The organism is Riemerella columbina, assembly GCF_030517065.1.
Taxonomy (GTDB): Bacteria; Bacteroidota; Bacteroidia; order Flavobacteriales; family Weeksellaceae; genus Riemerella; species Riemerella columbina_A.
In genome coordinates this window covers 115,344-230,686 of sequence record NZ_CP103950.1, presented here as the reverse complement: position 1 = coordinate 230,686, position 115,343 = coordinate 115,344, and the positions used below count along the sequence as shown (strand labels likewise).

Here is a 115,343-nt window from a genome sequence, read left to right as displayed (position 1 = left end):
GTGTTTTGAAAGGATATTAAAATAATCTGGATTTTGAAATTTGAAATCACGCAGTGAACCCACCCCACCGGGCACCCCTCCGAAAGGGCGGAGAGCCTCCGCAGGCAATTATCAATGCGGAGCCACCCCTTCAATCTTTTAATATTTAATTCCTTATCTTTGTAAAAAACAACAACATTATGGATAAGAAAGTATGGCTGGTAACAGGGGCTTCCAGCGGTTTGGGATTGGCTACGGTAAAGCAATTGCTGGCTCACGGTTACCGTGTGGCGGGTACTTCTCGGAATGTGGAACAGCTCGCCGAGGCGGTGCAAGATACCACGGGGCGCTTCCTCGCCTTGCCAATGCAGGTAACCGATGAGCAGAGCATCGCCGAGAATTTGGAACAAGTGGTGGCGACTTTCGGCAGGTTAGATGTCTGCGTGAACAATGCTGGCTATATTTTGGTGGGCAGCATAGAGGAGCTTTCCGACGCCGAGATTCGCAAAAATTTTGATGTCAATGTCTTCGGAATGATGAATGTGATCCGTGGGGTGATGAAGATTTTCCGCCGCCAAAACTCGGGGTATTTCCTCAATATCGCCTCTATTTCTGGGAGCACGACCGCCCCAGGGCAAGCCATTTATAGCGCCACCAAAGCCGCCGTAATTATGCTCACAGAAGCCGTAGATTATGAGGGCGAGGACTTCAATGTGCGGGCGACAGCCGTTTGTCCAGGTGGATTTCGTACCAATTTCCTCTCCAACCGTTCGGCGAAATTTCCAGAACACCCTATGAACGAATATCGCTCGGTTCGCCACTTTGAGCAACAGTACAAAAACCTCAACCAAAACCAAGGCGGCGACCCTGACAAGGCAGCATTGGCATTCATCGAGTTGGCAGAAAGTGCCAATCCACCACAGCGCATTTATCTCGGTTCCGATGGCGTGCGTGCGGCTCAACGCAAACTCCAAGAGGTGGCACAGACCATCGACGAGTGGCGAGATCTCAGCCTTAGCACCAATTTCACAAACTAATCACAATCTGTTGTCAATAAGGAGTTTGAAGTTTCAATAAAACACCAATACACACTGATGAGTGTTGCGGTGTTTTTTCCATCGGGAGGGAAATTTTGCTGTATCGGGAAGGAAATATTTTTCCATCGAGAGGGAAAAAAGTTGGGAACGAGATGAAAATTTTCTTCAAGCCTGATGGAAGAAAAAGAGGAAACTGATAGCACTTTTCCCTCAACTGCTTTCATTGATTTTTAATGAAGAAAAGGTATTTTGGAGATTATAAAGGCGTTGCGTTTTCGCCTAAAAATAAACGCTAAACTAAAAATTTAAACAACGATGAAACCAACGATTATTTATGTTTACGATGGACTTTGCTCGTGGTGCTACGGCTTTGAGCCGCAGATGCAAGCCTTGTTTGAGCAATGGCACGCCACGCACGATTTTCAATTCGTGAGCGGTGGGATGTTCCCCGAAGCCCAACAACAGGGTATTCAGAGCATTTTGGGCGATAATTTCCGTGAGGCATATGCCCGCGTTGCCGAATATTCTGGGGCGGTGATTACCGAAAAATATTTAGACGGGCTGGTGGCACAGGAGAATTATATCGTCAATTCCGATGCTACGGCGAGGGCTTTTGCTACCTTTCAGTCGTACGGAAAAACGCAGGCGGAGCAATTGGCGTTCATTATTCAGCTACAAATCAATATTTACCAAAATGGACTCAACCCCAACGGCGAGGCTCTTTACCGAGAGACTGCCGCTCATTTTGGACTTTCGGAAGATGATTTTTTAGCCAAAATGCAGTCGGAGGCGGTGCAAACAGCGGTAGACGAGGCGTATGCCTATGCCCGAGCGTTGCAGGTGAATAGCTTTCCGCAGGTATTCCTCAAAACCACCGATGAGCGTTATTTTCAACTCGCCAAAGGCTACACCACCGCCACCCACATTTCCGAAATCATCAAAAAAATAGAAGAGGAAGGGGGTTGAAAATAAAGAAATTAAAAGATTTAATGATTCAAAGATTGTAAAATCGTTTATTTGTGAAGCTCTTATTTGTCAGCGGGTGCTACCTGCCTCTCTGCATTTTGCTTTTTTCCAAAATACAGTCAATTTGTTGAAAATGGCGGAGGATATGATAGACATAAAATTGTAAGGCATCGCCAAGCTTTAGGTGAATCAAGGGCGAAATGGAAGTGCGGATTTTGACTCGGTTGAGGTTTACGATTTGTGATAGCTCCAAAAGATAATGAAGTTGGTTTTGCTGGCTTAAAAACTTTGAAAACACCGAAATATCAAGGGTTTCATTTAACGGATTTTTGTCTTTCGCCGTTTTCATTTTGTTTGTTTTTAGTTGAGGTAAAATGCTATTAACAAAATACTTACCTAATATTCCACTTCTAAATTCAAGCTGGGGTGTCGTACGAGAATGGCGGATTTTACGTTCCATTTCTGGGAGGTAAAAATCGCCGTAGCGGTTCAGGTGTTCTATGCACTCCAAAATGTTCCATACAGTGGGCTGTGGTTTCCAACGGAGGGCAGCCTCATCGAGCTGGCTTAGGGCTTTGGCTCGGCGGGTAATTTGTGCTGTGTGTGCCAATAAATCGTGTATCAAAGCATCGGTTTTCATACTTATTTTTGTGCAAAGATCAACAAAATAAAATCATCAATTCTTGACGAAAATCAAGATTTTTTAAGCCGAGAGAGGGTTTCGGGGCTCATTCGTAAATAATTGGCAATGTATCTATTAGGGATTTCTTGAAACAATTTTGGGCTTCGTTCTAACACACGGCAATAGCGCTCTTGTGGCGTGGCTGCGAGGAGATCTTGTTCGCGTTCAACCTGTTGTAACAATAGTGTTTCCAGCATTTTTATCCAGCGTTCAGGGTGATTTTTTATCAATGGCTGAATTTGTGATTTCGGAATGATTTTTAGCGCAGTATTCTTCATCGCTTGAATGCCCATTGCTGATGGTTTCTCCGAAATAAAACTATCTAATGCCGTGATAAAATCGCCCTGATACCCCAGCCGAATGGTGTGTTCCGCTGTCTTATTAATGATAAAAATCCGCACACTCCCACGCACCACATAATACAGATTGGTATCGGTGGTTCCACAATTTTTGATGAGTTCGTGGCGTTTGAGCGTGATTTCTTGCGTTGCGAACTGGATAAGGTCTTGCATTGGAAAAGTGTTTAGTGTTTTTAGATTGCTGATTTTCCAAATTTAAGGATTTAAAATTAAAAAATTTAGAAAATCGTGAATTTGGTTATTTGTGAGCCTCCCTTATCTCCAAAGGATAATTTTGCCTACACCTTTCAAATGGAGGTTAATTGCGTGCGGAGGCTCTCCGCTTCCCCTCTTTAAAAAAGAGGGGGATTTTCCCCATCTTCACGATTTTACAATCTTTGAATCATTCAATCTTAACCCTCCTCACCGATCAAGTGGGCAACTACTCGGATTTGTTGTTCTGGGTAGGCGTGTGGATCCACTTGCTGGATGAGCAGCTCGAATAAATCGGAATGTCCCATTTTGAGGAGTTTATAAAAAATACGATTTTCTGTGCGTGGAACAAAGCCTAATTTGAAATCTTTGTAGTAGATAGCAACGGCTCTGGCGTCATATTTGTTGTCTTTCTCCCACACCAAAGTGAGCCGAGTACCGATTTTTAACTTTTTAAAGCACAACGGTGCTTCATAATAGGTGAGCCCTGCGATAAAGAAATTGGCAAGGTGCTCTCTGTTTTTTCTTGTTTCCATACGATTTGATTTTTTAATGTATTTATTTGATTTTTTTTGCTTTTACAAAAGTAAAGATGAACGATGCAGTGGAGATGCATAGATTAAATCTTAAAGTCAAATTTTTCGAAATTATTAGCATCGTCAAAATCCATTCCTACTCCCAAAGGATCCATATCATGCTCATCTCCAGAAAGTTGAGTTACCCGAACGCCTTCTGTGCTAAACTCTACCTTCACTCCGTTTCCAAAAGTGTATAGAAAATAATACATGCTCAAATTGAGTTCTATTATTTTTATAAGGGATAAAAACTGAAGCGATGGCGTGATCAGATGTTGATTTTTCTTATTGATATATTTTCTGAATTTCTCAAAATGTTTGTATTTAACCAGCCCTTCATCGTTATATTTTAGGTTCTTTTTCTTCGCAAATTTGATTTGTTCCGAAACATTCTCTACATAAAAACTGATCTCGGAGGGTATTTTATCATGATCATCTGGATAAAAAGAAAATATAAAATGTGGATACACCTCAAGAAAATCATTTACCCCAAACTCTAACAATTTGAAATAGTGATAATTATCATTAAAAGAATTGTATTGCACCCACGAAAACTTCTGAAAATCAGGGTGTTTTTTCTGTATCTTCAAAAAAATATTGTGAAGATATTTCATTTCTAATTCGGGAGTTCCGTAGCCTTTTCCTCGAATAAAATATTTATTTTCCTCAAAAAACGCCTTCATATCTTGTGGTGGCGATTCTAATTCTGCTAAAAAATTTTCTAATCCGTAACTCATAATTTCTCTGTTTTAAATGTGTATAATGTGGTTTTGTTGCTTACTTTTTTTGAAAATGTAGAAGGTGGCAAACCTTGCCCATTCATCCAGTGGGCTTTATCCATAAGCGTTAGATAATCCTGTGCTGTGGGGATAAATTCCTGAGCAAAATCTTCCAAAATATGCTGCTCGCCAATATCAATCACAGAGATTTTTTTGCCATCGCTATTGGTAATGGTATCCCCAAATATTTTGGGTAAAATATGGTTGATAAACCAACTATTGTGCGTAAGAGCACGGTGCCTATTGTCGGCAAATGCCATTTTGCTACTGTCTAATAACAGATGAATTTCTAAATAATCTTCCATCTTGCCGCCAAAAATCTTGCAGCTACTCTGTGCGTGATGATGAGGTTTTCCCATGATATATTTGCGGTTAATTTAACAATTCGAAGTTTCTAAAATTTTGCCTAATTCGATGGTAAAATTGCAATTATCAGCGGTGAGCAAATCGCCAGCGTCTAAATCTACATCTTCGTCTATATCCAAGCGAATTCTTTTGACTTTTACTACCATTTGAGGGGCGTTTTTGCCGTATCCCATTTGGAATTTCACCGTGTCGTAGGTTTTGGTATCCACAATGCAACCTTCGTCATCTACCACCGCTAATCTACTGATATAGAAATCAGTAAAAGCTCTGTATTCCTCTTTTTTGGTTCCGTTAAGAATTTCTTGAAACCATGGTTTGCTCAGTACCAAGTACAGTTGATTTTGTGTTTTCATAAGTTTGATCATTTTTGTTAATGCAAACTTATGAATCACCTGTGCAGTCTATCTGCACTCGTAGTTTTTTTCTTTTCTATCAGCCTAACCATTTATTTATCCCCTAAGATTATTGTGTAAATAAGGTCGTGCATAACATCTTTTTTAATTTCAAAATTGATATTATCTTTGGGCAATTCTCCTTTTAGGATTTTTCTAAAAGGCTTTATTCCGTGGGCTATTCCTCCATCAATACGCACCGTAAAAGAAAAATCATCAGAAATAAATTCTAAATATCTATAATGTGGTAGTTTAGGTTGTGTGATCGTTTCAACATCAAAGGTTAATGCTGGGCTCATCGCCTCTAAATCCTCTTCATAATCCTCTAAATCTGCATAATTATAGATAAGATAATAAGGAAAGGAAATATTTTTTGAATATTTAAAGCCGTCTTCCTCAAAATGGATATTCAATTTTTGTATGATCATATTGGTATATGCCTGAAAACCAGAAATAAACTGGAGCAATAATCTTAGAGAGAATTCCGATTTATTATATTTATCTATATAGTTTATTGTGAATGTTTTACCTTCGATTTTACGAATAAAAGAAGCTTTGTCTTCTAACTGTTCTAATACTAAACCTGCAAGTTTATCGCTATAAAAATAGGCTGGAAATGATTTTATTTTAATATCACTAATGTTAGAGTCTGCTAAATTAGGAAGTTCGTAGTCGTGGTATTTTTGAGGAGCATCTAAAAATATTTTATAACTTTCGCTTTCGTTATTTGCCAATAATTTAGGGGTTAATCCGCTATAAGGGGCTGTGCTAATGTAGCTTAATACTTTTCCGTTGGATAGAACTACAGTGGCTTGGAGTCTGTAACCTTTTGCTATTTGCTTATGTTCTCCTTTTTTCAGATTATATTTAAGGCTCAGTTTATATAAACTCAGTTTGTCATGAAAATTGTCAAGCGAGATAGGCCTCCCTTCTATGATCAGGTTAATCTCTGTATTTTTTTCTTTTATATTTTCTAACCATTCGCATTTTTCTATTTCCCATTGATCAAACTGATTGTTTACATGAATATCAATGGATTTGATATGTTCATGGTACCGAACACTTTTGATGTCATTGAGTATATTTGACAAAATAGGGATGACCTTAAATTCTGAAGTTTTTAGTGTATTTGGAATTTTTTTGGATTGTGCAAACTCTAACCACTCTACGGCAAGGTTTCTATCCAGGTTTTCTAAATGCCATTGTGTAGTTCTATCGATTAAGCATTTGGTACAAGCCACTTCACAATTACAATTTTTTAGCGTATCAAGGGATTTTTTTAATATTTCGTTGACATATAAATTAAACTGCGAGGCATACCCTGCACCGCCTCGTGCTGTATCATAGATAAAAATGGTTTGATAGTCTTTGTATTGCTTGATTCCGAAACCTATTTCTGCCTCTTCTACAGCAAGATATTCTGCTAAAGTTTTACTGAAAACAACGCCTAACGAATAGATCAATATCTTATCATTTACTAATTTTCCGTCTTGGTTAATTAGGCGTAATTCTGTAAAATCTGTCTTGAACCGAGCACCTAAAATAACATGGTCATGGATATGATTTGCGGTACATTTATTTTCATCCGATTCATTCTTTCCGCCTCTTAATCTACGGTGTTCTTCTAATTTTTTATGATCGTTTTCTACTCTTCCACAATCCAAACAAACGCTGTAGCCCTGTCCGTCACCAGTATTATAGAATAGAATTTCTGACTTAGGATTTTCACTACTGGAGCGAATGTCCAAAATCGTATTTTGGGTTTTATCCCATGGTTTTACCCCTAATAGTAAAGGCTCTAAATACTGAGGTTTATTTTTCTCAATGATGTTTCTTCTGGGGGTAGAAAATAGATCTATGGCAAAACCAACAGGTTCTATCAGTTCTGTATATGCACCTTTATGCTCACCGAAATCAATCCCTACTAAGGTGTCTGCTTCGTTACAATTAGGACAACAATCTTTTACCTTTCCATCTACGGAAAGTACAAACTGATAGCCACAAGATTTACACCCTTGTATCACATTTTTTTCGCCAGATTCTCCCCAATCATTTTTCATTACAATACCTGCGGATTTGTAAGTAAAGCCATCTATAAGGATGTAGTTGCCTGGTGCAAACTCTGTGAGTGCGCTGGATATTGGATAGGTTGGATACTCAAAATATCTATCACTTTTTAATCTTTTTTTGATTTCATCATAATTGGTATTATCAAATTCCACAATGCCTGTAGGCAAGCCAGCGTTCGGCAGGAAAAGGTTTTCTGCTAAGAAATTAAGGATATACTTCTTTAAAAAATTTTTCTTTCGGTATTGCACGGCTTTGTAGGCTGCACTATTATTCCCAATGCTATTTTCTAATTCGTTTAATTTTTTATCGAATCCGTCTAATTGTTTTTTGACCGCCTCTTTTACACCTGCGAAGTTCTCTTTTACATTAAATTTGAGTTGGTTATGGTTAGCATTTTCAAAATCGGTATTCTTTATCAAATTATCAATAGAGGTTTTATATTTTTCAACTTCTATATGATCTATCCAATTGAAAAAAAGCTCTCCCATATTTGGCGTTATACCGAAGAAGAAATTCTCAATATTTTCTTTAATATTCATTCCTGCTTTTTCATTGGATTGGATAAATAATCCAAAAAATAATGAGTTGATATGCCTTTCAACAATGGCTTTACTGTCAAATTTTAGGATTGGAGGTGCTATTTTGTGTTCTAAAGCCCATTTAGGGTTATTGATTGTCCGGAGCCCGATGGGGTTTGGGGCACAGAATGTTAAACAAAGAGATTTATTTTCGCCTCGTCTTCCTGCTCTACCAGCTCTTTGCAGATAGTTGGCAGGCATTGGGGGCACATTGCTCATCACCACAGCTGAAATTCCGCCAATATCTACTCCCATTTCCATAGTGGTAGAACAGCTTAAAATATTGATTTCTCCTGTTTCAAATTGTTTTTCTAAGGTTTCCAATCGTTCTTTTTTCTGCTGTGCAGAGTGTTCTCCTGCCAGATAGAGTTTTCGGTAACCAAAGACCCTTTCGTGTAAATCATTCCATAGTCCTTTTTCTCTTGCTTCTATACTATTTTCATCAATCCATTGGTCTATTAGTGTTCTTTCTATTTTATTGTTTTCTTCATCTAAATTATTTACATACGGATAGAGAGGGAACTGAATATCAATATTGTTTTCAATATAATAATTTCTAATATTTTCTGGGGTAAGACTGCCCTTAATCCATGGAGAATACCCTCTAAATGTTTTATCCAAAAGGCGTTTTGCTACTGGACATAGGTACTCCTTACCCGCCAATTCAAAACAGGTTTTTTCTATGAAATCGATTTTATATCCGCCGTTATCTTCTACTAAAATAGATTTTTTTAGTGTTTTCCAAATTTCATTTAGCAAATCATTTAATAAATCTTGGGATTTTGCATCAATATCATTTTTGTCATGCCAGCCAAGACCTGCGCATATGAGCAATACCAGTCCTGGTTGTATTTTAGATTTTGGGTTAAACGCTACCCATTTATCTCCCTCTATTTTAGAGTTTGTTGGATAAATTAGCTTAGGTCTATACAGGTTAGAAGTAAAGAGATACATAGAGGCATCAAAATCAAAATAAAAGCCTGATCTAAGTACATAATCAGCTGCTATTTTTAATAAATCCTTCCATTCTTCCTTAAAAATGCCTAAAGTTGTTGCTACTTCTGGCAAAGAAACCTCATCAAAAGATGGATAAGCAATATTCACAAGCCCTAAGTTTTCTAAGGATCTTTCTCTTTTAATTCTTCTGGCAAATTGGTCGTATAGCAAACTTTTGGCATAGGTGTCTTGATTGGTAATAAAATTACTGTCATTACCTTTTGCCGCTTTTAGGAATAGTGTTTTAAAGTCTTCTTTGGATTTTAAAACATCCATCAATTCTTTCCAAGAAGCTCTATAGGAAGTGAAGGTGTCTTTTTCAAAGCTTTCAATAGCCCTTTGAACATCTCTTAAGTTCTGTTCGTACGATTTTTTCATAAATAGAGGTGCATTTTCTATCATTTTAATAAGGCCTACTCTATTTTCATGAAGTTGTTCTATACCACCAGCACCTACTTTAGTTTCTTTGTTCATTTTGAGTAAGTGATGATACACTTGGTATCTTGTCCAGTCAGATTCCGCATCAATATTGATTTGAGCGGCTATTTTTGCTGTCCCTTGTCTACTATCTGTGAAAGAAATGTATTTTTTCCCGTTGGATAAAGTTAATGGTGTTTGTACTTCCATTTCCTTTGTTTCCTCTAAAATAATATCAGACAATATACGATTGGTAAACGCCGATGAAACCCTGAAATGAATTGGGAAGTTATTACGATTGCCACAATATGGACATTTTTCGTTATCAATTAGAATAAAATCTTCGCCCTTGTTTTTATCGATATTTCCATTATGTTCAATAGAACAGGTATAATAGTCATTTAGAGCCAATTTCTGGTTGGTATAATTTCTTATCAACCTGATTGTGTGAGGGTGATATGTTTCTACATCATCAAGATCATCATCCGCATCTATTTGAAAAGGTTCAAAACCTTTGCTGGCTTTTTGGGTGATTCTGCCATTGACTTCCTCGCCTTCCAGCATCATATTACCGCAGCTTTTGCAGGCTACTAACTCTATCATCGGGTAGCCACAACTGCATTTTTTCTCAGAAATAGTGGTCATGGTTCCTAAAGCTTTGGTAGGTTTTATATTTTGATGATGGGTACATTTGGGGTTGGTACAGACATAAACGCCGCCTATCCCTCTTGTGAAAAAATGTCCTCTTACAGGGAGTAGATTTTCATTATTTACTTGGGCGTCGGATATGGTATCAATTGCTTTTAATTGTTCGTATTTATCGTTTATATTTAATATTTTCCCTACTTCGCTCTGTGTAAATCCAGAGGTTTTCAGTAGTTTATTTCTAAGTGTTTTTATTTTTGTTGCACTCAGGTTTTCTGATAGATCAGAGATGTAATCATCACTAATGGCATTATGAACCCTTTGCCCTTGTATAACTTTGATCTGATCTACGGATATCCCACAGAGGTTTGACATAAATTTTTTTAACACCTCAGTATTGCCATCACCAACAGTAGCTGAGGTAATGGCGGAACGATGGGCTCTACTCACTTTACAAATTTCAATAGGGGTTGAATCTACGATAAAAACATCGGTAAAATCTGAGAATTTTTCACTTAGGGTCTTCCTTATTTTTTCGATGTATGAAAAAAGTTTTCGTTTTCTTTTGTTGTAAACGCTTCTTTCTATTTTGCTGTCTAATTCTGTTCCAGCGATGCATCTAAATAGCTGAATTTCAGAGTTTATCGACATATATTCCGCGGTAATGTTCAGTGCCACTAATTCCATATCAGACAATTTCGGTTTTCGGATTTGCTTTTTAGTAGGAATATTTTTGCAAGTTTCTTTCAGTTCTTTCAAAATAATTTTGTAGTTTTGTATAAGATTGTTCATGTATTTAATCAATTGATAACTAATTAAATATACGACTTTTTAGTCGAATGAACAATCTTTTTTTATTTTTTTTCCTAAATGCACAAGGGGCTCTTTAGAATATTGATCTGCAAAACCAATTCTCAGATTGATTTCATGGGTTGTTAGGTCTAACAGCCAATAATTTTGTGGTTTTAGAGTTCTCGTTTTCCGCTGTAAATGTTGTTTTCTGATTTTTAAATCTCGGGAGATTTCCTGTATAGATTCATTAAGAGAAAATAGTTCATCATAATTATTTTCATCATCTAAAATAGCCCTTACAATTTCAAAACAATTTTCATAAATAATATCATTTCTGCTTGAAGGAGGTAATAAATTAGTAATTTCTGTTTGAAAAATAAAATCCTCTATTTTTTCAGGCTGAATCTCCAAAACAGCCAAAAGAAACTTTTTATAAGAACTTGTATTCTGAGAAAGATGATACAAAGACAACCCACCCTGCAATAGCAAAGTCTTGAAATAGAGCGTATACTGTTTTTTAATCCATTTAATTTCTAACATTTCTGCACCTTTCTTTGCAATGTTAAAGAAAGTTTTGGCATCCATATTAAATTGAATATTACCACCTATCGACTCAAAAACCGCTTCCTTACTTGGGCTCCCACCGTTATAATTTCTCCTCCACCATTCCGCATAGTAATAAGTCGCCTCTTTAGGATTGATACTGAGTCGATTCGAAAAACTCAAGTTTTTTCTCAATAACTCAAACTCTTGATCACTCAGTGGATTTTTCCAGAGTTTTAATTTTTTTTGTCTATCATCTTATTGGGCATCATGTTCTTGTTGTATTTAATGTTTCAAACTTACACCCCATCTATGCAGCCTATCTACACTCGTAGTTTTTTTTCATTTTTTCGATGAGATCTTTGATTTGAGCGACCAATGCCGGAGGAGAAAGCACCGTCATATTTTCGCGATGAGAGAGAATGAGGGAAATCAGTTCGTAATTGATTTTTACACTGATTGTGAGGTAGTTGCCTTTGATTTTTTGCGAACCGTGCAAAGGTTTTGAGGTGATATAGGGGATAATCCTGTCCGAAAGTTGGATTTCAATCGTTTCCACAGGAGCATTTTTAGGATTGGTAACGCCGATAATTTCATCAAAATAATCCACAAAATCAAAAGTGGAAGGTTGGTAAGAAACACCGCTATTGCCGATGGACAACACACGGTCTAACGCCATATTTTGAATTGTTTCAAAGGCGTGATTCCACCCAAATAAAAACCAACGGTTGTTGTATTGCTTTAGAAAATACGGCGAAAAAGTGATGCGCTGTTCTTGCTCGGCTTGGAAACTTTTGTAGACAATCTCAACGGGGATTTTCTTGGAAATATATTGGTACAACGGGTGCAAAAATTCCAATCCCTTCAGATAGGCGTTTTCTTCAAAATCGATGATGGGATTTGCCTCCGCTTGAGGCTGCAACTCGGCATCCAACTTGGCTTGCAACGATTTCACCCAATCAAAACCTGGCAAAGTATTGAGCCTCCCCAAAGTCTCCAAAGCCTCCTGCAAAGTTTCTCGTTCGGTGGCGGTCATCGGCTTTTTTAGGATTGAAAAATTGGGGTCATCGTATCGGTAATAGGTTTTCCTGCCCTCCTTAATGCTTTCAATCGGTGCCTCAAAGCCTGCCGCACTCTTCATAAAATTCATATCATCAAAAATTTGCCTCCGCGATATGGTCTTTTCCTCCATAAAATGTTCCGAAAGCACCTCGCTACAATGTTGCATCAAATCTTCTATAAAAAATTTCTTATAAAAGTTAGAAAAACACTGGTCCAAAGCCTTATAACGAAGCTGCGCATTTTTGGTGGTAGACATAGATTTTTTACAAATTAGAAATTATACATACTTCTGTTTTTCAAGAATTTATAATCAACTGGAAGGTATTCTCCATTCTTCACGCCTTATCTAAACGCTCCCAATAGGTTTGCATTGCTTCGTAAACGGCGGGTGGCAAATCACTTGGGGAGAAATCGGAGGTGGTTTTTTCGTCATTTTTACTATAAGTGGTAGTGTAGATTTTATTTTTGTAAATCAATAATAATGAAACACTTAACATTCGTTTAGAATTCTCTTTGGCGTGTTCAGAATAGACAAAAAGTACATCGGCTTGCCCATCTTTATCGGCATCAAAAAAGGCTTTGCGAGCGTCCCAAACAGAAGTGATAATCTCTGTTTTAGCAATGGTTTTCTCGGTGGTTGGCTGCCATTTTCCATCGATTTTTTTAAATTGCTGAATATACAATTCATCTTGCGGAGCGGAGCGTTCATTTTTGGAAAAAACATAGATATTTTCTTCCGTGGGCGTACTGATATGCTCCACTGTAAGCACCCGAACGCCCTTAAATGGAAACCCCGATTGTTCAAAATTGGCTTTATTAACCACCGTACTGGTGATCTGCGCCGAACTCCACTGAAAAACCATCAAAACAGCAATAAATAAAATTCTCTTCATAACCTCAATTTTGCTATAAAGATAGTCAATTTTATCATAAAACAGGGAAAATCACAAAAAAAAGAGAGAAACCTTACAATTTCTCTCTTTTATATTATTTAGGCAATCCGTTTTTTAGGGCTTTGTTGGCGCGTTGTATGGCTTTTTTCTCTTTCCAATCCATATAGCGTTTTTTATATCGGGCTTTCATAAAATTATCAAATTGCCGCTGCACCGTGAGGTTCCAAAGAGAATGTGCTTTTACCGCCCAAGATTGGTCCCAAGCCCTTAGCGAAATGGAAAAACTACCGTCTAAATACTTCATCCAATGCCACCAACCTGTTGGCATAAAGAGCGTATCGCCGTGTTCCAAATAGCATTCTATCCCCTCCACGCCATCTAAGGCTGGGAATTTCTCAAAATCTGGGTTAGAAATATCATAATCCTCTAATGCATAAGTAGCAAAAGGTATCTGATAAAGGCGTTCTTTCCACTTGTAATCAAAAAGGAGAATGTGCTTTCTGCCGTTAAAATGCGTGTGGAAAATATGCGCCATATCAATATCAAAATGGAGGAAAGTCACCGAGCCCTTGCCGCCGAAAAACATATTAGGGTATTTATCCAAAAACCCGCCCATTAGGTTTTTCGGGAACACATAATCATCTAAAAGTTTGGGGGCGTGCTTGATCGGATCAAAAAGGAAAATCCGAAGGTCGGTGGGTTCTTTTTCAATCAAATCAATATAATCTCCGAATTTCATCTTCGCTGCCGAAGCGTTAATCGGTGCTGCGGGGTCTGCCTTAGAGCTGTCATAGAGAGGCACTTCCACATCGCCAACGGCTTCTTTCATATAATCCAGCGTCCATTTTTGGTATGCCGGCCATTGTCTTGCCATATTTTTAATCACGACAGGCTGGCGTTTTTTGAGGTATTTCTCGTAAAAATCTTCTTTAGAAATATCTTCTACAATATCGATTGGTTTTAGATGAAGTCCCATATTCATAAAAATTTAGAGAGCAAAGTTAAGAAAATTTAATATGAAACGAGAGGTTAGAGCTATATAAATATCGGGATTGATGATAATTTCTCCCGATGAGGATTCTCAAAACATAGACAAAAAAACTATATTTGCAAGATTATTATTTCAATCCTTATGGCAAAATCAAGAGCAAGAGAAACCACGGAAGCCATAGAACGGCTTTATGTTGCGATGCGACATTTATTTTATAGAGGCTTTTTTAAACCTGGGGGCGTTTCTGGAGAAACCCTTAGAGACCTACTTTTAGTCATTCAGCCCGAAATTTATGGCTCTATGGCGATGCCTAAAAAGGTGGAGTTAGATGGGTTGCTCTATGTTTTGGACCGCCTGCCAGAAGGCATAGAAGAATGCGCTTTTATCCACTTGACTTCAGATGAAGGCTTTCAGAAAGCCAGTTTTCAACCGATTATTCCCAAAAAACGCCGCAGAAATTGCTACCGCATAGACCAACATCAGATGAATATAGAGGTATTGCTGGGGCGCTCAGAGATTTATGATATTCTTACGCACCTTACTTTTTTCTATTTAGAAGCGGACAAAGTGAGAAATCTCGGCTTTGATATGGAAAAAGGAGGCACGCCACGCCGCATCTGGAAGGCGATAGAAGAAGTGGCTAAGGGCGAAAAGAAATTCAGCCGTAAGGAGAAGGAAGTCGCGCTGATACAGCTTTCGGCGTTCCTTGGGCGCACCTTTGAGGAAACCCTCTCTGCCTACGAAAAATTTGGCGATGATAAAAATCCCGATAGGCTCTTCAAAATCATCTATAATATGGGAGAGGTCAGCTTAAACGATTGGAAAAAGGAAAGAGAGCGTGAGATTTTCTTCAGTGCCATTCTCCAAGAGCGTGTGGGGCATCATTTCTTTGGCGAAAAATGGGCCAATAAGGTGAAGGAAACTTTGGTGCAGTACAACCTGCATAAACGCCCGCTACACATCATCAGCGCGAATATGCACAGCGTTAAAAATATGCTCTTCGCCCACGAAGCCCTCAATGTAAAACCGCCCAAAGAGGTGGATTATTCCCTCTACGAGAACATCAGCCACGATGCCACTCTGATGAAGCAAGTCTCGGATTACGCCCTATCCCAAGGGATGATCTACATAGACGACCAAAGTGGCAGCAATATTGATGTTCAGATTTTTGATTTAAAGAAAACCGACCTCTCCTCCACTTCGTTTAAAGCCATAGATGTGGATACGGAAGGTGTGATTATCGTTTTTGATTATGCCTTTGGCGAGCAAGCGTTCGAGATTATGGATGAGTTGCTCAAGCCTTTCTATGTGGGCGATGAGCTCTACCATATGCCTGTAAAATCTATTTCTATTATGGGAAAAGCAGGGATTTTAGAAGGTGCCAAGGGCGATATTATGATACCGACTTCACATATTTTTGAAGGCACGGCAGACAATTATCCTTTTGAAAACGCCTTAAATTTGGAAGATTTTAAAGATGATGAACTCCAAGCTTTTGAGGGCGCGATGATTACCGTGCTGGGGACTTCTTTGCAGAATAAAGATATTCTCTCGTATTTTATGAACACCTCGTGGAAAGCCATTGGCTTAGAAATGGAGGGGGCGCACTACCAAAAAGCCATTCAGGTGGCTTCTAAAATTAGGCACCACATCAGCCCAGATTTGTTTGTGTGCTACGCTTACTATGCCTCCGATAACCCATTAGAAACGGGGAGTACGCTTTCTTCTGGCGGCTTAGGGCTCACTGGCGTTAAGCCCACTTATCTGATCACTTTAAGGATTTTAGAGAAAGTGCTGAGGGGGAGATAAGTTAAAAAAAAACATCAAACCAAATAAACCAAACCCTCCACTGGTATGTCTCCTGTTTGGCTAACGGCTTGAGCGGTTTCTGTTTTTTGCTTTAAACCCTCAATAAAGAAAGTGGTTTCAAAAAACTGGCGGTGGATCTGTGGCAGTAAGCTCATAAAATAAGCCCTGCCCACTTGGTTATTGTGCAAATCCATAGCTTTTTCTAACGGCGCATTAGGGAAAAGCTCCTCGTGGAGGTTGGTAAAGTCTTCCGTGAATTTTAGAGCTTTCTGCGGCGAGGACACTTTGCAGCAATACATCAGAATCAGGCAGTTCCAATAGGCGTGCCTAAATGCATTGCCTTTACCATTGTTACTCGCTGTTTTGGGGTATATTTTAGCGGCTTTTTGGTAAGCCTTGGCACTGGCATAAATAGCTAAAATGAAGAACAAAGGCTGTCGTAAAAATAGCCCCAATAACTTCGCGATATTTCGCCAAGATAGCGCTCTAAAAGCATTGAAAAACACAGTGATAATTTTCATTCTATTTTATAAAATTAAAGCCTCGCTAAATGAAAAATTTAACAAGGCTTTTTGCTATATGAGCCAATTTTGTTATTGATTCATCAGGAGTTTTACCGTTTGTGCAATAGTAGCTTTCGCCTCTCTTCTGTTCACGATAAAATCCACGAAGCCTTTTTCTTTTAAGAATTCTGAGGTTTGGAAGTCTTCTGGCAAATCTCTACCAATGGTTTCTCTAATCACCCGCGGCCCTGCGAAACCGATTAGTGCTCCTGGCTCTGCCATAATAATGTCCGCTGTCATCGCAAAGGAAGCCGTGATGCCTCCAAATGTAGGATCTGTTAGGTAGGCAATGTAAGGCAATCCCGCTTCGGATAATTGGACCAATTTGGCTTGTACTTTTGCCAACTGCATCAAGGAATGGGCGGCTTCTTGCATCCGCGCTCCCCCTGATTGGCAGATAATCATATACGGCAATTGGTGCTTAATGGCGTAGTCTATAGCTCTGCGGATTTTTTCACCCATCACGGAACCCAAAGAACCGCCTATAAATTTAAAATCCATACAAGAAATCACAATCTCTACACCGCCCACAGAGCCCACAGCATTTCGGATGGAATCGTGGAGTTTGGTTTTAGATTTGGCTTCTTTAAGTCTTTCGGTATAAGGCTTGGTATCTTTAAATTTTAAAATATCTACACTCTCTACTTTCTCATCTAATTCTTTAAATTTGCCTTGGTCAAAAAGGATTTCGTAGTATTCCTTAGAGCCTATTCTAATGTGAAAACCATCTTCTGGAGACACGAAATGATTGGCTTTCAGCTCATCATATTCTATGATTTTCCCTGTGGGAGTTTTATGCCAAAGCCCTTTCGGAATGTCCTTTTTTTCTTCTGTAGAAGTGGTTATATTTTTAGTTTTTCTCTTGAACCAATCAAATGCCATAGCCGTATCATTTTATTTTAAGATTAAAAATCAGTTTATTCAACCTACCGCCCCACCAATTAGCGGGGCTCGGCAAGTTGTAATCATAAGCAAAAATACAAGATTTTTTTAATTATCCTAATATCTTATAGGGTATTTACATTGTTAAGGTCTTCAAAGGCTTGTACCAACCTCTTACCGAAGGTTTCTTCACCTTTTCTTAACCATACTCTTGGATCGTAGAGTTTTTTGTTCGGTAGGTCAGCACCTTCTGGATTGCCAATCTGCGTTCTTAGGTATTCTATTTTATCATTCATATAATCTCTAATCCCCTCGGTATAAGCGAATTGCAAATCGGTGTCAATATTCATTTTAATCACGCCATAGTCTATCGCTTCTCTAATTTCTTCCAAAGTAGACCCTGAACCACCGTGGAACACGAAGTTAATAGGCTTCTCTACTGTGGCGTATTTTTCTTGTACAAATTTCTGAGAATTGAGTAGAATTTCTGGTGTCAGCTTAACATTCCCTGGTTTGTAAACGCCGTGTACATTTCCGAAGGCTGCAGCAATGGTAAAGTGGTCAGAGATTTGCTTTAATTTCTCATAAGTATAAGCCACATCTTCTGGCTGTGTATAGAGTTTTGCATTGTCCACATCGGTATTATCCACGCCATCTTCCTCGCCACCAGTTACACCGATTTCCACTTCTAAAGTCATATCCATTTTAGACATTCTCTCAAAATATTTGGCAGAGATTTCTAAATTTTCTTCTAAAGATTCCTCAGAAAGGTCTAACATATGCGAAGAGTAAAGCGGTTTTCCGTTTTCTTTAAAGAATATTTCTCCAGCATCTAAAAGTCCATCAATCCAAGGGAGGAGTTTTTTAGCACAGTGGTCGGTATGCAAAATCACCGTAGCGCCATAAGCTTCCGCTAAAGTGTGGATGTGCTTAGCACCCGCTACCGCGCCTAAAATAGCGGCTTTCTGACCTTCATTGCTCAGTCCTTTTCCTGCGTTAAAAGCGGCACCACCGTTAGAGAACTGGATAATCACTGGGGCGTTCAGTTTGGCTGCCGTTTCCATAGTTGCATTGATGTTGCTGGAACCAATGACATTAACCGCTGGAAGGGCAAATTTGTTTTCTTTAGCGTATTGAAAAATATCGCTTACCATAGTACCTGTGGCTACACCAGCCGGGAATTTTCTACTCATAATTGATTTATTTTATTTGAATTATTTTTAGGCTATAAATTTAAGTATTTTTTAGCGAATGAGTTTAGTTTCTTTTATCTTTTCCCCAGAGCAACTTCTGCCGAAGGGTTTCGTAAAAATTGATGCGCTTGGTCATCATCAATGAGACTTCAAAATTGGCTTTTTTAACCGTGATTGGCTCCTCTATGGCAATATCATAAAGCCGAGAGTCCAGCGAGAGCAAAAACTCAGGCACACGGCTCTCTACATTGAGCTTGATTTCCACATCGTCCCTTAGGATAATGGGTCTTACATTAAGGTTGTGTGGTGCAATAGGCGTTAGCACAAAATCATCTGTACGCGGCGAAATGATAGGACCTCCACAACTCAGATTGTACGCCGTAGAGCCCGTAGGTGTGGAAATCACCAAACCATCACCCCAGAATACCGTTAGAAATTCTTGGTCAATATAAGAATCTATGGTAATCATAGAGGTGGTTTCTTTTCTGGTGATACTCAGATCATTAAGAGCAAAAGGAAAGTCTATCTGGGTATTTCCTGCGGAAACCTCAATCACAGAGCGGCGGCTAAGAATGGTCTCTCCAGCTAAAATCTTATCTATATTTTGGAATATCTCTTCTTTTGAAAAACACGCCAAAAAGCCTAATCTGCCCGTATTGACGCCCACAATGGGAATTTCTAAATCTTGAATGAAAATCAGAGCGTTTAGAATGGTGCCATCTCCTCCAAAACTAAAAAACAAACTGACCTCTAAAGCTTTTAATTCTTCTTTATTATTAAAGGTTTTAAAGTGCCTGGAAAAAGCCAAATCCACAGAAAGACCTTCATAAAGCACAGATTCTACGCCTCTTTTTTCCAATTCTGAAATGAATTTACTGAGGTATAGAAAGGTGTCTAAGTCTTTTTTTTGAGAATAAATAGCCGCTCTCATAGTCTTGATATTCGTTTATTGATGAATGGTGTGTCAAAAATACAATTAAAAATCCAAAGAGGCTGTGTAATTTTTTTAATTTTTTTTCTCAAAAAACTTGCGTGGTATATTATTTTATATCTATCTTTGCACCCTTTCATTTTTACTTTTTATTAGATTTATTAGGAAGCTGCGTATCAACTATTTGATGCGCAGTTTTTTATTGATGCAATGTTTCTAAAAACAATGCTTTAGAAATCATCTTAGCGCCCAAGCTTTCTAAATGCGTCGAGTGAATTTGGCAATCTATCAATGAAAGTTGCTGCGCATATTTCTGTACAAAATAGATAAATCCCGCTTTAGAGGCGTTACTCACATGGCTAAACATACTCTCACCACAGAATATACACCCCACCTGAATGCCATAAAAACCGCCAACCAAAGTTTCGTTCTCATACACTTCTACACTTTTGGCATAACCCATCTGATGGAGTTTTTTATAAGTAGATTTCATCTCAGTGGTAATCCAAGTACCTTCTTGATGAGGTCTATTGATGCTCGCACAAGCCTCTATAACGGCATTAAACTGATGATTTTCCCTGAACTCAAAGCGGTCTTCTCTCATAATTTTCCGCATCGATTTGGAGATTTTTAAATCTTTGGGATACAGCACGAATCTGGGATCTGGCGACCACCAAAGAATTTCTTCGCCTTCATTAAACCAAGGAAAAATGCCATGCTGATACGCAAATAGCACGCGCTCTGGCGACAAATCTCCGCCCATAGCAATCAAACCGCCCTCTATGCCATCATAATGCATAGGATCAGGAAACGCGATTTCATTCGGGTCTAAATATACCATAATTTATGGTTTTAACACAGATTTATTTTGAGTTAGTGACTTTCAACCTAAAAATTAAGGTGAAGTTCATCTCCACCTTAAAAATTTGATTTTTCACCTTTTTTAGCTTTATTTAAGCTCTATAGGATTATTATTTTCGTTGAGCATTTTTTTCATCCGCTCCTCTGTCTCTTTTAGTTTTTCTACCAAAGAAGAGCCGTCTGGCAATTTATAATCCTTCATTTGTGGGGAATTCAACTGCATTTTCATACTCGCGAAAGGGTCTTTTTTATAATCGTTATAGGCTTTCTCAAATTTCTCCTTAGAAATCTCGATGCCCTTCCCCATCCCAAATTGCTTCATCATCGTATCTACATAAGAAGTCGCCTTTTCTTCGGTCAGTTTCTCATTGCCTTTAAGCAACCATTGGTAGTGGTGCTGGCTATCTTCCAACTTCACGATTAAGCCTGGCAAACCTTGAAATTTATACGGCCCATCGGCAAAAGGCAATTCCGTAGTGAACCACGCCGACCAAGAGCGCCCACCGAAATCTACCGTAGCTTTCTGCACAGGATAATTTTCTATGGTTGTGGTTTCTGGCTGCACTTTCCAATCCAATTTGACCTTTTCGGTATAGACAAATTTTTTGTTCAGAATCATATCTTCATAGCGAATTTCATCGGTAATAGGATAAGGTTTTACGATGGTATAACTAAACTTTGCTTGTTTAATACCCGCTTTTTCGGTATCAAAAAAATTGCCCGTGCGCATAGCGTTCTGAGTGAATTCTTTCAATAAAGAATCTTGCGAAATGGCTGTATAATCCCGATACACCGACTTATCTTTCCAGATGTCTAAAACGGTCATAATGGTTTCTGTCTTCGCAGAATCTTTGTTCGGCTGATAGGTTAATTCATAAAAGAAACGATTAACATTCTGAGCCATACTAAGTCCAATGATGCAACAAAGCACCAAACTAAATAATTTTTTCATTATAATTTTATTTTTATAGATTGTTATTTTTTAATCCACTTGATATTCTAATTTAATGGTAATGCTGGCTTCTTTCTCCTTGGAAGAGGTGTTGAAAGTGCCGCCATACGAAAAATCTTCGTTGGAATTGGGCGCCGTAATCTGGATAACCCCCATAGAAGCTTTCTTCAAATGCCCTAATTTTGCCCCTGCGTTAGCGGCGATTTTCTCGGCTCTTTGCTTGGCATCTTTGGTGGCATCGGCAATCATCTGTTGTTTGACCTCAGCAAGTTTGGTATAGAAATAATCTGGTGAGGAAGAGGTAAACTCTATGCCTTGGTTGATAATTTCCGTGATGTTTCGGGAGATATTTTCAATTTTGGCGACTTCTTTACTCTGGATAGAAACCGTTTGCGAAAGTTGGTAGCCCTCAAAAACTTGTCTGGAACCGCCCTGCCCATCACTCACATAATTGTATATTTTCTGAATATCCACAGCGGAAAAAATCATTTCTTCCTTTTTAACCCCTTTGGAATTGAGATAGCTCTGAATTTTGGCGCGGTCGCTGGCTAAAGCATTATAGGCATCTTGCAATTGGTAACTACTTCGGGAAAAATTGCCGTTCCAAGTAATCAGATCCGAGGTAAATTGCTTAGTCCCCAAGCCCGTTACGGAAATGGTATTTTCGCCTTGGTTTCGGTTTTTAATGGCGGAGCCCAACAGCCCCACGCCTACAATGAAGCCGACAGCCGCAATGGCTACAGCGATGATGTTTTTTGGTGTATTTTTCATATTCAATCAGGATTTGGTGGTTAATTCTCTGACAAATATAAACATTTTCTTTCATTAAGCCACTTTTTGGATATAAAAAAGCCATCCTCAAAAAAGAGAATGGCTGGTACAATGTCTAACCTTAAATTTATTATGAGTATAATTTAAGCGTTTGGTTCTACAGATACATAAGATCTGTTGTTAGCTTTCTTTCTGAAGACTACTTTACCGTCTACCAAAGCGAACAAAGTGTGGTCTTTACCCATCCCTACATTTTCACCTGGGTGGTGCTCAGTACCTCTTTGTCTAACAATGATATTACCAGCAATAGCCTCCTGTCCACCGAAAATCTTCACGCCTAATCTTTTAGAGTGAGATTCTCTACCGTTTTTGGAACTACCAACTCCTTTTTTGTGTGCCATTTTATTTTAGGTTTTTAAAAGGTTAAAAAATATTAGGCTCTACCGCCTTTTAACTGTCCTTTAAGCGTTTCTAACTCATCGAACTTCCCATCTGCTGCCAATTGTGCTTGCTGTGGCCAAGTTGTAGGGTCCATAGCGGCATATACTGCACCATTAGGGTCTAAAATCGCTTCTAATTCCTCTTTAGATTTTTTTGCTAAATCTGCGAAAGAGTTAATTCCTGCTCCTGCAAAAATCTCTGCTACCTTAGGACCAATCCCTTCGATAAGGGTTAGATCATCTCCTTTTTTGGCAGATTTTTTTGCTGTAGCTTTTGGTTCTGCTTTAGTTTCAGACTTTTTAGCACCATCAAAACCTGTAATAGATACAATTCTGATTTGTGTTAAAGATTGTCTGTGTCCGTTTTTCTTAGCATAGCCTTTTCTTCTTTTCTTTTTGAAAACGATAACTTTATCGGCTTTTAAATGCTCAAGAATTTCCGCTTCTACAGCGATACCACTTACAGCTGGGGCGCCTACGGTTGTTGCTCCGTTCACGGTAAGAAGTACTTTGTCAAAAGAGACTTTATCTCCTTTCTCACCTGGAAGACGGTTTACAAACAACTTTTGGTCTTGCTCAACTTTGTATTGAAGCCCTGCTATCTCTACGATTGCAAACATTGTTATAAATATTTTAGTTAATTAAGACCGCAAAAGTAAGCATTTTTTTTGAATTACAAATACTTAACCTCAAATTATTTTTAGGAATGTGTCCTATTCTAACTCTATAAGGTTATTTTGTCCCGCAATTTGCTTTTTGGCAAGGATAATTTCATAGGTTGGCGTTTTTTAGACTTTTTATAATTCAAATATAAAAAAATTCATAAATTGAGAAAAAATGCCGAGCGATTTTTATTATATACTGATAATTGCCTATCTTTGATTTTCCTTTTTTTGATGCTTATGAAAAGAGATTTATATATTGATTTTGCGAAGGGTTTAGCCACGCTTTCCATTATTTTTATCCACACCACTTTTTGGAGCGGACAATACTACATCCCCACGGAATTGAGGATTTTATCCCTATTGTTTGATGTGCCTATCTTCTTCGCGCTCAGTGGCATTACCTCTGGCAACAATCTTGAAAAAACCTTCCACCGATTGCTAAAATTGCAAATCACTTATATGATTTTTGTAACGCTACTCTTCTTTGCGGATTATTTTTTCAAAGTTTTTGGACTTTATTTTTTCGGTATAGAGAGTTTAAAGCATTTCTACGCCACTTTTGGCAGCAAGTTTGTCCCGAAAAGCATTTCTTACTTCCCCGAATGGCAGAATTTAGGCAACTGGTACCTGCACCACTACTCTACCTGCGACACTCTTCCTGTGGTGATGGGGAGTTTTTGGTACTTGAAGGTTTATTACATACTGACCGTTTTTGGCGTGCTGATTCTCAAATTTTTCCCCAAACACATCTACTGGTTTATAGCCCTATGTTTAGCGCTCACTCTGATGTTTAATATCTTCCCTTATTTTTATCCTACGGGGCAGGTGGGCTATGTGGCGTTTTATCTCGGGGTGTTCCTTATCGCTCATAAAATGAGGGGCAAAAAGATTAAAACCCGCTATATTCCCTTGCTCTACCTTGGCTTTTTTCTTGCCTTAGGGCTGATGTTTTGGAGCTATGGTACAGATATTTTCTATAAAATCAATAAGTTGAAATTTCCGCCAAAATTCCCTTATATCATTTGGTCTATGTTTTCTCTAATCACCGTATTTGTATTCTATAACCGACTGAAAATCACTAAAAATCACTTTGTTAATACCATAGGACGCAATGCTATTTTTTATTATTTTGCGCAAGGGATCAGCTCTTCTTTAATTTATTTCATCGTTACACCGCTTAAAGATGAAATGCCTTGGTGGGGGCTGATGCTTATCATTTTCCCTATCAATATTGGGCTCGCCATCATCATCGCTCAAATTTTAAAAAAATGTGATGATTTAGGCTGGAAAATCCTGAGCTTTTTAAGAGCTAAAACCGCAGAAACCGATAATTAAAACACAATATAATGTTCAAATTAAAACTACCCACAGACCCTCGCTGGGCGAATATCGCGGAGGGCAATATTGAAGAAATCCTAACAGACCACGCTTGGTGCGAGCAAAAAGCCGCCTCTAACGCTATTATGCTGGTAACAATGCTACCCGAATACCCTGATATTGTAACCGAACTTTTAGAAATTGCACAAGAGGAATTGCAACATTTTCAGCAAGTTCACAACATCATTAAAGCCCGTGGCTATCAGCTGGGGCGTGCTCGGAAAGATGATTATGTGAATGATTTGCTCAAATTTGTGGTACAAGGCACCCGAGAGGAGTTCATCATTGACCGAATGCTCTTTGCCGCTATGATAGAAGCTCGCAGCTGCGAGCGTTTCAAGGTACTCACCGAAAATATTAAAGATGAAGAGCTTAAAACTTTCTACCGAGAGCTGATGATCTCCGAAGCCAACCATTATACTACTTTTATCGGCTTTGCGCGCCAACTTGGCAACCCTGAACAAGTGAACCAACGCTGGGAAGAGTGGCTCAACTACGAAGCCCAAGTCATCCAATCTTATGGCAAAAAAGAAACCATTCACGGTTAATAGAAAGCCCTCTATCAGCGTTGGTAGAGGGCTATTTTTCTAATAAAAGTCCTAATTTATAAACATCCAAAAGCCGCAGTGGGCCGCCATTTCGGAGCAATCTTTGTTTTATTTGATGCTTATTTTTTGAAAAAAACCAACGGTATACAGATGCCATTTTTATCTTTTTTAAAAAAGTAGAGACTCTGACCAATTTAATATCCTCCACCGTTTGCGGACATCGCTCCAAAAGCAGTTTGAGATTACCCACCGAGGCTTCCACTTTCTCTATATAAACGGCATTGGTTTCTATATCAGAATTGATGATAGGGTTGTTAATATGGTCAATTTTTATCCCCGCCTGTTTTAAATCATGGGCAAAAACCACATCTTCATAGCCGTATTGGGTGAGCATTTCCCTAAACTGAATTTTTTCAAAAACCAGTTTTTTAATCAGAAAATTATTGGTTTGGAATGACAGATATGGGGCTTTTTCGCGCTCTTTTACTGAAAGATTTTCGCGTTTTTGGGCAAAATTCCATCTTAACCAATGGTCAGTATCCACTTTCTTTTGGGGTAAGCACCTACCGCCATAAACCACATCTACCTCATCATTTTCATCTAAATATTGGAGATAAGTGGTGAGAAATGAGCTATGAGGCACCGTGCCATCGGCATCTAAAAATAACAAATATTCACTACAGGATTCTTTTAAAAATAAATTTCTGATTTTAGCGCGCCCTTGGTTCTCCTTTAAAGAAATAAAACGAACCATATTATCAGTGGGGCTATTCATTTCAAGCATTTCTGGGGAGGAGGCATCATCAATGAGAATGATTTCTATACGCTCACTAAGCCCTAACCTTAAAATTTCGGTTTTAAGATCATTAGTTAAGGCTCTTGCATTGAAATTATAGACAGGAATACAGATAGAAAGGCTGGGGGTGGAGCGCATCATAATTTATCCAAAATCATTATTGGTTGAATTTCGTTTAAGCACGCCCAATCTCCTCTATAGCACGGTTTATCGCCAAAAACGGAGCACGGTCGGCAGGTTAAATCCTTTATCTGAACCACATCTTCCTTGCTCTGTCCATAGCCTAAAAAGCCTGCGTAAGGATGCGTAGCTCCCCAGATAGAAATACAACGCGTACCCACCAAACTTGCCAAATGCATATTTGCGGAATCCATAGAAATCATCACTTCTAACTGGGCAATGCGCTCTAATTCCTCTTTTAAACTCAATTTTCCAGCTAAACTTTCTGTATTAGGAAGTTCAGATGCCCAGCGCTCCAATTGCTCTACTTCCTTTTTGCCGCCGCCAAAAAAATAAACTTTATGGTCTTTTGATAATGCCTTTGCCAATTGAAAAGCCTTTTCCAAAGGGAGCATTTTCCCTTTATGTTGGGCAAAAGGTGCAAAGCCTATCCCTTGTTTTAATCCTTGATACACAGGGTATTGATGTGACAATTTCACCGTAAAGCCCATCGCTCTAAATACATCGGCATAGCGCTCCACGGTTGGTTTAATGGGGTGTTTGTGGAGGTTCCAAATATCTGTTAAGTGTTTTTTTTCGGCTTTACCTTTATCAATTTTATAAACAGGAATACCACCAAACCGAAAAAATTGGTTGAGGATTTTAGACCTGATCACATCGTGGAGGTCTGCCACTTTATCTATGGTATAAGCCGCCCTTAGCTCTTGATACAGCTTTTTGAGCCCTACAATTCCCTTATAATCTGCAACATCTACCCCATGAAATTTCAGCCGCTCTATGCCCTCAAATAAATCCGAAAAGCCTTTACGAGAGACCATTATCATCTGAACCTCAGGGTTTTGTGCTAAAAATTCTTTAAGCACAGGAACCAGCATCGCCACATCTCCAAAAGCTGAAAAACGATAGGCTAAAATCTGCATACTACACTTGGGTTTGAAAGGCTAAGGCATAGAGTTTAATCTGTTTGGTCATCGCCATAAGTCCATTGGCACGAGAAGGCGAAAGGAATTCCTGCAAGCCTATTTCTGAAATAAAATTAAAATCCGACTCTAAAATCTCTTTGGGGCTTTGGTCGTTATAAATGGATAGCAACATCGCCACGATGCCCTTGGGCAAAATGCCATCAGAATCCGCATAGAGCTGTACTTTATCATTTTCTAATGCGGCATCTATCCACACTTTAGATTGGCAACCTTTTATCAGGTTTTCTTCTTTTTTTTGAGCTTCCGAAAGTGGTTTTAAGGCTTTACCTAAGTCGATCAGGTATTCGTATTTTTGCTCCCAGTCTTCTAAAAAGGCAAATTCTTCTATGAGTTCTTGTTGTTTTTCTTTTATCGTCATTTTATGCTGTCATTTCTCGAAATTGAACCGTACAAATATACTGCAGATTTTTATTTTAAGGGCTATTTCGGTGTAAAAGCCTTGTTTAGAACACGATTTTATAAACACCCGTGGATGAGGTGGCGGCTCTTTCGGCTTTCACATATTTTTTCACCCACGCCACCGTTGTTGCTACCACGCAAGGATCGGAAATGCCGCTGCTTCTCCTCGCGGAAACCACATTGCCCGCTTGGTCGACCACATAAGCAATACTGATGCTCCCCGATGCCGTACATTGATGTGCAGGTTGCGCGCCCCCACGCCCCATAGTGCCTGGGATAAAGCCGATTAGTTTTCTATCTACGCCAACCTTGCTATCACCGTTACCTTTGTCTCCCAATGGATCGCCAGCGTTGCCTTGGGCGTTGCTATTGCCTTGGCTACCGCTTTTTGAACCTCTACCTTTGATTAAATTGCTAATCGCTTGCTGACCGTTGGCATCGCCGGTGTTTTTCTGCGTATTTTTAGATGACGATTTTTGAGAAGCCACCGTTTTCTCTGTTGATTTTTTAGATTCTGTAGGCTTTTTTACCGTTTTTTCTGTGGTTTTATTGGGCGTTTTAGAAGGCTGTTGAGGTGTTTTCTTCTCTACTTTTTCCACCTTTGGAACGGCTGTTTTGGCTTTTCCCGTGATGATTTTTTCCTTAGATGGCACTATTTTCTGCGGCGCAGGCGGTGGCGTTTGCGGTTGCTCTACTGCCTGAGGTGCACTCGTGCTTTCTTGGGTTTTGGGCTCTTCTGTGCCGCTGCCATTTTTTTCATCGCCAAAGTTGATGAGCATGGTGGTCACCACTTGCTGAGGCGTATGCTCCCGCGTGAAGCGGTAAAAATAAATGACCAACAAGACCGCAAGACTGACCAAAAGCGTTATAATAGCGCTTTTTAGACGGTCTCTTTTTTCATCTTTAGAAATGTGGTTGATCATCATTTTAGTTTCAATTATCGCTCTTGTACAGTAGCTATAGCGATGTTATACTTGTTTTTCTCAGCGATTTCCATAAGGTAAACCACATCTTTGTGTTTGGTGTTTTCATCGGCTCTTATGGTAAATGCAGGCTGTGCTTCATTGGCTAATATCTGTGCCAATTGGGCTTCTACGGCTTCTTTTGGGATTTCTTTATCATTGATAAAATATTTCCCCTCGGCAGATATGGTTACCGTGGTAGGCTCTTGGTTGGCAACAGAAGTTTCCGAGGCTTGTGGCAATTTGACCTCAATAGCACTCTGGCTAATGGCGGAAGAGGTAATCATAAAAAAGACCAAAAGGAGGAAGATGATATCCGTCATAGATGCCATACTAAACTCTGCGCTGGCTTTATTTCGTCGTTTGAGTTCCATCAGTTGCTATTTTTAGCCATTAAGAGGCTTGTTTATGGTATCTAAAAATTCGCTGGCGTGGGTTTGTATTTTCAGCACCAATCGGTCTACTTTGGTCACCAAGATGTTATAGAAAAAATAAGCGGGTATCCCTACAAAAAGTCCCATTGCTGTGGTTGCCATTGCAGTATAAATTCCTGAGGCTAAGAGTTTTGGACTGACTGCACCAGTGACATTTGATATTTCAAAAAACGCCATAATCATCCCGATAACCGTTCCTAAAAAGCCCAACATAGGCGCCGCCCCAGAGGCTGATGCCAAGAGGTTAAGGTTTTTCTCTAATTTAGAAACTTCTAAATTGCCTTGGCTCTGCATAGCATTGCTGATGTCACTGATGGGACGCCCTATTCTACTCAAACCTTTTTCAATCATCCGTGCTTCTGGCGTATTGGTGGTTTTGCAGAGGTCTATGGCGGTGTCTATCTTGCCTTCATAAACAAAATCTTTGATGTTATTCAAAAAATAAGGGTCTGTTTTTCCAGCTCTTGTGATGAAAAAATAACGCTCTAAAAAGATGTATAGCGCCAACACTCCGAGCAAGAGAATGGCGACCATAATCACATTAGACACTAAACCGCCGCCGAATAATATCTCCCAAAGTGAGAAGACTTGTTTTTGTGTTTTAGCCGCTGTGGTAGCAACTTGTATGCTATCATTCATAAATGTTATTTTAAGTTATTAAAACGAAGAAAAACCAGAGATATTGCTGTATTTCCGTAGATGATTTTTGATGCAGATAGGGTTAATCCTCCACCTCTATTTGCTCTTCTCTAAAATGGCATTTGAGCTTGAACGGTATCGGCTCTTCTTGCTGGGTATAAAAATCCGTGATTTCCCCCTTCCACATCAGTTGCAGACCACCCTCTTCATCTTGAGAAAACGAGAGCTCATTGTCCGTAGTTTCCGCCTCTTCATCATCAAAAAGGTCTGCTTCGGTATAAACCTCATCATCATTATCAATATGGAAAGTTTGCCCCACCAGTGTTTTGTTCTTGATAGGAAAATCAATCACCTTAAGCGCCAACTGCGGAAATTGGTATTGCAGAGAATCGTCCTCTATATAATCGGTATCTTCCGTGGTGATAATTTCTATTTCCAGAAAAAAAGCATCGTTATTCAGCACTGATTTACAGTAAGTTCTGGCGATATTGTATTTTAAAGTTTCCTCTGGATGGTAGATTTTTAAAATCCCTTTCATTTTTATTAAAATTGCTTTTTAATCATCTAAATATGAGAGCAAAGATAACCGATTTTATGATATGGCAAAGGATGATGCCACAAATATTTACAAAAATCATATCACGAAACAGCAAAAACTCTGGCACAGCTAAAATTTCCAACGATTTTAAAACTAACCTCAACCTCTGAAATGGTGCCAAATCCTTTGCTATCCGTAATTTTTTATTTAAAATTGAACTTAATGCCCAGCATCAATTGGCTTGGGCGGATGTTGATCAAAGTTCTTCTAATGCTATTATCACTGCTGCTCACGCTCACGGTTTCGTAATATTTTTTGTTTCCGATGTTCAGCCATTTCAGCTCAAAATCAATTTTTCTTTTAGACCAAGTGTACTGATATGAAAGGTCAAAAAAGCTGTTTCGGTACTGGTTGCCCTCGGTTTTAGAAGTGTTATCATCCCAATTGAAGCCTATGGTGTGGTTATCCATCGGGTAGAAAAATGCGGCTAAAGTGTGGTTCCAGCTCGATGATTGGTACACGCTATTGGTGGTTGCATTTTTGTTTTTGTTCCAAGACATACTGATGTTATAATCTACGCTAAGCCAAGAGAAAAAGGTATTGTTAAACTTAGCGCCAAAACTCTGCACATTGTTTTTATTATAAATCAAGTCGTTATTCAGCATAGAGATGCTCTCGGAATCACTATTTTTAAAGTTTAAAGAAAGGTTGGATTTCAGTTTCGGGAAATATTTGCCCACCTCGGCACTTTCGGATTGAGAAACCGCAGTGTTATCATACGCCCTAACCTCCGAAAGGAAGGATGCTCCATTTCTGGTCACAGCGGTAATGAGGTTTTTCTTGTTGGTGCCATAGTTGTATCTCACATTAAAAAATAGGTTATTCAACGGATTTCTATACTCCAAAGTAGAGCCGATACTCTTCGATAAGTTCTCTGGCATCAAGTTATTCTGCGGTGCTTTATTGGTAAAATAATCTGGATTAGTCATCATAAACCCTTCATATAGAGAACCAAAGGTTCCAAAACCATAATTAACTCTCCCATAGCCTCTAATCTTCCAAAATGATGCAAAATCATAATTGAAAAAGAAACTCGGCTCAAAAACGGTTCTATTAATATCTCTATCTTTGCCCTGTCTCAGTTGGTCTTTATAAGTAATACCATAAAAGTTAAATGGTGCATTAAAATGAAGACTAAAGCGGTTACTTTTATAATTGATCATAAGGCGCGTGCTTGGGTTGAGCTCATTCCAAGACATATCATTCTGATAATCTTGTCCAAATGAAAAGGCTGTATTACCATTAAATCCGAAAAGTTCAGAATTCATTTGATTGAAGCTCATATTCAATGCCAATTCTGGCGTTACTGTCCATTTGCCCATACTAAAGCCCACCGATGCCGAATGGTTGATTTCTGCCGTTTTGATGTTTAAATTTTGCTCTAATTTTTGATAATTCTGAGCATTGGGCAGTTTATTTGTAGAGTAGATTGCGGGCGTGGAAGTCAGCGTTTGTCGATCATTTTTAAAACTGATGTAAGACATCGCGTTGACCAACTTCTCCCCCACAGGCACCACGGTGCTCAGCGAGTTTTGGAATGATACCGTAGGAGCACTATTGCGCTGTTCTGCGTGGCGGTCGCCTGTTAGCTCTCGTTTATCCACATCGGCATTATCGGTATTCCAGAAGCCGTTCCATGTGGTAATATTTTTGAAGAACCCTTTTTTAGCATTCTTTGTAAAGACCAACTCTCCCTTGGCGTGGTTGGTGTAGAAGTGGTTTTGGCGCTGCACCGCATAAGTTTCTGTACCGAAAGTGGTTTCCTGCAAATCCTCTCGCTCTATGGCATTATTGGTATAGCTGGCATTGGCTTTCAGCTCCCATTCTTTGTTCTTAAACGGCGAGGTTAGGAGGTTGGCAGAAAAATAATGCACATTGTTCATTAAATAACGCTTTTCTGGCAAACTCGGGGTTGCGGCAGTTTCCACGCCGATCCAATCTTCTTGAGAGATGTTTTTTCTCATCCCCTCCCAGCGGCTACCAAACGAAAGGATGCGCCCTTCATTTTCCACACTTTCGCCCGTGTTATTGGCTTTATAATTAACCACCCATTGATTTTTCTGACCAAAAAACATCGGTGTGAGCTTCACATTCCACAGCAATGGCGAGGCACCAGCGGCAACTTCTCCTCTCCCCGTCATTGTTACTTTCTTTTTAAGTTTAATGTTGATGGCGGCTTTATCCGAAGGTACTTTGTCTTGCAGAATTTTTACTGGTTGGTGGTTTTCCAAGATTTCCACTTTCTGAACGGCATCTTTCGGAAGGGCATTATTAACCGTACCATAGCCGCCTTCCATCAAATCTTTACCATTCACATAGAATTTATTGAGTGGCTCGCCTTGGTAGAGGATGGTGCCATCTTTATTGACCTCCACTCCTGGGAGTTTTTTCAAAACATCGGCTAAAGTTCTGTCGCTTTTGCTTTCAAAGGCCTTCAGGTCATAGGTAATGGTATCGCCACGCTTGGTAATCATTCGGGTTTTGAGCTTTACCTCTTTGATTTCTGTGGCTTGGGTTTTGAGTTTAAAATTAAGTGTTTGAGGTTTATTCGCTACCTCTTGCGTCTGCGACTGGTGGTTAAAGGCTTTGACAATGAACTTCAGCTGTACCGCATCGGTATTGATTTTAAGCTGATAATTCCCTTTGTTATTAGAAAGTGTATAAGCGATAATGCCGCTCTTACCCACCTCTTCTACGGTGATGCTGGCACTGGGGAGCACCTCGCCTTCGCTGTTGCTGATTTTTCCAGAAATAACGGTTTGTGCGTACGCCACACTACTGCACCATATTAAGAAAAAGAATAGAAATCTGTGTTTCATAGTTATTTTGTTTTATCTTTAATCAATAAGTCTCTAAATATCTCGATTTGTTACAAAGATGCCAATCAACCCCAAAAGTTAAATTTTTATAAAAAAATAATTGATGATGGCATTATTATTTTTCAAATTTCCCATCATCAATTATCTTACTTATTATTCCATTGAGCTGTTGATTAGGTGAGCATACCGCCGTCTACATTAAGCACCTGCCCTGTGATATAGCTGGACATCTCCGAGCCTAAAAATACGCAAGCATTCGCCACATCTTTGGGCTGTCCGCCGCGTTTTAAAGGAATGGCTTCTGCCCAGCCTTGTACGGTTTTTTCATCCAAAACTGCCGTCATTTCCGTTTCTATGAAACCTGGCGCAATGGCGTTACAACGGATATTCCGTGAGCCTAACTCTAACGCAATCGATTTTGTGAAGCCGATAACGCCAGCCTTAGAAGCCGCGTAGTTAGCCTGACCTGCATTACCCTTAACGCCCACCACCGAAGTCATATTGATGATAGAACCGCCGCGGGCCTTCATCATTGGTTTTATAACGGCTTTGGTAAGGTTAAAGACTGAGTCTAAATTCACTTTGATGATGGTATCCCAGTCTTCTTTGGACATTCTTAGCATTAAATTATCCTTAGTGATGCCCGCGTTATTAACCAAAATATCAATCTTGCCAAATTCCGCCAGCACCTCTTCTACCAATTGCTGAGAGGCTTCATAGTCCGAAGCATCGCTCTGATAAGCTTTCGCTTTCGTGATTTTATTAAGTTCTGTTTCTAATGCTTGGGCTTTATCCACAGAACCTGCGTAGGTAAACGCCACCTGCGCCCCTTGAGCCGCAAATAATTCTGCAATGCCTTTTCCTATGCCTCGTGTTGCTCCTGTAATGAGAGCCACTTTTCCTTCTAATAATTTCATATTCTCATATTTTACCTCCAAAGATAAGCATTTTTTTAAAGTATAAAATAAAGATGCTCCTTTTTTGATTTATTTCTTGGTGAATTGATATTGTATCCAATTAGATTACCCCTTCTTATGAATCACCAATACGATTTCGCCTTTTAGGGTTTTGGTTTTAGAGAGGGCAATAACCTCATCTATGGTGCCGCGCAGGGTTTCTTCAAATTTTTTAGAAATCTCTCGGCTGAGGCTCACTTCCGTATCATCACCAAAAAAAGTTTTAATTTGCTCCAAAGTGGTGTTGATTTTATGTGGACTTTCATACAACACCAGCGTGCGGCGCTCCTCAGCAAGTTGCTTCAGTTTAGTTTGGCGGCCTTTCTTGGCTGGCAGAAATCCAACAAATAAAAATTCATTATTGGGCAACCCCGATACTACCAACGCAGGCACCAGTGCCGTAGCACCAGGCAAGCAAATCATCTCCACATTTTGGTCTCTACAAGCCCGCGCCAAAAGATAACCAGGGTCTGAGATTCCTGGAGTGCCCGCATCGGTAATAATAGCGATATTTTGTCCATTTTTCAAATCCGAAATTACCTTCTCCGTGCTCTGGTGCTCATTGTGTAAGTGATAAGATTTCAGCGGTTTAGAGATTTCGTAATGCTTGAGCAACACGCCAGAAGTGCGGGTATCCTCACAGAGAATGTAGTCTACCATTTTCAAAACCTTAATGGCTCGGAAGGTCATATCCTCTAAATTGCCGATGGGCGTAGGAACGAAATATAAAATGCCACTCATCAGATAAATTTGCTTTCAACCAAACTCCAAAGTCTTTGGGCGTACTCGTCCACCTTATCCCAGCCACGGTCGTAATAAACATCGCTGAGGTATTCTCTGGCATCATCTATATTATCAAACTGATTGAGCTGTCGGATGGTTTCTTGAAGCTCCAATTGGCTATTGTCAAAAAGATATTTGGTGAATGCCAGCTTATCGTTCATATCCAATTTAAAATTGATTAAAACCTTGCGAGGTGCTTCTACGGCGGCATTTTCTTTAGGCTCTTGCTCTAAATCGCTGAGGATTTCTTCATCAAAAAGGGCAGGAATTTTAATCTGTGCAAGCTTTATTTTGCGTTCCTCGCGTTCCGCTTCGGTTTCTTCTTTTGTAGTTTGCTCTTCCACTTCTGAGGCTTGTGGTTGCAGTGTTTCTTCAATTTCTGGAGAAAAAGTATTTTCTTCTGTCTCCATTAGCGCTTCCCAAGGCTCACTTTCGGTTTCTTCCTCGCTAACCAGATGAAATTCAATCTCTTCTTTCTGAATTCCCACCTCTGTAATAGCCTCAGTTTGTTGCTCTTCGGTTGTCATTTCTTCCTCAGATTCAAGGCTTTCTTCCTGTGCTATACTTTGAGGCTCTGGCTCTTCATTTTGATAATCATTTTCCTCATTATCAAGGTTTTTATCAGGTTGATTTAAAGTTAATTCTGCGCTGTATTCTTGCCATTTTTCTATAAAACTCAAATTTTCTAAGAGCCTATAGACCAGATTTTTCTTGGCTAATAAATCTTCTAATCCAGATGCAGATTCTAACTGATTGAGTAACAATTGGCAGTCTTCAAATATCCTTTTTTTTGCTAAATCTAAACTCTCCATAGTGGCATATTTCTTATTTTTTTTGCTTAATTTTGGGCTAATTATTTTTGTGCTAAAATATAAAATGTTTTTAGAAAATACAATAAATCACGCAAAACAAAGTGGCTGGATGGAGGTCATCTGCGGCTCTATGTTCTCTGGAAAAACCGAAGAGCTCATCAGAAGGCTCCGCAGAGCCGAAATGGCTGGGCAAAGTGTAGAGATTTTTAAACCCAAAATAGACACCCGATATTCTGAGGAAGATGTGGTCTCTCACAACCGCAACAAAATCCGAAGTTCTGCCGTAGAAACCCCAGACGAAATTTTGTTATTGGGCTCTAATTGCGATGTGGTGGGCATTGACGAAGCTCAGTTTTTTGATAATAGCATTGTGACCATTGCCAATCAGTTAGCCAATAACGGCGTGCGGGTGGTCATTGCAGGCTTAGATATGGATTTTATGGGGCGCCCTTTCGGACCGATGCCCCACCTGATGGCCACCGCAGAATATGTGACCAAAGTACACGCCATTTGCCGAAGAACAGGCAACTTAGCCAACTATTCTATGCGGACTTCCGCAGGGAAAGATTTGGTAGAATTAGGCGAAATCGAAAGCTACGAAGCCGTGAGCCGCAGAGTTTTTGTTGATGAATTTCTAAAAAACAAATCATTTAAATCATAAAAAATATAGGAACGGTAAAAAAAGCCATTTCTGATCACTCAAAAGCGTATGGACTACACGATTAAGCAACTTTCTGAAATTTTTGGAGTGCCTTATTTTGGCTCGCCTGATGCCCGCGTGAAGCACCTCGCTTTTGATACCCGCACCATTTATTCCACGCAGGATACTGCCTTTATCGCCATTAAAACTCAAAAAAATAATGGCGAAAAATACATCCGCGAGGCGATAGAAAAAGGCATTAAAATCATTATTTCTGAACATAAAATAGCGGATATCGCTGGCGTTTCTTGGCTTATCGTGCCTCATAGTTTGGCTTTTTTACAAAATTTGGCGCAATATCATCTTCGGCAGCATTCCTTAAAAACCATTGGCATTACGGGGAGCAACGGCAAAACAATTGTGAAAGAATGGCTCTACCAATGCCTCTCCGAAACTTATAACGCTGTAAAAAGCCCTAAAAGCTTCAATTCTCAATTGGGGTTGCCGCTTTCTTTATTAAAGATAGATGCCACGCACGAATTGGGCATTTTTGAAGTCGGGATTTCTCAGCCCAAAGAAATGGCAGTTTTAGCGTCTATTTTTCCCCCTCAAATAGGGGTTTTAACCCATATTGGCACAGCACACATTGCCCATTTTAAAGATTTAGAAGCCCTTATTTTAGAAAAAATAGCCTTATTTGAATCCTCCGAAGTGATTATTTTCAACGGCGATAATCCATTGGTTAAGAATAAGATATTAGCCTTATATTCTACCAAAACTTTAATATCCTATGGGCTTCAACCTCATCACGAGGTTTATATTGCCTCGGATTGGAAAAACCGCAATTTGCCTATTGTGGTGCAGTGTTTAGATACCATCATCACTTTTGAAGCCCAACAGAGAGATGAAGCCACGCTGACCAATGTGCTGGCGGTGATTAGCGTGCTGCATTATTTAGGGTTTTCCAATGCCGAAATTATAGAGAAAATCAATGTGCTAAAAGCGGTGGAAATGCGCTTAGAGCAAGTGAATGGCATTCGGAACAATCTGATTATCAACGATTCTTTCAACTTAGATTTGGATTCTCTTAAAATCGCTTTTGAGTTCATCAAAACCCATAACAAACCGCTGAAATCATTGGTAATTACAGATTTTGCCGAAGCCAACCACACGCCCTCACTCTACCAAGAGGTGGCGAGGCTGACCAATGAACAAGGCTTCAACCGAGTGTTTTTAATCGGTGCGGAAATTACACAATATCAAAATCTGTTTTCAGCTGAAAGTTTTTGTTTTAATAACATAGAAGAACTATTTAAAAATCAGACATTTAATCAATTAGAAAATCAGCTGGTTTTACTCAAAGGGGCAAGAAAATTTGAGATTGAAAAGGTAAAAACCTACCTTGAACTACAGAAACACGATACTGTTTTAGAAGTTAATCTCAGCAAAATCCTCCATAACATCAACTGCCACAAGGCATTACTAAAACCAGAAACCAAAATGATGGCAATGGTAAAAGCCCATTCCTATGGCTTGGGCGGTTATGAAATCGCTGAATTTCTCCAACACCATCATTTGGATTATTTGGGCGTTGCGGTTGCTGATGAGGGCGCAGAGTTGCGAAAACACGGCATTACCCTCCCCATCATCGTGATGAACCCTGAGCAACACAGCTACAATGCCATTATTGATTTTAAATTAGAACCTAACATTTACAGTTTCAGAGTATTAGAGCTGTTTTATGAGCAATTGAAACAACGGGGCTACCAAGGTCATTATCCAATCCACATCAAGTTAGAAACAGGAATGCATCGGCTTGGTTTTAAACCTTTTGAATTACCTGATTTAATCCAACGCTTGAAACAAATGAAACTCCAAGTGGTAAGTATTTTCAGCCATCTTTCCAGCTCTGATCTCCCCACCGAAAAAGACTATACCGAAAGCCAATGCCTTAGTTTTCAAGCTATGGCAAATACTCTAATTGCTGGGCTCGGTTATACGCCTATTTTGCATATCCTCAATTCCGCTGGGATTACCAATTATCCTGAATATCAAATGGATATGGTTAGAATTGGTATCGGAATGATTGGCATTTCTTCCAACCCAAAAATCAAGGCGCTGTTACAACCTGCGGTCGCTTTCAAATCGGTGATTTCTCAAATTTCGGAAATTGTCCCTCAGGATAGCGTGAGCTATGGCAGGCGCTACAAAGCCGAGCACAAAACACGGATTGCCACGATTCCTGTGGGCTATGCCGATGGCGTTCCAAGGCTGGTAGGTAACCAAGTGGGACAAGTGAACATTAAAGGACAGCTCTGCCCCATCATTGGCAGCGTGTGTATGGATATGATGATGGTGGAACTGGGCGACCTTCCTGCCAAAGAGGGCGACGAGGTGGTTATTTTCCACGAAAATCCTTCCATAGAAACCTTTGCCGAATACTGCCAAACCATTCCCTACGAGGTGCTGACCTCCATTTCCAGACGCGTTAAGCGCATTTATATTAAAGACTAAACCGCCGCTTTTGGGTTTTATTCATATCCTTGTTATTTATAATGATTATAAATAACACCGTAATTTCAAATTCAATAATTGTTAAATTTTAGAGCCTTTGGTTTTATTATTACACCAAAGATAGCCATTATCATTAATATAATGAAAATCTTTTTACTTTTTACTTTTTACTTTTTACTTTTTACTTTTTACTTTTTACTTTTTACTTTTTATTTTTTATTTTTTATTTTTTATAAGAAATTTATTTCTATATATCAATTATTTTTATTTCTTTTGCAGGAGACCTATTTTAATAATTCGTAAAAAATGAAAAAATACATCGTTACTATTGCCGTGTTCGCTTTTGGAGTTATGGCAGCGCAAGAGAAAAAAGACAGCCTCAACCTTGAAAAAGAAATAGAAGCCATAGAGCTCAAGGCTCAGAAAAAACTCATTGAACGCAAAGCCGACCGCCTGATTTTCAATGTGAAAGATGCCGTGAGCGTAATTGGCGGTGATGCAACCGATGCACTAAAAGCCACCCCTGGGGTGCGGATTCAAAATGAACAAATCCAACTGGTGGGCAAAGGGAATGTCCGTGTGATGGTGAATGATAAAATACTGGTACTCAGTGGCGAAGACTTGACCAATTACCTCAAATCCATTTCGGCGGATAATATAGAAAAGATTGAAGTGATCACCACGCCGCCTGCCAAATACGATGCCGAGGGCAATAGCGGCCTTATCAACATCCAACTGAAATCCCAACGCTCGGACAACTGGAATACCACCCTCCGCTCCTCGTATACACAGGCGCATTATGCCAATTTTAACCACGGTGTGGGCTTCAATTATAAGAAAAATAAACTCGCTGTATTGGCAGATTTGGGTTATATGCACGGTAACGCCCTATATACCAATGACATTCATTACGATTATCCGCACTACCAATGGCATCAGGAACTTTTTGAGCCCACCCGATACTACAAATTCAGCCCTTTGCTCAACCTCACTTACGATATTTCCGAAAAAAGTAGCGTAGGAATGCAGTTCCTCGGCGGGTTTAGCAACGGTTATACGGACCTTTTTGCCGATAGTTATGCCCACGATTATACCCAGCACCGCCTTCTGAAACAGAACAATACGCAAGGCATTAAGGACAAAACACCCCAAAACCTCTCCCTCAACCTCAATTATACCCAAAAATTGGACAACTCGGGGAAGAAATGGAGCATAGATGCCGATATATTTCAGCGCAAAACAAAGGAGAAAAATCCGTTTAGCAGTGTGTTCTACGATTGGGAAAATGGCACTATCGATGGGCAATACGCCCGCAATACCGCCGACCAAGACCTCACCAACTATTCCCTGAAAACCGATGTGGAACTGCCGCTCTCTTGGGCTACCCTTTCCACTGGGGCTAAGGCGACCACTACGCATACCAAAAACCGGGTGGGCATTCATTTTTACGATGCTCAGACCCACCTGCCACGCACCGAGCAAGACGACCATTTTGAGTACACCGAAACCACCGAAGCCCTCTACCTTAGTGCCAACCGTTCTTTTGGCGAAAAATGGGAAGCTCAAGCGGGCATTCGGGCAGAAGCCACGCAGACCAAAGGCTATTCTGTAACGCTCAACAACACCGTGAATCGGGATTATATCAAACTATTTCCCACGCTCTATTTGCTCTATAAACCTACTGAAAATCATCAGATTAGCCTCAAATACAACCGCCGTATCCGGAGACCCTATTTCCAAAGCCTCAACCCTGCCCGCTGGTACCACGATCTCCGCTCTTATACCACAGGAAATCCGTTTCTGCAGCCTACTTTCACCCATAGCATCAGTTTAGATTATGGCTACAAAAGTTGGTTCAATGCATCGTTTTCTTATGCGAAAATACAAGATGAAATTCGGCAAATTTCAATCCATACAATCAGCAATGACAGCTCTATAATGCGACACGAAAACTATGCAAATTCAAGCTATTTCTCCACTTTTATTGATTTGAATTTCAAACCGTTCCGCTGGTGGGATTTGCAAGGTTCGTTCTATGCCTATTATTCAGAATCCAAGCCGTATGTTGCCATCTATACCCTCAGCAAATACTCTGGTTGGGAAGCGGGCACTCAGCTCCAAAACACCTTTACCCTCAATGCTGACAAAACACTGATGGCATCGGCTTATTTCAGTTATGATTTTCCAGCAAAATCAGAAGGATTGAAGACCGCCTACTCTTCTTTTAACTTGGGAATCAAATATTTAGCCTTTAATAAAAAACTGATATTAGGGCTCAATATTGAGGATATTTTCCGCACCAACCATTACACTTATATCGAGACCACGCAAGGCATCAGGCAGTCGTTTGCTCAATATTATGACAATGCCCAGCGCATTCGTTTCTCACTAAAATATCAATTTGGGAATAATAAAATCCGCCTCAACAGCCACCGCTCTGGCAACGAAGAAGAGAAAAACCGCGCGAATTAAGGGGCTGGTTTAATGGACAATTTCTCAAACGGTAAAATCGTGGCGTTGTGGTGCAGCCCTCTGATCAATCGCAAGAAAAGTGAGTATTATTAGTTCATAGTTTGGCGTAAAAAAGCCTTCCCTGAATTTTAAAATACCATCGCAAGCCTAAGACTCCAATGCTTAGGCTTTTTTAATGATGGAAATGTTGAAATGATAAAATCTATCTTTTAACTACTTTTAAAATTACTATTAGAGGGAATTAAGCAAAAAATTAACGAAAAGGGATTTAATTTTGTAATAAGAAGTGATGTATAAAACCTTAAAAAAAGCCCTCTCTACTCTTTTGATTTTAAGTACTTTAAGAAGAAATAAAGGCTGAGCAAGCCGCCTCGGTAGAGCATCCAAATGGCAAAACTCAACCAAATGCCGAGCAAGCCCCAACCTTGGTAATAAAACGCCAACAAGGCGGGGATAAATGCCAAAAATACCGCTGTGGTCAGCACATTGCGGAGGATTTTGGTCTCGCTGATGCCTTTGTAAATGCCGTCCATCAAAAATGCCACGGCATTGAGCGGCTGCATACACGCCACCACCCAAAACACCGATAAAAATGCCGTTTGCACCCTTGGCGATACCGTGAGAAATGCCACCAGCGGCTCCCGAAATACATAATAAACACCGCCCAACATCACGCCGATGCCTAACATTATTTTAAGCAAATCTACCACCAAATGCCGCAGTCGTGTATAGTCCGCCACTCCCAATAATTTCCCAGAAATGGCGGTTCCTGCGTGGGCATAACCATCTAAAAAATAGGACGAAAATAGCCACAATTGCACCAACAGCGCGTGGGCAGCCACATAGCGATCATCGCCGTGAGAGCCTAACAAAGTGGCAAAACGCATCGCTAAAAATAGGGCGAAATTGAGTGCCAAAGTCCGCAAAAATAAGTCAAAACTCATGGACATCGCACGGGAAAAATCGGGGTGAATAGGAAAAATCCGATAGATGCCAAACGGGGTTTTCTGGAGCAAAAATCGCATCGCCAAAAAACAAATAACGCCTTGTGCCAAGAGGCTCGCTGCAGCAATGCCCTCCACATTCCAATGAAAAACGAAGACCAATAGCACATCTAAAATCAGATTAAGCACACCGCCCAAAATACTGATTTTCATTGCGATAGAAGTATTTTGCAAACCTTGAAAAATCCCGAACAAGGTAAAAGCCGTGAGCGTGAGCGGAAAGCCCCACACCCGAATGCGAAAATATGTTACGCAGGTTTCCAACAAGTCGCCACTGGCGCCATACAGCGAAAAAAATCTGTCGGGCAAAGAGAAATCCGAGCAAGGATACCAATAAGGAAATCAGCAAGTTAACCGCCAGCACTTGGCTCACCAACGCTTTCAGCCGATGCACACGCCCACCGCCCACGCCCTGCGACACGAGCGCCGAAATGGCATTGGCGGTCTGCAAAAAAATCCACACCAACGCAGACAAAAACGACCCCACCAACCCCAAAGCTCCTAAGGCAAGATCAGAATTTTGAGGTAAACGCCCTGCTACTACAGTATCTGTAAGAGATATCAATGGCTCTACCACGCCCGCAAACAGCGCAGGAATCGCCAAGCGATTGATTTCTCTAAGGCTTATTTTGTCTGTGGAGTTGATGGTGGTTTTTATTTAAGATTGGGTGCAAAATTACGGAAAATGTTTTTTTGGGGGGGCTGATTTATTTTTATAGTATTATGTGGATTTTTTATAAACTAATGTTGATTATTTACATTATTTCACATCTTTCCATAACTCTTTTAAATTTACCTGAGTGAGTGCATTATTTTTTCGTTCCTCTTTCTCTTCATCAATTCTTCTTTGAAGTTCTGCAGGTATTCCTTCTGCTACCTTAATATTTTTTCCTCCTAAAGCTTTGACTATTTTTTTTAATCTACTCGCTTTAATCTCGTTCTCATTGAAGATAAAAGAAAACACTTTAAAATCAGTCGTACTCATAATTTTAATTTTTCTATCGCTTTAAACAAAGTTCACCAATCTCCTTCCGTTGCGTAAGTGCTGCCTGTATAAAAATTATTACTCATCAATGTTTTTTGATTTCTGAGTAAGCATTGTGATATGGATTGCCATAATGTTTTTTAAGTTCCGAAATCTCCATATCAAAAACTATTGCGATAAAGCCGATTTTAAAGGTTTAAACATATCTGGTTTTTCAAAAAAAAGCACTCCGTTATCTGTCTTTACATTGATAACAAGACCTACAAACGGATTTTTTTCTATCTCGGTTATTGTAGCCTCTATCCAGTCGGGTTCTCCCGTAACTTGTGGAGATACTAAAACTCTTTCCCCTACTTTGAAATTTGATTTCATCTCTTTAATTTTTTACAAATGTAAGAAAAGAGCAGCGATTAACCGCCCTTTTAAATTAAATATTAACACTACCTCCTTTTTCTTAAATTCTTTTTATAACTTTTATTATCAATCCACCATATCCTGCAAATGTAGATATTGCGAAATAACTATTTTTTATCCCTCATAACACCCTAATTGATAAGAATATTTTTCAAAATCTTCTTTTAGTTCATCGTTTAGAAAAGGTTTTAATTTTTCAACCTGCTGAGGAGTAAGGTCATAAGGGTCATATATCTCATCAGGATAATCATCTTCGTGTAAAACTAAATCATCTAAAATTTCTAAAATCTCTTGTGCTGTAAGGTTTAAAATATACTCCCTATTCAAAAAATCATTGGAATTATTAAACTCTTCTATCACTCTTATTATTTTCATAATTTTTTATTAAATAAACAGAAAATCAATTATTTAACTTTACCGTATTAGATTCAAGTTGTCCTTGAAATAACTTTATTTTTTTGCCTTTTCTAAGATGGTTTATTCTTTCCATATTTTTTTTTGGGAATGATATTACTATCCAAACGCAATTTAACTGAGACTTTATAGCTCTTCCCTTTTTCTAAAATCGGATAGTCTATTTCTCCACATTCATCAGCGGAATCAATTAACGGAAGTTTAAAATTTTTGACTTGATTCGGCTTTAATATAAACACCTCGCTTCTATCTTTTTTAAGACAATCAATATATTCTTTTTGTAATAAACGGTCTTCTTCACTCATAGTTCCATCTTCGTCCAATACCCAAAAAGGAGAAGAAATAGAATAATTAGCAGGTACAAGAATGTTATTATGCAAAATCTCAGCAAAAAATAATAATGGCATATCTCTACTATACAGTCTTTTTTCATCTATATAAAATAGATAAATATCTTCTGTACCCCTTGTGCATTTAGGAAAAAAAATAAAAAAAGATTGTTCATTCGACTAAAAAGTCGTATATTTAATTAGTTATCAATTGATTAAATACATGAACAATCTTATACAAAACTACAAAATTATTTTGAAAGAACTGAAAGAAACTTGCAAAAATATTCCTACTAAAAAGAAAATCCGAAAACCGAAATTGTCTGATATGGAATTAGTGGCACTGAACATTACCGCGGTAATATATGTCGATAAACTCTGAACTTCAGCTATTTAGATGCATCGCTGGAACAGAATTAGACAGCAAAATAGAAAGAAGCGTTTATAACAAAAGAAAACGAAAACTTTTTTCATACATCGAAAAAATAAAGTATTTTGGGTACAAACTTCATGCGGTTTGCGACAAAAATGGCATCTTTCATTCCTTTGATTTTACACCTGCTAATGTCCATGATGTCAACTACCTGAAAGACATCAAAGAAGACTTTAAAAACTGTGAGTTAATCGGGGATAGAGGCTATATCAGCAAGGAAATTCAACTGGATTTATTTAACTGTTCTAACATCAACTTATCCGTTCCGATGCGGAAAAACCAGCATGATTTTGTAGCGTTTCCAAAAGTCAAATCAAGAATTAGAAAACGTATTGAGACGAATTTTTCCCAGCTGTGCGGACAGTTTTTAATGGGCATCAACTTAGCCAAAACTTTTCAGGGATTCATTACAAGAATACTGTCAAAAATCACTTCTTTTACCATGATTCAGTATCTCAATTTTTTCGTATTCAAGAGAGATTTGAACAAAATTAAAGTGAATTTGTGCTAAATGCACAACGGGGCTTCTGTATTATTTGTGATTTTTATATTCAGACTGTCTTTTATTTTTAATTTTGAATTAGTAATTTCTAAATCCACTGTGTTTTTCACCTTATGGCAAGAAATAAGGGTTAATAATATTAAAATTATATATTTCATTTTTTTGTAAAATTATTTCAATAAATGACTATAGTTTTTCAAAAATTCATACTCCCACTTATATTTCATTGAAGGAGAGTCATATAGTTGTATCCAAGTATAAGCTGCTCTTTCAGTTAGATATTTGGCTGTTTTTGATCCCAAATTATTTTCCCAATAGCTCATCATACCACTTGCAAAATGATAAGCGTGAATGAATTCGTGTCCTAAGGTTAAATAAAGGTTTCTATATGATTGAAATGCTTTCTGCCCAAGTGTAATTCCTGACATCTCTGTTTTCCCTGGTTTTATTTGATTAGAGTCCAAAGAAATCGAAGGATAATCTGCATTTTTATACATTTCATTGAGGTTTTCATCTCTTACGGTTAAATCAATAACAGCTTCTTTTGAAAATTCAGGCTTGCTATTAGGATCTATATTTAATTTTTTTAGAGCTGTTTTCACACGACTATTTTGTTGTAATTTATTTACTGTGGTATGCAACCCGTGGTTAAGCCCAGCAACCAACCCGCCCGTAATAGCCCCTTGCCAGAAATTTCCATCTGTTAGCTCGGCTCCTATACCGCCTGATAATGCATGAGAGGAAAGTATACTAATCATCGGAGTTTTTATATTCCTTTATCACTCTTATTGTTTTCATATTTTTTTATTAAACAAACAGAAAATCAATTATTTAACTTTACCGTATTAGATTCAAGTTGTCCTTGAAATAACTTTATTTTTTTGCCTTTTCGGTGGGTATTAATTTGTTTCATTTCTTCCTTTTTTATTAGAGTGGTGTCCGTGTTGATTTTAAGTTTTAGTTCGTAAAACTGATTTTTCTTAATTTCTGGAAAAAACCCAGCGCCACATCTATTTGCTTCATCCAATATCAAGAATTTCAGCATAATATGACTTTTAGCGGGAACCACTTTAATAAGATGCTCCGAACAATCAAAGAATTTTGCCGCTTCAAGAGAATCTTTTTTATCAATATAACCATCTTCATCTGGAATTACAAAAGCATCAATAATAGCCAATTGAGATTTTACAGGTTTTTTATTTTTTGTTATAATAACTTCCAATGAATTTGAACTTTCGGAGTATTCCAATCTATTATGCTCGAAAAAAAATAGATAATCTTTATTTGTATTATTCTGTATTTTGACCTCCAAAGAATCATGACTAAAAATTTCTTGGTCAGGCAGGGTAACTTCTAAATCTTTCTGCCCGCAAGAAATAAGAAGAAACAAAAAAGTAAATATCACATATTTCATAACTTTTTATTTCATTAAATGACCATAATTTACAATAAATTGATATTCCCATTTGTATTTCATTGAAGGCGAATCATATAGTTGCAACCAAGAGTAAGCCGCTCTTTCTGTATTATATGTAGCTCGATTTATATATTCTTTTTTAAAACCATTACTCCAATAACTCATCATACCACTCGCAAAATGATAAGCGTGAATGAATTCGTGTCCTAAGGTTAAATAAAGGTTTCTATATGATTGAAATGCTTTCTGCCCAAGTGTAATTCCTGACATCTCTGTTTTCCCTGGTTTTATTTGATTAGAGTCCAAAGAAATCGAAGGATAATCTGCATTTTTATACATTTCATTGAGGTTTTCATCTCTTACGGTTAAATCAATAACAGCTTCTTTTGAAAATTCAGGCTTGCTATTAGGATCTATATTTAATTTTTTTAGAGCTGTTTTCACACGACTATTTTGTTGTAATTTATTTACTGTGGTATGCAACCCGTGGTTTAACCCAGCAACTAAACCACCAGTAATAGCCCCTTGCCAGAAGTTGCCGCCGCTTAGTTCTGCACCTATTCCTCTAGATAGTGCTCAAAAGCACCTATACCGACTGTATTTTGAGCAAATTTGCTTAAACCAACAGTTTTCATTGTTGCCAAAAGAAAGGTATTGCTAAGTTATCTTATTGCTTTCCATTTTTCTTCAAACTCCTTTTTTTCTATTTTTACGGAAGCAAAATCACTAATAAAATCGTCATACACCAAATTATTATCTGTCCAGTATCCATAGTTTTTTTTATAGGGCATTTTTAAAATGACTTTTGAGTTATTATCTAAACCAATTTCTCTAATGGGTATATCTTCTTCATCAAATTCTACTAGCCAGAATTCAACATTGTATATTTTGTTATCATAATCAGGATTGGCTGATAGTCCCAAATATAAAATAATTTTTTCTACAAAACTTTTCTTCTTATCATTATAATCCCAAGGGGATTTAAATTTTAAATATTTCATGCTATAATATATTATTTAATTTTTTTCCAATGAAAATGTCCTGGATCTTTTGTTCTCCAACTGTTACCAGGAAGTTTAGTTTTTCTAAACGCCCTATTCAAATTTTGTAAAGTCGGATTTCCTATTTTTTTCCAATGGTTTCCTCCTGCTCCCCATCTAGTACTATATGTTTTAAACTTCCCTGCATGACTATATGAATTTCCTGTTCTAATCCATTGTTTTATACCTCCTGTTGTTCTCGTTAGATAATTACCAATTCCTTTTACTGTAATAGCCCCTCCAACATAGGTTGAGATTATACTAAAACTAGGATCATACAAAGCAGGACTTGGCAATTTGTGGTGTAATCTATAACCATAACTTTCGCCGTTTCCATAAGAACCATAAATATGCTTAACTTTAATTTCATCTAATATTTGGTAACCTTCTCCAAAAGGATTTTTTCTTAAAATATAATCTATTTCGTCCCCACCTAGATTATTAATCTTCTTTCCATCTTCATCATATCCATTATCAGGTAAATTAGTATCGTGAAGTACATGATTTAACCCAGCTACAATGCCACAAGTTACCGCCCCTTGCCAGAAATTTCCACCACTTAGCTCTGCACCTATGCCGCCTGATAACGCTCCAAAGAATATTTGTCCGCCTGCTTTACCTGCCCAGTCTCCTGCAACGGCACCAAAGCCACTAGCACCTAAACTCCCTGCAAAGCCTCCAACGGCTGAACTTAAAAAGTCTTGCCCCTGCATTAAGCCTAATACCCCTTGAGAAATCGCGTGGGTACCTGCTTGTATTACCGATAAGCCTACACCTCCCAAAGTATTCTGAATGCTTGTGCCAATACTGGATAGCGTGCCTGTAGAAGTACTAAAAATGCTACCCACTCCAAAGCTTACGGCTCCGCCTGCCGCACCAAACAACATTGATTTGAGCGCCCCGCCTAAATTCCATTGGTCTAAATTGCCTGTTACCGCTAAACCTATGGTATAAGAGGCTAAGCCTACAGCTGCCCCTATTATAACAGCTTTCCAAAATAATACTCCAAGCCCAAGGAACGCAAAGAACTCCCCACTTGGGTCATTGCACATCAGCGGGTTGTTCAGCACATAGCCGTATTTATTGTAGTTTTGGGTATTGGTAATTTACTTTTTAACGAACTTTTTCTCTTTTGTTATCAAAGATATAAAAAAATTTATATAACTGACTTAAAAAAATATAGTACTCATCACACTGCTCCAACCATTAAAACTATACAAAAGGTAATGCTTTTTTACCATTTTGGCTGTCTTTTTTATTGTGTATCGCTTCGGTGTAGGTTAGATAGAACTTCGACTAAACCACGAAATCTAACTTTACTTTTTGTGTCAGTTTAGCAGTACTCGTTTTATCACCAATTGAGATGTAAAGTCCTAGTTTCTACTCTTTTTTTCTATTTTTATAATTGGTCATTAATATATTCTATCGACTTTTGTGTGATGTAAATATTATCCGAAAGCAAATAATTAAAGTCATGTTTAAATATTTTTTTCAAAAATTCTTTATGCTCTAATATTGGAGTTATGATTCCATAATGTTTGGTATAGAGGTTGAAAATATTATCAAAATCTTCTGTTTTGGAAGAAATTAATTCATGACTAAAATTTATATATTTATTCTCACTAATGAAAATGTCATCTATATATCCTCCACTCACCCATCTACACCAGTTATCTGAAAACCAGAAGTTATATTCTGAAAAAAAAGAGTAGAATAGGTTATCTCTATTTCTGATTATAATATCATTTTTATTTGATGGGAATTTCAAGCAAAATCCCTCTTCAGGAGTCCCTGATAGAAAGTAAAAAAAAAGGTTATTAAAATTATTACATATATCTTGTATTTGTTTTAATTTTTCATTATCTAATATATCAGCATTAGCTGATACATTTAATAATACTTTATTATTTACATTATTAATATCAAAATGACTAATTTGGTCAAACCTGTTTTTTATATTAGTTTGATCTAAAAAATGATGATAATCTTTATATAAATCTTCATCAAAATAAAATTGAAAGTAATTTTTTAATTTGTCCATAAAGTAAACTAAGGGTGTATAGTAAATCTAATTTTATATTTGAATAAAGTTACATTATTAATTATTTGCATAGTTGGTTCGCCACCCGAGGATGAAATATAAAAAGAGCCATTGTAAGAAGGAGTTTTAAATGGATAGGTTATACCATTCGTGCTTATTCTAGGGGTTGAGTTATATGTATATCCTCGTAATAAATTATTATAGTCTGATTGTGATACATTTAGGTTTCCATTTAGATGACCTTTACCTGTTATATTAAATTCTTTCACGCTCTGAATTATTTCATTAGGTTTAGGGATGATTTTTACTCCATCACCTAATTCTTTTATTTTTAAATATCCATCTGCATTAGGGCTTTCTATACTTATTTTTTCTAGTCTACCCACTTCCAACCTACCTACTTTCCCAACCGTTGTCGCCTTTGGCGTATTATTTAGCGCCCAAACACTTCGACCAGGTGCTACAGCATTTCCCGTCCATATATTCCCTTTAGTTCCTATACCTGTAGTGTTGACTTTTGCATTAGCTAACCCCTGCTGTATACCGCCTACCGTACCACCTATTACCGCTCCTCCTATAGCGCCAGAAATAAATCCTGCTATTATACCACGCCCAATATTCTCTCCAAAAATTGCAGCATTCCCTAGCCCACTGACTGCACCAGCAACTGCACCTCCTGCAAAGCAAACCCCGACAATATAAACACAATCATATATAATATAAACGCAACCCTCAAATACCAAATATAATTCTTGGGATAAGTAAATTTATCTTTATACCTTTCTAACTTTTTGGGCGGGTACAACCAATAGAATATTCCAAAATAAGGCAGTGAAACTAAAAATACAGAGAACTTTGTATCCTTCAATATCCCTTGATCAATAAATGGTATTTTAATATCTAAATACTTAAAAACTAATATTTGAAGTAAACCAAAAATTATAAACCACCAAACCAAAACTCTAATATATGCCGAAGTTTTGCTTTTTTCAATTTTAAAATAATATAAATAAAGAAATACTATAATTTTTAACATTATTTTCCTATTGTATTTGTTAATATCCAATCTGTTCCTCCAGTAACATCTAAAATTCCTAAACCTAAGCCAATCCAAGGATTTGTGACTGAGATAATACTTATGCCTAATTTTGCTGTGTTATATAGTGAGGGGTTATTCACAAAACTTCTTCCATTTTGGAAAATATCATACCCTGCACCAATAACTCCTAATCTTTTTGTTAGCTTCAGGTATTTTGCAGCGCTTTTATTTAATTTAACAGACTCTAAAAGCCCTTCTTTTATCGAAGTATTAATTCCTAAACCAGCAACAACATTATCTACATTTTGTCTTAACTTAGATTTAACAGTTAGAATCACCTCTTTTATTTCTTTATACTTCCCTATTTTATCAGGGCTATTAGAAACATCATAACTTCCATCTTCATTTCTAGTAAATGTTCCGTCTTTATCTTTCCATTCTTTTCCTTTAAAGCCTTTAGGAGGATCCAATTGATGCATCACATGATTTAACCCTGCTACTAAGCCACCAGTTACCGCTCCTTGCCAAACCGAGGCACGAGGTTCGCCGAAACCAAAGATACAAAAAAATTACTGAGGCAAAAGTTGCCACCTGTTAGCTCTGTTCTCCCCAAAAGATAGACTTCAACACATCTTCTAAATTCTACTTTTATCGAATAACTAAGATGCTAATCTCCCATAATTATCACATACTACAAACATAGCAGTTCAAATCAATTTATAGAAATCATATTTTATCCAGTTTGGGGAATAACGGAAAAAAATCGATTTCTTTTCCTATTTTTATATTGGGAAAATGTTTAGAAAATCTTTTCTCTATATTATAATCATCTACGCTAGTAATTATAATAGGCTCATCACTATTTTTCAAATGGATTTTAAGGTAAAAAAAATTCATACAGTAAGGCAATGTATAAGCATTCTGTGAGTTTTTTATTTTATGTGCTGTTCCTACTAAATATACTTTTTCTATATCTTCACTATTAATTTCCTTTAAGTTAAAAGCCTTGCAAGAACTATGTCGCTTATAGTTAAAAAACAAAATTATAACAGGGAGCGCATAAAATATAAAATACAAAAAAAACATCCCCAAAGTAGAATAAATATCATAACCTATATACCACCATATAAGCATTTGAAACAATATATAAACGATGGTAAATAGTCCCAACTCTGTTAAAGTGCGATTTTTTTTTAAACTAATCATTATTAAAATTTATTATTATTTATATTTCATCCAATTTGAAACCATAGTATTTTCAAATCTATTAACACTTTGTTTCGTATCAGAATAAAATTTATCCCAGCCTTTTTCTACTAGATCAAAAGTCAATCCTACTAAAACACCCAATGCTACCCCTTTAGGACCAGCTATACTTGATCCAATAATCATTGTTGTAGCCGTTTTACCTAATCGATAAGTAAATCTATAACCACTAATTCGTCCATTATTATACTCTACTCCATTATAAACAACTTCTCCCCCTGCAGCAACATACCCAGCTAATTTCCCACCATATTTACCAAATATTCTTCTCTGATCAGGAGATAGAGCTTCATCCATCGCATCAATAAGTTCTATAGAGGTTGAAATATTGGTGCCTTTTTTTATATCTTTCAGCTTACTATCAATTGAATCATTTTTACTTTTTTGAGGAGGATCTATATTTCGATTTTTTGCTTCTATCTTATGCATCACATGATTAAGCCCTGCGACCAAACCACCTGTAATAGCACCTTGCCAGAAGTTGCCACCGGTTAACCTATACCATATCCCCTTAGTTCTAGTGTAAGAAATAAAAATGTCAATGCTATAAAGAGCCCCACAACCCGTAAAATAAGAAGATAATATTTAGGGTAAGTATAGCTTTTATAACGATTCTCTAACTCTACCTCAGGAAATAAATATCTAAAAATTATATACAAAGGTATGACAAAACAACTAATTCCTATTACATATTCCAACCATTTCACGCCATTAGCTAATTTTCTAAAAAACATAATTACATGAATATTCAACCATTCTTCTAAAAAGAAATAAGGAAACATAAGGACGATGAAGATATCAACAAATGTTTGTAAATGAGCAATGTCTGATACCCTCTTATCATTCTTATGCCTCACATATAAAAACGCTATTATTTTTTTCATTTTCCATAAATTTTATTCAATGTCCAATCTGTAAATCCCGTTACTTCTGAAATTCCTAATATCAAGGCAACAGGAGGGCTAACATATTTAGTCGTAGCTGCTATCGAGATTATAGCCTTGGTTCCTGATTTCCAGCTAGGGTTATACATAAAATCTATTGTCGAAGAAGCAACTCCATAAGCTCCAGTGACCCTCCCTAAATATTTAGTATATCTAAAATATTTATCTACAGCAGGCGTTATTTCTCCTTTTATAAAATATTTAGCCAGAGTCTCTTTTGTTGAAGCACTAATCCCTAAACCATTGGTTATATCCTCTATATTCTGCATTAACTTAGATTTACCGCGGATAACAACTTCTTGTATTTCTTTATATTTTCCTATTCCCTCTGGACTATTATCCACATTATAACTACCGTCTTCATTTTTGGTAAATGTTCCATCCTTATCCGTCCAGCTTTTGCCTTTAAATCCTTTTGGAGGATCTAATTTATGCATCGCGTGGTTTAACCCAGCAACTAAACCACCAGTAATAGCTCCTTGCCAGAAATTTCCACCGGTTAGCTCCGTACTAATACCTCCAGAGAAGGTGCTAAAAGTAATCATAGAGGCTTCACTACCGCCTATTACCACACAACTTGGGTGAAAATAATATAACCCTTTAATCAAAAATCAACATATCTCCTCTCATCATTATATCCTTAATAATATTTTTTCGAGTATACTCGGTTAGTATTGGATTAGAAGTTGGATATTTTGCTTCTAATTTCTCTTTAAATTCACCAGTTCTATTATCTATGAGATAAGTTAAAAAAGCTTCAAAAGCCCTATCTTTATAAGCTGGATTCAGGTCAGGAGAATAGGTTTTCAGAAGTTTTTTATAATCATCAATAGGAGCTTTTTGAGTAGATAACTCTTTACATAGTAGAGAGAATAATTGCAACTGAAAGTAAATATCATCTTTCACAATGCGTCTATCTATGGTGTTTAGAAAAGTCTCTGCTTCATCCAAGCGGCCGGTTAAAAAAAGTTGCTTCATTTTATACAAATACAAAACTTCATTTTCTTTGTAATTTTTTAAAGCACAATCAATAGTAATCTGGAGGCTGTCATTTAATTGTTTTTTTATTTTTTTGTAATCTTCATTCGAAAAATCACTATTGGATTCAACTCCAATTCTATCAAAAGTCATCCAAAGAGAATGATTTTTCAAATATAAATCTTGGAATTTTTCATAGCAATTCTCTTCATTTTTTTTACAACTCAAAAGTGTAAAAAAAATTAAAAATATGTTTACTATAAATACTTTTCTGCACATAATTACCTGATTTTTATTATATGGGTGGTTATTATTGCTCCTGTTCCTCCTGCTGGAATTTTGTATGTAAGTCCCACATTTATTTTTATTGTGGAATTTAAAGGAACCGAAAACTTAGCTGTAGATAAAACTGCAGCACTTCCTTGAACTGTATACACATTATAATCCATCCTTGTAATTCCAAATGCTTTATTAACCAAAAAACCTGCATCAATTATATTTCCATTAGGTCCAATAATATTGTAATTAGCTATATAAGAACCTGTCGTATTCATTCTTGCAACTTGTGTTGTCATAGTAATATCGACTGTTCCATCGTCATAATAGGTTAAATTGGAAGTAACCATACTTTGTGAGCCTGTTGGTGCAAACATTCCCTTACCATTTCCAACTTGATTTCCAGGGTTTTCGGGAGTAATAACAGATTGCCCGCCTCGGCTCCCCTTTGATAATGAATGATTTTGGCTTTTACTTACCAATCTTTTAGTTTTAATTGGTTTACGCGGATTATCTTCATTCCCCAATTTATGCAACCCATGATTCAGCCCTGATACTATCCCACCAGTTACCGCTCCTTGCCAGAAGTTGCCATCGCTTAGTTCCGCGCCTATACCGCCTGACAATGCTCCAAAAGCTATCATAGATGCTCCTGTGCTACCTATAATACTACTCCAACCGCTAGCACCTAAACTTCCTGCAAAGCCTCCAACTGCTGAGCTTAAAAAATCTTGCCCTTGCATTAAGCCTAATACCCCTTGGGAGATAGCATGCGTACCGGCTTGTACTACAGCTAAACCAACGCCCCCTAGGGTGTTTTTTAAACCACTCGCAAAGGAGGTTAGTGTGCCGGCAGAACTGCTAAATATACTTCCTATTCCAAATGTAGCGGCTCCTCCTACGGCACCCCAAAGCATAGACTTTAATGCACTGCCTATATTCCATTGGTGTAGATTGCCGGTAACGGCTAGACCTACGGTGTAGCTTGCTAAACCAACTGCCGCACCAATAAAAACAGCTTTCCAAAATAATACTCCAAGCCCAAGGAACGCAAAGAACTCTCCACTTGGGTCATTGTACATCAGCGGGTTGTTTAGTACATAGCTGTATTTGTTGTAGTTTTGGGTGTTAAAGGCGTCTTGTATGTTTTCATCGGCGTTTAGGAATCTTCGTAATAATGGATCGTATAGCCTGCCATTCATATGGATCAATCCTACTTCTGCCAGATGCTCGTGGCTTGTATAACCTCTATCTGTTACTAAATTGCCACTGGCTAAATAGTTATTAATTTGGTTTTTATCCGTTATAGTTGCATTATTGGCTATTTTTAAATGGGTAAGATTTCCCCAAGCATCATAGTGGCGTTGTTCTACCTTGTTGCCTGCCTCATCACTAATCGCTAAAATACTGCCTAAATAGTCTTTGTGCAAGAATTTATAACTTCCTATGCTTTCGTTTTCATTTTTAAGATAGATAATTTGGCTTTCGTAAGGCGTACCTCCTATGTATAATATGTGCTTCTCTTTTCCGGTTTGGTTATTGGTGGTTACTTCATAACTGCCATCTTCTGAATAGTAGCGGGTGTATCGGCTTTTGTGCTCTGGGGTTATTTTACCACCAAAATGAACCACCTGCCTCATAGCAGTAAGTCCATATTCAAAAAAGACATCGCCTTTCTCACCTTGGATCAGAACAGGGTCATTATTCTCATTATAAGAAATCTCTTGGACCCAATTGTTTTTTAGATTCTGAGCACCTGCTGTATTGAGCGTAAGGGCGGTTGGTTGATATATTTTATGGTGATTACCGAATATAATTTTCCCTAACTGGTCGTTTTCTATAATACGCCCTTGTGCATCATAAACGTTATGATGCAGCTGCCCTGTGCGAGGGTTAGTCCAATTGATTAAACGGTTATTTTCATCATACTTAAAGGTTTCTGAGATGTCAAAATCTCCGCCTGTAATTCTGCTTAGTAATTCATTTTTAATTGCATCAAACCTATAACCAATCTGCAAAAGGCTCGGTTTCTGGGCAGAACTATGGTTGATATTAGACAAGAAACCATTTCTATCATAGGTGTTCTCTATATGCACGGCTCCCAGCTGTGCCCGCTGTACTTGCCCTCTGGCATTGGCTTCTGTAAGTTGCCATAAGATTTTTTTAGAGTTTTTATCTTTGATTTGATGGAGTTCTCCTGACCATGTATCATAAACATTCTCTATTTGGGCTTTGGTATAAATACCACCAGAATAGAGGCTTTTTTCATAAGAGGTTACACGGTTTTTATCATCATAAATAATGTCTTTCTGCATAAAATACCGCCCATTATTCTCTTCTGAGGTAGAAAGTACCCGCCCAAACGCATCATATGTGATCACTGAGCGATAGGTTTTTCCTTTGGAGGTACCTAATTTTTGTATTAGTAGCCCTTGATTATTATAGATAAAGTTGATGTTTTTATCTGTTGCATGACTATCATCTGTAGAGATTTCTCTTTGGGCAATAAGTTGCCCTTTAGCATTATAGGCATAAGTTTTAGTTCCTTTAGGACTTATGGTTTTTGTAGGCTGACCAAAACCATTGTATTCATAGCGGTAAACTCCATTAGAGGGATCATTAAACTCTATTTTTCTGCCCCAAGCATCATATTTAGTGGTGACGATATTGGTGCCATACTTAGCTTCTATTTGCTCTCCCGCTGCATTGTATTTGAATGTAATAGTTCCTCCTTTATCTTGAGAAGAGATGATATTTCCTAACGCATCAAAGGTTTGTTTTTTGAAACGATTATTGGCATTGGTTTCCGTAGTAATTACGGTATTTGTGGTGTATTGGGTTTCTATTATTTTACCTGTAAAGGCGACGGATTTTATAGGTCGTGAATAATCATCATATGCAATTGTATTCCATTGAGTTGGGTTTTGACCTTCAAAATAAGGCTCAGATTCTTTAACCTTTCTACCTAAATCATCATATTCTATTTTTGTAAATATCCATTGATTTCCAAAAGCTTTGGTAGAAGAAAGGTAATTCTGTCCTATAGTATTGCTGTATTTAGCAACCACACCTCCATCTGGGTGATACTCCGTAATTTTAGAGTCTAAATTTCTTAGTTTTTCGTAAGTGTAAGTGATGGTACCTCCTAAATTGGTTTTAGCACTTAGCAGTTTTCCCCAAGCATCATAGGTATTGGTTAATTGGTTACCTAACGGATCTGTTTGCGTAAGGACTTGCCCCCAATGGTTATAGGTTATACGAGTGATTAAACCTAAATGATCTATCTTTTTAATAACAAAGCGACCTTTAGAATCGTATTCCGTTTTAGTGGTTTGGGTTTGGGCATCGGTACTATTACTCACTGTTTTTTGAATAAGGTTGCCAAAGCCATCATACTCATAAGTTTCCTGTAACCAACCCAAGTTATCTCTATTCCAGGTTTTGAGAGTTTTGAGGAGATTATTCTCGTAAATATATTCTTCTTTTGCTCCTTTAGTATCTCCATAGGCTTGCATCAGATCTGTCTTAGAGCGTGGTCTTCCTATATGGTAGTCTTTACCTGTAGCTGAGAGGTTGGGTGGAAGATACTCTAAACTAGTGGTAGATGTGCCACAGACTGATGCTCCACTCATGGTCTTGGTTATGGTCTTAATCGGTAAATAATAGTGATCATAACTGATACTACTATTGGTCGTTGTATCTTTGAGATAATCTTTAGATATGATATTAGTAGGCACTATGGCTTTAACGATTTTATCTCTATTCGATGCTGTTATAGCTGCTATTTTATTGCCATTAACTAGTAAATCTGTAGTATAGAATGTCGTTTTTAAACTAAGTAATTGCGTATTAGTCAGAGATAAATCTTTAGGAAATACTTCTGTCTCTTGATTGGTTTTTATGGTCCATTCCTTTATAGGAACACTTTCTGTATGGGGATCTATTTCTACGCCACTCCATATTTTGCTATTCTCGGTAACTTCTGTATACCATGAAGAACGAGCGATTTGTCTAAAGCCTAACATTCCCTTACCATGAAGATGTGCTAATGCCCCTCTATATAAGAAGTCTTGTTTTCTTACAAGGTTTTCGTTGATCATTTGTTTAAGCTGAGCAACGACATAAGACTGCGAAAGACGATCTAGCTCCACCAAAGGATACACTTCTTTTTTTATCGGTTGATATAAATGAGGATTTGCTTGTGGGTCTAATTCTTTATATTCTACCCTCGTAGCTATACCCCCTTGATAAATAGCCGATATACGGGATTTATTTTTAATACTATTGGCTGTATATTTAAACATTTTACCGCGAATCATCATCATGAGTTGATGATATTGGTTATTAATCAAATGGGTTCCAACCAATGGATAAAATACATCAAATGATTTTATGCCTACTTTATATGCAGGATTAGGAATGCTTGCGTACTGCTTTCCATTTTCATCAGTATAAAAAAATGGATAATCACTATATTCTGACCGACCCATAATCAAACTAGGCTGAAATGCCATTTCCTGATGTGAATCAATATTTTTCTTCGAAAAAAGAATATTACCCTCTTGATTAGAACCTATATTTTCATATAAATTAATAACAAAAGTAGCATAGTGATTGTTTGGCTTTCTATTGATACGGGTATGAACACCGATCTCTATAAAATCATCTTTTCCATCTTGATTAATATCTTGAATTAAGTAATTTCTATTATAGTAATAATGCCTACCTTTAGCGCTATAATTATCTGATACAGGACGATAAACAGAATTAAAATTTTCTAAATTCTGCTTTCTAAATTTCTTTCCATCTGATATATAAAGTAACCAATTTCTATTATTATGTCCTTGTGGGATTAGTAAATCTGTCTTACCATCTCCATTAAAGTCTCCTGTGAAAGAGTCTTTTACAAGTCCTTCCAATTCTCCATCAGAGTAAAAAGGACTACGATTCATTGAGTAAACAATAGCTCCATTTGAATCTTGCTCACTCTCTATCTTTACTATCGTAGGGTATCTACTATCTGTTAATAAATCTATTTTTCCATCTCCATCAAAATCTCCTGTTTTATGAGAGTTAAAAATATCTGTAATTGAATTGGAATATAAATTATATGCATTATTTTCATCTATAATCAAATACCGATAAAATTCCGAACATTCTATCTCTGGCTCTTCAGGTTCAGAAGGAGGATATTTGGGATTTGGTAATTTTATTAAAGCTACACATGATTTGTCCTTTAAGGATAATACAAGTTTAGGGTTACCATCTCCATTAATATCTAACTCTCTAAGTTTCATTACTATTGTCTCAATAGCAAAATTAGATTCTTCTGAAGGATCTTTAGGTAAGGGATATAATGAACCTTCTGTTCGATCATACATTTCATTAGGAATAATTCTGGAATACGCTTTGATGATTTGATTATTATTTCCTAATTGATATACTTGAATTTCTAAATCGAACTTGTCTATCTCTGGGTTATATATTTTTTTATATAGTGCAAAGCCCTGTGAAGTATTTATAAACCCTTGGCTATCTTTTACTGTAACAGGGATGGCTGTGTTATTAAAATCTTGCTCTGAAAAATCAGAATTACCGATACTTAAGCGTTCTTTTTTAACATCATCAAGGGCGCCTCTAAAGAGATATAGCCCCTCAGGGTATGTTTCTTCTTCTAAACAATGTGTTTCATAGAAACACCCATCATAATCCCTTTCATCACAAACCCACTCTGGCTCAGATTCTTTTTTACATTCTTTAAATGATTTAAAATACTTTATAAAATCCAACTTGCCATCTCCATCAAAATCTCCTACCAATTTATTACTATTGCTATCTGTAAAACTTGAAAATTTAAATCCTGACAAATCTAAACTTTCATACTCAAATCTCACTGGATTAGCAGGCTCATTATTAGAGTTATATTCTATAATATTTTCTACTCGCTGATACCCCTGGCTACTACCCTCTGAATTATAGTTGATTACATATTTTTTAAATTGCTCTCCTTGAGTAGTAACTTGAACTTCAGATAATAATTGATCCTGTAAAAAGCGCTCTCCCATAACATAAGATGTTTCTTTTAGCGCTCTATTTTGATATGTAAATAAAATTTTATTGAAATGCGGTTGATTTAAAATAGTATTACCTCCCCACTCTATCATAGAAATACGAGAGACATTATAAGTTTGCTGATAGTGATAAGTAATATAATTGCCTTGAGCATCTTGCCACTTTACGATATTATACTCAGTAGGGGTCTTAGCATTTACTGCATTTCCATACCACGCTTGTGAGCCATCTTCAAAGGTCACTTCCCAATAGTCTGGACCTTGCCATGCCTTGCCCGAGATAGCTCCTATAGATTTAATTTTTACATTAGAATATTTCTCTGTCGTATATTCTGCACCATCCTTTCCATAAGAGCCTGATTTTAAAACTAATCTCTGACCGTTAAAACTATAGACATCATCATAATTAAGTTTAATACCTTCTAATTTCCCATCTTTCTCTATTGTTTTTCCTACTCTATTTATGGCTGTTACACCCGATATACTCCAACCATACCCTGCTATACCATTGCCACTGCCACTATCATAGAATAAATTAACCTGAGGGGCTACTGATTTTATTCCAGGGGGTAAGGCTATAGGAAGCGTATATTGTAGCTGACCTTGTGGTGAAACATCAATACTTCCTTGAGTGTCATGAAATCCAAATGGTCCATGACTTACCGTTCCTTTAGGAAGATCTGCTCCTGCCTTTGAATCAGAAGGACTACTAGGTACAGTAGATCCCTCTCCTATTTTAGCTACAAAAGTTTTATTTCCCTTTGCCTGAAATCCAGGTGTTAAAATAATAGCAACCGGATCTTGCACCGTACGCCCTTGTACTTCTGGCTGATTTAATATAGTCTGACCTAAAAGAAATTGTGTGAAAATTATAAATAATAAAAAATAGTTTTTTTTCATATAGTGTTTCGTGATTGGTTATCTTTCTTTATTATTCTTTAATGATATTTTTTGTCAGTACTCTACCATCTTTAAGTTGAAAGCTTAATATGTAAACACCTAATCGATAGGGTTTCATATTGATTTCTACTTGGTAATTAAGATTTGGAATATTTCTTTGAGTAAATAAATTAATCAATTGATTATGATTGTATAAAGTAACTGAATCTACTAAATCGTTCACCTCTGTATCCCATCTAACCGTTAAAACTGATGATACAGGCACTGGGTAAAGTTGGATATGTGTCCAGAATAGTTCATCTTCATCAATTGCTTCATTGGTAATGTCTAATGGCATTAATATAGGCTTTTCTGGCATTCCAAGATTAGAAACTAATAATTGCTCTTTACCACGATAAATTTGGTTGCCAGATGCATCATATTTAAAAATAATACGCTGCTGAGAATAAAAGCAAATTGAGATAAAACTCAACAATAAAATCAGTATTTTTTTATTCATAGTATTATTTTTCAAGATGTTCTAAGCGTTCTTGCAGAGCTTTATTTTGCTTATTAAGCTCAATAATATAAAGTGTTAATTCTTCTATCTTCTGTAGTAACTTTATTTGGAAATCACCTATATTAATCCCTTCCTTTTCCATTTCAAATGCAGAGGCTATTTCTGGTAAGTGTTTTCTTTCTGCAATATACCTTTCCACTTCTTCTAAACTCAATAAAGAATATTTTTCATTAAACACAAAATCTGCTGTTGGGGTTGTAGTAACTTTAATTTCCTTAGCTTCTAATTTTGCATCAATCTTAACATTACCTGCAAATGATGTTGATTTATTTTCTAACTCTGTTTTAATAACATAATCATTATACTCTCTACCTATAAATAAATTATCAATCTGATTTCCACTACCATATCCACCAAATCCTGCTGCCAATTTGGTTGTGCCATCTTGACTCATAAATCCATAAGATCTTGACCATCCACCATTCGTAGCAACAATCGCTGTTCCATACACTGGTGCATCATAATCAAATAATATCTTATTATTAATATCTAATTTTGCCCTAGGGTTTCCTGTTCTTATCCCTATATTACCTTTATTACTAAGAAATAAATAATAATTTGCTGCGTAATTTGCTGGCCAAGGTTTAAAAAAGTTTAGCCCTCCTACTATATTATCATTTTGCTCTTTTACGATATATTCTATAACCCACTGCCCTCTATTGCTTTGAGTATTAGGATTATCATTTGTATCTCCAAAAACAATACCTGGTCCTCCACCTACTGTATTCTGACTACTTGGATGCATTCCAGTAAGCCTTATATGTTTCCCGTGAAGGGTTAAACTTTCTATAGGATTGTCTGTTCCAATACCGATATTACCGTTAGGGGCTACTCTAAAAGCTTCCTTATTATTTGTCTTTATAATTAATGGCTTTGAATCTGTTGTCCCAATAAAATTACTATCAGTAGTTCCTGAATTCCCATTAAGGCTCCATGTTTGAGAATGATAGACAAGTATCTGTAACCCAAATAATAGCAAAGTGATTTTTTTCATAAAAATTGTTTCTGACAAATTTAATCTTTTTTTGGATATAGAAAAGAAAAATACCTTTTTTCTTTAATTTATAAATATAAAATACTGATAATTAATATTTTATATTTTAAAAGTTATAGTATTGCTTAAAATCGACTTGACAAATTGCGGATGCAAAAACAAATTATGAAACTGAAAGCCAGCAGATATCGTCTGAAATGTTTTTATATAGAGATGGTAGTATTCGCAAAAGTATATATTTTTTATTACTAATATTATAAATTTTCATTTATATTTTAAATAATTTATTTTTTTTGATAAATAATGGTTTATCAAATATTTCTACTAAGTAGAAATATTTCCATGTTATACCTATTTATTAATTCTGTACCAGACCAACATTCCATTGGTCATAGGTGCTTTTTATAACTAATAAATTGTATACTATCCATCAAGATAAAAACATTGAGTAAACAAAATCAACCACATCAGATTTATATATTTTAGAATTAACTTTTAATTGTATTTGTATTCCCTTCCTTTTTCTAATGTGTAATAATCATACCAACAATCAAACATAGTACAAGGATGATACTGAAACAATTCTTGATCATCTTTATAAACTAATAATTGATATTTCAAATTCTTAACCCTTTCTTTATAAATTATGATTTTTTCTTTTTTCTTACAAAAAATAAAAAACAATTTCCTTATAATTAAAAATATTGATTATATTTGTTGCCCTAATCATGATCTAACAATTATAAAAATGAAAATCAAAATTGCTATTTTATCAGTATTCGCATTTGGAGTCGTTACCGCTCAGGAGCAAAAACAAGACACTATAGACACTAAAAATCTTCAAGAAGTAATCATTAAATCTCAACGCAAAAAGCAATATGCCGACCACGCGAGCTATACTTTTGATAAAAAAGCGCTGGAACTGGCTCGGCATTCCAAAGATTTGTTGGAAACCTTGCCAGAGTTGCTGCTGGATCCCGTTACGCAGACCATCAAAAACATTAAAGGTGGTAAAACTTTGTTCCTCGTTAATGGCATTGAGGCGAGCGACAACCAAATCAAGAGCATTGCGCCGACCAATGTGGTGCGTGTGGAATATTTTGACATTCCGCCTGCAAGGTATGCGCAGAGGGCAGACACGGTGGTGAACATCATCACGAGAAACCCTGAACTCGGGTATTCTTACGGCGCCAATATTACTACATCGCCACTCACGGGCTTTACCGATGGTTCGGGCTATGTGAGCTATACCAAGGGCAATAACGATTTTGGACTGGAATATCAGCTCAATTACCGAAACTACGACAACCGCCAAGCTGAGGAAACCTACGCCTACCAACTCAACGGGCAGCAATACCGCACCACCAACCATTCCAAAGAGCATTTCGGATATACCAGCCAAAATATTGAATTGCGCTACACACGGGCAATCAGCGGAGATTATACCTTCCAAGCGAAACTCAAACTATGGCCATTTTCTTATTTTTCTGATGGCGAAGGTCAATCGCTTTACAATATAGATACTTATCGCGCAGAGCACCAAAATACGCGCAACGAACATGAAAAATTTAACACGCCGACTTTAGATTTATATTTTTCTAAACCATTGGGTAAAAAAGATGAATTATCACTCAATTTGGTGGGTTCCCATTACCGTACGCAGTCCACACGCCAGAGCCACGAGTGGGACATCGCCACCAATGCCGATATATTCAATGATCATATGCTGCTTAATGCCAAGCAAACTGGCATTATAGGGGAAGTGGCGCATACGCATCAATTTGAAAAAGGCAAGTTGAGTTCTGGCTATCGGGTGGAGAATACGGCGGTGAACAACGATTTGAAAAACTTGCTGGGTGCCACGCATTATGATGTCAACTATTTCAATCAATATTTTTATACCGAATATTCAGGAAAGTGGGCGAAACTGAGCTATCGCATAGGGATTGGGCTCTCCCATATCCGTAACAAAAGTAAAGAAACGGTGGACAACCAATGGACACCCTCGCCTAAGTTTGTGCTGAGCTATCCAATAAAGAACAATCAAAGCCTTAGGCTGACTTCTTATTATACCTCCAATAGCCCTCAGGCAACGGCATTGAGTAGTAATGTGGCGCAAATAGTACCCAATATTGTGAAAACAGGAAATCCTTACCTTAAATCTCAACAATTATTCCGAAATAATCTCATTTATTCATTTAATTCTAAATATATAGATGTTAATTTTAATGCTTTTTATAATCGGGTGTACCATTATTTCTCTCAGCGCTATGTTGCGAGCCCAGTCACAGGAGGCTATGCTCTAACCTACGAAAACGCCGATTTTTCTGAGTATGGCGCCAGCATCAGCGGAAGTTATAAGCCTTTTGGGAATAATTTATTAAATCTCAGCTTGTGGCTCAATCCTGTGTCTATGAAGCTCAAAACCCAAGATGGGCAGTCTTTCCAAAATCAGTTTATTCAGAATAGATTCAGCTTGCTTTCTCAATACAAAAATTTCAAGCTACAGTACACCTTCCTTATCCCTGTGTTCAGCATCAATGGGGCATTTCTGAGCAAAGATGAAAACGCCAATCATTTGGCAATCTCGTATCAGCTCAACAACTGGCAGTTCTCCACAGGGATGTATTGGATAGGGATGCCCTCTCAATATGAAACCCAAACGCTGGATACTTCTTTGGTCAATTATACCCAAAATACGAAGATTTTCAATAATAAAAATATGTTGATTTTCGGATTAAGTTATGATTTCTCTACAGGTAAAAAACTCCAAACCGAGAAAAAACTTCAAAATAATACTGCAGAAGCCGTTAATTTTTAACTTTAAATTGTACTCCTAAAACTTTTTCTTATGAACAAAAATTTCATTTTAGCGCTGAGCATACTGTCAACCCTAAGCGCTTGCCAAGTCAATCTTGATACCAACCAAATAGCGGAAATGGCAGAGCAAGGCACTACCGTAAATCTTAGCCAAGTGCCGCAACAGGAAAAAACCTACACCGTGGGAACTTTCTCGGATATCCATTGCCAAAGTCATATGAAAATGAAGATCCAACCTTCTGAAAAATCCAAAGTAGTAGTGATTTCCAACGCATTAGACTATCTTACTGTGAAAAATAATAACGGTCGGTTGAGCGTTCAATACCAAAAAAATGTAAATTTAAAAAATGCTGAAACCAAAATTATCGTCTATACGCCTTCTTTCCAAAGTTTAGAGGCTTCCAGCTTGGGCGCTATAACGGTGGAAAAAGGGTTTACATCATCCAACCTTCGCCTTGCTGCCAGTAGTTCGGGGAAGATCAGCGGACCGTTTTCTTGTACTCAATTAGAGGTGAAAAGCTCCAGCAATGGGAATATTTTTGCGGATATTCAAGCCCAACAATTGACCGCCAGTGCCTCTTCTTCGGGTGATATTAAACTCAATTCCACCTCGGAAATGATGGAACAAATACAGCTGACCAGCTCTTCTTCAGGGACTATTACTTTGAAGAATGGCAAAGCCAAAACGCTATATGCCTCGGCAAGTAGCTCGGGTGATATTTCTGGCGATTTTAGCGCTGACAAAATTAACCTAACCAGCTCAAGTAGTGGGGATATAGATGCCCGAATTTCAACCAAAACTTTAAGTCTAAAAGCCTCATCTTCTGGCGATATTAAACTAAGCGGCGAGGCTCAATCGATAGAAGCTTCAGCAAATAGCTCTGGCGATATCAATATTAAAAATGTGCGCTATTCCAATTTAGAAAAAAGTCAAAATTCTTCAGGTAAAGTCATCACAAATTAAATAAAAACGAATAAAATATGAAATCAAGTCTGTATTTACTCTTAGGGAGTCTCGTATTGAATGCTTGCACCATCAATATCCCAGTGGATAGTGGCAGTGTTTATTATTCCAAAAATACCTCAAAAGATCAAAAAAATCTAAAAACCCAACCTATGGTGATTAAATCCTTCAGCGTAGGCGATTTCTCCAAAGTGGAAGCCTCCGCCGCTATGAGATTTTTCATCAAAAAAGCCGATGAAAACAGGGTGGAAATCAACTCTAACGCGATGGAATACATAGAGGTAACCAACCACCACCAAATGCTAAATGTAAAGTACAAAACGGATAAAGAGTTGGTCAATCTACGCACGGAGGTTACAGTTTATATGAAGGATTTGCAGAATTTAGAAGCCTCTGCGGCGGCTTTAGTTGTAGTAAAAGATACCTTTAACTCAGAAAAACTTTCGGTGGATTTGAACAGTGCCAGTCAACTTATTGGGAATTTATCCGCCAAAACCCTCAATATTGAAATAAGTAGTGCTGCCAAGTTAAATGCCAATATAGAATGCCAAACATTAGACATAGAGGCAACTTCCTCAAGCTATAGCCGCCTAAGTGGCAACGCCGAGAAGGTCAAAGCCGAAGCCTCCACCGCTGCCAAAATTGACCTTAAAAATCTTAAATATCAGAATATCAAAACGGAAACTTTCAGTTCTGGAAAAGTTATAAAGTCTTAATCTATAGGGCTCAAACACGCTTAAACATCAAACAAAGGCTAAAAACGGGAATGTTTTTAGCCTTTTGTTATTGTACGCATCACGAATTATAAAATTCAATTGGTAGGAGTTTCATTTTTATCCTTTATCTTTGCGTATCATTTTCAGAATATTAAGTCTTCAAACGGTATTATGGTATGAAAAATTTAGTTTTAATCATCAGCCTTTTTTTGATGGGTTGGGCTCCAGCACAGAAGAAAGATAGCCTTGCCTCTCAGCATCGTCCTAAAATAGGACTTTCCTTGGCAGGTGGCGGCGCCAAAGGCTTTGCTCATGTGGGCGTTTTAAAGGTTTTAGATTCCTTAGGCATCAAAATAGATTATATTGCTGGGACCAGTATGGGCGCCATTGTGGGTGGGCTGTACGCCTCTGGTTATAGCGGAAAAGAGATAGAGAAAATCATTTTAGAAACTGATTTTTACGACATCATCGCCAATGAAAAAAACCGAAAAGAAACCACTTTTTTCAATAAAACAACGGATAAATACCTATTGACGGTACCCATTGTAGATGGCAAATTGAATGTCCTTCCCAAAGCGATTTCCACAGGGCAAAAGAATATCTATATGCTAAAGGAATTGTTTAAAAATGTGAACCATACGGAGGATTTTTCTAAACTGCCAATTCCCTTTATGTGCGTTACCACGAATTTAGAAACGGGAACGATGAAGATTTTTGAAAAAGGCGACCTTATCAAAGCGATTATGGCGAGTGCCGCCTATCCTTCTCTCATGGATCCTGTAAAAATTGGTGATAGTCTCTATATTGATGGCGCAATGACGATGAATTATCCTTCTGAACCGTTAAAAGAAAAGGGAATGGATATCGTTATCGGTGTAGATTTAAACCAAGGTTTAGCCAAACGCGAAGATTTGCAAAGTGCCATCAGTATTCTCAACCAAGTCATAGACTTCGGCATCCAAAAAGAAACCCAAAAGCAATACCAATATACCACGATCAACATCAAGCCCAATTTAGAGCATTACAATGCCACCAGCTACGGCGATAAGGAAAAAATCCTAAAAGCGGGCTTTGCAGAGGCTCAAAAATACATCCCTGTGCTGTCGCGGTTGCCTAAAAAGGAGCATAGCATCAATTTTCCTATCAATACAGTGTATTCTAATGTGTATAAAATAGACAGTTTGGCGCTCCAGAATAATAAAATATTTAATGCCGCCTATGTACAAGGGAAAATGAACCTGAGCCTACCATCATTGCAGACTTACCACAGCATCAATAAGATGATTGATAAACTCTACGCCACCAATAATTACAATTTAATCAATTATGATATTATCCAAAGTCAAGATAAAAATGTGCTCCAGCTCTCGGTAGATGAGGATAAAAGTCGCTATTTTCTCAAATTTGGACTGCATTATGATGATATTTTTAAAACAGGATTATTGCTCAATGCTACGGTAAAACGCCTATTGCTCAAAAATTCTATTATCTCTTTAGATGTGGTGGTGGGCGACCAGCCGAGGTATTATTTCAATTATTTTATGGATAATGGCTATATTCCTGGCTTAGGATTTTATACCTCGGGGATGAAACTCAACCTTAAAAATAACCAAGGCAACATCACGGAAAGTTGGAGTTGGTTTAGAAACGAAGTTTTTATTCAATCCGTATGGCGTGACCGCTATGCCATTGGTGGAGGACTCAGCTTAGATTATTATAAAATCAGTGATTCTGGGCAGCCTACACAGAGTTTTTTCAACCCTTATATCTTCATTAAAAGCGATACCCAAGATGATAAAAGTTTCCCTAGTAGAGGGATTTATATGGATGTTGAAGGGAAGGTTTTAGACATTTTTAATAACCAAATAAACCAAAAAGCCATCCAAGCAAAAGCGGATATTCGCCTTAACTTCCCATTGAGTTCTTGGCTAACCTATCAGCTCAATTTATTTGGCGGTTTCACGCTGAATGAAGACTATCTGCCGTATTTCTATCAATATAGAGCGGGCGGTATTTTTGAGCAAAAATTGGGTAATTTTGTAAAGCTTAAAGGCTTTTATTTAGGCGATTTAGACACGAATAATATCTTAGTTGCCAGCCAAAAATTTCAGTTTAAAATAGATAAAAATTATTTTGTAACCGCTCATCTTGACCTCGCCAACCCATTTAATGATATCAATATGAAACAGATTTTAAAAATTGAGCAAACTTCGGTAGGGCTTACCGCAGGCTATAAATCGCCGTTTGGACAGATTAAAATCAACTATAGCCAAGCCATCAGCTCCAAAAATAAAGGTATTTTTAATGTGATTTTAGGGCATTGGTTTTAAAGATTTAATTTTTAAAATAATACATATATGATACAATTCTTTTTTGAAAATATAGAAGCTATTCCACTATCAGAAGATTTGAAGGTTTGGCTTAAAAATATCATCATCCAAGAAAATAAAAAATTAGGCGATATCAACTATATTTTCTGTGATGATGCCTATCTTCTCAAAATCAATCAAGATTACCTCCAGCACAATTATTACACGGACATCATCACTTTTGACTATGTGCGTGGGAATACCATATCAGGAGATATTTTCGTATCTTTGCCGCGTATTGCGGAGAACGCTAATAGCCTTTCTAAAGACCATAATGAGGAGTTTCATCGGGTATTAGCCCACGGCATTTTGCATCTTTGTGGCTATAAAGATAAAACCGAAGCCGAGGTTAAGGAAATGAGAGGGAAGGAGGATTTTTATATTCAAAAAATCTTAAAATAGAGAAAAAAATAAACAAAAAAGCCTTATCAGTTTTGATAAGGCTTTTTTATTTTCTTAAAGTTTTACTAAGTGTTTTCTTTGTTCTTCGGTAAGTTGGTTAATATCCATAATTCTCAATTCTTGCACTTGAGATACGGTATTTTCTCTTTGTAGCGTTTCATTGATAGTTTCTGTTTCTAATCGGTACATAGCACCAGTAGCAGGGTCTACAATAAGTAATCCAATAAACCCTCCAAAAAGAATATTACCAAAATACCAACCATTTAATTTAAATTCTATTGGAACTATTTTGGTTTGAAAACCTTCTTTTTCCAATTTTACTTGATATCTTGCCTTTCCAAAAAAACCACTTCCTGATTTTAATTTTATAGTTGTAGGTGTGAAACCTGTGTAAATATCCACTCCTTTTTTATCGGTAATCGTAATTTTAGCCTCTGATGGATTACTACTAATCATAATAGGCCAACTACTTTTACTTACAATAGAAGCACAACTCGTTGTTAAAAGTGCTGTAGCGCATACAGCCAAAATAGAAATTTTTCGCATAGTTATATTTTTATTTTTCACAAATTTATCCTTTACTCAATAATTTTTACTAATTTTGTTGTTATAAAATATAATAAAAAAGTTATAATTTATGATTGGGCATAAAGTAAAAAACATTAGAGAGTTAAAAAATCTCACCCAAGAATATATGGCTGAAAAATTAGATATTTCGCAAGCCGCTTATTCTAAAATAGAAAAAGGAATTACTAAAATAACAGAAGATAAACTTTCAAAAATTGCAGAAATTCTTGAAGTAAATCCAGAAGACATTACTGATTTTGATAATAAAAAAGTATTGAACAGTTATAATTCTATTAAAGGAAATAATAGTAATATTACCTATTCTCAGCACGATGTTACTCTTATTAGACAACTCTACGAAGATAAAATAACACTCCTTGAAAAACTTCTAAAAAAATCAGAAGAAGAAGTAGAGCAAATAAAAAAGCTTCTAAAATAGTTATACTATTATAGACTATATTTCAAAATAACTTAACTTTGCATCGGATAAATTTGCATAGTTGTTTTGCTATGCAATATCCCATTTTTAATAAAATATAAAATCAAAATGTTTCACGTGAAACATTTTTAAAATTTAATATCAATACATTCAGTAATATGATTGATCAAATCTATGATGTAATTGTGGTAGGCGCTGGGCATGCAGGGTGTGAAGCAGCAGCAGCGGCAGCTAATTTAGGTTCCTCTACCCTACTCATCACTATGAATATGGAAACCATTGGCAAAATGAGCTGTAACCCTGCTATGGGCGGTATTGCCAAAGGACAAATTGTGAGGGAAATAGATGCTATGGGCGGTTATAGTGGCATTATTGCAGATAAATCTGCCATACAATTCAAGATGCTTAACCTCTCCAAAGGTCCCGCTATGTGGTCACCGAGAACCCAAAACGACAGAATGCGCTTTGCTGAAGAATGGCGTTTGGCTTTAGAAAATACACCCAATCTTGATTTTTTTCAAGATATGGTCAAGCAACTCATCATTGAAGGCGATAAAGTAACGGGCGTCATCACTTCTTTGGGTATAAAAATCAAAGGAAAATCCGTGATTTTGACCAACGGCACCTTTCTTAATGGCTTAATCCATGTTGGCGATAAGCAATTGGGCGGTGGTAGAATGGGCGAACCTAAAGCATTTGGTATCACTGAACAATTGGTGGATTTAGGCTTCCAAGCGGGGAGAATGAAAACAGGAACGCCGCCAAGAGTAGACGGCAGAAGTTTGGATTATTCTAAAATGGAGGAACAACCTGGTGATGAAAATCCTCAAAAATTTTCCTATTTAAATACGCCAAAACTCACCCAACAGCGGTCTTGCCACATTGTTTATACCAACGAAACCGTTCACGATATTCTACGCTCTGGCTTTGATAGAAGCCCAATGTTTAACGGCACTATTCAAAGTATCGGTCCGAGATATTGTCCGAGTATAGAGGATAAAATCAACCGTTTTGCGGAACGCAACAGACACCAATTATTTGTAGAGCCAGAAGGCTGGAGAACGGTGGAAATCTATGTGAATGGCTTCAGCTCTTCCCTACCCGAAGAAATTCAAATTAAAGCAATGAAACATATCCCTGGATTTGAAAATGTAAGGGTCTTTCGTCCAGGCTATGCTATTGAGTATGACTACTTTCCGCCTACTCAATTAAAGCATACCTTGGAGACTAAAATCATTGAAAATCTCTTTTTTGCAGGGCAAATTAACGGTACTACAGGTTACGAAGAAGCTGGCGGACAGGGACTTATTGCAGGGATTAACGCCCACCACAAAGTTCACGGCAAAGAGGAATTTATCCTCAATAGAGATGAGGCATACATTGGCGTTTTAATCGATGATTTGATTACCAAAGGCACAGAAGAACCTTACCGAATGTTTACCTCGCGTGCGGAATACCGTTTGCTTTTGAGACAAGATAATGCGGATATTCGTTTGACAGAAAAGTCCTACCGTTTAGGGTTAGCCAAAGAGGAACGCCTTAGAAAGGTGGAAGAAAAGATTAAATCTTCAGGAGAATTGGAGGATTTTTTAAGAAGCTATTCCTTAAAACCGAAGCAAATCAACCCTATTTTAGAAAGCATCAATTCCTCTCCTGTGGATCAAGCTTATCGTGCAGCTCAAATTTTGACAAGACCTAATATGAGTTTGGAGAAATTAGAAAGCATAGAGGAAATTAAAAAACAAGCCGAAAATTATTCTGATGAGGTTAAAGAGCAAGCCGAAATCAATATTAAATACAGAGGTTATATAGAAAAAGAGAAAGAAAATGTAGCCAAATTACATCGTTTGGAAACTATTAAAATCCCTCAAGATTTTGATTTTTCAAAAATAGCCAGTTTATCTGCAGAAGCCAAACAAAAGTTGAACTTAATAAAACCGCAAACCATTGCCCAAGCGCAGCGGATTAGTGGTGTTTCCCCTGCGGATATCAATGTTCTTTTAATATATTTAGGGCGATAAAATACAATGTTTCACGTGAAACATTTAGCCATTTAGAAGTGAAAATCTATGAAAGTAACGGATTATTTTCTAACCCAAGAATCGTTTGAAATTAGGGAAACCGAAATTAAAGGCATCCTAAAAACCTACCCTATCCCTCAAAATATTGAGAAATATTATGATAGCAAAAAATATATTTCGCACCACCAAGATAGCGGAAGTTTAAAAGAAAAAATCTACAAATGGATTCAGAAATTTAACCTCAACTATAAGGCTAAAATCGTAAAAGAAAATAAACCCAACCAAAGTTCTGATATCCGTGTTTTGGATTATGGTTGCGGCGCTGGGGAGTTTATCAAATCTATAGAAGATGATTATACCACTTTTGGCTACGAACCCAACCTCACCGCCAGAGCCAGAGCCCAACAAAAATCTAAATCTACCATTTTTATCAATAATTTAGATGAGATTAAAAACGAAAGTTTAGACATCATTACGCTGTGGCATGTTTTTGAGCATATTGAAAATCAGCGTGAAATTCTCAATCAATTTAAGCAAAAGTTAAAACCTAACGGACGGTTGATTATTGCCGTTCCGAATTACCGCTCTTACGATGCCCAAAAATATCAAAACTTTTGGGCAGCTTATGATGTGCCTCGGCATATTTTTCATTTTTCAAAAGAGGGAATGGCTACTCTAATGACACAGGAAAATTTAGAAATTAAAAAAATAGCGCCGCTCCTCCTCGATTCTTTTTATATTGCAATGCTGAGTGAAAAATACAAAAAAAATCCTCTTTTTTGGCTTTTTGGAGGGCTCCACGGTGCGATTTCTAATTTTAAAGCCTCAAAAACGGGTGAATTTTCAAGTTTGATATATTGTATCGAAAAAAAATAGATATCCAATTTTTGATAGGTTTATGAAAGTCATTTTTTGCACTCTATCGGATAAAAATTATATTTTTTCTATTTTTTAAATCTAAAGGCTTATCTTGATTTTTTAGAAACAAAAAATCAATTATGATTGTACGATAAAAAAATTACTGGGAATAAATCATTTCTCATTTTTTGTCAAAAGAAAAAATTTAAGCCCAAGATGAATTTAATAAAAAATAACCCCTCCTAAAAATAGAAGAGGTTTTTATTATCAAAGTAAAAATTTTATTTGTTAATTGCAGCCACACCTGGCAACTCCAAACCTTCCAAAGATTCCAACATAGCGCCACCGCCTGTAGATACATAAGAAACTTTATCTGCATAGCCAAATTGCTTCACAAAAGCCACACTATCGCCGCCGCCAACTAACGAAAAAGCACCTAATTTGGTCGCCTCTGCAATGCTATCACCTAAAGATTTAGTTCCTTCAGCAAAGTTAGACATTTCAAACACGCCCAAAGGTCCGTTCCAAAGGATAGTTTTAGAGTTCATAATCACATCGTTATTGATTTCACGGGTTCTTACGCCCACATCTAAGCCCATATAACCTTCAGGAATTTCATCTGCGTTCACTTCCACAGTTTTAGCATCATTACTAAATGCATCAGCGGCGATAACATCTACAGGAAGATAAACTTTAACATTCTGATTTTTAGCCTTTTCTAAAATTTCTAAAGCCAAATCCATCTTATCTTCTTCCACTAAAGAATTACCAATATGTCCACCCTGAGCTTTAATAAAAGTGAATGCCATACCACCGCCTATAATCAAATTATCAATAGCAGGTAGTATATTTTCTATAATCGTTATTTTGGTAGAAACTTTAGAACCACCTAAAATAGCAGTAATAGGTCTTTCGCCAGATCTGAGCACTTTATCTATCGCTTGGAGTTCTTTCTCCATCAATAAACCGAAAAATTTAGTAGATGGGAAAAAGTCGGCAATAGTAGAAGTACAAGCGTGGGCTCTGTGAGCAGTACCAAAGGCGTCATTCACATAAACATCACCCATTTCGGCTATTTGTTGCGCAAAGGCAGCATCTCCTTTCTCCTCGCCTTCGTTAAAGCGTAAATTTTCCAATAATAAAACCTCGCCAGCTTTCAGTTCAGAAGTCATTTTTTTAGCCTCCTCCCCTACTGTTTCTGCGCAGAATTTAACCGTTCTGCCCAAGACTTTTTCTACCTCTGGCAAGATATGTTTTAGAGAGAATTTGTCTACGGCTTGCCCCTTAGGACGCCCCAAATGGGTCAAAATAATCACCGAACCGCCATCTTCTAATATCTTGTCCACCGTAGGTTTAGCCGCCACAATTCGGGTATTATCTGTAACTTCTAACGCCTCATTCTGTGGAACATTAAAGTCTACTCTTACTAATGCTTTTTTGTCTTTGAAATTAAAATCTTTGATTGTTTTCATTTCTTTGTTTTATTAAATTGAAGTGATGATTATTCTTATTTTTGAGTTTGACAAAGTTAAGATTTATGTTTGGCAAAAGCCCTATATTTTTTTAGAAAGATTCCACAATTTCCGCCAAGCCAACATTCATCTTCATCATTTTAAGTTTTAAATCAATTATAATAAAAAGAAATGGTTGAATGTTGTATGGTGCTGTGGAAATGGGGATAAGTTTTTAGGGCTAAATTTACCACAGAAGGCTGGTCTATTCTCTACACTTTATCCCCATTTTAACGCCTTGATACTCTATTTTTTACCATATTTATTCACAATTATGGATAAGTAGAATCGGCGTAAATTATGGATAGTTGAGTTTGGGATAAAAGGGCTGAAATTGACTTTTAAAATTTTGAAAAAATATTTTTTTAATCTGACTTCATTCGGTATTGGGAAAAATAATTGAGATATAAAAGGGATAGTTTCCAATAGTTTTCCACAGAATGATGAGGGGATATTCACAAAATACTGTGGAATTTAGGTTTTTATTATTATACTCATTATCAGGTTATTGATGAGTTGGCTAAAATAAACTTTGTTGAAAACTAACGCCATAGTTTTGAGATATGGCTTTATCGTAATTTTTGTAATACCAACAGATGATATTTGCCGATAAAGAAGTATTTTTGTAAAAATATAACATAATGAAAATAAGAGTACTTTCTTTATTATTGATTTTTGGTTTTATGCTCAACTGGGTTTCCGCCCAAGATGCTTACGACAAAAAAGCGTTTTTAACGCAGTTAGAGCAACAACATCTTCAGTTATTAAAGCAAATAAAAACCGACTATTCTGGGAAAAAAGACAAGGCACTGAGCCAATTTTACAAAACCTATTACGAGGATTTAAAACACAGTATTGATGATGAAGATTTTGTTTTTAATACTCCGTTTAATGCCTATACCAACCAGATTTTAAATCAAATAAAAGTGGCTAACCCAACGCTGTCAGATACGCCTTTAATGCTCCTTATCGCGAAGGATAACACGCCCAATGCGTTCTGTATGCCAGATGGCACTTTTGTAGTTAATATGGGGTTATTCAATTGGATGGATAATGAAGACCAAGTGGCAGCGATCCTAAGCCACGAAATTGCTCACAAGGCTCTAAACCACTCTACCAAGTACTTTCTAAAGAAATTGGAAGATAGAGAACAGACCAAAAGTTTATCTAAAAAAATAAAATCTGAGGAGAGTTCTAACAAAAGCCAAAAGGCGTTTAACCTCATTAAATCTCAAATCTATGCCCGCGGAAAAGAGAAACGAAAAACCGAGATAGAGGCAGATTCTTTGGGCTATACCTTTTTTAAGAATACAAAATACCACAAGGCAGAAACCATCAATGCGCTACGGGTTTTACAAGAATTTGATTCTATTTCTCCCAAAGCACTTCAATTGGAAACTTATAAAAAACTCTACAACCTCCCCAATTTAGCCTTTAAAGAAGCTTGGCTGAAAGAGGAAGATTTTTCCCTATATAATTATAACTTTTATAAGGAAAAACTGAGCAAAGATTCCCTCTCTACGCACCCTGAAATGACTGATAGAATAAACCATTTAAAGAAAGAATTTAGCGAGCTCAAAAAGACCGAAAAACCGCAGCTTCCTACCAAAGAATACAAGGCGCTACAGACGGAAGCCAAGAAAAATTTCCTCTCTAATTACTACCATTCCGAAGATTATGGTGTGGGGGTATATGCGTGTATGCACTTGCTCCAAAGTACTAAAAATGATAAAGTTAGCCAAGCTCTATACCACGATTGGTTGGGGAAATTTTTTACCAAAATATACGATGCTCGGAAGAACTATACCCTAAACCGATATGTGGATAGAGTGGATCCCAAAAATCAAAGTGAAAGCTATCGTAAATTTCTCAATTTTATGTGGAACCTTAGTTTGGAAGACATTAAAACCATTAGGGATTATTACACCAAAAAATCGTAATTGATAAAAAACGGCTTGAATTTCTCAAGCCGTTTTATGTTAGTAGTTCAGTCTTTCTAACCGTATTTTGTTGTATTTTTCCTTTTCGTTATACTCCCTGAGGAGGATGTAGCCCTCTTTAGCCACATAAGGCACCATAAAATAGTTGTCCTTCTCAGAAATAGGGATCACTTCTTGTTTAAAATTCCCTTTAATAAGCGTATTGATAAAGAGTTTCCAATCTTTCTCCCGTGTGGTTTTATCTTTTTGTAAATCTCTATAGAAAAAAACGACATCTTTCCCTTGGTTAAGGTATTGGTAGAAGAGATAATCCGAATCTACATAGTGTACAGTTTTCTCTTTTTCAAGCACTTTGACGCCCTTTACGCTAAAATCTGGATTGGTAAACACATACACCATATCCGTTGTTTTGGCTGCACTAAAATATTCGGGTTCTTTATATTTTTCAAATAAAATGCCCACGCTACCATCTTTCAAGAAGAAAAAATCTCTGGCCAAGAGGTAGTAGCCTTTTTCTAATTTTCCATTAGCATTGATGTTCGGAAGGCTATTTTTAAACGCTAAAAACGACAGAGGTTTGAAGTCTATATTAAAGTTTTTCTTGTCCAAAGTCGCCTTTACATAGCCGATGTGCTGATCATCTTCGGAGATATTAGGGAGGATGTAAATGGTTTTATCCTCAAAGGATTTTTTACCCAAGCGATTGGTTCTGCCTAAATATTCTATAATTTTAGAAATTTGCCCATCAACAGGTTGATCACTGATGATTTTTCCCGTTTTAATGTCTAAAACTTTCAGATAAAATTTCTTCTCTTTTTTATGTGTTTCGCTAACAAAAAGGTAGATATATTTGTCATTTTTATCTAAAATTTTAATCCATTCTTGGTTCTTTTTATCTCCGTTGGTGTTGTATCGGTAGCGCCAGAGTTCCTTTTTGTTTTCATCAAACCTAATGATGCTGTTATTCTTCACATAATCCTTGTACTCATCAAATTCAGAGATGAGGTAGCCACCTTCTTTTATTTCATAGATGTAAGAATGGTAGATATAGCCGTTTGTTCTCTTCTCTTTTTTTCTTTCTTTTTCTTCCTCTTTTTCCGTTTTAGGCTTTGGTATTTCCGTAAAAACCCCATCTTTATAGTCGTAATAAGTCTTGGTTTTTATGGTATTATCTTTCAGATTAACCACCATAGAACGAGGGTAAAAAAACTCTTTCGGCTTTACGGCATATTCATCTACATAAGGCGATAAAATCAGGTTTTTTCTAAAATCTAAAAAGCCAAAATAACTTTCCGTGGTTATATCACCCTCAAATTCCTTATTGGCTACAGGGTTTAGATTTTTGTCTAAGATCACATACTCAAATTTCTTGGTACGCTTCTCTTTGGAGGCATCATAGCTGTAGATGGCAACATAGCCGTAGAGATTATCATCTTGGTCGAAAATCGCATTAAAACCTTGATATTTCCCGTTAGCTAACTGATATAAATCTTGAGTTTGAGCGGAGCTAAGGATAAACAATAAGGAACTCAGCAAGGTTAATATATTCCTTTTCATTTCTTTATATCTTGGCTAATAGGTGTCTAAATCCAACTTTATCTTCTATAATTTTTCTAAGATTTTCTATCGGCACGCGTTCTTGCTTCATCGTATCTCTTTCCCTTAGCGTTACTGTAAAATCTGTGAGAGAATCGTGGTCTACGGTAATGCAGAACGGCGTTCCTATGGCATCTTGCCTTCTGTAACGCTTACCGATGCTGTCTTTTTCTTCAAAGATGATGTTAAAATCATACTTCAAATCATTGAATATTTTCTCTGCAAACTCTGGCAAGCCATCTTTTTTCACCAAGGGTAGTATGGCGGCTTTTACTGGAGCTAATGCTGGTGGCAAGGACAAAACCGTTCTGGTAGAGCCATCTTCTAAGGTTTCCTCTTTTAGGCTATTAGAGAAAATAGCGAGGAATAAGCGGTCTAAACCTACGGAAGTTTCCACCACATACGGCACATAGCTTTCGCCGCGCTCAGGGTCAAAATATTGGAGTTTTCTCCCCGAATGTTGCTCGTGGGCAGAGAGGTCAAAATCCGTTCTGGAATGGATCCCTTCTAACTCTTTAAACCCGAATGGGAATTTAAACTCTATATCGGCAGCGGCATTGGCATAGTGCGCCAACTTTTCGTGGTCGTGGAAACGGTAATTTTCCGTGCCTAAACCGAGTGCTAAGTGCCAGTTGAGCCTTTTCTGTTTCCATTCTTCATAGAAGCCGAGCTCGGTGCCTGGGGGTACAAAAAACTGCATTTCCATCTGTTCAAACTCTCGCATACGGAAGACAAACTGCCTTGCCACAATTTCATTTCGGAAGGCTTTTCCTATTTGGGCGATACCAAACGGCAGCTTGTGTCTGGAAGTTTTCTGAACATTAAGGAAGTTTACAAAAATCCCCTGTGCTGTTTCTGGCCTTAGGTAGAGGTCCATAGCGTGGTCTGCGGAAGCGCCTAATTTGGTGCCAAACATCAGGTTGAATTGTCTCACCTCGGTCCAGTTTTTAGAGCCAGTATCTGGGTCTGCAATTTCCAACTCTTCTATGAGAGCTTTCACATCTGCCAAGTCATTACGCTCCAGAGATTGCGCCATTCTGGAAAGGATGTTTTTTTGCTTTTCTCTATAGCCTACCACTCTTGGGTTGGTGCTAACAAACTGATTTTCATCAAAATCATCACCAAATTTCTTCTTGGCTTTTTGGATTTCTTTCTGAACTTTATCCTCTAATTTGGCACAATAATCCTCTATCAAGACATCTGCACGGAACCTTTTTTTAGAATCTTTATTATCGATGAGTGGGTCGTTAAACGCATCCACATGCCCAGACGCCTTCCAAGTGGTGGGGTGCATCAGGATGGCAGAATCTATGCCCACTATGTTTTCGTTAAGTTGGGTCATTGCTTTCCACCAATATTGTTTGATGTTATTTTTGAGCTCTACCCCATTCTGTCCATAATCATAAACGGCAGAAAGTCCGTCATAAATTTCACTTGATGGGAAGATAAATCCGTACTCTTTAGCGTGGGATACCACTTTCTTAAAATCGTCTTCTTGTTTCGCCATAATTTTAAAATATTCTTCTGCAAAAGTAGCCTTTAATTTGATTATTTAAAAGTTTTTAAGGCTATATTTTTATGTACTTTAGCGCAGATTTAAGGGTTAAAAAAATCAAAAATAAACCCCAGCGGTGGCGGTGTGCCGTGGCTGAGGTTGAGGGTTTTAATCAAAATTCTGAAGTTCTACCAGTTTTTTATAAACGCCATTTTTAGCGATGAGCTGTTGGTGGTTACCTTCTTCCACCACTTTGCCTTTTTCCATCACGATGATGTGGTCTGCCTTCTGTATGGTGGAGAGGCGGTGGGCAATGATGAGGGAAGTGCGGTTCTCCATCATCTTATCCAAAGCATCTTGCACCAGTTTTTCGCTCTCGGTATCCAGCGCAGAGGTAGCTTCATCTAAAATCATAATTGGTGGATTTTTAAGCACCGCCCTTGCGATGGAAATCCGCTGTTTCTGCCCACCTGAAAGCTTGCTGCCATCATCGCCAATATTGGTATGGTAGCCCTCAGGGAAGTGCTCGATAAACTGGTGGGCATTGGCTATTTTAGCCGCTGCGATAACCTCCGCTTCTGTGGCATCAGGTTTTCCCATCAGGATGTTGTTGTAGATGCTATCATTAAACAGCACCGATTCTTGAGTAACCATACCCAAAAGATGGCGGTAGTCGTTAATATGAAGCTCTCGGATGTCGGTTCCATCGACTTTGATGCTGCCAGCATTCACATCATAAAAACGCGCTAAAAGGTTGGCAACCGTAGTTTTACCACTCCCCGATTGTCCCACCAGCGCTACAGTTTTGCCCTTAGGAAGCACCATAGAAAAGTGGTCTAAAATCAGGTGGTCTGCATTATAATGGAAACTAATATCTTCAAATCTGATGTCTCGCTCCAAAGCGCTAATGTGGATAGGATGGGCAACTTCTTGCACCTTTAAATTATAATCTAAAACCTCCGACACGCGCTCTAAACTCGCCATACCGCCTTGGATGGAGGATATCGCGTTAGACAGTTGTTTGGCTGGGGCTAATATTTGGTAGAAAATACCTAAAAAACCGAGGAAGGTAATCGGGTCGCTATTGGTACCATTGATAACGCTAACGCCTGAAAACCAAGTGATAAGGAGCATCGTCACCGAGCCTAAAAACTCGCTCATAGGAGACGCTAACTCCCTTCTGCGGCTCATCGCGATGCTGTGTTTTTTCCAAAGGTTGGTGGTGGTATCAAAACGGTTTTCAAGGATTTTATCAGCATTAAAAATTTTAATGATTTTAGAAGATTTGAGTGTTTCATCTACTAAGGAAAAGAGGTTCCCCAACTCGGACTGCGCATAGTGGGCTTGTCTTTTGAGGCTCTTCCCTATCCACGAAATCAGCCAGCCCATCAGTGGAAAAACAATCAGTGAAAATAAGGTCAGTTGGGCATCTAAGAGAAAGAGCATCACCAAAGAAAAGATGATCATAAAAGGAGCGTTGATCAGGTCTACCAAAGCGCCCATAATGCCACCTTCCACCGCACCTACATCGTTAGAAATTCGGGACATCATATCTCCACGGCGTTGCTCCGTAAAGAAAGCCACAGGGAGTTTTAGAAACTTGTGGTAGAGCGCTGTCCGCAGGTCTTTGGTAATCCCTACCCTATAGTTAACCAAGAGGTAAGCCCCCAAGTATCGGAATAAATTTCTGAGTAGAAAGGCTATAGCGGTAATGATGCACAGCCACGCCAGTACGGTAACGCCACCATAGACCTCGTTATAAACCTGAATTTTATAGTAGAGCAAATCTTTTAAATAACCGAAATAATTACTGATATGCCCATCATAACTCGGTTTTTGGGTAGTATCTACACGGTCTAAATTCAAAATAATCCTGAGCACAGGGAGCATAGAGAGCACAGAAAAAAATCTGCAATACAGAGTATAGAATATTGAAAACCATACTCCCCCCAGAGGTATTTTTGATGAGGTTTCGCAAAATTAAGAATTCTTTTTAGCGGTTTCATTAACACGAAATTAAGCCACAAAAGTAATTAAAATAATCTAAATTGGAGTGGTATAGAATAGATTTGTAATAGAGATTTAGGCTTAAAGGATAAAATAAAAAACCAGCTCTATCATTGATAAAACTGGTTTTCACTCAAAATAAATCGTTGTATGTTTACCGAAGTCTGTCTACAGATTTTACAAGCCTGTCGTCCCTGCGGATATAGACATTTGCAATAAGCAAACACACCACCGCAATAGACGGAAATAGCGGCTCAATACCCTTCTCAGGAATAGCAATTCCTCCGGGTAGGTTGAGTAGCCAGTAAACCAGTAAACCAATCAACAAAGCGTTTATCACCATACTGATTTGGTTCAGTAGGATTTGTCTTTTTCTATATTTATAGCTTAGAATGCTCAAGAGGTTTAGAGCGATAAGCACCGCACAACCCGCTAAAATAGGGAGGTTGCCCAGATTAAAAACTTCCACATCTCCCCCACTGATCGAGAGAAACACAGCGCTTAATAGAGCCAAAAACAGCCATACGGTTTGTATTCTTTGTAGCATCTAAGAAATTTTAAGGGCAAAAGTACTAATATTTTTTCGTATTTCCGAAAAATAGTGTAGATTTGCAGTATTAACTTTTATTATAAAGCCATCATTTCCTGATGTGTCTTTTAAATCATTTTACCAAAAACAGTACTTAATTCATTTATAGAAAAAACATTATATGTTTGATTTTGAAAACCTTGAGTCTAAATCCTCAGCGGATATTACTCAAATTACTAAGGATTTAGGAATAAAAACCAAAAGAGGCAGCACCACTAAGGATAAAATTTATGCCATTTTGGATTTCCAAGCCACCAACCCCCAGAACATTAAAGATTATTTGAGTTCTCAAAAAATAGAAATGCCTGCCGAAGCCAAAGTAGAGACACCTCAACCCGAGACCAAAGAAAGAAAAACACCAGGGAGAAGGAAAAAAACGGCACCACAAGAGGCTAAAAATACCACCACAACCACCCCAGAAGCGCCATCTGCACCACAAGAGAAAGCAGAAGCGCCACAACCAGAAACGGCGGAAGAGAGCACTCCAAAACCCTCTACAACAGAGGAGGCATCAACCAAGAAAACCCCACGCCGCCGCACCAAAAAGAAAACCGACACACCAACCGTACCTCAGCCCGAGGCTTCTACCAAAGAAAATTCAGCGGAAACCCCTAACCATCAGCGCAATAAAACCGAACGAACGCCAACTAAAAAGGAGGAAACCACACCAGAGAAGACCTTTAACTTTGACCAAGTGGTTACCATAGAGGGCGTTTTAGAAATTTTACCAGACAACTACGGCTTTTTGCGTTCCGCGGACTTCAACTACATCTCTTCGCCAGATGATGTGTATGTGTCTACCAACCAGATTAGAAACTACGGGCTGAAAACAGGAGATACCGTAAAAGGCTATGTGAGGCTCCCCAAAGAGGGCGAAAAATATTTCTCGCTACAGAAGCCGTTAGAGGTTAATGGCAGAGATTTGAGTTTCATCAAAGACCGTGTGGCATTTGAGCATTTAACGCCGCTATTTCCGCAAGAGAAGTTTAACCTCGCGGGGGAGAACGCCACTTTGGCAACCCGTGTGGTGGATTTATTTGCGCCGATAGGCAAAGGGCAGCGTGCTATGATTGTCGCCCAGCCGAAAACAGGTAAAACCATGCTCCTCAAAGAAATTGCCAACTCTATTTCTGCCAACCACCCAGAGGCCTATATGATGATTCTCTTGATTGATGAACGCCCAGAGGAGGTAACCGATATGCAGAGAAGCGTGAATGCAGAAGTGATCGCTTCCACCTTTGATGAGTCGGCGGAAAAGCATGTTAAAGTCGCAAATTTAGTCCTCTCCAAAGCCCAAAGAATGGTAGAATGTGGCCACGATGTGGTGATTTTATTAGACTCCATCACGCGTTTGGCAAGAGCTTACAACACGGTAACGCCAGCTTCAGGGAAAATCCTATCGGGTGGGGTAGACGCCAACGCTTTGCACAGACCTAAAAGGTTCTTTGGTGCCGCAAGGAAGATAGAAGGCGGTGGCTCACTGACCATTATCGCAACGGCGCTGATAGACACAGGTTCTAAAATGGATGAGGTGATCTTTGAAGAATTTAAAGGAACAGGAAATATGGAATTGGTGTTAGATAGAAAAATCGCTAACCGCCGTATATTCCCAGCGGTAGATTTGGTGGCATCCAGCACCAGAAGAGATGATATTCTCCACGATGAACTCACCCAACAGCGGATGTGGATTCTCAGAAAATACCTCTCTGATATGAACCCTGTGGAAGCTATGGAATTCGTACAAAAACATATGAAAGGCACCCTCAATAACGAGGAATTCCTGATGTCTATGAATAAATAACATCAGCTTTTATAGAGCATAAACAAGCACTTATCCAGCCTTTGGGTAAGTGCTTGTTATTTCAATTGAAAAGTAGCGATAATGGGGTAGTGGTCAGAGATCTGGCGACTTCTATCCGTATCAAAATGCTGAATTTCAAACTTTGGCGAAAATAGCAAATAATCAATCCGAATAGGGATTTTATAATCGTGGAAAGAAGTCCCCAAGCCGTTGCCCTGCGCTAAAAAACTATCCTGAAGCGGTGCCGCCGTGAGGTGGTAATATTCGTAAGAATTGGGTACAGCGTTAAAATCGCCGCCTAAAATCACAGGGTATGGCGAGGTTTCTACCGCCTTTCGGATTTGCTCCACTTGGTTCTGGTGGGCTTTGAACACGGGGATAAACCGCTTGAGTAATCCTTTGGCTTTTTCCTCAGTAATATCCAAATTTTTACTTGGTTTGACCATAGCTTTATTAAGCTCAAAAGGCTTCAAATAAATATTGATGATGCGCACCGTTTGGTGGTTAATTTGGGTGTCTATATACGCGGCATAGCCGTTATCTTCGTGCTCCAAAATCCGCCCAGAGCGTAGAATTGGCGTTTTGCTATAAAAAGTGAGAAGGTCTATTTTATCTCGGTAGGGCAGTCGCTCTTGCTTCTCCCTATACGCCACAGATTCTTGTAAAATCACCACATCAGGGTCTTGGTCATCAATAAAATTTTTGATATTGAGTGTGCCTTGTGCTCCGTTTTTAATATTAAAACTAAGGATTTTATAAGCGGAACTTGCCACTTTTTGCTGAGGGGAATAATTGACCCACCGCCTAATCGGTGTGATCATCAGTACCGAAGACAATAGGAACAAAAGCCCTCTTTTTCGCCATTTGAAAAGCCAAAATAAACATAGCAAGAGATGCGCCACCACCATAAAGGGAAACGCCAACGCAAGGAGGTTCAGCTCTGGTAAAAACCTCGGGGGTACCACCGCATTCAGCGATGTGGCATAGATGAGGAGCACCAAAATAAGATGCCCAATCAAGATGAGATTTCGGAGGATAAACATCTCTGATTATTGTATTCTAAACTGATTTTTCCGCCATAATTGCACTAAAATATAACCGACTAACGCCCCACCTAAGTGAGCGAAGTGCGCCACATTATCGCCTTCCCTTTGGCTTAACCCTAAATAAAGAGAACCGATGATAAAGATAGGGAAGAGGATCTTAGCCTTGATAGGGAACGGGATAAACAGGAATATCAATTTGGCATCTGGGAACAACACGGTAAAAGCTGCCAGCACACCAAAAAGTGCCCCCGAAGCCCCTACCATAGGCGTAATTAAGAATTTTTGAAACTCCAAAGCCTCCCCAGAAGTGTCCAAACGCAGGTGGCTTAAATCTGAATTTCGGAAGAGTAGGGCTAAATCGGCACCTTGGGCTTGTAGCGCATTGGTGAGTTCATAATAGTTGTAATAATTCCAAAGGTTAAAGATGATAAACGCCCCCAATCCACTCAGAAAATAGAGGATGATATACTTCTTCTCGCCTAAAACACGCTCCAGCACAGGACCAAAGCTCCACAGCCCTATCATATTGAAAAGCAAGTGGGTAAAACCGCCGTGCATAAACATATGGGTGACAATCTGCCACGACCTAAAATTAGGCGATAGTGGGAAATAAGCTGCCAAAAGGTTATCAACCTGCGGTGGTAGTAGATATTCTGCGACTAAAAATACCAATACATTGATAATGATAAGGTTGCGCGTGATGGGTGGGATATTCTGAAACATTGTTTTAATTTTTAATTTTATTTTTAAGTTCCTCTAATGGGAGGCGGATATAGCACTTTTTCCCCGCAGGGGTATATTCTGGAAAACCTAATTCTGAAAAGGCTTTGATGAGGTCTTCAACCTCAGTTTTATAGAAAAAATCAAAGCGAGATTTAGCATTGATTTTAACCCATTGGCTTTGGTAATACGCCATAAAATCTTCCTCCGTTTTATACTCCAAAATCTCAAAAAGTTTCTCCATAAAACTATGGATTTGGGTTTCCTTAAACTCCTGAGGAATGGCGTGGATGCGGAGCACATGGTCATCACCCAGTTCCATTTCAAAGCCCAGTTGAGGCAGATATTTTTTGATGCTGCGGTATTTGTTTTTCTCAACCTCGTTGAGTAGGTATTCCACAGAAAATAGCAACTTCTGCCCAACCGCATCTTGGGTTTTAGGCTTTTGCTTCTGGCTGATGATCAGGCTATGCATTCGCCCTAAATCCAGCATAAACGTTTCCTCACCTTGGTTGTAGAGCCAGTAGCCGTTGGGCAGGCGCATCAGGTCTTCATCAAACTCTTCATCTTCAAAAAGGTTGATTTTAGAAGGCTCTGCCGCCGTGATGTTCTGTTGGTGGATTTCCATCATCGCTTGGGCTTCGGCAAGGCTGACCACTTCTTGTTTAAAGGGGTTATAATCCCGATTGACTTGGATCATCGGAGGTACGCTGGAGCTCTTCTGGTGGGCATTTTCATAATTTCGCTTTTGGAGGTTGAGCAATGGATTATAGCGTTCATCTTTGTCAAAATCTAAACTCGGTGCGATGTTGTAAACCCCCAAAGACCGCTTAACCGTAGACCGAATAAGGGCAAAAATCAAGGCTTCATCTTCAAATTTAACCTCTGTTTTTTGTGGGTGGATGTTCACATCAATGCGCTCAGGGTCTATCTCTAAATAGAGAAAAAACGAAGGCGTATAGCCGTGCTGCAACAAGCCTTCAAAGGCTTCCTGAACGGCTTTGTTGAGGTAAGGACTACGGAAAAAACGCCCATTCACGAAGAAAAATTGCTCGCCGCGGGTTCTTTTGGCGCCTTCGGGTTTGGCGACATAGCCGTGGAGTTTGATCCAATCGGTATCTTCTTTTATAGGAATGAGCAATGGCTGTATTTTCCTGCCAAAAATCTCCACAATCCGCTGGAGGAGCCCACCTTTTCTGAGTTTAAAAATTTCCTCATCATTGTGGAAAAGCGAGAATTCTATTTCCTCGTGCGCCAGTGCCACGCGGTGGAATTCATCAATGATATGCCTAAATTCTACATTGTCAGATTTAAGGAATTTCCTTCTGGCAGGCACATTGTAGAATAGATTTTTCACGGAAAGGCTGGAGCCATCGGCGGTTTGTATGGCTTCTTGAAACTGAAGCTCGCCGCCTTCTATATAAATATTGGTGCCTATGGCGTTTTGTTCTTGCTTGGTTTTGAGCTCCACTTGCGCCACAGCGGCTATAGATGCCAGTGCCTCGCCGCGGAACCCTTTGGTGGAGATTTTAAAAATATCCTCCGTGCTGTATATTTTAGAGGTGGCGTGCCTTTCAAATGCCATCCGAGCGTCGGTTTCAGACATACCGATACCATTATCCACCACTTGGATTAAGTTTTTGCCAGCATCTCTCACGATGAGCTCTATCTTGGTGGCTTTGGCATCTATGGCGTTTTCTAATAATTCTTTAACCACGGATGCAGGGCGCTGCACCACCTCTCCAGCAGCTATTTGGTTGGCAACAAAATCGGGTAATAGTTTAATGATATCAGACATCAGTATAATTCAATTTTCTGCCCCAAAAATAGGCATAAGATTATTGAGAAAAAAATATTGAAAACCCAGTACAAAGGCTTTCTTTTTTATAAATCATTTAAAATCAAAATGATAAATGCTTGATTTTAGTCTTAAAGTTTTTAGCCGAGCATTCTTTGTACTTTTCTAATCCCTTCGGTTAGGCGGTCTATTTCTTCAAAAGTGTTATAGATGGCAAAGCTGGCTCTTACGGTCCCTGCAATACCAAAATATGCCATAATAGGCTGTGTGCAATGGTGTCCTGTGCGCACGGCAATGCCCATTTTGTCTAAAATCATTCCCACATCAGACGCAATGCCTATGCCTTCCAAATTAAAAGAAATTGCCCCCACACGCGGTGCTTTTTCGCCATAAATCTGAAGTCCATCAATGGTTTTGAGTTGTTGCTGTGCGTAGTCTATCAGGGCTTTTTCGTGTTTTTGAAGAGTATCGTGACCAATGCTGAGCATAAAATCAATTGCAGCACCCAAGGCGATATTGCCGCCTACATTGGGCGTTCCAGCTTCAAACTTGAAGGGCAAACCAGCGTAGCTGGTGCCATCAAAAGAGCAAGTAGCAATCATCTCGCCACCGCCGTGAAAAGGGCTTAGTTGCTCTAAAATATGGGCTTTGCCATAGAGAATTCCTGTGCCCATAGGGGCGTACATTTTGTGCCCAGAGAACACGAAAAAATCACAATCCATCTCTTGCACATCAATTTTAAAATGAGGTACAGACTGCGCACCATCAATCAACACCCACGCATTAGAGAGTGCTCTGGTTTTCTTGATGATGGTTTCAATGGGGTTGATGATTCCCAAGGCGTTAGAAACTTGGTTCACCGCTACCAATTTGGTTTTTTCAGAAAGCCAATGCTCTAAAACATCGGTTTGAAGGATGCCTTGATCATCTATTGGGATGACCCTTAGTTTAGCACCGGTTCTCTCGCAAAGCATCTGCCAAGGGACAATGTTAGAATGGTGCTCTAAGTAGGAAATGATGATTTCGTCCCCAGCTTTTAGCATAGAAGTTAGGGCATACGCCACCAAATTGATGCCTTCTGTAGTCCCTTTGGTAAAGATCACTTCATAATCGTGTGGAGCGTTGATGAAGTGTTGCACTTTCTGCCGAGCTTCTTCCATTGCCTCGGTCGCGAGTTGGCTCAAGGTGTGGATGCCGCGGTGGACATTCGCATTGAGTTCTTTATAGTAATACTCGCAGGTTTCTAAAACGGAAATGGGTTTTTGAGAAGTGGCAGCATTGTCTAAATAGACCAAAGGCTGACCGTTGATTTCTCTATTAAGGATAGGGAATTGCTGGCGTATAGCTTGGATGTTGTGCATAGCGGATTTTTTAAACTTCAAAATTAAGTTTTATTTCTTAAATACCACCAACGGAATGTGGAGGGTAAGGTTCATCTGGATGCCGTGTAGGGCTTTGCCATTCAGGGTTTTATCAGATATCTGGAAGGCATAACCGCCCGTAAAATCTAAAATCCCAAAGAGGCTAATGCCAACTTTCGGCGCAATGTGCTTAGGGCTGGCTTCGGCACCCAGCAGATAATAATAAGCGTGGCGGAGGCTTTTGCCCTTTTGGGAATTGAGCAAAATATCGGCTTGTAGTTTGGGTAGCGCTTGCATATTGCCGTTAGCACTCCCTAATAATACGCTCCCTCCGAGGCGGTATAGGGCATCATCATTTTTGAGAAATAGAAGTGTGCCGCCCACCTCGCCGAAGTTAGAATTTTGGTACTGATAACCGACTTTTAACATAGGGTGTACGGCTACTTGGGCATTAGAAAAACCAAGCCCAAAAGCGATGAACACGATACTAAAAAATGATTTTAAATTCATAAAAATTTTTTGAAAGTTCTAATATAGATGAAGCTACTTCATCATCGTTTAAAACTCTAAACCGTTAGGGAATGCCTTTTTTCTGAAGATAAAGAGCACGGTAACGCCCACGGTAATGGCGGCATCTGCCACATTAAAAATATACTTGAAAAACTGCAAATGCGTGCCACCTATCAAGGGCCAATTCTCTGGAACCCACCAGTCTATCCAATCAAAATGGAACATATCTACCACGCAGCCTTTCATAAAATGAGAATAGCCGTGTCCAAAAGATGAAAACTGAGAAATGCCATCATAGCCAATCCACCTGCCCACGCTTTCATCAAAGACTGTCCCTGTGTCAAAAATCATTCCGTAGAACATCCCATCAATTAAATTGCCAATGGCGCCCGCAAAAATCATCGCCATAGGGATGATGAGGTAGTTGGAGTTTCGCCCTTCTTTCAGCCATTTATTGAAGATATAAACCATAAACCCAATGAGGACAATGCGCGTAAAAACCAAGAAATATTTGCCAATAAGTCCTCCAAACTGGAAGCCATACGCCATTCCTGGGTTTTCTACAAAGGTCAGTTTTACCCCTGGGATCAGCACTGCAGATTCATTGAGTTCAAAATGGGTTTTTATGTATATTTTAGAAAATTGGTCTATTAATAACACCAAAATGGTGATGAATGCTATTTTTTTCATGGTTTAGATTCAGAACACTTCGTGAATAAAAAATCTTTCTACAACAGACAGCGCCATTGTAGAAAGAAAAAAATTATCGTTGTTTATTTTTGGCTTCTATGCTCAGCGTGGCGTGTGGCACGGCTTTTAGGCGCTCTTTGTCAATTAAATTACCCGTTACGCGGCAGATGCCATAGGTTTTATTCTGAATGCGGATGAGGGCATTTTTTAAATCACGGATAAATTTCTCCTGTCGCCCAGCCAAAATGGCGTTTTGCTCTTTGCTAAGCGTTTCGGCGCCTTCTTCAAAGGCTTTAAAGGTAGGTGAGGTATCATCAGTGCCGTTATTTTGGTCATTGATGAAATTCTGCCGAATGAGAGCTAAATCTTTTTCCGCTTTTTCTATTTTTTGCTCTATGAGTGCCTTAAATTCTTGCAAATCAGCATCACTGTAGCGTTGTCTTTCTTGTTCCATCTTTTTATGTTTTTATGTTCACAAGGGTTATAATTTAATAATATGAACCCCAAATTTTACTTCCTCAATTTCAATCTCATCAGAAGGGGTAAAATCTTCCACCACCTCTATATTTTCAGAGAGCACCTCTGCGGAGATATAGGCCTCATTTTTGAGTAAATCCGCAAGGAAAGGGCTATTTTGATCCAGTTGGATACGGATTTTGTCTGTCAACTCAAAGCCTTTATCTTTTCTAAGATTCTGCACCCTGTTGATAAATTCCCTCGCGATGCCTTCAGATTTTAGCACGTTGTTGATTATCAAATCTAATGCCACGGTCAGTTTGCCCTCGCTGGCTACGGTCCACCCGGGGATATCTTTGGTACTGATTTCCACATCATCCAGCGTAATGGTGTAGCCACCCACTTGGATTTGGCTTTCTTTTTCTAAAATCGCGATGTTCTCTTGGTCAAAAGCTGCAATTTCTGCCGCAATGGTTTTCATCTCTTTACCGAGTTTAGGGCCTAAGGCTTTAAAGTTCGGTTTCACCTGTTTGATGATCAGGTGTGCAGCTTCCTCGGCATTGATGAGCTGGAGCTCCTTCACATTCACTTCTTGTTTGATGAGGTCTGCCACGGCGCTAATTTGTTCGCCTGTTTTCTTATCCAAAACAGGAATCATCACTTTTTGTAGCGGCTGTCTCACCTTGATGTTTTCCTTCTTTCTCAGCGAGAATACCATAGAGGTAATTTGCTGGGCAAGGTGTGTTTTTTGCACCAAATCTTGGTCGATGAGCGTCTCATCTGCCACAGGGAAATCTGTGAGGTGTACACTGTTAGCGGTTTCCTTTTGTGTGGCTTGGTTAAGGTCTTGGTAGAGCTTATCCATAAAGAACGGCGCAATAGGTGCGGCTAATTTCGCTACGGTTTCCAAACAAGTGTAGAGCGTTTGGTAGGCAGAAATTTTGTCCTCGGTGTAGTCTCCTTTCCAGAATCTTCTTCGGCAAAGTCTTACATACCAGTTACTTAGGTTGTCATTGACAAAAGTATTGATGGCTCTCGCTACTTTGGTCGGTTCATAGTCTTCGTAAAACGCCTTAACTTCTTTAATTAAAATATGGAGTTCTGAGAGGATCCAGCGGTCTATCTCAGGGCGATTTTTCACTTCTGCTTCTTGGTAAGCAAAGCCATCTACATTGGCATAGAGTGCAAAAAACGAATAGGTATTATACAAAGTACCGAAGAATTTTCTGCGGACTTCATCAATGCCATCAAGGTCAAATTTAAGGTTTTCCCAAGGGTTGGCATTGGCAATCATATACCAGCGCGTGGCATCAGGGCCGTATTTTGCTAAAGTTTCAAAAGGATCTACGGCATTGCCCAACCGCTTAGACATTTTTTGTCCGTTTTTATCTAAAACCAAGCCGTTAGACACCACATTTTTATACGCTACGGAATCAAAAACCGTAGTGGCAATGGCGTGTAGCGTATAGAACCAGCCTCGGGTTTGGTCTACGCCCTCAGCAATGAAATCCGCTGGGAAGGCTTTCCTTTGGTCTATCAATTCCTTATTTTCAAACGGATAATGAAGCTGCGCATATGGCATAGAGCCAGAGTCAAACCAAACATCAATCAAGTCGGACTCTCGTTTCATTGGTTTTCCAGAGTCAGACACAAGGATGATTTGATCCACGATATTTTTATGAAGGTCTATTTGGACATAGTTGTCTTCCGACATATCTCCAATGGTGAAGTTTTTGAACGGATTTTCAGTCATCACACCTGCGGCAATGGCGCGCTCTATCTCTGTGATTAATTCCTCCACAGAACCGATGATTTTTTCTTCCTTTAAATCCTCAGTTCGCCAGATCGGCAAAGGGATACCCCAATATCTGGAGCGAGAGAGGTTCCAGTCGTTCACATTTTCTAACCAGTTGGCAAAACGCCCTTCGCCAGTGGCTTTAGGTTTCCAATTGATGGTTTTGTTGAGTGCAACCAAGCGGTCTTTTACGGCGGTCATCTTCACAAACCAAGAGTCTAATGGATAATAGAGCACAGGCTTGTCGGTACGCCAACAATGCGGGTAGGAGTGGACATATTTCTCCACTTTGAAGGCTTTATTTTCGGTTTTTAAGAAAATAGCCATCTCTACATCCCAAGATTTTTCAGGGGCAGTGCCTTCATCATAATATTCATTTTTGATGTATTTGCCATTGAAAACCTCGGGTACTTGTGGGCTGTGGATAAATCGACCTTGCAGATCCACCAAAGGTACCAGATTGTCTTGGCTGTCTTTAACGAGCATTGGAGGGATGCCGTTTTCTTTGGCTACACGGGCATCATCCGCACCAAAAGTCGGAGCGATGTGCACAATCCCTGTTCCATCTTCCGTGGTCACGAAATCGCCTAAAATCACTCGGAAGGCTTGGTCTGCGTTTTCGGCAGGGCTAAACCAAGGGATCAACTGTTCGTAAGAAGTGCCTTCCAAATCTTCCCCTGTGAGTTCTGCCAAAATTTGATAAGGAATGGTTTTATCCTCAGGCTGATACTGGCTGAGGGCTTCTGCGGTGCTTTCTACATATTTCTTCCCGAAGTTTTTTTCTAATAAAACCCTTGCTAAAATGATGTTAATAGGCTGATGGGTGTACTGGTTAAAGGTTTTTACCACCACATATTCTATATCTCTGCCAACGGCTAATGCGGTGTTGGAAGGGAGCGTCCAAGGGGTAGTGGTCCACGCTAAAATATCCAAGTTTTGGCTAAGGTCTTCGTTGATGCGGCTTAACTTTTCTGCCAATTTTTCTGAAGGCTGTTTTACCCTAAACTGTGCAACAATGGTGGTGTCAGAAACATCTCGATAAGTCCCAGGCTGATTGAGCTCGTGGGAGGAAAGGCCCGTTCCCGCCTTTGGGGAATACGGCTGAATGGTGTAGCCTTTATACAGTAAATCTTTCTGGTAGAGCTGTTTGAGCAACCACCAAACGGTTTCCATATATTTGGGTTGATAAGTAATGTAAGGGTGTTCCAAGTCTACCCAATAGCCGATTTTTTCGGTGAGGTCGTTCCAAACATCGGTGTATTTCATCACGGCATTTCGGCAGGCTTGGTTGTAGTCTTCTACGGAAATGGTTTTGCCGATGTCTTCTTTGGTGATGCCTAATTCTTTCTCCACGCCTAATTCTACGGGAAGTCCGTGGGTATCCCAGCCCGCTTTACGGAAGACTTGTTTACCATTTTGGGTTTGGTATCTACAAAAAATATCTTTTAGGGCACGCGCCATCACATGGTGTATGCCGGGCATTCCGTTGGCAGATGGTGGACCTTCGTAGAAAACATACTCAGGCTGCCCATCGCGGAGCTCTACTGATTTTTTGAAGGTTTGATTTTCCTTCCAAAAAAGAGCGATTTCTTGTGCTATATGGGTAAGATCAAGGTTTTTGTATTCTGTAAACTTCTTCATTTTCAGACTGTTTATATCTTGTTTAAAATAGTCCGCTAATATACGGAAATTAAAAAGAAAATAGAGTGTTTTTGAGGAAAGATTTCTTGTTGAATATGAAATGTATCATTATTATGGTTAAAATATAATTTTAATACTTTACTTTTGCAAAAAAATACACAATGTACAAAAAAAATACTTTTTTTAATTCCTATTATTTTTTGGCTTTAATTACGGTTTTAATTAAAATTCCGTTTCTTTTAACCCGTCATATTCAAGAAGATTCTTTTATTACTTGGAATGTTGCACAGAATTTATTGGATTATGGCGTGATTGGTTTTAATGGAACCGAACCTATTTCTGCCTCTACCACTCATTTATATGTCTTTGTTTCCGCATTTTTCCAATGGATTCTGGGGAGTGGTCATCTTTTTGTTTATACTATTCTTGTTTTTAATAGTTTATTGTTTGGTGTGGGGAGTATCCTACTCGGGAAAACGCTTTTTGATAAAAAAGAAAAAGTATTTTTATTCGTGATTTTACTGAACCTATTGCCGCCGTCTATTATGGCATCTATATTAGGGATGGAATATGGCCTTTTATTTTTTCTATATAGTGTTTTTATCCATTGCGCTGTTTATAAAAAGAATAATTTATTTTATTTTTTAATTCCTATTCTTTTGATATGGACACGGTTAGATACAGTTATTTTTTTAGGCATTTTTGGATTATTTATTTTGATTTTTGAGAGAAAAATTAACTTATTTTTCTTTTTAGGAGGTCTGTTAGGGCTTATAAGTGTATTAGGTTTTAATTATTATTATTTCGGAGATATTGTTAATCATACGATAGTTGCTAAAAAAATAGCCTATCCAGACCATTCAGGTTTTAGTTTAAAAGTATTTCTTCATCAATTGGCATATTATGGAGGCTATTTGAAAATAGCAGGGAATATGATGATGACGATTTTTTATATTTATTTATTCCTTACATGCGTTTTGGTGTTTATATTATACAGCCGTGAGATTAAAAAAGAAAAAAGAGCGCTTTTGGTTACCATATTTGCATTTGCAGCGATTAAGTTAACAATATTTGCTTTCCTAAAAGCCTATTTTGATTGGTATTATTGGCTTCCAAGGGTGTTTATGGCTTCCATTTGGATTTATTTTTTAGTAGAATATATCATCAAAAATCAGATACTAAAATACGCATTGATTATAGTATTCATAGGCTTTGCATCATTCCAGTATTTACAATCTTTGAGTATTGGTTATATGGAAAACACACAACGAATGCAGATGGTTAGAGATCTCCAAAAGATGGGAGCTAACAAGAACGAAAGCATCGTATTAGAGCCTGCAGGAAAAATTCCATTCTATACCCGATTGCAAACTTGGGACGAGGTTGGTTTAGTAGACAAAAAAATGACCCAAGAGATGCTCTCTAATTTTGATGAAGCATGGATTAACCTGATCAACCGCTATCACCCAACTTATATATTAACCATAGGGAAAAAAGCAGGGCAAAACCAATTATATAAAATGACAGAGGCGCAACAGAAAAACTTTGATCAAGAATACCAATTGATCAAGAGCTATCCTATTAAAGAAGTTCATCAGAGCGCTCCTTACCCTATCAATTTAGTCTATGGAATAAGAGGGATAGGACAAGATTATTACCTTTATAAAAGAAAAGATAAATAATCACTTGTCATAATTAAAAAATACCCTTAACCAAAAAGTTTATACTTTTGCAAAAAATAAGAACAGTATGCCGAAAAATTTAGTCATCGTAGAGTCGCCTGCCAAAGCTAAAACCATCCAGAAATATTTGGGTAAAGATTTTGAAGTAAAATCCAGCTTTGGGCACATCCGAGATTTACCAAAAAAAGGAATGGGGATCAATTTGGAAACTTTTACCCCTGATTATGAGGTGTCTGCGGATAAGAAGAAAGTAGTAGCGGAGCTAAAAGCGGCAGCTAAAAAAGTAGATATGGTATGGCTGGCATCGGATGAAGACCGCGAGGGAGAAGCCATTGCGTGGCATATTTCCGAAGAGCTGAAACTCAAAGAAAACGGGATGAAGCGAATCGTGTTCCACGAGATTACCAAAAACGCCATCCTTAAAGCCATAGAAACCCCACGCACCATCGACAAAAACTTGGTCAATGCCCAGCAAGCTCGGCGTGTTTTGGACCGTATTGTCGGCTTTGAAATGTCCCCTGTCCTTTGGAAAAAAGTACGACCAGGGCTTTCGGCAGGGCGTGTGCAGTCCGTAGCTGTGCGGCTAATTGTAGAGCGGGAGAAGGAAATCCAAGCCTTTAAACCCCAATCTTCATATAAAGTAGATGCCCTCTTTTTGACTCAAAAGCAACAAGAAATTTCGGCAAGACTAAAACAAGATTTTGAGCAAGAAACCGAGGCAGAAGCCTTTTTAAAACAAGCCCAAAACACCGCATTTAAAGTCCTCAATGTAGAGAAAAAACCAGGGAAAAGAACTGCATCGGCGCCATTTACCACCTCTACGCTGCAGCAAGAAGCCTCCAACCGCTTGGGGTACGGCGTTTCTACCACGATGCGCGTTGCCCAAAGGCTTTATGAGGAAGGGTATATCACTTATATGAGAACCGATTCCGTGAATTTATCCCAAGAGGCGATAGAAGGTGCCAAGCATCAAATTTTAAAAGAATTCGGCGAAGAATACTCTAAACCAAGAAATTATACCACCAAGTCTTCCTCCGCACAAGAAGCCCACGAGGCCATTCGCCCAACGGATTTCGGCAGAAAAACCATCGGAGAAGACCGCCAGCTCAACCAGCTCTATCAGCTCATTTATAAAAGGACTTTAGCCAGCCAAATGGCAGATGCCAAAATAGAAAAAACCGTAATAGAAATAGGCAACCCAGCGCTGCCTCGCCACTTTGAAGCTCACGGTGAAGTGATTGCTTTTGAGGGCTTTCTAAAAGCGTACGGCATCCACAAAAACGAAGATGAGGAGCCAGAGGAAAACAACAAAATCCTACCGAAAGTAGAGAACAATGAGTCACTGACTTATCAGACCATAACCGCTGTGGAGCGTTTTAGCCGCCCGCCGTCTCGGTTTACGGAGGCAGGTTTGGTTAAAAAGTTAGAAGAATTGGGCATTGGGCGACCATCTACTTACGCACCAACCATCCAAACCATCCAAAACCGAGAGTATGTGGATAAAAAAGAAATTATGCCTCAGCAAAGGGAAATTCTCAAAATTACCCTTACGCCAGAAACTTTGGACAAAACCATATTAACCGAAAACTACGGTGGCGATAAAAACAAATTTGTTCCGACCGATATCGGGATGGTGGTTAATGATTTCCTCACCGAAAATTTTGCCGAAATTTTGGACTACGGTTTTACCGCCAAAGTGGAACAAGACTTTGATGACATTGCCAACGGCGCCGAAAAGTGGAAAGAAATGCTATCGGATTTCTACGGCAAATTCCACCATAATATAGAGAATGTGCAAGAAAATGCCGAGCGTGCCAGCGGCGAGCGTATTTTGGGTAAAGATCCGAAAACGGGCAAAGTGGTTTTGGTAAGAATAGGGCGCTTTGGGCCATTGGCGCAGATTGGCGACAGTGAGGATGAAAACCAAATTTTCGCTTCCCTAATGGCGCACCAGAACATCAACAATATTACGCTGGAAGAGGCTTTAGATTTGTTTAAAATCCCTTTTGATTTGGAAGAAGTGGAGGGCAAACCCGTTTCCGTGGGCGTGGGGCGTTTCGGGCCTTATGTTAAATGGGGCGATACCTTCATCAGTATTCCAAAAGGCGAAGATCCGCTGAGCGTGAACCAAAAAAGAGCCGAAGAACTCATCAGCGAAAAGAAAAAAGCCGATGCGCCAGTGGCGACCTTCCGTGGCGAGCCTGTAACTAAGGGGACAGGGCGCTTTGGACCATTTTTGAAATATAAAACGCTCTATGTTAATGTGCCTAAAAAGTACGATTTTGAAAACCTTTCTTCGGAGGAAATCCACGAGTTGATCGAAGCCAAATTAGAGAAAGAAGCCAACCGCTACATCAAACAATGGGACGAAGAGGGCATCTCGATTGAAAATGGCAGATGGGGGCCTTTTATTAAATACAACAAAAAGAATTTTAAAATCCCCAAAACGCCTGATAATGAAAAATATACCGCCGAAGAACTAAAAACCATCAGTTTAGATGAGGTTAAAAAATGGATGACGGAACAAGATGAAAATGTCTTTGCATCGGCGAAGAAAACCACACGAAAAACAGCAACTAAAACGACTAAAACAACCAAAAAGACCAAAAAATAACCCAAAAGAGCGATGAATTTAGAAGACCTCCTCATCCGCCCAGAGGCTATCGCAACGGCGCCGTGGCAGTTGGGACAGCGTATGTCTCACGAGATTGAAAAAGACGGTGTTACGCTCATTTTTTGCTCTGATGAAAGGGGCTGCGGCGGCGATGAAATGCCCAAAGATTTTAGCCAAATTCGGCGGTATTTGTATCATTTATCCCAAAATGAAATTATGCTGAACATTGGGGATTTAGGTGATGTTATTTCAGGAAAAACCTTGGAGGACACGCATTATGCCGTGGAAGAATTGGTACTCAAATGCTTGGAGGAAGGCAGTCTTCCTGTGGTCATTGGCGGCGGCGTGGACATGTCTGTGGCGGTTTATCAGGCGCTGGCACGCTATACCTCGCCGCAGGTGTATACGCAAATCAACGCTCAGATTCATTTGGGAAATGCGGAGCTCCCCACCTCGGAATACAACGCTTTATCTCAAATTTTAACCCATAAAAAATCGCCGAAAACCTACTATCATTTGGCGTATCAGCGGCATCTGAACGAGAAACCTTCTATCCAACTTTTACAAGATCTGGAGGCGGAAGCAGTGGGGCTTTCTAAACTGATGGGGCAACCTCATCAGGCGGAACCTTACCTCCGCTGGGCGCAGATGGTTAGCCTAAGCGCCGATGCTATGGAGAGTGTGGGTGCGCCGCTGTCTAAACATCCGCAACCGAACGGCTTGAATGCCAGAGAAATCTGCGTGCTGATGAAGGAAATAGGCGTGGGCGAGCGCTTGCAGGCGTTGGGTTTATTCAATTATGATTTTAATACGGCAAATGCTTTGCAGCAACAGCTTTTAGCCCAATTGTTGTGGTATTTTTTTGAAGGTTTGAGCATTAGAAAAAGCCATCCTAAGGAAAAAAAGATAGAAACTTTTGTGGTTTTAGATGGCGAGGTGTCTTACTATTTTAAACGAGAGATGTTCACGGGATTGTGGTATTTTGGCGAGGCGGAAGACCTTAATCAATGTTTGCCTTGTATGGCGCAAGATTATCAAAATGCGAAAGAAGGCGTGTGGGCAGAGCGGTTAATTCAATTTTTAAATCGATGAAAAAAGTATCCGTTATCGTTCCTGTTTACAATGTGGAAAATTATCTACCAAAGTGCTTAGATGCCTTGGTAGCACAGACTTTGGAGGCGATAGAAATTTTGGTAATCAATGATGGCAGTCAGGATCGTTCTCAACAAATTATGGAGGATTACCAAGCCCGTTATCCTGAAAAAATTAAAATTTTCGCCAAGCCCAATGGTGGTTTGAGCGATGCCCGAAATTATGGTTTAGACCACGCCAATGGCGAGTTTATCGGTTTTGTGGATAGTGATGATTATGTGCTGCCCACGATGTTTGAGGAAATGTACACGCTGGCAAAGCGCCACACGGCAGAGATGGTGGTGTGTAATATCCAAAAAGTGAATGAGCATGGAGAGGTAACCCAAAAGCTCACGCAGCTGCCTCATTTGCCTGAAAAAATAGAGCTGAAAGCGCATTTTTCTGTTTTCTCGGATTTGAGTTATTTTGCGTGTAACAAATTGTTTCATAGGGATTTGTTTAAAAATCATCGTTTTAAAAAAGGAATTCATTTTGAAGATATAGAGCTGGTGCCGCAGCTGTTGTTGCAGTGTAAAACCATTGCCCGAACGCCTGTTTATCATTATCAATATTTGGAGCGTTCGGACTCTATTACGAAGAGCCACACCGAGCGAGGTTTGGATATTCTAAATGCGGTAAAATCTGTGGAGTTGGCTTTTGAACAATCTGATTATCATAACTTTAAAAAAGAATTAAAAGGTTTTCAGATTTTGGAGGGCGTTTATACTTATTTGGCGTATTTGGCATTTGTGAAAGATGAGCGTGTTTATAAAAAAATGGCATCAAAGTTAAAGGAATTCATTAAAGAAAGAGAAATTTCCGTTAAAGAAATTTTGCAGTATCGGCGTTTTGATGAAAATTATCTCTTATCTTTGCCATTTAAAAAGCAAGCGTACTATCTTCTATATTTTTCAGGATTAGAAGGCGTGCGCAGAAAACTTATGTAAATTCATCGTATGATTATATTTCTACATCCTGTGTTTACGGCACTTACGGTGGTTCTTATATTTTTTAGCTTTATGGAAGTTAATCATTATAAGAATTATAAATCGGTATGGTGGGTAGTCATAGTGATGGTTCTTTTGATGGGATTAAGAGAATGGGTAGGTGCAGATTATGGACCATATGTAAAAATGTATGAATATTTTGGAATTAATACGCCCTATTCTACTTTATTTAACAAAGCGGCTTTTGGTAGTGAGAATTTGGATGTAGAGTGGCTTTATGTTTTAATAGGTAAAGTTTGTTTTGATTTAGGACTTCCGTTTTTCATATTCACATTGATTATTGCAATATTTTCAATAATTCCTAAATATTTCACTTTTGAAAATGCGGTGGTTTATCCTTCTTTAAGTATACTACTTTATCTATTTCCTTCATATTTTTCTGCAGATGGTGGGCATATGAGGCAGGCGGTCTCTATGGCGATTCTCATATTTTCTTTTTATTTTATCAAAAAAAGGAAATTGCCTATGTTTCTTCTGATGATTTATTTAGCTATGGGTTTTCATAAATCTGCTGCTATTTTTGTATTCGCTTATTGGTTGGCTATTATACCGATGAATAGAACGAGAATAATTCTGGTTTTAGTTATTAGTATTTTGTTATCGCCATTCCAGATTTATCAGTATTTTTCTATTTTTGATACTTTGGCACCAGCTGAAGTTTATGAAGGATTTTCGGCATATCAGACTATTGAAGCGGATACAGGTAAAATAGGCTTAACGGATTTAATTAGTTTGATGTATGCCTATTTTCTTCTTACATATGATAAAGAGGCTTGTGCTAAAATACCTTATTATGAATATATGCGAAATATAGGATTGGTTGGTATCTGTTTGTATTTTATCTTTAGAGGAAGCCCAATTTTTTCATCAAGATTAGCGATGAACTATATGATTTACATGGTAATGGTTTTACCGAATATTGTGGCTTCGGTAGTTAATTTGAGGCATAAAAAATATTTGCATATGGTGTTAATATGCTATGTTATATTCTATTATTTTGTGTATGCTAGTATGCAAGCGGGTAGAGCAGGATACACAACAGAACGATATATGAATTATCTTTGGTAAAAATAAATTATGGAGTATATAGATTTTTTGGATAATTATTTAGGGATTCCTTTTTTTTACATCAAGTTGCTGGCGGCATTTTTGTTGTCATTAGGGCTGTCGTTCTATACGATTCCTGTGATTTTAAAAATTTCTAAAAGAAAAAACTTGATGGATGAGCCAGGAATTAGAAGTTCTCATATCCATAAAATACCGAATCTAGGTGGTATCGCGTTGTTTTATGCCCTTGCGATCTGCACGCCTATGTTTTCTTATGAGTTATTTGATCGCTACCGATTTTTATTTCCTGCCTTAGTGATTTTACTCTATATAGGAGTGATGGATGATATTGTAGTGATGCGGGCGTATAAAAAACTTTTTGCTCAAGTTTTGGTAGCAATAATTATGGTCATCGGCTCAGATGTAAGGATTAGAAGCCTGTTTGGGCTTTTCGGTATTTATGAACTAAATTATATTCTGAGTGTTGTTTTTAGCGTAGTCACTTTTATTATTATCGTAAATGCCTTTAACCTTATTGATGGTATTGATGGGCTTTCTGGCTCCTATGCTATTATTTGTAATTTGATATTTGGGGTGAGTTATCTAAGGTTAGGGCCGTATAATTATCCGATGGTGATTTTATGTTTTATCATCATAGGTGCTTTGCTGGGTTTTTTATACTATAATTTATCCAAACGGCGGAGCAAAAAGATTTTTATGGGAGATACAGGCTCTATGATTATCGGGTTCTTATTGGCATTTACTGCCATCTATTTCATTGATCTTTTTATTGAGACGGATAGAAAAGATATGACGATGCCCTTGTACCACCTCCAAACGGCGCCTATTATTGCCTTTGCGATTCTCATTCTGCCAATGGTGGATACCCTTAATGTGATTACCATTAGGTTACTCAATAAAAAATCGCCAATGGAGGCGGATAGAAACCATATCCACCATAAAGTTTTAGATTTAGGACTGACCCACAAACGAGCCACTTTTTATATTATTATCTATTATTTAGCTATTGTTGGCGTGACTTATTTATTAAGGCATTTAAATCTTAATCTACTATTTGCAATAGTTTTAGCTATGGGCTTTTTAGGTGTTTATTTGACATTTTTACTCAATAGGATTAAACAAAAAAAATAAACTGTATTTTTGCAAAAATAATTTTTATGAAAAATTTGAAATTATATCTAACCATCATTCTCTTATCTTTAATAAGTACCTCGTGCTTAACCACTAAAGATGTACGCTATCTACAAACAAATGAGCATTTAGAGCTTAATGAGGATGGGCTTATCCCATACAGTGATCAGGTTTACTATGTTACTAAAAGTGATATGTTTAAACTCAATATTGTTACCACGCCTAAAGGAGATGCAGCACAGTTTTACTCTGTATTTAATACTTCTGGAGGTAATAATGGGGGGAGCACTTCGGGCAGTAATACAGCGACAAGTGGAGTGGGTAATAATAACGCTTCAACATCTGGTGTTAAAATCGTAGGTGGTAATGCTCAAATTTACTTTAATGGGCTAAGAATCAACTCCAAAGGGAATATAGATATTTTTGGTATTGGAGAAATTAGGGCAGAGGGCAGACGCATAGAAGATATAGAAGCCGACATCCAAGAGCGTGTCAATGAGAACTTTTTAGAAGGAAAATCTCAAGTGAGGTTAAATTTAGATGGTATTACTTATTATATATTAACTGATGTGGAAAGCGGTAGTGATTTAACAGGAGAGAAAAAATCCTATACCACAATGCTCAGTATCACCGAAGCTTTGGCTCAAAACGGAGGTTTAAATAGAACCATTGACAAAAAAAATATTGTTTTACAAAGGAAATATCCAGAGGGCATCAAGCGGGTTAAATTAGACTTGACCCGAGATGATATTATGAACTCGCCTTATTTTTGGCTTCAAAATGGGGATATGATTTATCTCAACACCCGCTCTAAAAGCTTATATGGCTTTGGCAAAGAACCTCTACAAACGCTCACCACAGGAGTTTCTTTAATCACCACGGCGCTCTCTATTTATTTGTTAATCACAAAGTTCTAACCGATTATGATTCCAGAAAAAACGAACACAGCTAAAAATAAAGAAAATCCAGCAAAAGAGCAGGATAGAGTAGGTTCATTTGACTTTTTTGATATTGGCTTTTTTATCAAAAAATTGCTGAGAAATTGGTATTGGTTTGTTATATTAGGGATTTTAGGCTCTATTATTTCAATAATTTACAAGAGATATTATGTACAATATATCTATAAATCAGATATTTCTTTAAGTATATCTAGTAATACCGCGAATTATCTGGCGCCTACCCAGCAATCTATTAACTTTATTTGGGGGCAAAGTGGCAATCAGCAAGGGCAATATCTAAGAAAACTTATTTTATCGAGAACCCATAACGAATATTTAGCGCATAAACTCCAGCTCTATATTGATTATTCCTCGGAGGGAAAACTTAAAAGCACTTTTATAGATAGAGAAGACTCTCCATTTTTCATAGAAATAGATAAAACCCACCTACAGGCTACTAACCAACCGATTAAATTTATCCCTAAAAAAGAAAATACCTATGAGGTGATCTTCCCTCAAGGATTGTCTAATAAACTCTATAATTATAAAACAGAGAGCTTTTATCTAATCCAAGAGAATGGGAATCTTAATAATAAGGAGATTAAACTCGGTGAATGGTATGAATCTCCTTATTATAAATTCAGATTAGTTAAAAATCCACAAAAGCCAGCGTTAGATTATGATAATGTTATCGTTAATCTAAAGACCATAGACCAGACGGTTAGAGAAAATGTCAGAGAGTTAGAGGTTGGTTTCGATAAAGATCTACCCACCATTATGCTCATTTCTAAAAGAGATTACAACCTTAATTCCACGGTTAACTTCCTGAACAACAGTATAAAGGAACTTATAGAAAAGCGCAAAGAAGACCAAGGAATGGTAGACCGAAACACCATTGCCTTTATCAAAAGAAATTTGGACAGTGCTAAGGTTAAGTTAGACTCTTCTTCTGCCAGCCTTAATGATGTTAAGGTGAAGGAAAACATCGTGGAAGTGGATGGCGATGTGAGCAACATCCTTGAAAAAATTAAAGATTTAGAAAAACAAAAAGCCGACTTACTCACCAAAATATCAGCCTTGAACAACATCAGAACCTCTATGAATAAAGACTTAGAGAGTATGATTAACATCAATGCAGCAGGGGTAGAAGATGGCAATTTTATGGCTTCCGTATCGGAGCTTAAGCTTCTCTTGCAAAAAAGGGAAGAGATGAAAACCATCTACACGCCACAATCTGAACCGATGAAGGAAATCAACAGGTTGATTAGAGAGGCGCGTGGTAAATCTTCGGGGACTTTGGGCAATTATTACAATGTCTACGCAGATGAAATCAACAAAATCAACCAAGAGCTGAGCAAGTACGATTCAAACCTAAAAACTTTCCCAATCAAACAACAAAAACTCATTGATGCTCAGCGGGGTTATACCATCAATGAAACCACTTATAACACGCTATTGGCAGAGCAAGCCAAAGCGGAGATGAGGTTGGCGGTTAGTCAGTCGGATATCACCGTGATAGACTGGGCGAAAAACTTAGGGCAGGGGCCTATTGGTCCTAATACCTCTATGTTTGGCGTAGCGCTTACCAGTACTTTGCTCGCCATTCCGCTCTTGATTTTGCTCATTGGGACACTTTTAGACAATAAAGTTAGAAATATCAAAGAGCTGATGTCTGCCACTAAAATTCCATTATTGGGCGTAGTAGGCAAAAACACCAATGATAATAACCTTACAGTAATAGAACAACCTAAATCCTCAGTTTCAGAAGCGTTTAGAGGGATTAGAGCTAACCTAAGCTTCTTATATAATGATGCCCAAAAAGACAAAGGCAAGGTGATATTGGTGACCTCTTCCATCAGTGGTGAGGGGAAAACTTACTCCTCTATTAACTTGGCTTCGGTGCTGGCGCTGAGTGGCAGAAAGACCATTTTATTAGGAATGGACCTTAGAAAACCTAAGATTTTCGGCGACTTTAAAATCAATAACCAATATGGTATTTCCAATTTCTTAACAGGCGAAATCCCAATGTCGCAAATCATCAACAAAACGAAAATCCCAACTTTAGATGTGGCGACTTCTGGACCTATCCCACCGAACCCATCGGAATTGTTGATGAGCGATAGAAACATCCAGTTCATTGAGCAACTTAGAGAAGACTATGATTTCATTATTATTGACTCACCGCCAGTGGGCTTGGTTGCAGACTCTTTCGAGTTGATGAAATACACCGATGCCAATATCTATGTGGTGCGTCATGAGTACACAGAAAAATATATGCTCAAAATGGTGATCGACAAGTACCACAACCACGAGATAGAGCACTTAGGGCTTCTGTATAATGATTATACGCAAGACAAAGGCTATGGATACGGCTACGGTTACGGATACGGCTATGGCTACGGTTATGGTTACGGATACGGCTATTTTGATGAAGACAAAAACTACCAAGAGCCATTGCTCATCAGGCTTAGAAACAAGCTTAGAAAAATCTTCAATAAAGATTAAACTTCACAAATCCCTTCCGAAAACGAGAAGGGATTTTTTATTTTTATAACCCATAGGGTTTTAGTATTTTTGTACTTCTAAAAGAAATCTAAACTATGGCAAAGGCAAAGAAAGAAACCCCACTAATGCAGCAATACAACAGTATAAAAGCCAAATATGCAGATGCGATATTGCTATTTAGAGTGGGCGATTTTTACGAAACCTTTGGCACCGATGCCATTAAAACCGCACAAATTCTCGGCATCGTCCTCACCAAACGAAACAACGGCGGCGATGGGCAAACCATAGAGTTGGCGGGATTTCCGCACCATTCATTAGATTCTTACCTCCCTAAATTAGTTAGGGCAGGGCTTCGCGTTGCCATTTGCGACCAGTTGGAAGATCCCAAAATGGTGAAGGGCATCGTGAAGAGAGGCGTTACAGAGCTCGTTACCCCTGGGGTGACCTTTAACGACCAAGTTCTGAACTCCAAGAAAAACAATTTCCTCTTGTCGCTACATAAGAAAAAAGAAAAATATGGTATTGCGTTGGTAGACATTTCCACAGGCGAGTTTCTGGTGGCAGAGGGCAATTTGGAGAAGTTGTATCACATCATTAACACCTTTGAGCCGAGTGAAATCATCTACCAAAGAATGCAGGAATTGCCATCAAAACTCAAAACCAAAAATGCCTTTAAGATGGAGGATTGGGCATTCCAATACCATTTTGCCTATGAGAAACTAACGCAGCACTTTAAAACCAACTCTCTAAAAGGCTTTGGCGTAGAGCAACTGCCATTGGCTATCACGGCGGCAGGTGCTATTTTCGCCTATTTGGTGGAAGATACCCACCACAATTTACTCAATCATATTACCAAAATACAAGCGATTCCTCAGGAGGATTATCTGATGATGGATCAGTTCACTTTGAGGAATTTAGAAGTGGTATTTCCCTCTCACCCTGAGGGCAAAAGCCTATTAGACATCATCGACCAAACGGCAACGCCTATGGGCGGCAGGTTGTTAAGGCGGCGGTTGATATTACCACTGAAATCCGTGAACGAAATTAACCGTCGGCTCTCTTTGGTAGAGTTTCTCAATCAGCAAGAAAACCTCCGCTACGACATTATTTCGCGCCTAAAAGGCGTCTCAGATTTAGACCGATTGATGGGCAAGTTGGCAGCAGAAAAAATAACACCGAAAGAATTAGGTTATCTAAGGCAGAGTTTAATTTACATTTCGGAGATTAAAGCACTACTCCACCAGCACCCCGAAGCTTTGGCGTGGCTCAATCCACTGAATGATTTAACCGAACTCATCCAAGACCTTCAACAGAGCCTCAATGAAGAACTGCCTGTGAGTTTAGCCAAAGGTAATGTCATCAAACAAGGCATTTCTGAAGAGTTAGACCGCCTGCGCAACCTCCAAAGTTCGGGCAAGGATTATTTAGATGAAATGTGCCAGCGCGAAATAGAACGCACGGGGATTGGCAGCCTTAAAATCAATTTTAATAATGTTTTTGGCTATTATATAGAGGTGCGAAACACGCATAAAGACAAGGTGCCTGCAGAGTGGATAAGAAAACAAACTTTGGTCAATGCCGAGCGCTACATCACGGAGGAGCTTAAAACTTACGAAGAGCAGATTTTAGGCGCCGAAGAGCGGATTGCTATTTTGGAGCAAACCCTCTACCGAGAAACTTGCCAGCGCACCTTGGTATATATTGACCAAATTCAGGAAAATGCCCAGCTGATTGCCCAGTTAGATGTGGCGGCAGGCCTGTCAGAATTGGCGATTGCTCAAAGTTACACCAAGCCTTTGCTTAATGAAGGTTTTGGCATAGATTTGAAAGAAGCCCGCCATCCGATCATAGAAAATGCCCTACCATTGGGAGAAAAATATATTCCCAATGATATTTTTTTAGACCGAGAGAGCCAGCAAATCATTATGGTAACGGGTCCCAATATGGCGGGTAAATCAGCGATATTAAGACAAACAGCGGTGGTTTGTTTATTGGCGCAGATTGGGAGTTTTGTCCCAGCCAAGCACGCAGAAATAGGCGTTTTAGACAAAATTTTTACCCGTGTGGGCGCTACTGATAACCTTTCCGCAGGAGAGTCTACTTTTATGGTGGAGATGAACGAAGCCGCCAATATTCTGAATAATATTTCGGAGCGAAGCTTTATTTTGTTAGATGAAATTGGGCGAGGCACTTCTACTTATGATGGTGTTTCCATCGCTTGGGCTATTGCGGAATACCTGCACCAGCACCCTACACAGCCCAAAACTTTGTTTGCGACCCACTACCACGAGCTCAACGAGATGGCGGTCACTTTTGAGCGTATTAAAAACTTCCATATCTCCATTAAAGAGCATAAAAATAACATCATTTTCCTTCGGAAATTGGTGCCTGGTGGCAGTGAGCACAGCTTTGGGATCCATGTGGCAAAACTCGCAGGGATGCCGGCTAAGGTGGTCAATAGAGCCAACGAAATTTTAAAAACTTTAGAAAATAGCCGAAGCCAAAATGAAGGGACTGAAGCCATCAAACGCGTTACTGAAGAGAGCCTTCAACTGTCGTTCTTCCAGTTAGATGATCCTGTGCTGGAGAGCATTAGAGATGAGTTGACCAAGATAGACATCAACACTCTAACGCCCATAGAAGCGATGATGAAACTCAACGCGATTAAAGCGATGATAGGGCAATAACGCCACTTTTTAGAAGATGAAATTCAAGTTTAATTTTAAATATGCCCTCATAGCGCTGAGTGTTTTCATTGCGGAGGTTTTAATAGCGACCGTGTTTAAGCATTGGTTCATTCTAAGGGCCTATGGCGGCGATGTTTTAGTGGTGATATTGCTCTACGCCAGTGTTAAGGCTTTTTTTGAAGTCAAAGATAACACCGCATTGGTAATCGGCATTTTGCTATTTTCATTTTTAATAGAAGGCTTGCAATACTTCCATATTGCAGAGATCCTGGGCTTTTCTCCAGGCAGTTTAGGCGCTATCGTTTTAGGAAATTCTTTCTCTTGGGCAGATTTATTGTGCTATACGCTGGGCTGTGGTATTTTGTTTCTATTACCTTATTTATCACGAACAAAAGAAAACAAGTAGTGTTTTCTATATCAAGCTGTTCTTATCGGCGTAGTTGAGTTTGAAGAAAATAGCCGTCATAATGGAGAAGGCGAGGAGAGAGCTTCCACCATAACTGAAATAAGGCAGCGGAATGCCCACCGTTGGGAACAAGCCCATGACCATTCCGATATTGATACCGAAGTGAATCAGCAAGATAGAGGCAAAGCAATAGCCAAAAATACGGTTGAAACTGTTTTTCTGTTGCTCGGAGAGGTAATAAATACGGCTGATATAGATAGCATAGAAAATAACCAAAAGAGCGCTCCCCACAAAGCCCCATTCTTCGCCCACAGTGCAGAAGATGTAGTCGGTTTCTTGCTCGGGCACAAATTTCCCTTGCGTAACAGACCCTTGCTTGTAGCCTTTGCCCCAAAGCCCACCCGAGCCAATGGCGGTTTTAGAGTAGAGCAAATTATACCCCGAGGTATCCCTAAACGCGCGTTCGCCTTTGTAGAGCACTTCTATCCGTTCTTTCTGATGTTTAGGGAATTTTTCTAAAATAGATTTTGAGAAAAAAGACATCGCGCCTAAGAGTACAAAACCCAAAGCCACTGTAATTATAGCCATAGGCGTCCACGAAATTCTTCGCCAATAGAAAAGAAAACATAGCGCTAAAACGCCCAAAACGCAGGCTGCCGTAGATAGCGGTGACCATTGCAAATTGATTTCTAAATACAACGAGGTGAGGAATACAAACGCCAAAATGCCAATAGCGCCAAAGAACCAACCCGAGAGCCCCTCGCGGTAGAGTGCCATCACAAACGCCATAAATACCAATAACGAGCCCACATCAGGAATCATCAGCACCACCACACCAGGAATGCCGATAATGGCAAAAGCGGTGATGAAAGACCGCCGATCTTTTAAATTAAAATCTGGATGAGAGGCATAGTTGGCGAGCATCAGTGCGGTTCCGATTTTGGCAAATTCCACGGGTTGCATCGTGATTCCCCCGAATTTATACCAGTTTTTTTGCCCTAAAATCTCTGTCCCGAAAGGAAAAAGCCCAATGAGAAGGAGCACTCCCAAAATATAAATGATGCCTGCTAAGTTTTCAAAAAATTTAGAACGCATCGCGAAGATGATCACCCCCACCACCAAAGAGATGATGAAGAAAATCAGTTGTTTTTTGCCCAAAGCTTCATCTACGCTACTGATGTTAAGGATAGCGAAAATACAAATGAGCAAATAAAGCCCCACGCCTATTTTATCAATGCCACTGGCTTTATTCATGGTTTTGAAGTTTTAGTTTTAGAGAATCACTTTTTACTTTAAGCCTATTCAGCGTATTTTTATCCAGATGGTTCATTCTAAGGCTATCTTGGATTTTTACAAGCGCCATAGAATCTTTGCTCGGTTCTTTATAGAGCCCTTTTCGTTTTAAGTCAGCAATCCACTGTCTGCGGTATTCAGGCATAAAGCTGGCATTGACCATTTTTTTATAAAGATGCTCGCGTTTGATTTCGCCTGTTAGGTATTTCTCTGCAATGATGGTGCAGGCAGGTCCTGCCCATGTGGCACCAAATCCAGCGTGTTCCATTACGGCAGCCACCACAATTTTTGGGTCTTCCGCAGGGGCTATCATCGTGTAGATAGAGTTGTCCTTCCCTTGGGGTACTTGGGCGGTTCCTGTTTTTGCCAATTGGGTAAAATCATTGGTTTTTAGGGAACGTCCTGTTCCTCTGAGTACTACGGCTTCCATACCTTTAAGCACGGCGTCATAGTAGCTTTTGTTTTGAACCAAAGTATAATGTTTCTTTTTGAAACGCGGATCTGGATTGGGCTTGCCATCCACAGATTTAACGATATGAGGCGTGTAGAACCAACCTTTGTTGGCAATAGCCGCAGTGAAATTAGCTAACTGAAGCGGCGTTACCATCACATCGCCTTGTCCCATACCATTGAACACGGCACCTGTAGCCAGCGGGTCCCATTTTTTAGGGTCGGCTTTGCTGCCGTTGGCTTTGTAGATGGCTGCCATTCGGTTTTCGTAATATTTCCCACTCGGGATTTTACCCTTGGCACCCACTGCCAAATCATTATTGAGGAATACCCCCAACCCAAAGCTATTCATAATTTTTTGCCATTCATCTACCCCTTTGGATGGGTCGTTAGGGTATTTGTTGACCATCGCCAAGTAGGCATAGGAAAAATAGCAATTGCTGGACACCTGTATGGCTGGAACCAACGGATCTGCACCGCCGTGACCTTTAATTCTCAAACCTCGGTAGTTGAAGCCACCACCGCACGGAAATACGGTATCTGGTGTCATCACGCCCATTTGCATCGCGGCTAAGGCGGTAACCAACTTGAAGGTGGAACCTGGTGGATAAGCGGCTTGGATGGAGCGGTCAAACATCGGCATATTGAACTGATCGGTTTGTAGGGCGTAGATTTTTTTGCTTTTCTCGCTGCCTGTAAACGCCTCGGAGGGGTCTACATCTGGACCTGATGCCAAGACTAAAATTTCCCCAGTTTTAGGGTCTAAAGCAACAATGGCGCCGCGCTTGTTCACGAGCATTTCCTCTGCGATTTTCTGCAAATCATAATCGATGGTAAGGGTGAGGTCTTTGCCCGTGACTACCTCTTTATCCAGCTCTCCGTTTTTATAAGGCCCTACATTTCTGAGTTTGATGTCTTTCTGAATATACTGAACGCCTTTCTCGCCACGGAGGTCTTTCTCGTAGGCTTTTTCAATGCCAGATTTCCCAATGATGTCGCCAGGAAGGTAGTAGGTAGAGTCTTTTTTTATGTCGTATTGGTTAACCTCGTTGGTAAAGCCGAGGAGGTTTCCAGAGGTACCCACTTCGTACTCGCGCTGCGGCCTTTTAACAATGCTGAAAGCGGGGTATTTAAAAATAATCTCCTGAATGCGCGCCATATCCTCCCGAGAGAGGTTTTTCATAAAAGTCATAGGCTGCATTTTGGAGTAATATTGGTCAGCTTTGATGGTTTTAATGCGTTGGATAAAATCAGCTTTGGAAATTCTGACCAAATTACAAAATGCCAAGGTATCAAAATCGGGTTTGAGTAGAGCTTGGGTAAAAGAAATTTCGTAGGCTGGTCTATTGCCCACCAGAATTTTGCCATTTCTATCAAAGATCACGCCCCGCTGCGGGATGATGTAGTCGGCTTTTATAGAAGTATTGGCGGCATTGAGCGCATAGCGGTCGGTAAAAAGTTGCAAATAAGAAAGCCTCGCCACAAAAATAACGGCAAGGAGTACAAGAAACGCGATAATTCTATAAAACGGTTTCAAACTTTTTGTTTGATTTTAAAAATTAACACATATAATAGTACGAATATAAAAGAAAGCCCTGTGGTGATTAAAATATGAAGGCTGATTTCTAATATTCTACTGGGTTTAAAAAACTCAATAAATTGAACCAAAAACTGGTGGATCAAAAGGCTGAAGAGGATAAAAAATAAAAACTGACTCCACTGTATGGATTGGAATGAGAAGCTGTCCGTGGCCTCGTGGTCTATAGAGGTGCGGAAAATCAGGGTGCGGAAATAAGCAATCATCGTAGTGGCAAAGGCGTTGATACCCCAAGTGCCCAATAGAGCATCTATGCCCAAGCCTAATAAAAAGCTGATGGCTAAAAATACATATTGGTTTCTATAAAAAGGGTAGAAGAGCACCAGCACAGGATAGACTACAGGCGTGTATTCTCCCGCTATGGTAATGCGGTTGAATAGGAAAATCTGTGCGGCAATTAAAATCACCGAAAATAATAGGTCAGTGAATATATTTCTACTTATCATCTCTTTTTATGGTTGTATTAAGGCTGTCCTGCACTTGTTGAAGCTCGGCTTTATGCAGATTCTGCACCACGAATACATTTTTTACATTGCCCATTTTTTGTCCTAACTCTACGCTGATGTCCCAAAAACCTGTTTTGGTATCCACTTGGTAGCCCGCAATAGTGCCCACCATAATCCCTGCGGGGAAGAGGTCGGATTTGCCATCAGTCACGATGGTATCGCCCACTTTTATCGGCACATATTTCGGAATGTCGGAAAGGTGCATAATTCGGGCATCATCACCGCGCCAAGTGAGGGTTCCAAAATAGCCAGACTTCTTTAAAGCAGCATTCACACGCATTTTGTTCACGCTTAGCACGGATTGTACCAAGGCGTAGTTTTCCATACTATTGATAACGATGCCAGCAATGCCATTAGGCGCTATAACGCCCATTTTGCCCGTAACTCCCTCCCTGCGCCCTCGGTTAATGGTGAAGTAATTATCCCGCCTGATGATGCTGTTGTTCATCACTTCGGCATCTATCATTACATATTTTTGCTGCGCATTGACAGAGTCAGAAACCTGAATTCGCTGTGGTACAGTGGCATATTCTTGACCGTAGATTTCTTGCATTAAGGCTTTGTTCTGTGCCACCAATTGCTCGTTCATTTCTTTGAGTTTGAGGTAATTAGCGCCTTCGTCTATATAGCCAGAAACCCAAGCATTAAAGGTGGCAGCCTGTCCTGCAAGGAAGGTTTGTTGCACGGCATTTCGGGTAAAGATAAGGTACAATGCCAATGTTTGTAAAGTCAAAAAAAATACAAATAAGGCATTCTTAGAAAAGAACCTTAGCAAATATCCCATAAGGTGAAGTCTAAATAATTATTTAATCAAGAAATTAAACTTATCCATATTTTTCAGCGCAATACCCGTTCCTCTTACCACGGCTCTTAATGGATCTTCGCCCACGAAAACTGGGAGTTCGGTTTTTTTGCTAATTCTATCCGCAAGTCCTCTGAGTAATGCACCGCCACCAGCTAAATAAATTCCTGTTTTGTAAATATCGGCAGCCAATTCTGGTGGTGTTCTGGATAAGGTTTCCATCACCGCATCTTCTATACGCGTGATAGATTTATCCAGAGCTCTTGCGATTTCTTTATAATTAACAATGATTTCTTTAGGTTTTCCAGTGATGAGGTCTCGCCCTTGCACAGGAATGTCGTCAATGTCTACATCAAGATCTTCTATGGCTGAGCCTACTTCTATTTTAATACGCTCTGCGGTTCTTTCGCCTACATATAAGTTGTGGTGGGTGCGGAGGTAGAACGCAATATCATTATTGAAAACATCACCAGCAATCTTCACCGATTGGTCGCAGACAATACCGCCCAAAGCCA

Annotated in this window: 99 protein-coding genes and 3 pseudogenes (1 of these 102 only partly in view); 29 read left to right on the top strand and 73 right to left on the bottom strand. The window is 38.6% G+C overall.

The features are described from left to right. Nucleotides 1-179: 179 nt before the first annotated feature. Complete coding sequence (locus NYR17_RS01035) at nucleotides 180-1,016, top strand: SDR family oxidoreductase (protein ID WP_302505722.1); 837 nt, start codon at nucleotides 180-182, stop codon at nucleotides 1,014-1,016. A 315-nt stretch (nucleotides 1,017-1,331) separates the two neighbouring features. Continuing rightward, nucleotides 1,332-1,982 carry a DsbA family protein gene (locus NYR17_RS01030; protein ID WP_302505720.1) on the top strand — a complete coding sequence of 217 codons (651 nt, stop codon included), beginning with the start codon at nucleotides 1,332-1,334 and terminating at the stop codon, nucleotides 1,980-1,982. A 79-nt stretch (nucleotides 1,983-2,061) separates the two neighbouring features. Here NYR17_RS01030 and NYR17_RS01025 read toward each other — a convergent pair whose 3' ends face one another. From NYR17_RS01025 to NYR17_RS00975, 12 genes and pseudogenes are all read right to left on the bottom strand, one after another. Beyond that, nucleotides 2,062-2,622 (bottom strand): DinB family protein, encoded by a 561-nt coding sequence (locus NYR17_RS01025; RefSeq protein WP_302505719.1) that lies wholly within the window; start codon nucleotides 2,620-2,622, stop codon nucleotides 2,062-2,064. 53 nt (nucleotides 2,623-2,675) lie between these two features. After that, nucleotides 2,676-3,176 (bottom strand): Crp/Fnr family transcriptional regulator, encoded by a 501-nt coding sequence (locus tag NYR17_RS01020; protein ID WP_302505717.1) that lies wholly within the window; start codon nucleotides 3,174-3,176, stop codon nucleotides 2,676-2,678. 239 nt (nucleotides 3,177-3,415) lie between these two features. Then, entirely contained in the window at nucleotides 3,416-3,751 is a 336-nt protein-coding gene (locus NYR17_RS01015; protein ID WP_302505714.1) for an HIRAN domain-containing protein, read from the bottom strand. 83 nt (nucleotides 3,752-3,834) lie between these two features. Then, on the bottom strand, nucleotides 3,835-4,527 hold the full coding sequence (locus NYR17_RS01010; RefSeq protein ID WP_302505713.1) for a hypothetical protein: 693 nt from the start codon (nucleotides 4,525-4,527) through the stop codon (nucleotides 3,835-3,837). Continuing rightward, nucleotides 4,524-4,928 carry a DUF6915 family protein gene (locus NYR17_RS01005; protein ID WP_302505711.1) on the bottom strand — a complete coding sequence of 135 codons (405 nt, stop codon included), beginning with the start codon at nucleotides 4,926-4,928 and terminating at the stop codon, nucleotides 4,524-4,526. Before NYR17_RS01005 ends, NYR17_RS01010 begins: the two co-directional genes overlap by 4 nt. Before the next feature lie 18 nt (nucleotides 4,929-4,946). After that, on the bottom strand, nucleotides 4,947-5,288 hold the full coding sequence (locus tag NYR17_RS01000) for an ASCH domain-containing protein (RefSeq protein ID WP_302505709.1): 342 nt from the start codon (nucleotides 5,286-5,288) through the stop codon (nucleotides 4,947-4,949). A gap of 92 nt (nucleotides 5,289-5,380) precedes the next feature. Next, a complete protein-coding gene (locus tag NYR17_RS00995) occupies nucleotides 5,381-8,929 on the bottom strand; it encodes a Zn-binding domain-containing protein (protein WP_438826609.1) in 3,549 nt (1,182 codons plus the stop codon). A 1,521-nt stretch (nucleotides 8,930-10,450) separates the two neighbouring features. Continuing rightward, nucleotides 10,451-10,825: pseudogene (locus NYR17_RS09680) on the bottom strand (IS982 family transposase); the annotation flags it as partial. Nucleotides 10,826-10,864: 39 nt separating this feature from the next. Then, nucleotides 10,865-11,551, bottom strand: coding sequence for a hypothetical protein (locus NYR17_RS00990; RefSeq protein WP_302505705.1), 687 nt, complete (start codon nucleotides 11,549-11,551; stop codon nucleotides 10,865-10,867). Between the two features lie 136 nt (nucleotides 11,552-11,687). Then, a complete protein-coding gene (locus NYR17_RS00985) occupies nucleotides 11,688-12,686 on the bottom strand; it encodes a helix-turn-helix transcriptional regulator (protein ID WP_302505704.1) in 999 nt (332 codons plus the stop codon). 79 nt (nucleotides 12,687-12,765) lie between these two features. Next, a complete protein-coding gene (locus NYR17_RS00980) occupies nucleotides 12,766-13,323 on the bottom strand; it encodes a hypothetical protein (RefSeq protein WP_302505703.1) in 558 nt (185 codons plus the stop codon). Between the two features lie 94 nt (nucleotides 13,324-13,417). Further along, nucleotides 13,418-14,299, bottom strand: a complete 882-nt coding sequence (locus tag NYR17_RS00975; RefSeq protein ID WP_302505701.1) for a cupin-like domain-containing protein — start codon at nucleotides 14,297-14,299, stop codon at nucleotides 13,418-13,420. Between the two features lie 156 nt (nucleotides 14,300-14,455). Between NYR17_RS00975 and NYR17_RS00970 the strand changes: the two genes are divergently transcribed. Next, a complete protein-coding gene (locus NYR17_RS00970) occupies nucleotides 14,456-16,123 on the top strand; it encodes a DUF6909 family protein (protein WP_302505700.1) in 1,668 nt (555 codons plus the stop codon). Nucleotides 16,124-16,137: 14 nt separating this feature from the next. On the opposite strand, the gene NYR17_RS00965 is transcribed toward NYR17_RS00970, so the two are convergent. The 9 genes from NYR17_RS00965 to rplU all read right to left on the bottom strand — a co-directional run bounded on the left by NYR17_RS00965 (nucleotide 16,138) and on the right by rplU (nucleotide 23,336). Next, the gene (locus NYR17_RS00965; protein WP_302505698.1) at nucleotides 16,138-16,644 is read right to left on the bottom strand and encodes a DUF6973 domain-containing protein; all 507 of its coding nucleotides are present in this window, start codon (nucleotides 16,642-16,644) and stop codon (nucleotides 16,138-16,140) included. 72 nt (nucleotides 16,645-16,716) lie between these two features. Then, nucleotides 16,717-17,568 (bottom strand): acetyl-CoA carboxylase, carboxyltransferase subunit beta, encoded by an 852-nt coding sequence (gene accD / locus NYR17_RS00960; RefSeq protein WP_302505695.1) that lies wholly within the window; start codon nucleotides 17,566-17,568, stop codon nucleotides 16,717-16,719. A 125-nt stretch (nucleotides 17,569-17,693) separates the two neighbouring features. Next, complete coding sequence (gene fbaA, locus NYR17_RS00955; protein ID WP_302505693.1) at nucleotides 17,694-18,761, bottom strand: class II fructose-bisphosphate aldolase; 1,068 nt, start codon at nucleotides 18,759-18,761, stop codon at nucleotides 17,694-17,696. Between the two features lie 64 nt (nucleotides 18,762-18,825). Beyond that, nucleotides 18,826-19,692 (bottom strand): NAD kinase, encoded by an 867-nt coding sequence (locus tag NYR17_RS00950; protein WP_302505691.1) that lies wholly within the window; start codon nucleotides 19,690-19,692, stop codon nucleotides 18,826-18,828. A gap of 199 nt (nucleotides 19,693-19,891) precedes the next feature. Then, entirely contained in the window at nucleotides 19,892-20,533 is a 642-nt protein-coding gene (gene aat / locus NYR17_RS00945; protein ID WP_302505689.1) for a leucyl/phenylalanyl-tRNA--protein transferase, read from the bottom strand. Nucleotides 20,534-20,641: 108 nt separating this feature from the next. Next, a complete protein-coding gene (locus tag NYR17_RS00940; RefSeq protein ID WP_302505687.1) occupies nucleotides 20,642-21,505 on the bottom strand; it encodes a GLPGLI family protein in 864 nt (287 codons plus the stop codon). Between the two features lie 30 nt (nucleotides 21,506-21,535). After that, nucleotides 21,536-22,276 carry an SIMPL domain-containing protein gene (locus NYR17_RS00935; RefSeq protein WP_302505685.1) on the bottom strand — a complete coding sequence of 247 codons (741 nt, stop codon included), beginning with the start codon at nucleotides 22,274-22,276 and terminating at the stop codon, nucleotides 21,536-21,538. Between the two features lie 143 nt (nucleotides 22,277-22,419). Beyond that, nucleotides 22,420-22,677, bottom strand: a complete 258-nt coding sequence (gene rpmA / locus NYR17_RS00930) for a 50S ribosomal protein L27 (protein ID WP_302505683.1) — start codon at nucleotides 22,675-22,677, stop codon at nucleotides 22,420-22,422. Between the two features lie 32 nt (nucleotides 22,678-22,709). Continuing rightward, nucleotides 22,710-23,336 carry a 50S ribosomal protein L21 gene (rplU, locus tag NYR17_RS00925; RefSeq protein WP_302505680.1) on the bottom strand — a complete coding sequence of 209 codons (627 nt, stop codon included), beginning with the start codon at nucleotides 23,334-23,336 and terminating at the stop codon, nucleotides 22,710-22,712. Nucleotides 23,337-23,618: 282 nt separating this feature from the next. Between rplU and NYR17_RS00920 the strand changes: the two genes are divergently transcribed. Beyond that, nucleotides 23,619-24,716 (top strand): acyltransferase family protein, encoded by a 1,098-nt coding sequence (locus NYR17_RS00920; RefSeq protein ID WP_302505679.1) that lies wholly within the window; start codon nucleotides 23,619-23,621, stop codon nucleotides 24,714-24,716. Between the two features lie 11 nt (nucleotides 24,717-24,727). Next, nucleotides 24,728-25,306 (top strand): tRNA-(ms[2]io[6]A)-hydroxylase, encoded by a 579-nt coding sequence (locus tag NYR17_RS00915; RefSeq protein ID WP_302505677.1) that lies wholly within the window; start codon nucleotides 24,728-24,730, stop codon nucleotides 25,304-25,306. Between the two features lie 31 nt (nucleotides 25,307-25,337). Here NYR17_RS00915 and NYR17_RS00910 read toward each other — a convergent pair whose 3' ends face one another. The 11 genes from NYR17_RS00910 to NYR17_RS00860 form a co-directional block, all read right to left on the bottom strand. Beyond that, nucleotides 25,338-26,243: a glycosyltransferase family 2 protein gene (locus tag NYR17_RS00910; RefSeq protein ID WP_302505675.1), complete on the bottom strand. Its 906-nt coding sequence runs from the start codon at nucleotides 26,241-26,243 to the stop codon at nucleotides 25,338-25,340. Further along, complete coding sequence (locus NYR17_RS00905) at nucleotides 26,240-27,202, bottom strand: glycosyltransferase family 9 protein (protein ID WP_302505674.1); 963 nt, start codon at nucleotides 27,200-27,202, stop codon at nucleotides 26,240-26,242. The genes NYR17_RS00910 and NYR17_RS00905 overlap by 4 nt, the downstream gene beginning before the upstream one ends. Before the next feature lies 1 nt (nucleotide 27,203). Continuing rightward, a complete protein-coding gene (locus NYR17_RS00900) occupies nucleotides 27,204-27,623 on the bottom strand; it encodes a SufE family protein (RefSeq protein WP_302505673.1) in 420 nt (139 codons plus the stop codon). An 85-nt stretch (nucleotides 27,624-27,708) separates the two neighbouring features. Further along, nucleotides 27,709-28,587: a ferric siderophore ABC transporter substrate-binding protein gene (locus tag NYR17_RS00895; RefSeq protein WP_302506957.1), complete on the bottom strand. Its 879-nt coding sequence runs from the start codon at nucleotides 28,585-28,587 to the stop codon at nucleotides 27,709-27,711. A gap of 14 nt (nucleotides 28,588-28,601) precedes the next feature. Further along, nucleotides 28,602-29,000 carry an ExbD/TolR family protein gene (locus NYR17_RS00890; RefSeq protein WP_302505671.1) on the bottom strand — a complete coding sequence of 133 codons (399 nt, stop codon included), beginning with the start codon at nucleotides 28,998-29,000 and terminating at the stop codon, nucleotides 28,602-28,604. A 12-nt stretch (nucleotides 29,001-29,012) separates the two neighbouring features. After that, a complete protein-coding gene (locus tag NYR17_RS00885) occupies nucleotides 29,013-29,699 on the bottom strand; it encodes a MotA/TolQ/ExbB proton channel family protein (RefSeq protein ID WP_302505668.1) in 687 nt (228 codons plus the stop codon). An 82-nt stretch (nucleotides 29,700-29,781) separates the two neighbouring features. After that, the gene (locus NYR17_RS00880; RefSeq protein ID WP_302505667.1) at nucleotides 29,782-30,237 is read right to left on the bottom strand and encodes a hypothetical protein; all 456 of its coding nucleotides are present in this window, start codon (nucleotides 30,235-30,237) and stop codon (nucleotides 29,782-29,784) included. A 203-nt stretch (nucleotides 30,238-30,440) separates the two neighbouring features. Beyond that, nucleotides 30,441-33,116 (bottom strand): TonB-dependent receptor, encoded by a 2,676-nt coding sequence (locus NYR17_RS00875; protein WP_302505666.1) that lies wholly within the window; start codon nucleotides 33,114-33,116, stop codon nucleotides 30,441-30,443. Between the two features lie 173 nt (nucleotides 33,117-33,289). After that, a complete protein-coding gene (gene fabG / locus NYR17_RS00870; RefSeq protein WP_302505664.1) occupies nucleotides 33,290-34,033 on the bottom strand; it encodes a 3-oxoacyl-[acyl-carrier-protein] reductase in 744 nt (247 codons plus the stop codon). Nucleotides 34,034-34,138: 105 nt separating this feature from the next. Beyond that, nucleotides 34,139-34,813 carry a 16S rRNA (cytidine(1402)-2'-O)-methyltransferase gene (gene rsmI / locus NYR17_RS00865; protein ID WP_302505662.1) on the bottom strand — a complete coding sequence of 225 codons (675 nt, stop codon included), beginning with the start codon at nucleotides 34,811-34,813 and terminating at the stop codon, nucleotides 34,139-34,141. Continuing rightward, entirely contained in the window at nucleotides 34,813-35,667 is an 855-nt protein-coding gene (locus NYR17_RS00860) for a hypothetical protein (protein ID WP_302505659.1), read from the bottom strand. The genes rsmI and NYR17_RS00860 overlap by 1 nt, the downstream gene beginning before the upstream one ends. Before the next feature lie 64 nt (nucleotides 35,668-35,731). On the opposite strand from NYR17_RS00860, the gene NYR17_RS00855 reads away from it, so the two are divergent. The 3 genes from NYR17_RS00855 to NYR17_RS00845 all read left to right on the top strand — a co-directional run bounded on the left by NYR17_RS00855 (nucleotide 35,732) and on the right by NYR17_RS00845 (nucleotide 41,293). Beyond that, on the top strand, nucleotides 35,732-36,328 hold the full coding sequence (locus NYR17_RS00855; RefSeq protein ID WP_302505657.1) for a thymidine kinase: 597 nt from the start codon (nucleotides 35,732-35,734) through the stop codon (nucleotides 36,326-36,328). Between the two features lie 48 nt (nucleotides 36,329-36,376). Then, on the top strand, nucleotides 36,377-38,821 hold the full coding sequence (locus NYR17_RS00850; protein WP_302505655.1) for a bifunctional UDP-N-acetylmuramoyl-tripeptide:D-alanyl-D-alanine ligase/alanine racemase: 2,445 nt from the start codon (nucleotides 36,377-36,379) through the stop codon (nucleotides 38,819-38,821). A 306-nt stretch (nucleotides 38,822-39,127) separates the two neighbouring features. Next, nucleotides 39,128-41,293 carry an outer membrane beta-barrel family protein gene (locus NYR17_RS00845; protein WP_302505654.1) on the top strand — a complete coding sequence of 722 codons (2,166 nt, stop codon included), beginning with the start codon at nucleotides 39,128-39,130 and terminating at the stop codon, nucleotides 41,291-41,293. Between the two features lie 317 nt (nucleotides 41,294-41,610). Here NYR17_RS00845 and NYR17_RS00840 read toward each other — a convergent pair whose 3' ends face one another. The 6 genes and pseudogenes from NYR17_RS00840 to NYR17_RS00815 form a co-directional block, all read right to left on the bottom strand. Next, entirely contained in the window at nucleotides 41,611-42,561 is a 951-nt protein-coding gene (locus NYR17_RS00840; protein ID WP_302505652.1) for an MATE family efflux transporter, read from the bottom strand. 106 nt (nucleotides 42,562-42,667) lie between these two features. Then, a pseudogene (locus NYR17_RS00835) lies at nucleotides 42,668-42,874 on the bottom strand (MATE family efflux transporter); the annotation flags it as partial. Between the two features lie 183 nt (nucleotides 42,875-43,057). Beyond that, entirely contained in the window at nucleotides 43,058-43,282 is a 225-nt protein-coding gene (locus NYR17_RS00830; RefSeq protein WP_302505650.1) for a hypothetical protein, read from the bottom strand. A gap of 168 nt (nucleotides 43,283-43,450) precedes the next feature. Then, nucleotides 43,451-43,654: a transcriptional regulator gene (locus NYR17_RS00825; protein WP_302505648.1), complete on the bottom strand. Its 204-nt coding sequence runs from the start codon at nucleotides 43,652-43,654 to the stop codon at nucleotides 43,451-43,453. A 156-nt stretch (nucleotides 43,655-43,810) separates the two neighbouring features. Beyond that, complete coding sequence (locus NYR17_RS00820; RefSeq protein WP_302505646.1) at nucleotides 43,811-44,071, bottom strand: DUF7683 domain-containing protein; 261 nt, start codon at nucleotides 44,069-44,071, stop codon at nucleotides 43,811-43,813. Nucleotides 44,072-44,163: 92 nt separating this feature from the next. Further along, nucleotides 44,164-44,517 (bottom strand): hypothetical protein, encoded by a 354-nt coding sequence (locus NYR17_RS00815; RefSeq protein ID WP_302505645.1) that lies wholly within the window; start codon nucleotides 44,515-44,517, stop codon nucleotides 44,164-44,166. 145 nt (nucleotides 44,518-44,662) lie between these two features. Between NYR17_RS00815 and NYR17_RS00810 the strand changes: the two are divergent. Next, nucleotides 44,663-45,383 (top strand): annotated as a pseudogene (locus NYR17_RS00810) (IS982 family transposase). A gap of 161 nt (nucleotides 45,384-45,544) precedes the next feature. On the opposite strand, the gene NYR17_RS00805 reads toward NYR17_RS00810, so the two are convergent. The 16 genes from NYR17_RS00805 to NYR17_RS00730 all read right to left on the bottom strand — a co-directional run bounded on the left by NYR17_RS00805 (nucleotide 45,545) and on the right by NYR17_RS00730 (nucleotide 62,917). Then, a complete protein-coding gene (locus tag NYR17_RS00805; protein WP_302505644.1) occupies nucleotides 45,545-46,132 on the bottom strand; it encodes a hypothetical protein in 588 nt (195 codons plus the stop codon). A gap of 65 nt (nucleotides 46,133-46,197) precedes the next feature. Continuing rightward, on the bottom strand, nucleotides 46,198-46,788 hold the full coding sequence (locus NYR17_RS00800) for a hypothetical protein (RefSeq protein ID WP_302505642.1): 591 nt from the start codon (nucleotides 46,786-46,788) through the stop codon (nucleotides 46,198-46,200). 6 nt (nucleotides 46,789-46,794) lie between these two features. Beyond that, a complete protein-coding gene (locus NYR17_RS00795; protein WP_302505640.1) occupies nucleotides 46,795-47,274 on the bottom strand; it encodes a hypothetical protein in 480 nt (159 codons plus the stop codon). Nucleotides 47,275-47,453: 179 nt separating this feature from the next. After that, nucleotides 47,454-47,792 carry a hypothetical protein gene (locus tag NYR17_RS00790; RefSeq protein WP_302505638.1) on the bottom strand — a complete coding sequence of 113 codons (339 nt, stop codon included), beginning with the start codon at nucleotides 47,790-47,792 and terminating at the stop codon, nucleotides 47,454-47,456. Between the two features lie 11 nt (nucleotides 47,793-47,803). Next, nucleotides 47,804-48,901: a phage tail tape measure protein gene (locus NYR17_RS00785; protein WP_302505636.1), complete on the bottom strand. Its 1,098-nt coding sequence runs from the start codon at nucleotides 48,899-48,901 to the stop codon at nucleotides 47,804-47,806. 329 nt (nucleotides 48,902-49,230) lie between these two features. Then, complete coding sequence (locus NYR17_RS00780) at nucleotides 49,231-49,872, bottom strand: hypothetical protein (RefSeq protein ID WP_302505635.1); 642 nt, start codon at nucleotides 49,870-49,872, stop codon at nucleotides 49,231-49,233. Nucleotides 49,873-49,880: 8 nt separating this feature from the next. Beyond that, nucleotides 49,881-50,615 (bottom strand): hypothetical protein, encoded by a 735-nt coding sequence (locus NYR17_RS00775; RefSeq protein WP_302505634.1) that lies wholly within the window; start codon nucleotides 50,613-50,615, stop codon nucleotides 49,881-49,883. Between the two features lie 292 nt (nucleotides 50,616-50,907). Then, nucleotides 50,908-51,390, bottom strand: a complete 483-nt coding sequence (locus NYR17_RS00770; RefSeq protein WP_302505633.1) for a hypothetical protein — start codon at nucleotides 51,388-51,390, stop codon at nucleotides 50,908-50,910. Between the two features lie 247 nt (nucleotides 51,391-51,637). Next, nucleotides 51,638-52,117 (bottom strand): hypothetical protein, encoded by a 480-nt coding sequence (locus tag NYR17_RS00765; protein ID WP_302505631.1) that lies wholly within the window; start codon nucleotides 52,115-52,117, stop codon nucleotides 51,638-51,640. A gap of 15 nt (nucleotides 52,118-52,132) precedes the next feature. Continuing rightward, nucleotides 52,133-52,606, bottom strand: a complete 474-nt coding sequence (locus NYR17_RS00760; RefSeq protein WP_302505629.1) for a hypothetical protein — start codon at nucleotides 52,604-52,606, stop codon at nucleotides 52,133-52,135. 62 nt (nucleotides 52,607-52,668) lie between these two features. Further along, on the bottom strand, nucleotides 52,669-53,061 hold the full coding sequence (locus tag NYR17_RS00755) for a hypothetical protein (protein WP_302505628.1): 393 nt from the start codon (nucleotides 53,059-53,061) through the stop codon (nucleotides 52,669-52,671). Further along, nucleotides 53,058-53,729, bottom strand: coding sequence for a hypothetical protein (locus tag NYR17_RS00750; RefSeq protein ID WP_302505627.1), 672 nt, complete (start codon nucleotides 53,727-53,729; stop codon nucleotides 53,058-53,060). Before NYR17_RS00750 ends, NYR17_RS00755 begins: the two co-directional genes overlap by 4 nt. Next, entirely contained in the window at nucleotides 53,722-54,378 is a 657-nt protein-coding gene (locus tag NYR17_RS00745; RefSeq protein ID WP_302505626.1) for a hypothetical protein, read from the bottom strand. Before NYR17_RS00745 ends, NYR17_RS00750 begins: the two co-directional genes overlap by 8 nt. Before the next feature lie 2 nt (nucleotides 54,379-54,380). After that, nucleotides 54,381-61,346, bottom strand: a complete 6,966-nt coding sequence (locus NYR17_RS00740) for an RHS repeat-associated core domain-containing protein (protein ID WP_302505625.1) — start codon at nucleotides 61,344-61,346, stop codon at nucleotides 54,381-54,383. 31 nt (nucleotides 61,347-61,377) lie between these two features. Next, entirely contained in the window at nucleotides 61,378-61,845 is a 468-nt protein-coding gene (locus tag NYR17_RS00735) for a hypothetical protein (RefSeq protein ID WP_302505624.1), read from the bottom strand. A 4-nt stretch (nucleotides 61,846-61,849) separates the two neighbouring features. Then, nucleotides 61,850-62,917 (bottom strand): hypothetical protein, encoded by a 1,068-nt coding sequence (locus NYR17_RS00730; protein ID WP_302505623.1) that lies wholly within the window; start codon nucleotides 62,915-62,917, stop codon nucleotides 61,850-61,852. Between the two features lie 730 nt (nucleotides 62,918-63,647). Between NYR17_RS00730 and NYR17_RS00725 the strand changes: the two genes are divergently transcribed. The 5 genes from NYR17_RS00725 (at nucleotide 63,648) to ybeY (ending at nucleotide 70,170) form a co-directional block, all read left to right on the top strand. After that, nucleotides 63,648-65,720, top strand: coding sequence for an outer membrane beta-barrel protein (locus NYR17_RS00725; protein WP_302505622.1), 2,073 nt, complete (start codon nucleotides 63,648-63,650; stop codon nucleotides 65,718-65,720). A gap of 30 nt (nucleotides 65,721-65,750) precedes the next feature. Beyond that, a complete protein-coding gene (locus NYR17_RS00720) occupies nucleotides 65,751-66,683 on the top strand; it encodes a GIN domain-containing protein (RefSeq protein WP_302505621.1) in 933 nt (310 codons plus the stop codon). Nucleotides 66,684-66,700: 17 nt separating this feature from the next. Further along, the gene (locus NYR17_RS00715) at nucleotides 66,701-67,399 is read left to right on the top strand and encodes a GIN domain-containing protein (RefSeq protein WP_302505620.1); all 699 of its coding nucleotides are present in this window, start codon (nucleotides 66,701-66,703) and stop codon (nucleotides 67,397-67,399) included. 176 nt (nucleotides 67,400-67,575) lie between these two features. Further along, nucleotides 67,576-69,729: a patatin-like phospholipase family protein gene (locus NYR17_RS00710; protein WP_302505619.1), complete on the top strand. Its 2,154-nt coding sequence runs from the start codon at nucleotides 67,576-67,578 to the stop codon at nucleotides 69,727-69,729. Between the two features lie 27 nt (nucleotides 69,730-69,756). Further along, complete coding sequence (gene ybeY, locus NYR17_RS00705) at nucleotides 69,757-70,170, top strand: rRNA maturation RNase YbeY (RefSeq protein ID WP_302505618.1); 414 nt, start codon at nucleotides 69,757-69,759, stop codon at nucleotides 70,168-70,170. Between the two features lie 54 nt (nucleotides 70,171-70,224). Here the strand turns inward: ybeY and NYR17_RS00700 are convergent, their stop codons facing one another. Further along, entirely contained in the window at nucleotides 70,225-70,737 is a 513-nt protein-coding gene (locus NYR17_RS00700; protein WP_302505617.1) for a PEGA domain-containing protein, read from the bottom strand. A gap of 70 nt (nucleotides 70,738-70,807) precedes the next feature. Here NYR17_RS00700 and NYR17_RS00695 point away from each other — a divergent pair, with 70 nt between their 5' ends. The 3 genes from NYR17_RS00695 to NYR17_RS00685 all read left to right on the top strand — a co-directional run bounded on the left by NYR17_RS00695 (nucleotide 70,808) and on the right by NYR17_RS00685 (nucleotide 74,073). Continuing rightward, entirely contained in the window at nucleotides 70,808-71,176 is a 369-nt protein-coding gene (locus tag NYR17_RS00695) for a helix-turn-helix domain-containing protein (protein ID WP_302505616.1), read from the top strand. A gap of 158 nt (nucleotides 71,177-71,334) precedes the next feature. Beyond that, on the top strand, nucleotides 71,335-73,197 hold the full coding sequence (gene mnmG / locus NYR17_RS00690) for a tRNA uridine-5-carboxymethylaminomethyl(34) synthesis enzyme MnmG (protein ID WP_302505615.1): 1,863 nt from the start codon (nucleotides 71,335-71,337) through the stop codon (nucleotides 73,195-73,197). Nucleotides 73,198-73,245: 48 nt separating this feature from the next. Continuing rightward, a complete protein-coding gene (locus NYR17_RS00685; RefSeq protein WP_302505614.1) occupies nucleotides 73,246-74,073 on the top strand; it encodes a class I SAM-dependent methyltransferase in 828 nt (275 codons plus the stop codon). Nucleotides 74,074-74,336: 263 nt separating this feature from the next. Here NYR17_RS00685 and NYR17_RS00680 read toward each other — a convergent pair whose 3' ends face one another. Next, the gene (locus NYR17_RS00680; RefSeq protein ID WP_302505613.1) at nucleotides 74,337-75,527 is read right to left on the bottom strand and encodes a phosphoglycerate kinase; all 1,191 of its coding nucleotides are present in this window, start codon (nucleotides 75,525-75,527) and stop codon (nucleotides 74,337-74,339) included. 680 nt (nucleotides 75,528-76,207) lie between these two features. On the opposite strand from NYR17_RS00680, the gene NYR17_RS00675 reads away from it, so the two are divergent. Then, complete coding sequence (locus NYR17_RS00675) at nucleotides 76,208-77,506, top strand: M48 family metallopeptidase (RefSeq protein ID WP_302505612.1); 1,299 nt, start codon at nucleotides 76,208-76,210, stop codon at nucleotides 77,504-77,506. A gap of 39 nt (nucleotides 77,507-77,545) precedes the next feature. Here the strand turns inward: NYR17_RS00675 and NYR17_RS00670 are convergent, their stop codons facing one another. The 4 genes from NYR17_RS00670 to NYR17_RS00655 all read right to left on the bottom strand — a co-directional run bounded on the left by NYR17_RS00670 (nucleotide 77,546) and on the right by NYR17_RS00655 (nucleotide 83,151). Then, nucleotides 77,546-79,063, bottom strand: coding sequence for a hypothetical protein (locus NYR17_RS00670; RefSeq protein ID WP_302505611.1), 1,518 nt, complete (start codon nucleotides 79,061-79,063; stop codon nucleotides 77,546-77,548). Between the two features lie 4 nt (nucleotides 79,064-79,067). Further along, complete coding sequence (locus NYR17_RS00665; protein WP_302505610.1) at nucleotides 79,068-80,609, bottom strand: glycine--tRNA ligase; 1,542 nt, start codon at nucleotides 80,607-80,609, stop codon at nucleotides 79,068-79,070. 156 nt (nucleotides 80,610-80,765) lie between these two features. Further along, the gene (locus tag NYR17_RS00660; RefSeq protein WP_302505609.1) at nucleotides 80,766-82,487 is read right to left on the bottom strand and encodes an ABC transporter ATP-binding protein; all 1,722 of its coding nucleotides are present in this window, start codon (nucleotides 82,485-82,487) and stop codon (nucleotides 80,766-80,768) included. 271 nt (nucleotides 82,488-82,758) lie between these two features. Beyond that, on the bottom strand, nucleotides 82,759-83,151 hold the full coding sequence (locus NYR17_RS00655) for a DUF4293 family protein (protein WP_302505608.1): 393 nt from the start codon (nucleotides 83,149-83,151) through the stop codon (nucleotides 82,759-82,761). Between the two features lie 163 nt (nucleotides 83,152-83,314). Between NYR17_RS00655 and rho the strand changes: the two genes are divergently transcribed. After that, nucleotides 83,315-84,994: a transcription termination factor Rho gene (rho, locus tag NYR17_RS00650; RefSeq protein WP_302505607.1), complete on the top strand. Its 1,680-nt coding sequence runs from the start codon at nucleotides 83,315-83,317 to the stop codon at nucleotides 84,992-84,994. A 56-nt stretch (nucleotides 84,995-85,050) separates the two neighbouring features. Here the strand turns inward: rho and NYR17_RS00645 are convergent, their stop codons facing one another. The 8 genes from NYR17_RS00645 to ileS all read right to left on the bottom strand — a co-directional run bounded on the left by NYR17_RS00645 (nucleotide 85,051) and on the right by ileS (nucleotide 95,011). Further along, entirely contained in the window at nucleotides 85,051-86,037 is a 987-nt protein-coding gene (locus NYR17_RS00645; RefSeq protein WP_302505606.1) for an endonuclease/exonuclease/phosphatase family protein, read from the bottom strand. A 6-nt stretch (nucleotides 86,038-86,043) separates the two neighbouring features. After that, entirely contained in the window at nucleotides 86,044-86,763 is a 720-nt protein-coding gene (locus NYR17_RS00640) for a rhomboid family intramembrane serine protease (RefSeq protein WP_302505605.1), read from the bottom strand. Nucleotides 86,764-86,767: 4 nt separating this feature from the next. Further along, nucleotides 86,768-88,558, bottom strand: a complete 1,791-nt coding sequence (gene mutL / locus NYR17_RS00635; protein WP_302505604.1) for a DNA mismatch repair endonuclease MutL — start codon at nucleotides 88,556-88,558, stop codon at nucleotides 86,768-86,770. Between the two features lie 140 nt (nucleotides 88,559-88,698). Then, nucleotides 88,699-89,919: an aminotransferase class V-fold PLP-dependent enzyme gene (locus NYR17_RS00630; protein ID WP_302505603.1), complete on the bottom strand. Its 1,221-nt coding sequence runs from the start codon at nucleotides 89,917-89,919 to the stop codon at nucleotides 88,699-88,701. A 30-nt stretch (nucleotides 89,920-89,949) separates the two neighbouring features. Further along, nucleotides 89,950-90,429, bottom strand: coding sequence for a hypothetical protein (locus tag NYR17_RS00625; protein ID WP_302505602.1), 480 nt, complete (start codon nucleotides 90,427-90,429; stop codon nucleotides 89,950-89,952). A gap of 48 nt (nucleotides 90,430-90,477) precedes the next feature. Beyond that, nucleotides 90,478-91,119, bottom strand: coding sequence for a lipoprotein signal peptidase (locus tag NYR17_RS00620; protein ID WP_302505601.1), 642 nt, complete (start codon nucleotides 91,117-91,119; stop codon nucleotides 90,478-90,480). A 73-nt stretch (nucleotides 91,120-91,192) separates the two neighbouring features. After that, nucleotides 91,193-91,573, bottom strand: coding sequence for a TraR/DksA family transcriptional regulator (locus NYR17_RS00615; RefSeq protein ID WP_302505600.1), 381 nt, complete (start codon nucleotides 91,571-91,573; stop codon nucleotides 91,193-91,195). Between the two features lie 27 nt (nucleotides 91,574-91,600). Beyond that, nucleotides 91,601-95,011: an isoleucine--tRNA ligase gene (ileS, locus tag NYR17_RS00610; protein WP_302505599.1), complete on the bottom strand. Its 3,411-nt coding sequence runs from the start codon at nucleotides 95,009-95,011 to the stop codon at nucleotides 91,601-91,603. A gap of 161 nt (nucleotides 95,012-95,172) precedes the next feature. Between ileS and NYR17_RS00605 the strand changes: the two genes are divergently transcribed. The 10 genes from NYR17_RS00605 (at nucleotide 95,173) to NYR17_RS00560 (ending at nucleotide 110,180) form a co-directional block, all read left to right on the top strand. Beyond that, nucleotides 95,173-96,693 carry a hypothetical protein gene (locus tag NYR17_RS00605; RefSeq protein WP_302505598.1) on the top strand — a complete coding sequence of 507 codons (1,521 nt, stop codon included), beginning with the start codon at nucleotides 95,173-95,175 and terminating at the stop codon, nucleotides 96,691-96,693. A 67-nt stretch (nucleotides 96,694-96,760) separates the two neighbouring features. Further along, nucleotides 96,761-99,307, top strand: coding sequence for a type I DNA topoisomerase (topA, locus tag NYR17_RS00600; protein WP_302505597.1), 2,547 nt, complete (start codon nucleotides 96,761-96,763; stop codon nucleotides 99,305-99,307). A 12-nt stretch (nucleotides 99,308-99,319) separates the two neighbouring features. Continuing rightward, entirely contained in the window at nucleotides 99,320-100,399 is a 1,080-nt protein-coding gene (locus tag NYR17_RS00595; RefSeq protein WP_302505596.1) for an arginase family protein, read from the top strand. After that, entirely contained in the window at nucleotides 100,396-101,385 is a 990-nt protein-coding gene (locus tag NYR17_RS00590) for a glycosyltransferase family 2 protein (RefSeq protein WP_302505595.1), read from the top strand. Before NYR17_RS00595 ends, NYR17_RS00590 begins: the two co-directional genes overlap by 4 nt. 72 nt (nucleotides 101,386-101,457) lie before the next feature. Then, nucleotides 101,458-102,513, top strand: coding sequence for an EpsG family protein (locus tag NYR17_RS00585; protein ID WP_302505594.1), 1,056 nt, complete (start codon nucleotides 101,458-101,460; stop codon nucleotides 102,511-102,513). A 9-nt stretch (nucleotides 102,514-102,522) separates the two neighbouring features. Then, entirely contained in the window at nucleotides 102,523-103,644 is a 1,122-nt protein-coding gene (locus NYR17_RS00580) for a glycosyltransferase family 4 protein (protein WP_302505593.1), read from the top strand. Nucleotides 103,645-103,670: 26 nt separating this feature from the next. Continuing rightward, nucleotides 103,671-104,561, top strand: a complete 891-nt coding sequence (locus NYR17_RS00575; RefSeq protein WP_302505592.1) for a polysaccharide biosynthesis/export family protein — start codon at nucleotides 103,671-103,673, stop codon at nucleotides 104,559-104,561. 6 nt (nucleotides 104,562-104,567) lie between these two features. Continuing rightward, nucleotides 104,568-107,087, top strand: coding sequence for an exopolysaccharide transport family protein (locus NYR17_RS00570; RefSeq protein ID WP_302505591.1), 2,520 nt, complete (start codon nucleotides 104,568-104,570; stop codon nucleotides 107,085-107,087). 95 nt (nucleotides 107,088-107,182) lie between these two features. Further along, the gene (mutS, locus tag NYR17_RS00565) at nucleotides 107,183-109,774 is read left to right on the top strand and encodes a DNA mismatch repair protein MutS (RefSeq protein ID WP_302505590.1); all 2,592 of its coding nucleotides are present in this window, start codon (nucleotides 107,183-107,185) and stop codon (nucleotides 109,772-109,774) included. A 16-nt stretch (nucleotides 109,775-109,790) separates the two neighbouring features. Continuing rightward, on the top strand, nucleotides 109,791-110,180 hold the full coding sequence (locus tag NYR17_RS00560; protein WP_302505589.1) for a DUF2809 domain-containing protein: 390 nt from the start codon (nucleotides 109,791-109,793) through the stop codon (nucleotides 110,178-110,180). A gap of 6 nt (nucleotides 110,181-110,186) precedes the next feature. On the opposite strand, the gene rodA is transcribed toward NYR17_RS00560, so the two are convergent. The 5 genes in view from rodA to NYR17_RS00535 are tightly spaced (at most 18 nt apart) and all read right to left on the bottom strand, a layout consistent with a single transcriptional unit that may run on beyond the window. Then, complete coding sequence (rodA, locus tag NYR17_RS00555) at nucleotides 110,187-111,434, bottom strand: rod shape-determining protein RodA (RefSeq protein ID WP_302505588.1); 1,248 nt, start codon at nucleotides 111,432-111,434, stop codon at nucleotides 110,187-110,189. Continuing rightward, nucleotides 111,427-113,460, bottom strand: coding sequence for a peptidoglycan D,D-transpeptidase FtsI family protein (locus tag NYR17_RS00550; RefSeq protein WP_302505587.1), 2,034 nt, complete (start codon nucleotides 113,458-113,460; stop codon nucleotides 111,427-111,429). Before NYR17_RS00550 ends, rodA begins: the two co-directional genes overlap by 8 nt. Next, a complete protein-coding gene (locus NYR17_RS00545; protein ID WP_302505586.1) occupies nucleotides 113,457-113,966 on the bottom strand; it encodes a rod shape-determining protein MreD in 510 nt (169 codons plus the stop codon). Before NYR17_RS00545 ends, NYR17_RS00550 begins: the two co-directional genes overlap by 4 nt. Continuing rightward, complete coding sequence (gene mreC / locus NYR17_RS00540; protein ID WP_302505585.1) at nucleotides 113,956-114,810, bottom strand: rod shape-determining protein MreC; 855 nt, start codon at nucleotides 114,808-114,810, stop codon at nucleotides 113,956-113,958. The genes NYR17_RS00545 and mreC overlap by 11 nt, the downstream gene beginning before the upstream one ends. 18 nt (nucleotides 114,811-114,828) lie before the next feature. Further along, a protein-coding gene (locus NYR17_RS00535; RefSeq protein WP_302505584.1) for a rod shape-determining protein crosses the window boundary here: on the bottom strand, nucleotides 114,829-115,343 show its 3' portion. The gene runs 511 nt beyond the window's last position; 515 of the gene's 1,026 nt are visible here — the last part of the coding sequence; the start codon falls outside the window, past its right edge; the stop codon is at nucleotides 114,829-114,831.

What these genes read in the sequence shown, in the direction of transcription:
- NYR17_RS01035 (WP_302505722.1), top strand. Translation starts at nt 180, where the DNA reads ATGGATAAGAAAGTATGGCTGGTAACAGGGGCTTCCAGCGGTTTGGGA.
- NYR17_RS01030 (WP_302505720.1), top strand. Translation starts at nt 1,332, where the DNA reads ATGAAACCAACGATTATTTATGTTTACGATGGACTTTGCTCGTGGTGC.
- NYR17_RS01025 (WP_302505719.1), bottom strand. Translation starts at nt 2,622, where the DNA reads ATGAAAACCGATGCTTTGATACACGATTTATTGGCACACACAGCACAA.
- NYR17_RS01020 (WP_302505717.1), bottom strand. Translation starts at nt 3,176, where the DNA reads ATGCAAGACCTTATCCAGTTCGCAACGCAAGAAATCACGCTCAAACGC.
- NYR17_RS01015 (WP_302505714.1), bottom strand. Translation starts at nt 3,751, where the DNA reads ATGGAAACAAGAAAAAACAGAGAGCACCTTGCCAATTTCTTTATCGCA.
- NYR17_RS01010 (WP_302505713.1), bottom strand. Translation starts at nt 4,527, where the DNA reads ATGAGTTACGGATTAGAAAATTTTTTAGCAGAATTAGAATCGCCACCA.
- NYR17_RS01005 (WP_302505711.1), bottom strand. Translation starts at nt 4,928, where the DNA reads ATGGGAAAACCTCATCATCACGCACAGAGTAGCTGCAAGATTTTTGGC.
- NYR17_RS01000 (WP_302505709.1), bottom strand. Translation starts at nt 5,288, where the DNA reads ATGAAAACACAAAATCAACTGTACTTGGTACTGAGCAAACCATGGTTT.
- NYR17_RS00995 (WP_438826609.1), bottom strand. Translation starts at nt 8,929, where the DNA reads ATGTATCTCTTTACTTCTAACCTGTATAGACCTAAGCTAATTTATCCA.
- NYR17_RS00985 (WP_302505704.1), bottom strand. Translation starts at nt 12,686, where the DNA reads ATGTCTACCACCAAAAATGCGCAGCTTCGTTATAAGGCTTTGGACCAG.
- NYR17_RS00980 (WP_302505703.1), bottom strand. Translation starts at nt 13,323, where the DNA reads ATGAAGAGAATTTTATTTATTGCTGTTTTGATGGTTTTTCAGTGGAGT.
- NYR17_RS00975 (WP_302505701.1), bottom strand. Translation starts at nt 14,299, where the DNA reads ATGGGACTTCATCTAAAACCAATCGATATTGTAGAAGATATTTCTAAA.
- NYR17_RS00970 (WP_302505700.1), top strand. Translation starts at nt 14,456, where the DNA reads ATGGCAAAATCAAGAGCAAGAGAAACCACGGAAGCCATAGAACGGCTT.
- NYR17_RS00965 (WP_302505698.1), bottom strand. Translation starts at nt 16,644, where the DNA reads ATGAAAATTATCACTGTGTTTTTCAATGCTTTTAGAGCGCTATCTTGG.
- accD (WP_302505695.1), bottom strand. Translation starts at nt 17,568, where the DNA reads ATGGCATTTGATTGGTTCAAGAGAAAAACTAAAAATATAACCACTTCT.
- fbaA (WP_302505693.1), bottom strand. Translation starts at nt 18,761, where the DNA reads ATGAGTAGAAAATTCCCGGCTGGTGTAGCCACAGGTACTATGGTAAGC.
- NYR17_RS00950 (WP_302505691.1), bottom strand. Translation starts at nt 19,692, where the DNA reads ATGAGAGCGGCTATTTATTCTCAAAAAAAAGACTTAGACACCTTTCTA.
- aat (WP_302505689.1), bottom strand. Translation starts at nt 20,533, where the DNA reads ATGGTATATTTAGACCCGAATGAAATCGCGTTTCCTGATCCTATGCAT.
- NYR17_RS00940 (WP_302505687.1), bottom strand. Translation starts at nt 21,505, where the DNA reads ATGAAAAAATTATTTAGTTTGGTGCTTTGTTGCATCATTGGACTTAGT.
- NYR17_RS00935 (WP_302505685.1), bottom strand. Translation starts at nt 22,276, where the DNA reads ATGAAAAATACACCAAAAAACATCATCGCTGTAGCCATTGCGGCTGTC.
- rpmA (WP_302505683.1), bottom strand. Translation starts at nt 22,677, where the DNA reads ATGGCACACAAAAAAGGAGTTGGTAGTTCCAAAAACGGTAGAGAATCT.
- rplU (WP_302505680.1), bottom strand. Translation starts at nt 23,336, where the DNA reads ATGTTTGCAATCGTAGAGATAGCAGGGCTTCAATACAAAGTTGAGCAA.
- NYR17_RS00920 (WP_302505679.1), top strand. Translation starts at nt 23,619, where the DNA reads ATGAAAAGAGATTTATATATTGATTTTGCGAAGGGTTTAGCCACGCTT.
- NYR17_RS00915 (WP_302505677.1), top strand. Translation starts at nt 24,728, where the DNA reads ATGTTCAAATTAAAACTACCCACAGACCCTCGCTGGGCGAATATCGCG.
- NYR17_RS00910 (WP_302505675.1), bottom strand. Translation starts at nt 26,243, where the DNA reads ATGATGCGCTCCACCCCCAGCCTTTCTATCTGTATTCCTGTCTATAAT.
- NYR17_RS00905 (WP_302505674.1), bottom strand. Translation starts at nt 27,202, where the DNA reads ATGCAGATTTTAGCCTATCGTTTTTCAGCTTTTGGAGATGTGGCGATG.
- NYR17_RS00900 (WP_302505673.1), bottom strand. Translation starts at nt 27,623, where the DNA reads ATGACGATAAAAGAAAAACAACAAGAACTCATAGAAGAATTTGCCTTT.
- NYR17_RS00895 (WP_302506957.1), bottom strand. Translation starts at nt 28,587, where the DNA reads ATGATCAACCACATTTCTAAAGATGAAAAAAGAGACCGTCTAAAAAGC.
- NYR17_RS00890 (WP_302505671.1), bottom strand. Translation starts at nt 29,000, where the DNA reads ATGGAACTCAAACGACGAAATAAAGCCAGCGCAGAGTTTAGTATGGCA.
- NYR17_RS00885 (WP_302505668.1), bottom strand. Translation starts at nt 29,699, where the DNA reads ATGAATGATAGCATACAAGTTGCTACCACAGCGGCTAAAACACAAAAA.
- NYR17_RS00880 (WP_302505667.1), bottom strand. Translation starts at nt 30,237, where the DNA reads ATGAAAGGGATTTTAAAAATCTACCATCCAGAGGAAACTTTAAAATAC.
- NYR17_RS00875 (WP_302505666.1), bottom strand. Translation starts at nt 33,116, where the DNA reads ATGAAACACAGATTTCTATTCTTTTTCTTAATATGGTGCAGTAGTGTG.
- fabG (WP_302505664.1), bottom strand. Translation starts at nt 34,033, where the DNA reads ATGAAATTATTAGAAGGAAAAGTGGCTCTCATTACAGGAGCAACACGA.
- rsmI (WP_302505662.1), bottom strand. Translation starts at nt 34,813, where the DNA reads ATGAGTGGCATTTTATATTTCGTTCCTACGCCCATCGGCAATTTAGAG.
- NYR17_RS00860 (WP_302505659.1), bottom strand. Translation starts at nt 35,667, where the DNA reads ATGGAGAGTTTAGATTTAGCAAAAAAAAGGATATTTGAAGACTGCCAA.
- NYR17_RS00855 (WP_302505657.1), top strand. Translation starts at nt 35,732, where the DNA reads ATGTTTTTAGAAAATACAATAAATCACGCAAAACAAAGTGGCTGGATG.
- NYR17_RS00850 (WP_302505655.1), top strand. Translation starts at nt 36,377, where the DNA reads ATGGACTACACGATTAAGCAACTTTCTGAAATTTTTGGAGTGCCTTAT.
- NYR17_RS00845 (WP_302505654.1), top strand. Translation starts at nt 39,128, where the DNA reads ATGAAAAAATACATCGTTACTATTGCCGTGTTCGCTTTTGGAGTTATG.
- NYR17_RS00830 (WP_302505650.1), bottom strand. Translation starts at nt 43,282, where the DNA reads ATGAGTACGACTGATTTTAAAGTGTTTTCTTTTATCTTCAATGAGAAC.
- NYR17_RS00825 (WP_302505648.1), bottom strand. Translation starts at nt 43,654, where the DNA reads ATGAAATCAAATTTCAAAGTAGGGGAAAGAGTTTTAGTATCTCCACAA.
- NYR17_RS00820 (WP_302505646.1), bottom strand. Translation starts at nt 44,071, where the DNA reads ATGAAAATAATAAGAGTGATAGAAGAGTTTAATAATTCCAATGATTTT.
- NYR17_RS00815 (WP_302505645.1), bottom strand. Translation starts at nt 44,517, where the DNA reads ATGCCATTATTATTTTTTGCTGAGATTTTGCATAATAACATTCTTGTA.
- NYR17_RS00805 (WP_302505644.1), bottom strand. Translation starts at nt 46,132, where the DNA reads ATGATTAGTATACTTTCCTCTCATGCATTATCAGGCGGTATAGGAGCC.
- NYR17_RS00800 (WP_302505642.1), bottom strand. Translation starts at nt 46,788, where the DNA reads ATGAAATATGTGATATTTACTTTTTTGTTTCTTCTTATTTCTTGCGGG.
- NYR17_RS00790 (WP_302505638.1), bottom strand. Translation starts at nt 47,792, where the DNA reads ATGAAATATTTAAAATTTAAATCCCCTTGGGATTATAATGATAAGAAG.
- NYR17_RS00780 (WP_302505635.1), bottom strand. Translation starts at nt 49,872, where the DNA reads ATGGACAAATTAAAAAATTACTTTCAATTTTATTTTGATGAAGATTTA.
- NYR17_RS00770 (WP_302505633.1), bottom strand. Translation starts at nt 51,390, where the DNA reads ATGCATCAATTGGATCCTCCTAAAGGCTTTAAAGGAAAAGAATGGAAA.
- NYR17_RS00765 (WP_302505631.1), bottom strand. Translation starts at nt 52,117, where the DNA reads ATGATTAGTTTAAAAAAAAATCGCACTTTAACAGAGTTGGGACTATTT.
- NYR17_RS00760 (WP_302505629.1), bottom strand. Translation starts at nt 52,606, where the DNA reads ATGCATAAGATAGAAGCAAAAAATCGAAATATAGATCCTCCTCAAAAA.
- NYR17_RS00755 (WP_302505628.1), bottom strand. Translation starts at nt 53,061, where the DNA reads ATGAAAAAAATAATAGCGTTTTTATATGTGAGGCATAAGAATGATAAG.
- NYR17_RS00745 (WP_302505626.1), bottom strand. Translation starts at nt 54,378, where the DNA reads ATGTGCAGAAAAGTATTTATAGTAAACATATTTTTAATTTTTTTTACA.
- NYR17_RS00740 (WP_302505625.1), bottom strand. Translation starts at nt 61,346, where the DNA reads ATGAAAAAAAACTATTTTTTATTATTTATAATTTTCACACAATTTCTT.
- NYR17_RS00735 (WP_302505624.1), bottom strand. Translation starts at nt 61,845, where the DNA reads ATGAATAAAAAAATACTGATTTTATTGTTGAGTTTTATCTCAATTTGC.
- NYR17_RS00725 (WP_302505622.1), top strand. Translation starts at nt 63,648, where the DNA reads ATGAAAATCAAAATTGCTATTTTATCAGTATTCGCATTTGGAGTCGTT.
- NYR17_RS00720 (WP_302505621.1), top strand. Translation starts at nt 65,751, where the DNA reads ATGAACAAAAATTTCATTTTAGCGCTGAGCATACTGTCAACCCTAAGC.
- NYR17_RS00715 (WP_302505620.1), top strand. Translation starts at nt 66,701, where the DNA reads ATGAAATCAAGTCTGTATTTACTCTTAGGGAGTCTCGTATTGAATGCT.
- NYR17_RS00710 (WP_302505619.1), top strand. Translation starts at nt 67,576, where the DNA reads ATGAAAAATTTAGTTTTAATCATCAGCCTTTTTTTGATGGGTTGGGCT.
- ybeY (WP_302505618.1), top strand. Translation starts at nt 69,757, where the DNA reads ATGATACAATTCTTTTTTGAAAATATAGAAGCTATTCCACTATCAGAA.
- NYR17_RS00695 (WP_302505616.1), top strand. Translation starts at nt 70,808, where the DNA reads ATGATTGGGCATAAAGTAAAAAACATTAGAGAGTTAAAAAATCTCACC.
- mnmG (WP_302505615.1), top strand. Translation starts at nt 71,335, where the DNA reads ATGATTGATCAAATCTATGATGTAATTGTGGTAGGCGCTGGGCATGCA.
- NYR17_RS00685 (WP_302505614.1), top strand. Translation starts at nt 73,246, where the DNA reads ATGAAAGTAACGGATTATTTTCTAACCCAAGAATCGTTTGAAATTAGG.
- NYR17_RS00680 (WP_302505613.1), bottom strand. Translation starts at nt 75,527, where the DNA reads ATGAAAACAATCAAAGATTTTAATTTCAAAGACAAAAAAGCATTAGTA.
- NYR17_RS00675 (WP_302505612.1), top strand. Translation starts at nt 76,208, where the DNA reads ATGAAAATAAGAGTACTTTCTTTATTATTGATTTTTGGTTTTATGCTC.
- NYR17_RS00670 (WP_302505611.1), bottom strand. Translation starts at nt 79,063, where the DNA reads ATGAAAAGGAATATATTAACCTTGCTGAGTTCCTTATTGTTTATCCTT.
- NYR17_RS00665 (WP_302505610.1), bottom strand. Translation starts at nt 80,609, where the DNA reads ATGGCGAAACAAGAAGACGATTTTAAGAAAGTGGTATCCCACGCTAAA.
- NYR17_RS00660 (WP_302505609.1), bottom strand. Translation starts at nt 82,487, where the DNA reads ATGCTCCCTGTGCTCAGGATTATTTTGAATTTAGACCGTGTAGATACT.
- NYR17_RS00655 (WP_302505608.1), bottom strand. Translation starts at nt 83,151, where the DNA reads ATGCTACAAAGAATACAAACCGTATGGCTGTTTTTGGCTCTATTAAGC.
- rho (WP_302505607.1), top strand. Translation starts at nt 83,315, where the DNA reads ATGTTTGATTTTGAAAACCTTGAGTCTAAATCCTCAGCGGATATTACT.
- NYR17_RS00645 (WP_302505606.1), bottom strand. Translation starts at nt 86,037, where the DNA reads ATGTTTATCCTCCGAAATCTCATCTTGATTGGGCATCTTATTTTGGTG.
- NYR17_RS00640 (WP_302505605.1), bottom strand. Translation starts at nt 86,763, where the DNA reads ATGTTTCAGAATATCCCACCCATCACGCGCAACCTTATCATTATCAAT.
- mutL (WP_302505604.1), bottom strand. Translation starts at nt 88,558, where the DNA reads ATGTCTGATATCATTAAACTATTACCCGATTTTGTTGCCAACCAAATA.
- NYR17_RS00630 (WP_302505603.1), bottom strand. Translation starts at nt 89,919, where the DNA reads ATGCACAACATCCAAGCTATACGCCAGCAATTCCCTATCCTTAATAGA.
- NYR17_RS00625 (WP_302505602.1), bottom strand. Translation starts at nt 90,429, where the DNA reads ATGAATTTAAAATCATTTTTTAGTATCGTGTTCATCGCTTTTGGGCTT.
- NYR17_RS00620 (WP_302505601.1), bottom strand. Translation starts at nt 91,119, where the DNA reads ATGAAAAAAATAGCATTCATCACCATTTTGGTGTTATTAATAGACCAA.
- NYR17_RS00615 (WP_302505600.1), bottom strand. Translation starts at nt 91,573, where the DNA reads ATGGAACAAGAAAGACAACGCTACAGTGATGCTGATTTGCAAGAATTT.
- ileS (WP_302505599.1), bottom strand. Translation starts at nt 95,011, where the DNA reads ATGAAGAAGTTTACAGAATACAAAAACCTTGATCTTACCCATATAGCA.
- NYR17_RS00605 (WP_302505598.1), top strand. Translation starts at nt 95,173, where the DNA reads ATGTACAAAAAAAATACTTTTTTTAATTCCTATTATTTTTTGGCTTTA.
- topA (WP_302505597.1), top strand. Translation starts at nt 96,761, where the DNA reads ATGCCGAAAAATTTAGTCATCGTAGAGTCGCCTGCCAAAGCTAAAACC.
- NYR17_RS00595 (WP_302505596.1), top strand. Translation starts at nt 99,320, where the DNA reads ATGAATTTAGAAGACCTCCTCATCCGCCCAGAGGCTATCGCAACGGCG.
- NYR17_RS00590 (WP_302505595.1), top strand. Translation starts at nt 100,396, where the DNA reads ATGAAAAAAGTATCCGTTATCGTTCCTGTTTACAATGTGGAAAATTAT.
- NYR17_RS00585 (WP_302505594.1), top strand. Translation starts at nt 101,458, where the DNA reads ATGGAAGTTAATCATTATAAGAATTATAAATCGGTATGGTGGGTAGTC.
- NYR17_RS00580 (WP_302505593.1), top strand. Translation starts at nt 102,523, where the DNA reads ATGGAGTATATAGATTTTTTGGATAATTATTTAGGGATTCCTTTTTTT.
- NYR17_RS00575 (WP_302505592.1), top strand. Translation starts at nt 103,671, where the DNA reads ATGAAAAATTTGAAATTATATCTAACCATCATTCTCTTATCTTTAATA.
- NYR17_RS00570 (WP_302505591.1), top strand. Translation starts at nt 104,568, where the DNA reads ATGATTCCAGAAAAAACGAACACAGCTAAAAATAAAGAAAATCCAGCA.
- mutS (WP_302505590.1), top strand. Translation starts at nt 107,183, where the DNA reads ATGGCAAAGGCAAAGAAAGAAACCCCACTAATGCAGCAATACAACAGT.
- NYR17_RS00560 (WP_302505589.1), top strand. Translation starts at nt 109,791, where the DNA reads ATGAAATTCAAGTTTAATTTTAAATATGCCCTCATAGCGCTGAGTGTT.
- rodA (WP_302505588.1), bottom strand. Translation starts at nt 111,434, where the DNA reads ATGAATAAAGCCAGTGGCATTGATAAAATAGGCGTGGGGCTTTATTTG.
- NYR17_RS00545 (WP_302505586.1), bottom strand. Translation starts at nt 113,966, where the DNA reads ATGATAAGTAGAAATATATTCACTGACCTATTATTTTCGGTGATTTTA.
- mreC (WP_302505585.1), bottom strand. Translation starts at nt 114,810, where the DNA reads ATGGGATATTTGCTAAGGTTCTTTTCTAAGAATGCCTTATTTGTATTT.